Genomic DNA, 115343 nt, shown 5'->3' on the forward strand with positions numbered 1-115343 from the left:
CCGGCGTGTTGAAGTGTGGGGATGATCCCGCTTGAGGCCGGCCGCTTCTCGCTTGCCGCACCTTTGGGGTGATGAGTATTACTTTACGCAGGTTCTGGGGTTCGGGCAAATCGGGCCCGAATAGTGGCGTGTCGCACTTGCATTCGCCGCGAGAGATCCCCGGTTAGGAGGCGTCGGTGCGCAGCGCGGGACAGCTCCCTCCGGGGGTCGTGGCCAGTTCGAAGTGCCAGGGCTCATTCGCGTAGATCCGGCAGAGACCATACCGATTCCCGTGCTGTTCCACCCAGGCGGCGGCATCCGTGGGACCGATGTCCACGGCCTTACCGCTGACGTGTCGGGAGGACTCTGGGGTTGAGACAAACCTGCGGGCGGCGTTCTCGCTGCCGTAGTCCTTGATCGCCTGCGTGAGCATCCACTCCTGCAGCGCCTCCGAACGCCACCCGCTGTTCACCCCGAGCTCGATCCCCGCCCCTCGCGCATCCTGCGCCGCCAAGCGCACAGCCTTCAGAAGTTCGGGATCCAGATTGGTCAGTGCCGGAAGATCCACGCTCTCGGTCCTCAGTGACTCCCCCAGCCGGATATAGCCGTTGGCCTCGTCCAGGGCAAAGGGCGGCTGGGTGAATCTGGGTTCAACGATTCCCGCCGCAGCCCCTCCGCTCGGATTTGTGGTTCCCCCGGGAAACGAACCCAGTACGGCGATGAAGTAGGCCGCCAGCCCCGCGGGCACCAACAGGACGAGGGTGCCCAGGAGGAGTGCGCGGCGACGCCTGACGTGTCGAGAGGAAGAACCAGGGTGAATCATCATGCGTCGATTCCATCCGGATGCGCGTTGCCACGGCGTATCCGGATTTGCATATGTTTTCGATAGCCCCACTTCCTAGACTGTGTGCATGCGTGTGCTGATAGTTGAGGACGAGCCGTTTCTGGCCGAGGCGATCCAGGATGGTCTCCGCCTGGAAGCCATCGCCGCCGACGTTGCCCTGGACGGTTTCGCGGCGCAGGAGCTCCTGTCCCTCAACACCTACGACGTGGTACTCCTGGATCGGGATATCCCCGGTCCCTCGGGCGACGACATCGCCCGGGAGATTCTGACCGATGGGCTGGGCACCCGCATCCTGATGGTCACCGCCGCCGATCGTCTGGACGACAAGGCGATGGGGTTTGAACTCGGTGCCGACGACTACCTGACCAAGCCCTTCGCCCTCCGCGAGCTGATCATGCGGGTGCGGGCACTTGCCCGGCGCTCCCCCGCGGCCGCACCACCGGTCTTGGAATCGGCCGGACTGCGCGTGGACACGTTCCGCCGCGAGGTTTATCGCGACCAGCGCTATGTGGCGCTCACCCGGAAGCAGTTCGCCGTGCTGGAGGAGCTGATGCGCGCGAACGGCGGAGTACTCAGCGCCGAAACCCTGCTTGAGCGCGCCTGGGATGAGAATGCCGATCCGTTCACCAATTCGGTGCGGATCACCATCTCCTCGCTGCGCAAACGGCTCGGCGAGCCGTGGTTGATTCACACCAGGCCGGGATCGGGGTACTATTTCGCCGCTTCCACACCCGGCGGCACGCGGTGACGCCCCGAGCGCGCGGTCTCTCCGCGCGGGTCAAACTCACCCTCAGCTATACCGGTTTTCTCCTGGTTGCCGGGATCGCCCTGATGCTGTTTGCACAGTACGTGCTGCAGTTTGTGCCCACCACATCCCTGATCCAGACCAATGCGCCCGATGGGAGCACCTTCGCCCCCAACCGTGGCGATCTCCTGCGGGTATTTTGGCCACGAGCATTTGCGGTGCTGGGGTTTCTCACGGTGGTTGGACTGCTGGGCGGCTGGTTTCTGGCCGGAAGAATGCTGGCACCGCTGACCCGAATTACCGCGGTTACCCGGGCCGCCGCCGAGGGGGTCCTGGATCGAAGAATCGAGCTCCCCGGCCGCAGGGACGAGTTCCGCGAGCTCGCCGACACATTCGATTCGATGTTGGATCGGGTCGAGGGCATGCTCGCCGAGCAGCGGCGTTTCGCGGCCAATGCGTCACACGAACTGCGCACTCCGCACGCGGTGATCCGGACGATGCTTGAGGTAGCCGAGGCTGCCCCCGACCGCGTGGACGTCCCGAAACTGGTGGCCCGACTCTCCCACACGAACGATCGCGCCATCGCGCTGACCGAGGCGCTCCTGCTGCTCGCACGTGCGGAGGGCGAGCCGACAACCGATGAGGAGATCGACCTGACCGCCACGGTGCTGGCGGCGATCGCCGAACTGGCTCAGGCATCCGAACACGCCCAGATTCGGGTGGACACCACACTCTCGCCCGCACGGGTTCGCGGTAACCCGGCGCTGGTACATGCGGTGGCCATCAACCTGATTCGAAACGCCCTAATCCACAACACCGCAGGGGACGGATGGGTGCGGATCGTCACCGAAACCCGGGGCGATCTCGGTCTGCTGCGGGTGGAAAACAGCGGGCAGATCCTCGCCCCAGAACTCGTCGCCACGCTGACCGAACCGTTCCAGCGTGGGGCCGCGCGTCGCCACGATCCCGAGGGCGGCGTGGGATTGGGGCTGGCGATCGTCTCCGCGATCCTGCGCACACACGCGGGAACGCTCAGCCTCGCACCCCGGCCCGAGGGTGGACTCGTTGTGATCGCCGGGATTCCCACCTCCGCGCGGTAACTCCGCGGCTGGTGTTCCCGGTGAGTTAGATTCCCAGGATTACCTTGGCCAGGCTGAAGTAGATCAACAGGCCGGTGGCGTCACAGAATGTGGTGATGAACGGGGTCGAGAACACCGCCGGGTCGACCCGAATGGCCTTGGCGATCAGCGGCATCGCGCCGCCCACGGTCGCGGCCATCGCGCAAACGCACAGCAGGGTCGAGCCAATTACCAGACCCGTCGGCACGTCATACACCAGCGAGGCCAGGGTGAAGCCGAGGATTCCGAGCAGGAGTCCCAGCGTGGTACCCACCCGGAATTCGCGCAGCAGCACACGCCCCACGTCCTTCGAGGTCACCTCCCCCATCGCCAGCGCACGGGTGATCGTGGTGGCCGCCTGCGAGCCCGTGTTACCGCCGGTTCCGGTGAGCAGCGGAATGAAGAGCGCCAGCACCACCTTCTGCTCCAGGGTGGCCTCAAAGATACCCAGAACCTGAACCGTCAGTAGCGCCGAGACAGCGAGCACCAGCAGCCATACCACGCGAGCCCGGGCGATCTTAAACGCCGAGGTCGAGAGGTAGGGGCGCCGCAACGGCTCGGCACCGCCGGCGCGGGCGATATCTTCATCCTCGGCGTCGCGCAGAATCTGGTGGGCATCGTCGATGGTGAGGATCCCCACCAGGCGCTTTTCGCTATCCACGATCGGCATGGCCAGCAGGTTCGCCTCGCTACAGCGCCGGGCCACCTGCTCGGCGTCATCACTCACGGTCGCCAGCTCGGGGGTCTGCATCAGCTCGGACACTCGAGCATCCTCGGAGGCCGCCAGAATCTCGCGGAGACTGACCACCCCGACCAGTCGTTTTTCGCCATCGGTGACCGGAATCATATAGATGGTTTCGGCCTCGGTGGCGCGGTGACGTACGATTTCCAGCACCCGTCCCGCGGTGAACTCGGGGTGTGCCCGCACGTACTCCGGGCTCATCCGGCGACCCACCGAGCGGGCCGGATAGCCGAGCATCAGCGTGGTTAGCGCGCGCTCATGCGGGGTCAGGTCCGACAGTAGACGTTTGGCCAACACCGCGGGCACCTCGTCCAGCAGACCCACCCGGTCATCCGGGTCGAGGCCGGCAAACAGGCCGGTCACATCCTCATCACGCAGCGCCCGAACCAGATCGGCCTGGTGCGCGGGCTCAAAACGCTCAAAAACCTCCAGCGCGCGCTCCTTGCTCAGGAGCCGGAACAGGACGGCCGAGCGTTTGAGACTGCAGCGCCACAGGGTCGAGGTCACCTCGGTGGTCGACATCCGGGCGAGTTTCGCCGCCGCGAGGGGAAGATCAGCCTCGGCGAGCGCACCCTCGCGTACCAGATCGATGTCGATACCCTGACCCATGCGTTCTCCTCGATGACGTCACTCGGGCGTGGTACACGCGGCACCACAGTCCCAAATTTTCCCCGGCCGGGCCGCGATTTTGCCGCTGGACCCGCCCCAAAGATAACAGGTTGGGGTGTCCGATTGGGGACGAGTGATCGAACGACTAGGCGCGTTGCTCGGCCGGCGCGATCGAGTTCACATCGACGTAGCGACAGTCCACCAGCGCGGCGGCCGGTTCCAGGTCGGGGTTCTCCAGGCGCTGGATCAGATCCCGTACACCCCGGCGCCCCAGCTCCCGGCTGGGCGACTCGTAGACGGTGAGTTCGGGATCGGCGGCGCTGACGATATCCACCGAGGCCCCCACCACGAGCACCGAAACGGCCTCGGGCACGGGTCGCCCGTGTGCGGCGAGTGCGCTGACGATCCCCGGGGAAGCGTGCTCATTGATCAGGAGCAGCGCGGTCACATCGGGCATCTCGGCGAGAATCCGCGGGACCAGCGCCCGCCCGGCCGAGGAGCTTTCGGCGCAGGAAAAGATTCCCGGGGTGGCTCCGATTGCGCGCATCCGTTCGAGATAGGTATCGCGGGTGCGGGCGACCGGCCCATAGTCGCTGGTACCCGGATCCCCATCGTCATCAAAAACGATGCCGATGCTGCGATGACCCAGCGCCTCGAAGCGGGCGAGCGCATCGATCACCGCGCCCTCGAAGTTCACGTCCACATAACTGATGCCCGAGAGCTCCCGAGTGCGACCGATCAACGTGAAGGGAACGCCGAGTTCGCGCAGACGCACCACGCGCTCATCGTCCAGGTGGACCTCCATCAGGATGACCCCGTCGATCAGGCCATTACTCACCACACGGTCGATGTGTTCGGCTCCGTTATCGCCGGGCCAGAGGATCAGGTTGTAGCCCAGCTCGGAGGCGGCCTCGGCGGCGGCGGTGAAGAACTTCAGGGCGGTCCCGCTCAGGCTGTGATCCTCCATCGGAAACAACAGCGCGATGATCCGAGTGCGCTTACTCGCCAGCGCACGGGCGATCGCATTGGGACGATAGTCCAGGGTGTCCATCGCCTCGCGCACACGTTCCAGGGTGGCCGGGGCGACCGGCTTGGTGTTGTTGATCGCGAACGAAACCGTGGCGAGAGAAACGCCCGCCAGTTTCGCGACGTCGCGCATGGTTGCCATGGGGTTCCTTTGCGAATTGGTGTGTGCAGTCTCTCACACCCCTCGACCGCGACGAGACCGACGCGGCGCACAAATAACAAAACAGTGAACCGGTTAACTTTTTGGTTGACACGGGCTCGGAGTCGTGAGATTGTTGCGTCACCCACGAAATTACACCTCGACACGATCCCCGGACTGCTGCGGATCAAAGCGGTTTACCGAACGGGTCGAAGTCTCTCACCGGCAAAGGAGCCGCATCATGGAGAAAAAACATCGTCTGACCGTCTTAGCGAGCCTCGCCCTGGTTCCCCTCGCCCTGAGTGGATGCAGCGCGGGCGGATCCGGCGGCGGGGCCTCATCCGACGCCGACACCCTCAGCGTGGTCGACTACTACGTCAACGACCCCGACCAGGGACTCGTGGTGGCGGCACTGGATAAGTGCGCGGCCGAGCTCAAGGTGAAGCTGAACCGCACCGGCGTCCCGGGGAAGGATCTGATTCAAAAGGTCCTGCAAATGTCCTCCTCGAAGACGCTGCCCGACGTGCTGATGCTGGATAACCCCGACCTGCAGGAGATTGCGTCCTCGGGTGGGCTCACCCCGCTCAGCCAGTTCAACGTGGACACCTCGGGTTTTGCCCAGGGCATCCTCGACGCGGCCACCTATCAGGGCGAGGTCTACGGGCTCGCCCCGACCGTGAACACCCTGGGTCTGTTTGTGAACAAGGCCATGCTGGATGAGGCGGGCCTGGCAATCCCCACCACCTGGGATGAACTCAAGACCACCGCCCAGGCGCTCTCCTCGGGCGACCGCTACGGACTGGCGTTCTCCTCGATCGCCACCTATGAGGGCAGCTGGCAGTTCCTCCCCTTCCTCTGGACCAACGGAGGATCCGAGGACAAGCTGGACAGCCCGGAGGCCGCCGAGGCACTCCAGCTGCAGGTCGATCTGGTGAACTCCGGGGCCGCGTCCAAGAGTGTGATCAACTGGAGCCAGGCCGATGTGAAGGACCAGTTCATGGCCGGCAAGGCCGCGATGATGATCAACGGACCCTGGCAGATCCCCGCGCTCAACGCCGATCCGAGCCTGACCTGGACCAGCGTGCAGGTGCCGATCAACAAGGCCGGACAGACGCCGACGGCTCCGCTGGGCGGCGAGGTCTGGACCGTCCCGCAGACCGGCAACAAGGAAAAGCAGGCCAAGGCGGCCAAGTTTGTTGAGTGCATCACGAGCGATGACAACCAGCTCTCGCTCGCCGAGTCCCGCTTCACCGTCCCGACCAAGACCGCACTAGCCGCGGAGTATGTGCAGAAGGTGCCGGATATGGCAGCCTTCACCGAGCAGGTCGCCAACGCCCGCTCCCGCACCGGGATCCTCGGGGAGGACTGGCCCAAGGCGGCAACGGTTATGTACACCGGTATCCAGCTCGCGCTCACCGGCAAAGAGAGCGCCAGCGATGCGTTCTCGAAGGCGAAGGCGGGATAGTTCGATGACGCTCCAGGTTCCCGCTTCCGGGACCGCCGGTCCGGCATCCGAGACACGGCGGCGCCCCCGCCCCCTCGGTGCCGGGCCCGGCTCCCCGGAAATCCCCGCGGCACCCCCGCGACGTCGCCGACGCCCCGAACGTTTTACCCGCCTGCTGTTTGTGGCCCCGGCTGCGCTCTACATCCTGGCGTTTTTCGGCTACCCCATCGTGAAAAACCTCACGATGAGCTTGCAGGAATACACCACCAAAACCTTCTTCACCGGCGAGGCCCCCTGGGTGGGATTCGCCAACTACGTGTCGGTCTTCACCAGCAGCCTGTTTACCCCGGCGCTGTGGAACACCGCGCTGTTCACCATCGGATCGATCGCCGGCCAGTTTGTGATCGGGTTGGCCCTGGCGGTGTTTTTCCGGCGTCGGTTCCCGCTCAACGGCTTCCTGCGCTCGATGCTACTGCTGCCCTGGCTGCTGCCGATGATCGTTTCGAGTGCCACCTGGCGTTCGATTCTCGATCAGGACAGCGGCATCCTCAACCGTTTCCTCGGATCGATCGGGCTGACCGATGCGCCGATCGGGTGGCTCACCGATCCCAGTGTCGCGCTAATCGCGGTCATCATGGTCAATATCTGGGTGGGCATCCCGTTCAACGTGGCACTGCTCTATGGCGGGCTGCAGGATATCCCCGAGGAGCTCTACGAGGCAGGCGCGCTGGATGGTGCCACCGGATGGAAGGCATTCTGGCACATCACCGTGCCTAACCTGCGTCCGGTCATCAGCGTGGTGCTGGTCCTCGGGGTGGTCTACACGCTCAAGGTGCTGGACGTGATCCTCGGACTCACCAATGGCGGACCGGCCAACGCCACCCAGACCCTCGCCGTGCGCTCCTATCAGGAGTCGTTTGTGAACTTCGAATTCGGGATCGGCTCGGCCTGGAGCAACATCCTGATCCTCGTTTCGCTGATTTTTGCCGTGATCTACCTGCGTGCGAACCGGCGCGCGGTGGATGAATAGGAGTCGTCATGACCACGCTGAATCTCCCCACTGCCGCCTCCCGGCGGGCCCGCCGGGGACGCCTCTCGCGCGGAACCTCCACCGCGCTGGGCATCCTCTTTCTGGCCATCATGCTGTTTCCGATCTACTGGATGGTCAACGCCTCCCTCCAGCCCTCGGGGAACACCCTCACCGCCGGCATCTTCCCGTTCGCCCCCGATTTCTCGGGATATGAGCGGGCGATCGCCGATCAGGGACACAACCTCCTGACCAGCCTCATCATCTCGATCGGGACAGTGGTGCTTACGCTGCTAATCGCAGCGCCCGCCGCCTATGCGCTGGCCCAGTTCCGGTTCCGCTGGATCAACGTGGCCCTGCTGGTGATCATCATCGCGCAGATGGTGCCGGGTGTGGTGATCGCCAACGCGCTCTACAGCGCCTATAACGACCTGGGACTGCTCAACTCGATTGCCGGGCTGATCCTGGCCGATGCGAGCCTGGCCATTCCGTTTGCCATTCTGATCCTGCGTACCTCGATGATGGGCATCCCGCCCGCCATCGTGGAGGCCGCCCGGATCGATGGGGCCGGGCTCATCCGGGCATTCGTCTCCGTCGTGGTGCCGGTCAGTCGCAACGCCCTGATCACCGCCGCGCTGTTTGGATTCCTGTTCTCCTGGAGCGACTTCCTCTTTGCGCTGACCCTGACCACCACCGAGGATGTGCGCCCGGTCACCCTGGGCATCTACCAGTACCTGGGCACCCAGGTATCGAACTGGTCGGCCGTGATGGCGACCGCCGTACTGTCCTCCATTCCCGCCATCATCCTGCTGGTGTTGGCCCAGAAGTTCATCGCCGCCGGGGCCACCGGTGGCGCCGTCAAGTAACCATCCACCATTTCATCGTCGAAAAGGAACACCATGACTCAGTCCACTTCCCCACTGCGCGTCCTCGTCTGGGGCGAAAACCGGCACGAGCAGATCGAGCCCAAGGTTGCCGAGATCTATCCCGAGGGCATGCACAATACGATCCGCGCCGGGATCGAGGAACACCTGGGTGCCGAGGCGCGCGTGCACACCACCACCCTGGATGAGCCCGAGCACGGACTCACCGAGGAGGTCCTCGCGGACACCGACGTGCTGGTGTGGTGGGGTCACGCCGCCCACGCCGAGGTTGCCGATGAGGTTGTCGAACGCGTGCACCAGCACGTCCTCGCCGGCATGGGCCTCGTTGTCCTGCACTCGGGCCACTGGTCCAAGATCTTCCAGAAGCTGATGGGCACCACCTGCACCCTGCGCTGGCGGAGCGAGGAGGATCGCGAGCTGGTCTGGACCGTGGACCCGACCCACCCGATCGCGCAGGGGGTACCGCACCCGTTCATCATCCCGCAGCAGGAAATGTACGGAGAGTTCTTTGATATCCCGGCCCCCGACGAACTGATCTTCCTCAGCACATTCTCCGGCGGGGAGGTCTTCCGCAGCGGCTGCACCTGGCGTCGCGGCCACGGCAAGATCTTCTTCTTTAGCCCCGGGGACCAGGACTACCCGGTCTACCACCACGAACATGTGCGCCGCGTCATCGCCAACGGCGTGAGCTGGGCACACTCGGTGCGCCCGACCCGCGAGGTCCCGACCCTGCTGCGCTACGAAACCGAGGACTTCTATAACGGTCGCGACTACCGCGGGGCGCTGGTTCGATGACCCACGCCCTGCTTGCCGGGACCGGCGCGCCCGTGCGCATCATCCTGGTGGGGGCCGGGGCGATGGGACAGCAGTGGCTGCGCGCGCTGATCGCCTCCCCCGATGCCGAGATCGTCGGACTGGTCGATCTCAACCTCGATGCGGCCCGGGCCGCGCTGGCCGCCACCGGCCTCGTCGATCTGCCCGTGGGCACCTCCGTATCGGCGCTCGCCGCGGAAACCGGCGCGCAGGCCGTGGTCAACGTGACCGTGCCGGTCGCCCACCACGCGGTGAGCACCGAGGCGCTGTTTGCCGGGCTGCCGGTGCTGTGTGAAAAACCCATCGCCCCCACCGTGGCCACCGCGCTCTCGCTCGCGGCCTCGGCCGAGGCGAGCGGGCAGCTGCTGATGACCAGTCAGTCGCGCCGCTACTATCGGGCCCTCGCCGCGCTGCGCGCACGCGTGGGTGAGCTGGGAACCGTGGGCACCGTAAGCTGCGAGTTTGCCAAGGCCCCGCGCTTTGGCGGATTCCGCGACGAGATGGATCATGTGCTGCTGGTGGACATGGCGATCCACCAGTTCGACGCGGTGCGCTACCTCCTGAACCTGGATCCGGTGGCCGTCTACTGCGAGGAGTACAACCCCGCGTGGAGCTGGTACGCCGGGGATGCCAATGCCGCCGCCGTGTTTGAATTCGAGGGCGGCACCCGGTTTGTGTACTCGGGCAGCTGGTGCACGCCGGGGGCCGAAACCTCCTGGAACGGCAGCTGGCGCATCGGCGGGGAACACGGCACCGCGCTGTGGGACGGGGAATCCGCGCCGAGTGCCGAGCTCCCCGGGCAGGCGCTCGCCGCGCTACCCGCATCGCTCACCGACTCCTCGATCCCCTTTCCGGAGGAGATCAACGGGTCCCTCGCCGAGTTCATCGCCGCCCTGCGCACCGGGGACGTGCCCGACACCGAGGTGCATGCCAACATCCACTCGCTGGCCATGGTCGAGGCCGCGGTACTCAGCGCGACCCGGGGATCGCGCGTGCTCCTTGCCGACGTGTTGGCCGAGGCTCGGGATGCGGCGATTGCCGCCGAAACCCGCTCGGACGTCCGCGACATCCTGACCCGCGGATAACCCGGACACACAGCAGCGCGGCACCGGATCACTCCGGTGCCGCGCTGTTTTGTGATTTAGGCGGTGAAGATTCCCGCCAGGGTCTTCTTGCCGCGACGCAGTACCGCGACGCCACCGGGCAGCAGATCGGTCAGGACCGCCGCCTCATCGGTAACCTTCACGCCGTTGAGCGAGACGCCGCCCTGGCCGATCGAGCGACGGGCATCACCCAGGCTCGAGCACAGCTCAGTCGAGACCAGGAGCTGGGCCACCGAGGTGCCGGTTTCGGCGGTGATGTTGGGCAGCTCGCGCAGCGCGGTCGCCAGGGTCGCCGGATCCACCTCGGCCAGGTTGCCCTGTCCAAACAGCGCCTCGGAGGCGGCAATGGCGGCGTTCGCGGCCTCGGCACCGTGCACCAGGGTCACGGTTTCCAGGGCCAGACGCTTCTGCGCCGCACGGCGGAAGGGCTCATCCGCCACGAGCTTGGCGAAGTCCTCGATCTCGGCGCGGGAGAGGAAGGTGAAGACCTTCAGGCGGTCGACCACGTCGGCATCATCCGTGTTCAGCCAGAACTGGTACATCGCGTACGGGCTGCACAGCTCGGCGTCCAGCCAGATCGCGTTACCCTCGCTCTTGCCGAACTTGGTGCCGTCGCTGTTGGTGATCAGCGGGGTGCCGATCGCGTGCACGTTGGCCTGCTCGGAACGACGAATCAGGTCAACGCCACCGATCAGGTTGCCCCACTGGTCGCTGCCGCCGGTCTGCAGCACGCAGTTGTACGTGTTGTACAGCTCGCGGTAGTCGAGAGCCTGCAGAATCTGGTAGCTGAACTCGGTGTAGGAGATGCCCGCATCGGAGTTCAGGCGTGCACTCACCGCATCCTTCTTCAGCATGGTGCCCACGCGGAAGTGCTTACCGATGTCGCGCAGGAACTCGATCGCGCTGAGCGGCGAGGTCCAGTCGAGGTTGTTCACCAGGCGCATGCCGTTCTCGCCCTCGGTGTCGAGGTGGGTCGACACCTGAGCCTGAAGGCGCGTGACCCAGGCGGCCACGGTCTCCGGGGTGTTCAGGGTGCGCTCGGCGGTGGGACGCGGGTCACCGATCAGACCGGTGGATCCACCCACGAGACCCAGCGGGCGGTGCCCACCCAGCTGCAGACGACGCATGAACAGCAGCTGCACAAAGTTACCCAGGTGCAGGCTGGGAGCGGTCGGGTCAAATCCGCAATAATACGTGATCGGTTCGCCGTCGATGAGCTTCTTGAGCTCCTCGGCATCGGTCGAGACGTGGATCAGGCCACGCCACACCAGCTCGTCCCAGAGCGAGTCAAAGGACGAGTCATTACTCTGCTTGGCAAAATTGGGATTAGACACGCTCCCCAGAATAGCAGCGGAATGGCGGGGATTTGTCCGGGAGATCCACGCCGGAATCCGCGCACCGAATCCCCCGTCGCGATAGTGTGATTTTGCCCGCGGCTCGCCCGCACCCTCATCTCAGGAGCACCGTGTCCACACCCCCGATCCCCTCCCTGGAGGACCTCCCACTCGACGTGCTGGCCGCCCCGGCCACCCCCGAGGAGATTCGCGCGCTCAAAAACCGGGTGCGCGGGGATAGTCGCTGGACCCAGGCCATCCCTACGTGGGGTGAATATGGATCCTCGGTGATCATCATGCTCCTGGTGGGCGCGATCGGAGTGTTCCTCGCCTATCTGATGATCAGCGGTGGATCCACGGCGATTGCCCCGTGGTTTCTGATCGGATTCTGTCTCTTGCAACTGGTGGCCCTGCCCTACTGGGTGCAGAAAAACCGGCCACGCTGGAAGGACTGGGCGCGAATGGTGCGTTTTGCCGACGCGACCGGGCTCCAGTTTGCGCCGCTCCCACTTAAAACGATGGAACAGACCGCCATCCTCGGGCCCAGCGCGCGCGACTACAACGGGTTCACCTCCCGCGGCGGCCTGCGGCTGGCCCAGCGGGCCGACAACATGTCCAGCAAGCGGATCAAGCGCGAGCTGATCGATCGTCCCGGTGAATATGCCTACCTGCGCATCCCGCTGGGCGTGCAGATGCCCCATATCGTGCTGGACTCCCGCCACAACGACGGGGTCGCCGGCTGGCGCTCGCGCCGCACCCGGCTGCGCCTGGCCGATGACCAGCGGATCGAGTTGGAGGGCGACTTCCCGCGCGCATTCGGCGTCTACGCCCCCGAGGTGTTGCAGCGAGACGCCCTCTACTTCCTGACCCCGGACTTCATGGAAACCCTGGCGCTCTACGCCACCGAGTTTGACCTGGAGTTCTCGGGTTCCGACCTGATCCTGGTGAGCACCCGTCCGATGGACACGGGTGACCCGAACGTGTGGCTACGCTTTTTCACCGCCGCCGACGCGGTCCTCTCTCATCTGCGTCCCACCGCCACCGCGTATCGCCGCGGGACCCCGCTGGACCCGATGGCTCCGCCGTCGCGACTGAAGTGGGGCTTCCCGATCGGGACCGCCCTGCTGATCTCGGGCTTTATCGCCTGGCGGATCATCCTGGCGTAGGTGCTTCGGCGCTACGCGTTCAGAGCCTCGGCAGCGGGTCGCTCGGAATCATCGAGGAGCTGATAGATCCGGGCACGTGAAATCCCCAACACAGTCGCCGAATCTATCGCGCTGAGTCCGTATGCGTCACGGAGCGCTCGCGCGGCCGCACGTCGATCACGAGCAGCCTGTTGCGCAGACTCGAGCGCAACCCGATCAAGTTCGGCCGCATCGGCTAGCCGCCGGGCAACGTCCGCTGGCTTCTCGATGGTCACGCTGATGTCGAACGAGTCCTCCTCACGGTTGTGCGCGCCCGCGACAAGCGAGCGCCCCATCTTCTCAACCTCGGACAGTGTGCGGGCCTGGGTGCGATAGTCAATCGCGGGCACATCGATGATCCACCATCTGCCCTCTCGCGAGACAACCAACTCAAAACTGTTTCGTTTCATGAGCACGCTCACTTCCACTCGTCCGGAACAAACCCAACTACCTGCTCCACGTCTTTTCGCTTGGCATCCTTCATCAGGGTAGTCTAGATGGGGGTTTACAGCAAGTGTCAAGGGGGGCATACACAACCATCACCAAGGCTCGGGAAGTTCCCGGCTAGAATGGGTCAAATGGTCACGAGACGAGAAGCAGCACAGCGCCTGGACATCCCCCTGGAGATGGCGGTGCGGCACGGACTGCCGCCCCAGCTCACCGAGGCGGCCGTGGTCGAGCTCGATACGACTCCCCCGGCCTGGCTCGCGCAGTCGCGGGCAAACCGCACCGGCAAGCGTCCGGTGTGGTCTGATCTGGTGTGCGCGGTCTGCGGGTTCACCGAGCGGGCGCGTCCCAAGAAGTGGTGGCCCGAGTTCACCTATGTGGTGTGCGATGACCACGAGATCGAGGAGTGGCCCAAGGCCGCTTCCGGGGCGATCCGCGCCGAGGTCTTCGGTGTCGGTGGACGGTTCGTGGGCCTGGTCGACGACGTCGCCTAGCGGCTACGCTGGTCCGTCTGGCGGCCGCGCCGATCCATCACGATCAGCCCGATCACCGCAATCGCGGCGAAACCGGCGGGGATCACAAAGACCATCGGCAGACCCAGCGCGGCGACGCCGAAACCACCGGTGAGGCCGCCGAGCGCGGAGCTCAGCGCGGTTGAGCTGAGGAAGATCGCCGAGGCCGTGGCCACGGCGGTGGGCAGCAGGCGCTGCGCCACAAGGATTCCCAGGCCGGCGAAGATGCCCCAGACGATACCCATCAGGACCTGTCCGGCAAACAGCGCCGGAACGGTGCCGATCAGCGCAAAGCAGAGGTTCGCGGCCACACCCATCGCCGCACCGATCGCCATCAACCGAACCGCCCCGAAGCGACGGCCCAGCATCACTGCGACCGGAATCAACGGCAGCTCGACCAGCGGCTGGATTCCGATGACCGCCCCGACCAGCGCCGGGGAGAGCTGCATCTGCTCGTTCATATAGATCGGTAGATAGGCGTACTTGACCGACTCCCCCGCGTAGACGCAGATGTACAGGGCGGTGAAGAACAGCAGCGGCAGCATCGCGCGAAGGCCCGGACCCGGGCGACGCTCGGCTTCGGCAGATGCGGCCTCGGCACCGCCGGCTGCCGCGGCCGTCGCGGTACCCTCGGGAAGCGCGGCCTCGGTGGACGCCCCACCCAGCGCAATCGGCCCGGTTTCCGGTGCGACGACATCGTTCTGGGGCGCGGTACGGGGACGTCCATCGCGGATACCGCCGAGTGGGAGGATCTGCGCCAGGGTCGCGATGGCAACCACCACCAGCATGGCGCGGTATCCGGCGGACGCCGCCAAGAACGATCCGATCACCGGGCCAATGACCCAGCCGGCGGTCAGCGCGGTCCGCACGATCGCCACCACACCGTCATTCAACGGAGAGGGACGCCGAGCCAGCTCATCGTGCAGCGCCGCAAACAGCTGCGAGGTGGACGCCCCGGCAAACCCCAGCACCACCGCGCTGATCACAAACGGCATCCACAGCTGAGTGGAAAAGGCGATGCCCATCCAACCGAGGAATCCCGCGGCCGCACAGATCCGGAACAGCCCCAGCCGCGCGCCCGTGCGATCCGAGCGCGCCCCCACCAGATAACCGGCGACCGGGGCGGCCAGGTTCGTGAGATAGTACAGGCCGGCAACCGGAAGCGTGGCGTGCAACTCGGTCACCAGGAAAGAGGCGATCAACGGTGCCGCGGCAGAGATCCCGACACCGGACAGAAACAGGGCCAGTGTGGCCGCTCGATAGAGCGGGTGCCGCAGTGTCAGGCGAATCGAGGATTCACGGTTAGTCGATGTTTGAATGCTCACTTCGCACCCCGCATATTCGATTTTGGCATGCGTTAAACATACATTCCATATGCACGTTTGAAAACATTAATATTTCGAAGACGCAAGATCGGTCTCATCGATAGAGGCGCGGTATCACCGCCAATAGGACCCCCGCTCCGAAAATGATCCCGCCAACATAGCCGTAAACCCAGAGAGATTCCGTCCCGAGCTGGCCCGTCCCCAAAGCCAGACCGGCACCACCGGCCGCAATGCCTAGTGTCTGCCCCAGCTGCCTACTCGCCGATGCCGCGGCCCCGGATACACCGGCTTGCTCCGCGCTGACCTGCGAGACGACTAGGAAATTCACCGGTGTATTTGCGGCCCCAAAGCCAAATCCCATCACGCACAGGGCGAGCATCAACAGCACAACGCCCAACGCGGGATTACCATCGTGCTCGAAAAAAACGCATCCAAAAACTGCGATCCCCAGACCAAGCAGAACTGACCCCGCTGCCACACGAATAGCCCTCACAACCTGTTCAGGACGCACCGCACCACCTGACCATCGGCCACCCACGATAGTAGCCAGCGCCAGCGGGAGGGTTATCGTGCCCGCGATAGCCGGATCGAAGCGAAACCTGTCCTGCAGCAGAAAGGCCAACACAAATAGGGTGGTACCCAGTGCCAGATAATTGACGAACGCGATAACAAGCGACACCGAAAACGCTCGCTTGGTGAATACCCGGGGTGGAACGATGGGATGTGTGGAGCGACCGTTAACCCCCCACCACGCTAGTGCAGCGGCCACCGCGAGAAGCCCAACCGGAAGCAGAACAAGTACACCTTCGCCCGTCAGCAGGATAAAGAATCCGATAATGGCACACATCATCGTGCCGAGCAAGAGGTGGAGGGGCAGTGAAATCTGCTGCGTTGCGGTCCCCGGCAGGGACGGCAGGAATGCCACGGAGAGCAGGATATACAGCATGCCAATCAGGGTCATCCCGATAAAAAAGCTGCGCCAACCCCAGATACTGGTCAGAACCCCGCCGAAGACCGGCCCAAGTGCCATTCCTGCTCCCACGGCGACTGCCCACACGGACATCAACCTCGCCAACTCGCGGGCCGAGTCCGAGACTTCCCGAAGTACGGAAAGCCCCACCGGAACAAAAACCGCAGCCCCGGCGGCCGCGAGCACCCGGCTCAAAACGAGAATGTCGGAGCTTGAAGCCATCGCTCCGAGTGCGGAGCCACACACATAGAGAACAATTCCCACAAACAGAACGCGCCGTTTAGCGTACCGATCCGCCAGGGCACCGCCCAGCATCGTCAAACTGGCCAGCACGAGCGCATAGGATGCTGCGACCCACTGCAGCTGCGCAGTACCGAGCAGCAGTTCGATTCTTATCTGTGGCAGAGCGAGGGCGAGCGCCGTGTTGTTGAGGTTTACCGAAAAGGTGCCGAGCACACAGGTAAAGATCAGACCACGGCGGTACGTCATTGCGCTCTGACGAATCCCTGAGGTGCGGGGACAGTTCGTTCAATTTCACCGGCGATGCGCGCCATATCTTCGCGGTAGCGCCCGAGTCCGGCACCGGCGTGCAGGGTTTCGAAAACCTGGTCCTTGTTTGTCAATGGCAGGTAGCCGTGCTTGTGCATTTCGTGAATGGTATCGGCCACCAAATCCTCATTCGTTGCCAACGACATCCCATTCTCGGGATCAAACCTAAATGGGGTGTCTTCCAAGCCTGCACGAATGATATCCACGGGCGCGTTGGGCTGGCATGCATATCCAACGATCCGCTGGAGCGGTCCGACCACTTTCCCCGAGTCCTCGCCCACATCCATCGGAACGCAGACTTCGGCAAGCCGTTGTGGGATGACTGCCGCGCCTACGGAGATGGATACCCTCAGTTTATTGTTGTTCGGGCCAACCTCTTCCAGACTCTTCGCAAGCATGACGACGTCGAGAAACTCGTCGAACGTCTTCGGAAATGGCAAATCGGGAGAAAACCCAAACAATAAGGTGACGTTGAGTTGCCCTGAACTCCCCAACCCGGTCTTCGGGTCTAAAATCGAAAACCTTGTAGCGGCATAACTCCGATCACGCTGAACCCATTCGATTTCATGAGGAAGATAAAGGTGGTTTCGGGCCCGAATGCTCTCTCTCAGAGTCGCTAGCTGCGTTGCGGCCGAGGTACTCCCATAGCTGGAACCGTGCGTCGTAGAAAACACTTCGATGGTTGCCGGCTGCACTCGCATTGATGGAACATATGCGCGCACAACCTCGGAAAAGGATGGAGATGAAACAAAGTCTCGAGTAAGACGTCCATTTTGTCGCTCCAGATCCATGACAATTTGAAGCTCCACCGCGGCCTGTGTAGTTACGAAGTGCGCCTCCTAGATGAAGTGGTAGTGCCGACTGACTTACGCGTTCCCACTCCCCTTGCGTCCGAATCGACTCCTTGACCTCTTCGCCATTTCGGCTCGCCCCAAAGCTAATCGCCACCGAGTTGTCGTACTCCTGTAACGCCGTGCTGACGTGTTGATAAATGCGATTGTCAGTGGATTGTTCGTTTGTGCGGGGATTTCTTGCATGGAAATGCCAGTATCGCGCACCCAGGTCCGACAGGGCCTTGGCTTCTTCCACGACATCGGTCAGCCGATGCTTGATTGTGGCGCCAGAAGCAGCAGCGTCAAGGAGAGGTGAGCGGGTTCGACGGTGGTTTCGTGGAGTGAATTTAGCCCCCGTGACCGCAGTGCCTACGATCATGTGTTTCATGTTGACTCCAGTTTCTAGTGGATGCAACGATCGCCCGAACCGCAGTGCCTTTCGACGTCACACCCTTCTGACAGGTTGAGCAAGTCAAACAAGAGTTATAGTGCAGGTCAAACATGTTTTCCAGCATTCAGATTAGAGATTCTCATGGAGATTCAGCAGCTCAGGGCGTTTGTGAAAATAGTCGACTGTGGATCGTTCACCGGGGCCGCCCGGTCGTTGCACGTCACACAGGCAGCACTGAGCCATGCCATCAAGGCGATGGAGCGAAGAATTGGGGCTCCGGTTCTCAACCGGCGTAGCGGTCCAGTTACGCTCACACCCGCTGGACGCGCGCTACTCCCCCACGCCCGCGCGGTGGTCCTCACGTTGGAGGTCGCGACCCGTGACCTAGCCGAACTACATCAGCAAGAGACCCTCCGCATCGCATCCCTTGCAAGCGCCGCGGCACAGTATCTGCCAGGACTCATCCAAGACTTTCGTCTCGAGAATCCGACGGCCAGCGTAGACATTTATGAGGGCGACGACGCCGAGTGCCTCGCACTTCTACGCGATCACCGGGTGGATATCGCGTTGATCGTCGACCGAACTCCGCATACGCGGTTCTTTCCGCTCTACCAGGATGACTTTGTTCTCGTAACCAAGCGTCAGAGCTTGCCTGCGTTCCACGTCTCACCCGTTCACATTTCCGAGCTTGAAGGATCCTCACTAATTGAGTCAACAGGTAGCTGCCGTGACTTAGTGTCCCAGGCTCTCGGTGATGCTCACGTATCCATCAACTCGGCGGCTCAGGTGTCGCACATTGCGGCGGCCTTGTTGCTTATTACCGCAGGCCTGGGCAGCGCAATACTCCCCCGGGCCCTCACCCGTGATCTACCGGAGGAATTCCTGAGGCTGAATCTGCTGCCCCCGATTGTTCGCACCGTGGGCTTTGCAGTGCGCGACGACGAGCCACCCGGGAATCCGGTGAGTTCGGTTCTCAGGGGCCAAAAGTCTGCGATTTTGTTGGCACACACTATCCCTCTTCCCAAGGGCGAGGTGACCTAGGCAGGCAGAACGGGCACCGGGGAGAGCTTGCGGACGCCACGGACCTTGATGCACACGCGGATACCGTTGCCGAGCAGCAGGGCCGCGATGATCGCCTGAACGATCGAACCGCCCACCACACCCAGGGAGTCGTAGAAAACCGCGACAAACCGCGGAACGCTAAAGGAATCGCTCAGGCCATCGGTCTGGAACAGGGCAAAGATCAGGGCCGAGCTGGCCAGCCACAGTGTACCGATAAAGATTTGCCAGATTCCCGGAGCATACCGCGGGAGGTTTTTGATGCGCTCGGCCTCGGCCTCCGGATCAACCCCAGCGGCCGCCAGGGCGGCGTTTTTCCGCTTGGTCTTACGCGCGCCGAGAACCGCCATAACCCCGGCGAAGATCGCGAAGACGATCAACGCACCCACAACCACCACGATGATCAGATCTGTATCGTCCATCACGTATCTCCCCGATAAAGTGCAAAAAGTACGGGACAGACGCTACCGGCACGAGCCACGCTACCGTGCAGATACGTCGTGCGCTGCACGGGGTACTGTCGCCCGTTCTCGGTGACCCGCACGGTGGGCTACTAAGCCATTGGCACCCACACGACCAGTAGCGTCACCCTCGATGGTCGGCACCTCGCTTCCCGCGGGCAGCTGCTCATCGGTGGGCTCTAACCGTCAAAGCTTTTCTTCTCGATCCAAATCGGATGCGGAAAAGACGGCGTTTTCCTCCACCAATGCGTCTTCACGTGGGAGCGCCGACGGGAACTGTGGCAGCTCTTGGATCAACGCGTTCAAAAAGAACAATGATCTGGTCGCATTCAGCACGGGATATGTCGTATTTGGACGCGTCGTGGACTCGCAATGGAAGGTAGTCGCCACCGGTTTTGTATCCGGAAACTCAGTCACATTGAGTCCAGGCCATAACTCCGGTACCTGGAGTGCTGAGGGAGGCATCTCTGGTGTTGTTGGTCCTGGGTGGGCGATGCCCGCTCCCGCTGCGTCATTCGCAGTTCTCGCAGATGGACAAGTTTGCTATTCGCAAGGGCCAACCGCGTCTTTCGGGTAATGACCGATGAGGGGTGAGAGTGAGGTAATGGGAGCTCACTCTCACCCCTTGCCCTAACCGCTATCGTCAGTTTCACCTGTAGCAAGCGTCCGGTCGTGCACCCCAGCTGATGCAGATAGTCGTCGGCTCTCATCAGCGCTGTTTGAGTATCATGCCTGCAGAATCGCCCGGATCGTGTGCCGCAATAGTCACAAATATCCAGTCGCCTTCATTCGCAGGTTCTCCCGCGAGCGGATTCTGAGAAGTGATGTAGTACAGACCCGGCCAGGATAATGCGCCAACGGGCGGCCCATCAATGTCTATGTTGGCCAGGGAAAGCCCGAGTTCGCGCGCGGTGTCTCGGGCAATGTGAACGGGTTGCCCCACACAATCAGGAACCAACAGTTTCGATCGCATCACGCAATCATCCTCCTGTTCCCCGCTCAACCGCTGAGAGCTCGGAACGCCGAACGCCCCGGGCTCCACGAAGGAGAACGGGGCGTTCGGGGGGGGGCAGCCGAGCGGGCAGCTCGGCGGGGTGGCCGTGCGTGTGCGGGCCCGCGGCGATCTAGCGGAAGTCCGCCAGGCGGCCGCGCAGGTTGGCGAGCTGCTCGGTCACGCGGACGGTCGCGGTGCCGCCGGCACCCACGCGGCTGTTGACCGAACCCTCGATGGTCAGCACCTCGCGGACCGCGGGCAGCAGGTGCGGGGAAACCGCGGCCAGCTGCTCATCGGTCGGCTCGTGCAGTTCCAGGCCGTTCTCCTCGCAGAAGCGCACGAGTTCGCCGGAGATCTCGTGGGCATCACGGAAGATCACACCCTGCTTGACCAGCCACTCGGCCACATCGGTGGCCAGCGAGAAGCCCTGCGGGGCCAGCTCGGCCATCCGCTCGGTGTTGAAGGTCAGCGTGGCGATCATGCCGTTGAACGCGGGCAGCAGTACCTCGAGGGTGTCCACCGAGTCGAAGATCGGCTCCTTGTCCTCCTGCAGGTCGCGGTTGTACGCGAGGGGCAGGGCCTTCAGGGTGGCCAGCAGGCCGGTGATGTTACCGATCAGACGACCCGACTTGCCGCGTGCAAGCTCGGCGATGTCCGGGTTCTTCTTCTGCGGCATGATGCTCGAGCCGGTCGAGAAGGAATCATGTAGGCGGACAAATCCGAACTCGCGGGTGTTCCAGAGGATGATCTCCTCGGACAGACGCGACAGGTTGATGCCCACCTGAGCGAGAATGAACCCGAACTCGGCCACCACGTCGCGAGCGGCGGTCGCGTCGATCGAGTTCTCCAGCGCACCCGACAGCCCCAGCTCCGAAGCCACCAGCTCGGGATCCAGACCCAGCGAGGATCCGGCCAGCGCACCGGCACCATACGGAGAACGCTTGGCACGAACCGACCAGTCGCGCAGACGCTCCAGGTCACGCACCAGCGGCCACGCGTGCGCGGCCAGCTGGTGGGCCAGCAGCACCGGCTGCGCGTGCTGCAGGTGAGTACGCCCCGGCATGATCGCACCGCGGTGCGCCTCGGCCTGACCCGCGAGGATCTCGACCAGCTGCACCAGCAGGCCGCGGATCACACTCTCGTGCTCCAGCATGTATAGTCGCACCAGCGTGGCGATCTGGTCGTTGCGGCTCCGACCGGCACGCAGCTTGCCACCCAGGTTTGCTCCGGCGCGCTCGACCAGTCCTCGCTCGAGGGCCGAGTGGACGTCCTCATCCGACTCGGCGGCGACAAACGCACCCGAGGCCACATCCGCGCGCAGGGTTTCCAGCGCGGCATGCATCGCGACCAGCTCGTCGTTGTCGAGGTAACCGGCGGCGTTCAGCGCGACCGCGTGAGCCTTGGATCCGTCGATGTCGTAGGACGCGAGGGTCCAGTCAAACTGGGTCGACTTGCTCAGGCGAGCGAGCTCCGGCGAGGGGCCACTGGCGAAGCGTCCGCCCCAGAGGGCCCCCGCCTCGGCGGCGCGGTTTCCGGAATCGTTGGTGTGAGAGGTCATGGTGTGAAGCGTCCCGTCGTGCAGTGGTCAGGCGTGTGAGCGAAAAGGATAAGAGTCAGTCTATTGAGTGGTGCGGGCGGGCCCGGGCACCGAGGCGGCGGCCCGCGAGCAGGCGGACACCAGTTTTTCGAGCGGACCCTGCCGGAACAGCAGGATCCAGGCGGAGCAGCCGATCAGGGTAACCAGCACAAACCACCAGGTTTGGGCCACCGGATCGATCCGGTCCACCCCAGTGGAGACCAGGATCACCAGGGCAACCAGGTGCAGTGCATAGGCGGTCAGGGCCATCCGGCCGGTGGCGGCCAGCGGCCAGAGCACCCGTTGGGCCCAGCGGGGCAGCGCGAGCGCGGCGGCGATGATCAGCAGCGCGACACCCGTGGCACCCAGGATTTCGAACGTGCTGCCCGAGTGTGGTGCCGCACCCAGTAGGTTTGCCCACTGCGGATAGCCGACAAACACCTCGCCCTGCTCGGTCCCGGTGATCTGGGCGAACACACTGGCGCCCCCATAGCCGAGGACCGTGAGTCCGGCACCCACCAGGGCAATCAGACCGAGCGAGGATCCGGTCAGCCCTCCGGCAAACAGCCAGCGGGCGACCGCCAAGCCGACAATCATGAACACGACCCAGATCAGCGCCGGGTAGTACCCAAAAATCATCAGCAGGGCCAGGGCCGAGGTGCCGCCCCCGTTGTCCTGGATGAACAGGGCGATGCCCACCTGGGCGATCGGTGCCAGCACAGCGAGCACCCCCGCCAGGATCAGCAGGTTTGGCACCCGCCAGCGGATGATCGGCAGAACCAGCAGGAAGGCGATGGCGTAGTACTCGAGGATCACCGCGATGCCGTGATCCCCCAGGCTGAGGATCCCACCCAGGGCAAAAATGACCAGCGCACGGGTGCCGATCCGCAGTCGCATGCGCAGCACGGCCTCGCCCTCGGGCGGGGTGCCCCGGCCCGAGAGCAGCGCCAGCGAGAACCCGGCAAGGACTGCAAACAGTACCGCCGAGCGCCCGTTGACCAGGCCGATCCAGGTATCCGGATCCGCCGACACGGCCTCTTCCGGGCGAATAATGTGCGCGATAAACATGCCCAGGATCGCCAGCCCGCGGGCGATGTCGAGCCCGGCAATACGGGTGGGACGGGGATCGCCGGACACCGACGGTGCGGACAGCACCGTGCCCTGAGCGATCCCCGAAGACACTAGACCGCGGCCTTCTGGTTCTGCTTCAGCAGCCAGACCATCAGCGCCTTCTGCGCGTGCAGACGGTTCTCGGCCTCGTCCCAGACGACCGAGCGCGGGCCGTCGATCACGTCGGCGTCCACCTCATAGCCGCGGTAGGCGGGCAGGCAGTGCATAAAGATCGCGTCATCCTTGGCGAGGCCCATCAGCTCGGAGGTCACCGAATAGGCACCGAATGCGGCAACCCGATCGGCCTTCTCGTCCTCCTTGCCCATCGACACCCAGGTGTCGGTGACCACAACGTCGGCACCGGCCACGGCCTCACGCGCATCGGTCGTGATGAACACCGATCCGCCGGTCTGCTCGGCCAGCTTGATCGCGTCGGCCACCACGTCGGCGGCCGGGGTGAATGCCTCGGGGGCACCGATCCGTACGTGCATACCGGCGTTCACGCACGCCAGCAGGTAGGAGTTACCCATGTTGCAGGCACCGTCACCGAGGAAGGCGAGGGTCTGACCCTTGAGCTCTCCGCGGTGCTCGCGAATGGTCTGCAGGTCGGCCAGCAGCTGGCACGGGTGGAAGTCGTCCGAGAGAGCGTTGATCACCGGAACGGTGGTCCCGGCGGCCATCTCCTCGAGCCCTGCGTGGGCAAAGGTGCGCCAGACGATGGCGGCGACCTGACGCTCCAGCACGCGCGCGGTATCGGCGATCGATTCCTTGGCACCCAGCTGGCTCTCGCCGCCGCCCACGATCAGCGGCACGCCGCCCAGGTCGGCGATCCCGGTCGCAAACGAGATCCGGGTGCGGGTCGAGGTCTTGTCAAAAAACACGGTGACGGTCTGCGGGCCGGCCAGCGGCTTCTCGCTGAAACGGTCGGCCTTGAGCTTGATCGCGAGATCCAGAACCTCAGCCTGTTCGGCGGGGCTCAGGTCGTCATCGCGGAGGAAGTGACGGGTCATAATCGGTCTCCTACTTCTCGAATCTAGGCGGCGTGTGCCGCGAGCAGGCCGTCGAGGATCGCCACGAAGGCGTCCACGTCGGCGGAGGTGATGTTCAGCGGCGGGGCGATGCGGATCGTCGCGGCGTTGGGGGCGTTGACGATCAGGCCCGCGGCCAGGGCCTCGGGAACCAGCTCGGTCGCGATGTCCCGGGTGAGGGCGATGCCCAGCAGTAGACCGCGGCCGCGCACTCCGGCAATCAGCGGCGAGTTCAGTCCGGCAATCGCGCCGCGCAGCTGGGCCTCGCGCTCACGCACGTTGATCAGCAGGTCGCCGGATTCGATCTCGTCCAGCACGGTCCCCGCCACGGCGGTGGCCAGCGGGTTTCCGCCGAAGGTGGTGCCGTGATTTCCCGGGGTGAAGATCTCCGAGGCGGCACCGGTGGTGACCAGGGCACCGATCGGGAATCCGGCACCGAGCCCCTTGGCCAGGGTGAAGGCATCGGGAAGGATGTCCTCGGACTGGAATCCCAGCCACTCGCCGGTGCGCCCGATTCCGGTCTGAATCTCGTCGATGATCAGCAGCGCGCCGCGCTCGCGGGTCAGCGCCCGCGCGGCCTGCAGATATCCCTCGGGCAGTGGCAGCACGCCGGCCTCACCCTGAATGGGTTCGATAATCAGGGCAGCCACGGTCTCATCCAGTGCCGCATCCAGCGCCTCAATGGTGGCGGGGATGTGCTGGACTCCCCCGAGCATCGGGGCAAACGGCGCGCGATAAGCCTCCTTGGCGGTGAGGGCCAGTGCCCCCATCGTCCGCCCGTGGAATGCGTGCTCCAGCGCCAGGATGGTGGGGCGAGCCTCGCCGCCAAACTTCCGAGCCAGCTTGAACGCCGCCTCATTGGCCTCGGTGCCCGAGTTGGTGAAAAACACCCGGCCGGTCTCGCCGACGCCCGAGACCCGCTTCAGCTTCTCGGCAAGCGCCAGCTGCGGCGGGCTGGAGAAGAAGTTGGAGACATGGATCAGGGTGGCCGCCTGCTCGCTGATCGTCTTGACGATCGCCGGGTGGGCGTGCCCCAGGGAGTTGACCGCGATGCCGCCGAGGAAGTCGAGGTACTCCTTCCCGTCGGTGTCGCGTACGCGCGCGCCATCACCGGAGACCAACAGCGCCTGGGTGGGCCCAAACGTGTTCATCATGGTGGCGGCGGAGGTGTCCTGCCAGGAGGTCATTCTGTCTCGCTTACTACCTGGGTGCCGATTCCGTTTGACGTGAAAACCTCCAGCAGGATCGAGTGTTCGATCCTGCCGTCGATGATCGCGGCGTTACGCACGCCGTTATCCACCGCGTCCAGGCACGCGTTCATTTTGGGGATCATGCCGGATTCCAGCTCCGGCAGCAGCTCGCGCAGCTCGGCGGTCGAGATGACCGAGACCAGCGAATCGCGGTTGGGCCAGTCACTGTAGAGACCGGCAACATCGGTGAGGACCAGCAGCTTATCGGCGTTCAGCGCGATCGCAATCGCGGCGGCGGCCGAATCGGCGTTGACGTTGAGCAGGCGCTCGGGATCGTCCAGGTCATAGGCGATCGAGGTGATTACCGGAATGCGACCGGCATCGAGCGCGTCCAGGACGGCCGAGGGGTCCACCTCGAGGATGTCGCCCACGCGGCCGAGATCCTGCATCTCCCCGTCCACCAGCACGCCACGGGTGCGGCCGCCGAAGAGGTTGGCCTGCTCCCCCGAGAGCGAGCGGGCGATGTTTCCGTGCTGGTTGATGTCGGTGACCAGCGACCGGTTTACCCGGTTACGCAGGACATCGCGGACGACGCCGATGGCCTCGTCGCTGGTGTACCGGTAGCCGCCGCGGAACTCGCTGGCGATCCCCTTTTCGGCCAGGCCCGCGGAAATCTGCGGGCCGCCTCCGTGCACCACAACCGGGCGCAGGCCCGCGTGGTGCAGGAACACCATGTCCTCGGCAAAGGCCGCGGCAAGCTCCGGGGAGATCATCGCGTTGCCGCCGAACTTGATGACCACGATCGCGCCGCGGTACCGCTTGAGCCACGGCAGCGCCTCGATCAGGACCGAGGCCTTGGCGTGCGCCTCTTCGAGCGAAATATCAATGGTGGTAGGCATGGATCAGCTCGAGTACGCGCTATTCTCATGCACGTAATCGTGCGTGAGGTCGTTGGTCAGGATGGTCGCGGCGGCCGAACCGGCGTTCAGCTCGATCTCGATCTTGACCGCGCGCGGGGTTAGGTCAACGAGGTCGCGAGACTGGTCGGGGCCACCCTCGTGGCAGACCCGGACGCCGTTGAAGGAGACGTCCACGTTATACGGGTCAAACGGTGCCGAGGTGGTTCCGATCGCGGCCAGCACCCGGCCCCAGTTGGGGTCGTTACCGTAGATCGCGGCCTTGAAGAGGTTGTTGCGGGCCACCGAGCGGCCCACCTCGACGGCGTCGGCCTCGGTCTCGGCACCGGTCACAACGATCGCGATGTCGTGACTGGCACCCTCGGCGTCGCCCTGGAGCTGCTCGGCGAGGTCGGAGCACACCTGGATCAGCGCGGCGGTGAAGTCGGCGAGGTCCGGGGTGACGCCCGAGGCACCGGAGGCGAGCAGGGTGACCTGGTCGTTGGTGGACATGCAACCGTCGGAGTCGAGACGGTCAAAGCTCACCCGGGTGGCCTCGCGCAGTGCCGCATCGAGGTCGGCGGGGGCGAGGGAGGCGTCGGTGGTGATGACCACGAGCATGGTTGCCAAGCCCGGGGCGAGCATGCCCGCACCCTTGGCGATCCCGCCGATGGCCCAGTCAGTGGCCAGGAACTCGCTGGTCTTGGGCACGGTGTCGGTGGTCATGATCGCGGCGGCGGCGTGCTCGCCACCGTTTTCATCGAGGGCGGCGGTCGCGGCCTCGACTCCGGCGGTGAGCTTGCCGAGATCCAGCTGCTCACCGATCAGACCGGTCGAGCACACCAGCACGTCGGTGGCCGAGATGCCCAGCCCGCTCGCCACGGCCTCGGCGGTGGCGTGGGTGGTCTGGAAACCCTGCTGGCCGGTGAAGCAGTTGGCACCGCCGGAGTTCAGCACGATGGCGTCCACGCGCCCATCCTTGATGACCTCCTTGGACCAGATGATCGGGTTGGCCAGGGCGCGGTTGCTGGTGAACACGGCGGCCGCGTTCTTCTCCGGGCCGGTGTTAACCACGAGGGCGAGGTCCGGCTTACCGGTGGACTTGAGACCGGCGGGAACACCCGCGGCGATGAATCCCGAGGGGGTGGTGACGCTCATAGTGCTCCTTGAAGGGTGGTGATGAGGAAAAGAGTGGTGGCGGCCATTACGGGGCGACCCCGTCGATGGAGAGGCCGGTGGCCTCGGGCAGGCCCAGGGCGATGTTGGCCGACTGGATCGCCGCGCCCGCGGTGCCCTTAGCCAGGTTATCCACGGCGGTCACGATGATGACCCGGCCGGCGGCCTCGTCGATCGCCAGGCCCATCAGCGCGGTGTTGGCACCCAGCACATCGGCGGTCCGCGGGAAGACACCCTCGGGCAGCACGTGAACAAAGGTCTCATCGGCGTAGGCGCTCTCCCAGGCCGCGCGGATCTGCTCGGCGGTGGTGCCCGGCACGATCTTCGCGGTCGTGGTGGCGAGGATTCCCCGCGACATCGGGACCAGCACCGGGGTGAAGGACACGGTGGCCTGCTCGGCCCCGGCCCAGCGCAGACCCTGGATGATCTCGGGGATGTGACGGTGCGTGCCACCCACCGCGTAGGGATTCGCGGTGCCCAGGATCTCGGCTGCCAGCAGGTTGGTCTTGAGGGCCTTACCGGCACCCGAGGGGCCCACGGCCAGCACGGTCACGATGTCCAGCGGCTCGATCACTCCGGCGGCGATACCCGGGGCCAGCGAGAGTTCCACGGTCGAGGCGTTGCAGCCCGGGGCGGCGATCCGCTTGGTGCCGACCAGATTCTCGCGCTGCTTGCCCGAGCCGATCAGCAGCTCGGGAACCCCGTAGGTCCAGGCCCCGAAGAAGTCGCCGCCATAGAACGCGGCCCAGTCCTCCTCGGATTCCAGGCGGTGGTCGGCCCCGCAGTCCACCACCAGGGTGTTCGGGTCCAGCTGCGCGGTCAGCGCGCCGGAGGCACCGTGCGGCAGTGCCAGGAACACGATGTCGTGGCCGGCGAGGTTTTGTGCGTTGGTCGCCACAAAGACCTTATTGGCGAGCGAGCGCAGGTGCGGGTGGACCGCGGCGACGGTCTGCCCGGCATTGGAGTGGGCGGTGACGGTGGTGATTTCAAATTCGGGGTGGCTGGCGAGCAAGCGCAGCAGCTCTCCCCCGGCGTATCCGGATGCTCCGGCGATCGCGACAGAAAAAGACATTGAGGCTACCTTCAAGGACGAGTTGTGGGTGTGAATTCCGGATTCCGGCAACGCCCGGTCTCTCTCGCTATCGCGAGAAAAACAATTAGGGGGCGTCGCCTATCGTCGCTCGTCGGTGGCGTCAACAAAGCTACGACGTCGCTCGTCGCGGCGGGCACGGCGTCGCGCCGGCGCAGGTGCAGATACCTGAGCGCTGTGGGCGGAGCGTGCGTGAGCCATGTTGGTTAGCGTAGCGCGGACGATACGACACGCGCAATCTGTGACGGACGCACGAATGATCGTATTTATTCCAACGCCACATCCGAGTTGAGGAAACTCTCAGATTGATACTTTTGCCACGCAAAACGAGAAATTTATCTCAAATGCGGTATAGCATCGGGTCATGGCACTTTCTACCGACACTTCCCCCGTAGACATCACCGCCGCCGAACCCATGCGGCAGGTGGGCGCGCTTATTCGTTCGGCCCGGCAGGACCGTTCCCTCACCCAGGCCCAGCTGGCCGAACGGGTGGGCACCAGCCAGTCGGCGATCAACCGCATCGAACAGGGCAGCCAGAATATCTCGATCGAGCTGCTGGCCCGCCTGAGCGTCGCTCTCAAGAGCGAACTGGTGACCTTCGGGGACCGCCCCCGTCCCTCGCACATTCGGGTGGAGGGTGGCCACAAGCTGCAGGGATCGATCGCCGTCAACTCCAGCAAGAACGGTGCCGTAGCACTGCTGTGTGCGGCGCTGATCAACCGCGGAACCACCCGCCTGCACCGCGTCGCCCGCATCGTTGAGGTCGACCGCATCATCGACGTGCTGCGCAGCATGGGTGTGCAGGTCACCTGGTACGGCGATGACAACAGCGTCGAGATCAAGGTGCCCGAGAACCTCAACCTCGCCGAGATCGACGCCGATGCCGGCCGTCGCACCCGCTCGGTGCTGATGTTCCTCGGCCCGCTGCTGGGCCGCTTCGACAACTTCTCCCTCCCCTACGCCGGCGGCTGCGACCTCGGTACCCGCACGGTCGAGCCGCACCTGATCGCGCTGCGCCCCTTCGGCCTCGAGGTTGAGGCGACCACCGGCTGGTACCGCGCCACCGTGAGCCACGATGTGCCCGAGCGCGTCAAGGTGGTGCTGACCGAGCGCGGCGACACCGTGACCGAAAATGCGATCATGGCCGCCGCCGTGCGCGATGGCGTGACCGTGATCCGCAATGCCAGCCCCAACTACATGGTGCAGGACCTCTGCTTCTACCTCCAGGAGCTCGGCATCCAGGTCGAGGGCATCGGCTCGACCACCCTCACGATCCACGGCAACGCCAACGTCAACGCCGATGTGGACTACTGGCCCAGCGAAGACCCGGTGGAGGCCATGAGCCTGCTGACCGCGGGCATCGTGACCGGCTCGGAGATCACCGTGACCCGCGTTCCGATCGAGTTCATGGAAATCGAGATGGCGACCCTGTCGGAGATGGGCCTGCGCTACTCGATGACCGATGAGTACGACGCCCACAACGGCAAAACCCGCCTGGTGGATATCACCGTGTATCCGTCGGAGCTGCGCGCCCCGATCGATAAGATCCACCCGATGCCCTTCCCGGGCCTCAACATCGACAACCTGCCCTTCTTCGTGGTGATCGCCGCCTGCGCGACCGGCGACACCCTGATCCACGACTGGGTCTACGAGGGCCGGGCGATCCACCTCACCGATCTCACCCGCCTGGGTGCCAACGTGCGTCTGCGCGACCCGCACCGCCTGGACGTCTCGGGCCCGACCCACTGGTCCGGCGCCGAGGTCTCGTGCCCGCCGGCGCTCCGCCCGGCCGTGGTGATCCTGCTGGCGATGCTCGCCGCCAAGGGCACCAGCGTGCTGCGCAACGTGGACATCATCTCGCGCGGCTACGAGCAGCTGCAGGAGCGACTGATCTCGCTCGGCGCGAAGATCGAAACCTTCCGCGACTAGCCGCTACAACGCAGAACCCCCGCCCGAGTATCGGGCGGGGGTTCTGCGTTCACGCTAGAGACTCAGGCGTCCCTCGATGATTTCGCGCAGGAGGCGAACGACGTCCTCTCGCTGGCTCTCGGTCAGAAAACTGGGGAGGGTATGCACCTCGCCGGGCGCGACGATCAGGCGGTCCTTTTCGGCCCGGATCGCGGCCGGATCGATACCCGCACGCGGGGTGCTGACCGGATCCTTCATCAGGTCCCGAGAGTGGATGGCTTCCCCGGTAAGCACACTCCCGTACGGACCGGCGAGGGTACTGTCGGTGATCGAGAGCAGGATCGGCTCGGCGGCGGTCAGCTTCAGCACCTTGACGAGCTTGGCCCGCTGCTTAAGCCGCTTGGGAGACTCATCCGATCCCAGCACCACGATGTCCCCCAAACCGAGTTCACGGAGACGCTCCGGCAGCGAGGTCGCGGACGCGGGGGCCTCCGTGGCGACGCCGCCGCCGAGCGTGGGTAGCAGCGCCAGCACCAGGGCAACCATCGAGGAGAGCCGCTGGAGCGCCGCGGACCACACCTCGGCCGAGGCGACCTGGTGTGCCCACTTCCACTCGAACCTGGCGATCGCCTGCTCGGTGATGGCCTGCGCGCTGGCGGCGATCCCCTCGGGACCAGAAAATAGCGGGACGATGCGCGGGGCCTGAGTGCCGAAGAGTCCGCTGGGCGAATCGCGCACATAAACCGCGCCGCTGGTCAGCAGGAATCCCACCGGTTCCCGGCTGCGGGTGATGCGGTTGAGCGAGGAGAACCCCAGAAACAGCAGGGGGAATTCGCCGGTGCCCGCAAGGTCGGGCGCAATCCCGTCCGTGGCGGCCCAGAAGATCTCCTCGGCGTCGGAGAAGGGGTGATGGGCAGGTGGAATCGCGGGGAAGGTGAGCCGCTCCAGGTCCTCCCGGGCGAGAGCGGGCGCGCCCTCCAGCTCGGCGGATATCGCAGTGGAGAGCGTGATCCACTGCGCCCGAGCCTGTGGCGTCAGCGCGGCACTAAACTCCGCCTGTGTGGTCATCGTGGGCCCCTCCCGTCGAGTGCGGGTCGCGATTGCAACCCGCACTCAGTGTAGGAATCCGGTCGTCCGCTGACAAGAGTTCGCCGGTATCTAGACGCTGCCTAGGCGGGAATCGGCCCGCGAGCGGCCACCGATCCGGTGCCGGTCACGGTTTCCCCGCAACTGTTCGTGCCGGTGAGCGTGTAGCTGATCTGTGCGGTGTAGTCGCCAAAGAGACTGCCGGCCTCGATTTCGGCACCCGGGTGCTGAGCCTCCAGCTCGGCGGTAATCGCCGCGATCTTCGCGTCGATCTCCTCGCTGTTCGAGGTATCCCCGCTCTCGGCATAGTCCAGCTCGAGCCAGCCGTCCTCAACCTGGTAGATCCCGCGCGGAATCGAGGTGTGCGCCGTGTACCGCTCGGTGTGCAGAGTCACGCGTCCACCATCCCCGTCGGGCATGCTCCAGGTCACCGTCTCGGGGACACTGAAGGTCTCAACCAGGCTGGTCACCAGAGCCGGATTGGCGATTACCAGGTTGTTCAGCTCCTCGTTTTCGAATCGAATCCGGGGCGCATCGCTGTCCCAGTCAAACCGAGCGGCGATACTCGGCGTGATCGGCGAGACCTCCGGCACACAGGCAGCCGGACCCGAGGGGGTGGGTGAGGGCGTCGGGGTGGGCGATGCGCTCGGGTCGGGCGTGGGCGTCGCACTGGGATCGGCACTCGGCTGAACACTCGGCTGCCCCGAGGGAGGGGTGGACGGCGCCGTGACGCAGTGCTCGGGTGCCTGAGCCTGCGCCGGAGCGGATCCGCTCAGCACGGGGAGGCCCACCAGGAGCAGTAATCCGAGGGCACCACCCAGCAGCATGCGCTTCTTCGAGGAGCGCGCCATGGCCCAGATCAGCGCGGCTCCGATCAGAATGGTGGCCGCGGCGATTGCTATCAGCACGGGGGTGTTTGCGCCGGTTTCCACCAGCACACAGTCGGTCATCACAGAGTTCTCCCTCGGGTCGGGTAATGGGAAGCTCTAATACTAACCAAACGATCGGTATTAAAACAGGGGCGTGTGGTTCGCGCCAGATGGGGCCGTTCGGGCCTACGCACGCGGGGCGAGTGGATAGATGCGACAGCAGATCGCGCATTTTCGGCACCACGCATCAAAAACTATACGTTTTTAAATACGATCGTTATGTACCCCAAAGGAGGGGCACTCACCCGGCGATCGCCCGAATCTCGCGCACAGGGTGGCACACACACGAGCGTCTCGCAGATCGTGCATGCGCTCACCAAGCAGGGAGACCCCCATGTATCCACGCAGTATTTGGCGCGCCTGCGCCCTCGGCCTTGGCGCCTTCTTGACGATCGGCCTCGCCACCGGAGGGGCCGTCGGTGCCCAGGCCGCGCTTCCCCCGCCGAAGGCGGGTTCCTCGGCGAGCGCCCCCGCCCGCCCGCAGGCAGACACCAATCCCAACCCCGCGAACGCCTCCGGTCAGGTGACCCCCGCGGCCCGCGCCGAAGCACCGTCGCTGGTGAGTGACCTCGGTACCTCGATTCATATCGCCGACGGGGTCATGCCCAACCAGGTGGCGATTTCCCCCGATGGCCGCCTTGCCTACGTGTCCGCGCTGAACTCGACAGCGCTGCACATCGTGGATCTGCAGACCCGCACAGCCATCGGGTCGATCGAGGTTGGTGCCGGTGTCGGCCTGTCCTCGGTCTCGCTGAACGCCGCGGGCACCCGCGCGGTTGCCGTCATCGATGCGAGCCCCACCAGAACCCACGGGGTTGCGGTCATCGACCTCACCACCCGCAGCCTGAGTGCGATCCACACCACCGATATCGGATGGTCCAGCTACGCCCAGCTCACCCGCGACGGCTCCGCCTACCTGACGGTGGCCGTGGGCGGCCAGATTAACCGGATCGACACCGCAACCGGCGAGGTTCTGGCCAGTGTCACACTGCCCACCAACAACTCAAACTCCGGCGTCCTCACCGCCGATGAGTCCACCTTCATCGTGGGACGCACCGGCCAGGGCATGAACGGCGCGGCCTATGCCACGATGAACGCGCACACCCTGGAGATCACCCGGGATGTCGCGACCCCCGACATCTGGTCCTACTCGGGGCTCGCCTTTGACACCAACCCGCAGACGCTCTATCTGGCCGAGGGCGGCAGCCGGGTCAGCGTCCTGGACCCGGCCACCGGCGAGGCACGCCAGCGCATCTCGGTGGGCGACATGATGACCGATGTGGTGGGCTCGGACGCCCTGAACCGGGCTTACTCCCCCTCGATGGGGTGGGATATGGTCATGGCCGCCGACTTCGGCACCGGCGAGCGCTCCGAGAGTTTCCGCAGCACCCCGGTGGGCGCCGTGAACCTGGTCGAGAACCCGGTCACCGGCGATCTCCTCACCGCCGACCGCGGCTACACCGGCGGCGAGGGCTCGACCGTAACCCTGATCACCCGCCCCGCGGTGACCAACCCTGCCGATGTGCGCCTCGACGCCGTCGACCAGGAGGTCACCTTCTCCAGCACCGTGACCGGGATCAAGCGCGGAAACGGCGGCGGTGTGGTGTGGCAGCGCTCATCCGACGGGGAGGCCTGGAGTGACATTGCCGGGGCCAATGGTAACGAGTACACCACCCTGGTGACCGCCGAGAACGCCGGCGACAGCTACCGGCTGCGCTTCAACGACGATTTCTGGGGCATCGCCGGGACCAGCGAACCCGCCACGGTGACCCTCCCCGCGCCGGAGCCGACGCCGACGCCGACGCCCGAGCCCAGCCCGGATCCCAGCACGGGCCCCGGCGTCGAACCCGGCCCGGGACCCGGTGTGGACCCGACCGGTGATCCCTCGCCGAGTGTTACCGCCGGTCCTACCCTGCCCGGCAACCCGAGCGGGCAGGATGCTCTCGCCGGCCCCACGGGCTCGTCCGACCGCCCCGAAGGGGGCCTGGCGGCAACCGGTGCCAGCCTCGGCGGCCTCGCCCTCCTGGGTGCCGCGATCCTGGCCATCGGCACCGGCCTGATCATGCGCCGCCGCAGCGCCTAACCCCTACGGCACAGCCCCGCTTCGAGTCAGTACCGTCCAAGGCTCGGCGCACGGAGCGAAAGTCCTTCACAACGAGTAAGCACAACCTAGAGCGTGTATCCCGCCCTTTTGACGGCGGGATACACGCTCTACTCTGATGCGTACGCGGGGTGTTCTTGTCTGCCCCTTAGCCCGCGCAGACTAGCCCTTCTCGCTGCCTTCCCGCTGGAAAAGATTCACGCCGAAACCGGAACCGACCCGGCCCGCCAGTGCTACCGCGGGTAAAGCCAAGACCCCGATCAGGTACGGACTCATGCCGCTGAGGGTCGTGATGGTGAATCCAACACAACCAACCACCAGACCATAAATGAGGACGAAGGCGATAGTTTTCATCTGTCTTTCCACTACTTAATATTCGCAGTCAAGCATCCGGCAACCGCGGAACTTACAGTTGTCAGTGCTCCAATTGTAGTGAATCGCACCTGCCAAGATCCATCGCCTTTCTGCTGCAGGTGAACAGGGAACGTCGATGCTCCAGTAATTGATGCCGCCGCGTAGCATCGCTTGGCCGCGGCCCCCGTGATTCGGCCTGCAACGGTCCTAATTACCGTCTGCGCAGCGATTGCTGCTGCCGCGCGGACTGCCGCAGCTCGAGTTGCGGCGTTGATTGCAACCTGCCCGATAACCCGTCCACCAGCAATAATTAAAGGCACAAACCAAACAGGATCCGCAATAATCGGGAATGCGTTGTCGGAAGTGAAATCAACGTGCTGAACAAGATTGTTTCCACGAATTTCATAGTGCGTGGGTACTTCAGCACCGTTCGAGTCCACGGCCCAGGGTGCCGGGATGACAAGCATTACTTCGCCGGACTCAATCCCCAGAACGGATCCGTCCGCCTGAGCTTCAAGCGTAAAATTCACATCAGAATCCACGTCATAGACATACTCAGTCGGTGCGTTTGAGTCGTGAATCTCAATGAGTGAGCGAAGCCCGTCGCTTAGCAACGACGGGTCTGGGGAAATCACCGGTTGCAGATGCATATCGTAGGAAGAATCCTCGCTGAGGTACGAGATAGTTCCCTCTTCGCTGACTTCGACAACGCTGTCGTCTGCTGCTGGTTGCTGAAAACGAATAACTGAATCACCTGACGAGATCGAAGCATATTCGTTCGCATGGTCGGGCACATATACGCCATCTGAAGAACTGCCCGGTTCAATATAAAACAAGTCGTTTGAGCCGGTCACTAATTCGACTAGCGCCGCAGGTGACTCTTCGAGATTCGTTACGACTCGGTCAGGAGCCTGAGACAATTGGGCGTTCCCGATGATGAGTGCGGTCGATGTGGTAAATACGGTCAGATATTTCAACTGAGAGATTGCCATACTCGGAAGGTATCGCTTGGCCTAGTTCGGCCGCCATCCCCCGTTGGGGACGACCCGCCGATAGCGGTCCCAACTCTGGCATTTGTTACCAATCACAAGCTCTTCCGCGACCGGCCGCCACAGCGCCTAACCCAAAAAGCACAGCCCCGCTTCGAGTCTCGAAGCGGGGCTGTGCTCGGTGTTTTCGGGTGCGCTAGGCCTGCGGGTAGCGGCGGTCCGCCTCGGCTGCGTCCACCGGGGGCAGCGCCGACCAGGGGAAGGTGATCCACTTATCGGTGTTCTTCCACACGAAGTCGGGCTCCAGGATGGTGCGCGGCTTGGAGTACAGGGTGACCGTGCGAACATCGGCGCCGTCGCCCTGCAGCATGCGCTGCACGAGCTCGAGGGTGCGGCCCGAGTCCGATACGTCATCCACCAACAGCACGCGGCTCCCGGCGAGCGCGGGACCGTCGAGCATCGGCGGCAGCAGGACCGGCTCGGGCAGAGTCAGGTGCACGTCGGTGTAGAACTCCACGTTGATCGAGCCGCAGTTCTTGACCCCCAGCGCATAGGCGATCGAGCCCGCCAGCAGCAGGCCACCGCGGGCGATGGCCACCACAAACTCCGGGGCAAAACCGTCCTGAACCACCTGGGCTGCCAGGTCGCGGGTCGCGTCGCCAAACCCGTCCCAGCTGAGGACTTCGCGCTCGGGATCGGTGGATACTTCGGTGTTCTTTGGTGCCGATGCGGCGGCGGGGGTCTCGGTCATTTCTCCACAGTAGCCAGTCGGGGCTGACGGCGCGAACTCTGCCCCCTCAAACTGGGTCTTGGCTCCACGGGAATCGCGTGTAAAGCTGGGGCGGACATCCATGTGCGACGGGGGAAAAAACAATGGTTGTAGGTTCTGCGCCGCTATTGGGAGTATTGCTGGCACTGGTCAGCGCGGCCGTTTTGGCGGTGGGGAATCTCTGGCAGAGCCGCGGGGTGAATCTGGTCTCCGCGGCGGCCGAACGGAACGGGGAGTCGAAGACCTCCTTCCTGCTGCTACTCAAGACCCCGATCTGGCTGGCCGGCAGTGCGCTGTTTGGGATCGCGATCCTGCTGCAGATGGGCAGTCTGGCCTTTGCCCCGCTGATCCTGGTGCAACCCATCGGCGTGACCGCGCTGGTGTTCTCGGCAATCCTGAACGCCCGGGTACGCCGGGCTCCGCTGCCGCGGCGGGTCTTACTGGGCATCGCCATCTCCCTGATCGGGGTGATCGCCTACGTCGTGATCGCCGCGCTGGTGAGTAAACAGAAGCCGATCAGCGATGGCCAGCTCATCGCGATCCTGGTGACCCTGGCCGGTGTGCTCGCGATCGCCGCGGCCATCCGCTTCGGAACCCGGGGCACCACCAAGGCCCCCATCTTCTATGTGGTGCTGGGCGGGATCTTCTCGGGCTTTGTCGCCACCCTCGGCAAGACCGTGATCCTGCGGGTGGAGACAATGTTTGCCGGACACCGGATGGTGTTTGACTCGGGCAGTGTGCTCACCCTGATCTGTATCCTGGGCATCGGCGTCGCCTCGGCCCTGTCCATCTACTTTGTGCAGTACTCGCACACCTGCAATCCGCCGGATGTGGTGATTGCCGGGCTCACGGTGGTGGATCCCGCGGTCGCCGTGGTCCTGGGCATCGTGATCCTGCACGAGGCCGCCGGTGCCCCATGGATCTCGTTTGTCGGATTCCTCGCCGCCGGGGCCGCCGCGTTTGTGGGGGTCGTGATCCTCGCCCGCGCCGAAAGCGCCGAGGAGGCGGATCCTCACACCACCGAGACCATCGAGCGCGGCGCTCAGCGCCAGGCCGAGAGCGGCTAGCCACACACGCCAGCGGGGCCCCACCAACCGGTGGGGCCCCGCATGTGTGTGACTACTTCTTGACCGCGCCAGCCAGCTGGCGCACCTCCTTGAGCAGTCCGGCGAACTCGTCCTGCTTCTGCGCGGCCACCTCAACAAAGCGCGTGGCCAGGTTCAGGCCCAGATCGGTCAGCGGACCCACCTGGTGGAAGTGGTGGCTGACATCCCCGGCCAGGCCACCCTCCAGGGCCAGCTTGCTGACCAGGTCGAGCCGCAGCTCCTCGGTGCCCTCGGCGAAGCTCAGCTTGTCAAAGTCGACCCAGACGATGTTGGGACGGGTGGTCGACTCGAACGCGTAGCGACGGTTGGTCAGATCGAGCACCACCTGCCAGATGGTCTGCGACGCATCGGGCTTGCCCGGGTCGGGCTGGCGGAAGGGCTGGGCGGCGTTGCGGATGATGCTGAACATCGCCGCGATGGCCTCGAGCTGGGTCTTGGGCTGCTCCTGACGGCCCACATAGTAGGAGGCACGGGCGAAGCGGTCGGTGGCCAGGGTCGATCCACCGAGGGGAGCATCCCCACCGAGGCCCTCGATCTTCGCCGCCAGCTCCAGCTGCTTATCGTAGGTGGGCGAATTGGTCATCACCGTGTACTCACGGCTGTGATAGACCGTGGGGGTCCCGTCGGTGTACTCGATGATGGCCGAGTCGCCGCTGGCGTCGTTGATCGCCAGGTGCAGTGTGGGCGGCTTGCCGCTGGTCGGATCCAGCAGTTCGGCGATGCGAACCTGGGTCTTCTCGGTCCATTCCACGGCCTCGGCCACGGTCTTGAAGTTGTCCAGGTAGTACTGCAGCCAGACGGCCTGGCTCAGCTGGACGTCGCCCTCGCTGGCGGTGCCGTAGTCGGATTCGGCGAGCCACAGGATGTGACCGGCAAACCCCTCCTCGTTCATACCGTCGCAGGCGACCAGGTCAAACGCGGTGGCGACCAGGCTGCCGTACTTGGCGGTCCAGGTCAGATCCCCGTTGACCCCGTCGTTACGCTCGATCCCGCGGGGCAGCTTCCACAGGTTGGTGAGCAGGTCCAGGTGGAAATCCATATTGCGGCCCACGATCACGGCACCGTTAGCATCGGGCCAAACAACTCTTGTGCACATAGTGTTTCACTTACCTTTCAGAGGGGCACCGCACGGGTGCCGGTTGTACAGCGATTACAAAGGGGGTCAAGAACGGGCATCGACCTCGGCAGTGCGCCGGTTCCAGCCGAGTTTGGGGAGCACAATCATCGAGGCGACAAAGAAGCAGATCGCGCCGATGAAGGTGCCCCAGTTGGCCAGGCCCGCGTCCTTGGCGCTGCCGTCGTTGAGCACAAACGAGCCCGCGGCCGAAAACGCGAAGGCGAGGCAGCCCAGCATGTTGATGTGGGCCGCCCAGAATCCCGAGCGCCGCGGCTCCCACAGCGTGCCACGGGTGCGGTAGTAGGCGGTGTAGACCAGGATCGCGCTGAGCAGAAAGGCCACCGATCCCCCGGCGTCGGGGTTCCACACCAGGTGCTTCTCGGTGTCCACGGACTTTGCCCGCAGCGCCGCCGAGGTGCTGATGTTGAACATGATCGTGCCAAAGCTCTGGGTGGCCGCCGCCAACCACTCGGCACGAAACATCTTGCCCGGAGCATAGGGCACCGCGACCACCGGATCCCCGCTCAGCACCAGCTGATACAGCCCCGCAGCGGTGAAAAACCAGGCCCCGATAAAGCAGGCCAGGTTCGACGCCGCCGTGTTATCAAAGTGCCAGATGTTCATCGCGCTGCCCAGCACAAACAGCGCCGAGCCGATCATGAACAGGGCGCTCTGCCTGCTCAGGGTCGGCACCAGGAACGGCAGCGAAGCCGGCTGTGCCTGCGGAAAGGGGGTGCTGCTCTGGGTCATGGGTGACGCTTTCTCTCTGCGAGTCCCGGTCCCGCCCACACGATCTGGGGTGTGGGCGGGACCGGGATGAAGGCTAGTGAGCGAACGAGGTATGTGCGGCGGCTCGCCTAGTGAGCGAACGAGGTGCGGGCCTTTTCGCGCGGAATCGGTGCGTCCAGGTTCTCCAGGAACGCCACCTCCTCCTTGATCGCGGCCAGCAGCAGCTCGGCGAGGTCCTTGCTCAGGCCCAGACGCACCACGATGCGCTGCACCACCAGGGCCGACAGGTCATCGGGCATCGGGTAGGCGGGCACCAGCCAGCCGCGCATGCGCAGACGGTCGGCCAAGTCGTAGAGGTCCCAGTTGCGCTGACCCGGGTTCAGCTTCCAGGCGAACACCGGGATGGTGTCGCCGCGGCTGACCAGCGAGAACGGATCGAGCTTTTCGATCTCCGAGGACAGGTAGGTGGCCACGTCGATCGAGTTCTGCTGCACCTCGCGGTATCCCTCGCGGCCCAGACGCAGGAACTGGTAGTACTGCAGCAGGACCTGGGCACCGGGGCGGGAGAAGTTCAGCGCCAGGGTCGGCATGTCGCCGCCGAGGTAGCTCACGTGGAACACCAGGCTCTCCGGGCACACCTCCTTGTTGCGCCAGACGACCCAGCCCACGCCCGGGTAGACCAGGCCGTACTTGTGACCCGAGGTGCTGATCGAGTTGACCCGCTCAACGGTGAAGTCCCACTCCAGGTCGGGCTGGCAGAACGGGGCGACCATCGCACCCGAGGCACCATCCACGTGGATGCGCACGTCGAGGCCGGTGGAGGCCTGGATCTCGTCGAGCTTGGCGGCGATCTCCTTAACCGGCTCGTACAGGCCGGTGTAGGTCTGGCCGAGGATCGCGACCACACCGATGGTGTTTTCGTCCACGTACTTTTCCAGCTCATAGCCGTCGAGAACCAGGTGGTCCTCGGTCACCGGCACGTAGCGCGCCTCAACATCCCAGTAGTTGCAGAACTTCTCCCAGACCACCTGCACGCCGGCGGAGAGGATCAGGTTGGGCTTCTCGGTGGACTTGCCCTCGGCCCGGCGACGCTCCTGCCAGAGACGCTTGAGCGCCAGGCCGCCGAGCATGCAGGCCTCGGAGGATCCGATGGTTGATGTACCGATGGTGTTGTGCGGGTCCGGCACGTGCCAGAGGTTCCCGAGAATGCGCCAGCAGCGGTCCTCGATGGCCGCGGTGGCCGGGTACTCGTCCTTGTCGATCATGTTCTTGTCGGCGGCCTCGACATAGAGCTTGCCCGCGTTGTCATCCATCCAGGTGGAGACAAACGTCGCCAGGTTCAGGCGGGAGTTCCCATCCAGCATGGCCTCATCGTGGACCAGCTGATACGCGGTGTCGCCGGACATCTGGTTCTCGGGAAGATCAAAGCGGGGCAGCACCGTGGCCTCACCCGGACGCGCAAACACGGGGTTGATCGAGATCTGCGACTCGTCCTCGCGTTCGGCGGCATTGCGATACAGCTCTGACATGGTGGTCCTTTCTGATTGACGGAAAAGCTCGCGACACTAAATTCTGAGAAAAACCCTGCGGGATAACCCGCTACACCTCGATGGGTGGGTAGAGCCGGTCCATGTTGTACTGGCGGTTGCGACGCGCAGCCCAGGTGGACACCGCCAGGAACACCAGCGTGAGTGCCCCGATCACGGCGAGCGCGACCCCGAATCGATAGTCGATCCCGCCCATGATCAGCTGTCTGAGCCCGGTCACGGTATAGGTCATCGGGTCGAAGGGATGCAGCCACTGGAACAGCGGACTGGTGGTCTGGACCGGATAGATGCCGCCCGCCGAGGTGAGCATCACCATCAGCAGGGCCAGGGTGGCCACGCGGCCCACCGCCGCTCCAAAGAGGGCATTGAGCATCTGGATCATCGCCAGGAACATCGCGGACATCAACCACATGAACGCCAGCGTGCCGATCGGATACTCCGGTTTGAGCCCCAGCCCGAAGTAGATCACCAGGAACAGGATCGTGCCCTGGATACCACCCACCGCGAGGGTGGGCATGAACGAGGCCAGCACGGTGCGGAAGGATCCCAGCCCCTGCGCCAACGGACGCGCCTGAAGCGGGGTGAAGAGCATCCAGGCGATGATGCTGCCCACAAACAGGGCGAGTCCGAGGAAGAAGGGTGCGAAGCCGTAGGCGAAGGTTTTGGCCTCGTGCTCGGTCTTCTCGACCAGCTTGACCGGTTCGGCCAGCGTCTGGATCACGCTGCGCTCCTGGTCCTTCCCCCACTTGGGAATCAGGCTCAGGCCGGTCTTGGCGGCCTCGGCCAGCTGCTCGGTTCCGGCGGCCAGCTTGGGGGTGCCCTCGGCCAGGGTGTTCGCCCCGGCGCTGAGTTCCCCGAGCCCGGTGCGGAGCTGATCGGCACCGCTGCGCAGCTGGTCGGCGCCGCTGCGGGCCTTGTTCAGGTCGCCGACAACCTGGTCGTTTTCGATGGCCTGTAGCACCACGTTGAACTGGGTGCCCGGGCTGTTGAGCTGGCCGGCGAGCAGGTTGGTGTCTCGCCGTACCTCGGCGATGGTGGTGTTCGCCTGGGCGACCTGCGGGTTCGCGGCGATCGAGTTGCGCACACCCTGGATCTGGTCGGCCAGGCCGCCCTCCCCCTTGGCTCGGAGGTCGGCGATGACGGCGTCCAGGTCCTGGGCGGCCTTCTGCTGCGTGGCCGCCGCATCGTTGAGCAGCGTTGCCGCGGTGTTCACCCCCGCGTCGATGCGCTGCACGGCCGAGCGGACCTCGGCCCCGGAAATGCCCGAGCCCTGGACCAGGCCCTGTGCCTTGCCGATGATGCCGTCCAGCCCGGTGACGATCTCGTCCACCGCACCGGCCAGCTTGTCGCTCCCGTCTTTCGCGGTCACCAGGTTGGTCGCGAGTTCCTGCGCCCCCTGGTTAGCCTGCTGCATCCCAGAGTTCAGGGTGTCCACCCCGTTGGCCGCCTGGATAAGCTTGGGAATCGCTCCCTTGGCACCGTCCAGTGCGGCCTCAAACACCTGGCTGCCCACCTGGGCACTGACCTGGTTGATGACCTCCTCGGCGGCATCCTGGCCGATCACGGTGGAGAGGTAGTTGTTGGTTTCGTCGTAGGTGAAGATCAGATCCGCCGAGCGCGGGTTATCCCCCGACACCGAGGCGATGGCCGTGGAGAAGTCGGCGGGGATCGTGATCGTGAAGTCGTACTTACCGTGGGACAGCCCGGTCTTGGCCTCCTCCTCGCTCACCTCGATCAGGTTGAGCTGCTTGGAATCGATCAGCCCCTTGACGACCTGCGGACCGGCGTGAATGCGCTGTTTGCCGGCATCCGCCCCGGTGTCCAGGTTCACGATCGCCACGGGGACCTTGTCCACGTTGCCAAACGGGTTCCAGAAGGCCCAGAGGTAGAGTGCGCCGTACATCAGCGGCATGATCAGGATGACCAGCAGGGCCAGCCGGGGCATGGTCCCGCGGTAGTACCGTTTGAAATCGCTCCCCGGGGAGAATGCGGCGATCATCGGGCTTCCTCAACTTCCTCAAGGGCCAGGCTCACAAACTGTTGGTTGGTGAGATTGGGCACCTCCACATAGTCGTCGGCGATCACCGAACCGCGGCGGCCGTTGACATCGGCGGTGATCACCGTCTGTTCGGTGCCCAGCGCGATCAGGCGTTCCAGAAGCTTTTCCGAAGCCTGGTCGCTGGAGAGGTTGTCCACCCCGCCCACCACGAGCAGCTCGGGTTTGCGCACGTTGGCCGCGGCGATGCGGAACAGCGCGGCGGTCAGCTCGGGGAGCTCCTCAACCATGTCGTCAAGACCGGGCAGTGCCAGATCGCCAAAGACCGGGCGACACATGCGCTCCAGATCCTCCTCGCGGGCGACACGCACCCAGCGATACCAGGGGGCGCCCCAGCGCAGCTGCTCGGTCACGATGTCGCGAACCCGGATGGCCTGCACGACCTCGTCCACCTCGTCGATCCAGCCCAGGGCTGCGTTTTTGAAAAGGTGACCGGGGTTGTTGTTCAGCCCGAAGGAGACCACGGTGCCGCTTGAGGCACGCATGCGGCCGGCGAGGGTCAGCAGGAGCGCGGTACGACCGCGTCCGCCGTGGCCGACCAGGACGGTGGTGCCCCCGCGCTTGACCGAGAAGTTCACCGGTCCAAAGATGTGCCCCCAGGAGGCGCGCACGCTGACCTCGGTGAGGGTCAGCAGGTTGTCGGGGCTCGCACCGTGGCGACCGTGGGTTTCCGCGGCCTCGTGCATGTCCTGGGACTGCCGTTCCTGGGCCTCGATGATCGCCGTTTCGACGGTTTCCGCGGGCGGCTCGTTTTCGTGCTGGCCGCCGTGTGCCGGGTGTGTGCTCATCGTGCACATCCTCGCCACCGGCGATTCCCATGCCCTCGATTTTGACCATAATTGCGCGCTACAAATGCGCCGGCCTGAGCCAGTTCCCCCATTGAATACGATCCATTCTCCGGATGTTTCCCCATCAAAGTCCGATCAACGTACCATCGTTTCGCGACGGGAAGATAGAGCTATCTTTTTGTAGGAATTTCAGATATTTTCGCGGACCGAACCACTTTTTATTGTTGGTCGCAGACAAAAAAGGGCGGGAGTCTTTCGGTCCCCTCGCCGATCACCGCGGGCATGGGGGACAAAATATTGACGCCACAATCCGGCGTCACCGCGGGCTTTCCCCGCGCCATACTCGCCCCGGGGCGGGATACCCCGGGATTCGGGCACACAAAAACGCCCCACGCGGGAGAAGGCTCTCGCGCGTGGGGCATTCATGGGGGACAAATTCCCCGACGGCCGGCTTGACCGTTAGGCGAAGTCGGCGGGCACCCGTTCGTGCCAGCCAATTCGATTCTCCAGCTGCGCGCCAAGGCTCAGCAGGGTTAATTCGTCGCCGGGGCGACCGATCAGCTGGATCGCGGCGGGCAGACCCTGCGCATCCTGGCTCACCGGGAGCGCGATGCCGGGCAGCCCGGTCGCGTTCACAAACGAGGTCCAGGGCGAGTACAGCACCTGCTGTTCGAAGCTCAGGTCGGGATCGGTCTGGCTGTACCAGTCCAGTGCTCGCGGGCTCTGACCGAGCGCCGGGGTGAGGATCGCATCAAACCCGGAGAACTGATCGATCACGTCGCGTTCGAAGCGGGCAAAGAAGCCCAGGGCGGCGATCAGATCGGTTGCGCGCACCTCCTTGCCCGACTCGCGCAGCTGCGCGGTCACCGGCTCCAGCAGTGCCTCGGCCCCCTCGGGGAGCGGGGCTGCCGCCGGGAAGCTGCGCCACAGGGTGCGGAAGGCGTTGGAGTATCCGGCGCTGCGTTCCAGCGGGATCTCGGTGAGTACGTGGCCGAGCGCACGCAGGTGCTCGATGCCCTCGGAGAAGGCCAGCTCACCGGACTCGTCCAGCCCGATCGGATACTCATCCGCCCACGGCGAATCGCGCAGGATACCGATCCGGAATCGGCCGTGCGGGGTATCGGCGGCGCGCAGCAGCGCACCGGGCTCCAGCTCGGGGGCGCGCAGCGCAAAGCGGGCGGGGGCCGGGGTGCCGATCATGCCCTCAAGCAGCAGAGCCGCATCGCCCACGGTGCGGGCGATCGGGCCAGCCACGCCCAGCCCACCCACGCTGCCGATACCCGAGCCGCCGGGCACACGGCCGCGGGAGGGCTTGAGCCCCACCAGGCCGGTCGCGGCGGCGGGGATGCGGATCGAGCCGCCCCCATCCGATCCCGGAGCAAAGGGCAGCAGCCGCGCGGCCACCGCGGCGGCCGCTCCCCCGCTGGAACCACCGGCATGCAGGCTGCGGTCCCAGGGATTACGGGCGGGCCCGGCCACCAGGTTGTCGGTGAAGCCGTGCTGGCCAAACTCGGGGGTGTTGGTTTTTCCCAGGCTGATCGCGCCGGCGGCATCCACGGCCTCGACGATCTCGTCGCTCTGCTCCGACACCACCCCGGCAAATACCCGCGAGCCGTAGCTGGTGGGCAGCCCAGCCCGGGCCTCCAGATCCTTATCGGCCAGCGGTAGACCCCAGAGCACCTGGTCGGGGTTCTCCCCGGGGGATTCGATCCGGAAGTGTTCGGGATCGCTCAGGCTAAACGAGCCAGTGGGGGTGGAACGGGGGTGCCCGGTGGCCTCCAGCGCGGCGGCGCGCTCGCGGGCGCCGTCGGCATCCACCACGATAAACGCGCCGATGGACGCGCCGTGCTTCTCGATGCGATCCAGGTAGTGCTCCACCAGCTCACTCGGACGCAGGGCGCCGGTTCGCAGGAGGAAGCTCTGTTCACGGGCGGTAAGTTCGTGCAGCTGTGCCATGTCCCCAGCCTATTCCGGTTTCGAGTTTGGTGCACACGCTAGGAGCGCAGGCCCCGGGCCACCAGCGCCTCGCCCAGCTCGTCGGCGAAGCGCATCGTGTGGACCAGCAGCGGCACCACAAACGTGCGCGGGCCCGGACGCACCCCGCGGGCGCGGTGGGCGGTGATGATGTCGCGGGCAAAGCCCAGGATCACCGGGATCACGGTGATGGTCAGCGCCAGCAGCAGCGCGATCCGATCGGCCCGCACCCCGATCCGTGACAGCGGGGTGAGGCCGCGCTCGATCGCGTCGAGCATCGCCGAGGTCTGGGTGGTCAGGCTGATCAGCGCCGCACACAGGATCACCAGCAGGATCCGGGTGGTGGTGATCGTCGCCGCCGGCCAGGGCACAAAGATCAGCTGGAACACCCCGGTGAAGACGATCAGCATCCAGACCATCCGCACCTGACGCCAGAGCCCGGAGAATCCCAGCCCGGCGATCAGGTATCCGGCAACCACGATGGCCGCAGCGATGCCGAGGGTCCACAGCGTGTGTGGATAGATCGAGATGGCCAGGACCAGCACCCCGATCAGAGCGAGCTTGCGCCCCGCGGGCATCCGGTGCAGCGGGCTGGTGCCCGGGCGATAGAGGGAGATCACGCGTAGGCCTCGCGGTAGCGGGCGATGACCTCGGCCGGATCGCCGTGTTCAAGCAGGCGTCCATCCTCGAAGCGCAGCACCACGTCGCAGCGCGCGGCAAGGTCCAGGTCGTGGGTGACCAGCACCAGCTGCGGTACCCGCTCGGAGAACAGGTGGTCGATGATCAGGCGGCGGTTGCGGGCGTCCAGCAGCGCGGTGGGTTCATCGGCGATCACCAGATCCGGCCGGGTGATCAGCACCGCACACAGCGCCAGCAGCTGCTTTTGCCCGCCCGAGAGCTCGTGCGCGGGTGCGTCGGCCAGCGCGCTCAGTCCGAATACCTCAAGCTCTGCGGTCACCCGCGCGGCGATTTCGGCCCTGGGTACCCCGCGGCCGCGCAGCGAGAAGGCCACGTCCTCGGCCACGGTGGGCATGATGATCTGCGCATCCGGGTTGGCAAACACAAACCCAGCGATCTGGCGCACCCTGGCGGCCTCGGCGCTCGGGTCGATCCCGTGCACACGCACCTCCCCGGCACCGGGGAGTACCAGCGCATTGAGCATCCGGGCGAAGGTTGACTTGCCCGAGCCGTTGAGCCCGATGATGCCGATCCGCGCCTGGGTCAGCGTGATCGTCACATCCCGCAGCGCATCGTAGTCGCCAAAGCGCACGCCGACCCGGTCAAAGGTGATGGTACCCGCCACGGGCTAGGCCTGCGGGGTGGTGGGGGCGGATTCGTTCACGGAGGTAACTGTATCCGACGATGCCTGGGGGCGGCGCGACGTCTGCCCGAATGCACGCGGGTAGGCGCGCCACAGCGCGAGGGTCAGCGCGACGGCGATCACGGCCTTAATCAGGTCGCCGGGGAGGAAGAGCAGGCTGGAGAGGAAGGTCGGCCCGAAGCCCAGGCCGGTGATGCCCGCCTGGAAGGGGATGCCGAACGCGTAGATGGTGACGATGCCGCCGAGAACCACGCCGATCGAGGTGCGCAGGATCGTGGGGCGACGACGGTCAGCCCGTACGATCAGGCCGATCACGATGACCCCGGCGATCCAACCGATCAGATAGCCCACACTCGGGCCCACAAAGACGCCGGCACCGCCGCGTCCGCCGGCGAGGACCGGGAGACCGGCGAAGGCCAGCAGCTCCAGCACCAGCACGGCGGCCGCGCCACGCCAGGGTCCGAGGATCGTTCCGGCGAGCATCACACCGAGGGTCTGCGCGGTGATCGGGACGGCCCCACCGAATGCGGCGATGGCCGGGGGCATGCCGAGGACCGCGATCAGCGCGGCAAAGACGGCGATACGGGCGAGGTCTGCGCCACCAAACGAGGTACGGGTGGTCATGGGGATCCTTCCGACGGGGAGTGCCTGAACGGTGTTCTCCTGAACGGTGTTCATGTGGTGTTCACTGAGTATAGTATGACCATGACGAGTTCACGCAACCCCCGGTCCGCGCCGACCCGTCACTCCCGGGAGGACGTGGCCGATGCGGCCCTGGATATCCTGAACTCCTTCGGCCTCGCCGACCTCACGATGCGCCGCCTGGCACAGTCCCTCGACGTGCAGCCCAGCGCCCTGTACTGGCACTATGAAAATAAGCAGAGCCTGTTGGCCCACCTGGCCGATCTGATCGTCGAGGTGCCCTCATCCGAGACTTCCCCCGGCACCGACCGGGTGCGCGCCCGCTGCCTGGCCCTGCGCGAACGCCTGCTCGCCTACCGTGACGGTGCCGAGGTGGTCGCCAGCACGCTCGCCCTCGGTCTGGGTGCCGAGGCACCGGGCATCGACCTCACCGCAGCCCTGGTAGATGCGGGCACCGACCCCGAAACCGCGGCGCGGGTCTCCGGCGTGCTGCTGCACTTCATCCTCGGCCAGGTCTCCCACGAACAGCAGCGAGCCCAGGCGGGCTCGCTCGGTGCCGCTGCACCCACCGGCACCTCGGAGAGCGAGAGCGCCGAATTCGGCTTCGGCATCGACCTCATCCTGGGTGGGCTCGCGACCCTGCGCTAGAGCCCCACAGCGTCGGCGATGCGGTCTGCGCCACACAGAGCCGTTTCGACGCTCGAGTCGTCGCATCCTCACAGCTTACAGCATCGCAGTGAGCACACCCCCATCGACCCGAATCGCCGCTCCATTGGTGGCCGATGCCCGTGGGCTGGCGAGATACGTCACCATGTTCGCAATCTCGGATGGCTCGATGAACCGCTCCAGGAGGGTTGTTCTGTTCTGGCCGATGATCGCCTCCTTGACCGCCTCCACGGAAGCGGACTGCGACCCCGCAAGCGACTCGACGGCCGCCGCGACGCCATCTGAGTAGGTGGGGCCGCCCAGCACCGTGTTTACCGTCACGCCGGTGCCGCGAGTGAGCTTAGCCAGCCCATTACCCAGCGCAATCATCGCAGCCTTGGTAACGCCGTAGTGCACCATGTCCGCCGGCACGTTCACCCCGGACTCGCTACTGATGAACAACATGCGCCCCCACCCACGCTGCAGCATGCCGCCCAGCAGATGACGCGAGAGGCGCACACCACTCATCACGTTGACGTCGAAATACCGCATCCACTCGGCGTCGGAGACCGACTCGAACTCGGCGAGCCCGAAGAGCCCGACGTTGTTTACGAGGATGTCCACATCCTCGAGCTCGTGCAGCAGGCGATCCACCTCGTCGAGCACACCAAAGTCCGCGCTCAACCCCGCATGGTCGGCATCCGGGTACTCGGCGCGGAGCTTCCTCACGGCGTCCTCGACACGATCGGAGGACCGTCCGTTCACGATCACTCGCGCCCCTTCGGCGGCCAGACCGGACGCGATGGCGAACCCGATCCCCTGTGTTGATCCGCTCACAAACGCCGTCTTACCGCGCAGCTGTAATTCCATGTGTCGCTCCCTATCAGACTATTCCATGCAGGCAATTCACTTGCCTGGGCAAGTAACAATATGCGGGTTTACTTGCCCAGGCAAGTTAATCGGCGTGGCGAGTGAGCAACTCCGGGCCGTGGCATAGCCTTGTGTCATGCACTACTCCTCCAACGAGCCCGGGCTGAGTGCTGGCCAGCTCGAAGTATGGGCATCGGTCGCGACCCTGATCGAGCGTCTTCCCACAGCGCTCGATGCACAACTGCAGCGCGACAGTGGGCTGACCCACTTCGAGCACGGCCTGTTGTTTGCGCTCGACACCGCACCCGAACGAACGCAGCGCCTGAGCACACTCGCCGGCTACGCGAGCAGCACGCTCTCCCGGCTGTCGCGCGCGATCTCCCGGCTGGAGAAGAAGGGCTGGGTCCGCCGAGAAATCGACCCAACCGACGGGCGTGTAACCCTCGCCGTGTTGACGGACGCGGGGCACGAGCACGTCCTGCGGTCGACGCCGGCGCACCACGCCCTCGTCAAGAGACTCGTGTTCGAATCGCTCACCGATCAGCAGGTGCACCAACTCGGCGTGATCAGCACGCGCATCGCCCAGGCGATCACCCCCGACACCGCCGCCTGGAGCCCAGACGGCGGTGGCCAAGGTGACTGAACGCGGGGCGTGAATTCGGTTTCCGCCGCCTCCGCGCTTCGCTAGACCTCTTCGGGGCGTTTTTGCTGGGCCGGGATGGCGGGGGTGTTTTCCCCGTTCCAGACCGAGATGATGCCCCAGGCGACCGCGGCGATCGGCACGGCCAGGACCGCGCCGATGATGCCGGCGATCAGCGTGCCGGCGGTCAGGGCGAGCAGCACCACCAGGGCGTGCAGCTTGAGCGAGCGGGCCATCAGAACCGGCTGCAGGAAGTTCCCCTCAAGCTGGTTGACCAGGACCACGATACCGATCACGATGATCGCGGCCACCGGGCCGTTGGCGACCAGGGCCACCAGTGCGGCCACGGCACCGGCCAGGGTTGCACCCACGATCGGGATAAACGCCATGATGAACACCACCACGGCCAGCGGCAGCGCGAGCGGAACGCCCACGATGGCCAGACCGATCCCGATGCCGATCGCATCCACGGCGGCCACCGCGGCGGTCCCGCGGAAGTAGCCGCCGAGCACGCTCACGGTTTTGTCCCCGACCCGGCGGGCACGCTCATAGCCCTCACCGGTGAAGGGACGCAGCAGGAACTCCCAGATCTTCGGACCGTCCTTGAGGAAGAAGAACAGCACCACGATCATCAGCACCAGCCCGGTGAAGAAGCTGGTGGCCGCCGAGACCCCGGCCAGGGCACCGTTGCCGAACTGCGCGCTGGTGAGGAAGCCTGAGATCGAGTCCTTGAAATCATCCAGCTGATCATCGGAGATGGTGAAGGGCAGATCCTTGAGGTAGCCCTGGAGCGTGCTCAGCCCGTCGGAGGCGGAATCGGCTAGGTCGTCCCACTGGCTCTGCACGGCCCAGACGATCAGCCACACCACGGTGCCGAGAATGATCACGATGGCTAGCAGCGATATCCAGGTCGCCAGCATCGTGTGCACGCCGCGCCGGCGCATCCAGGAGACAAACGGCGAGATCGCCGCCGAGAGGATGAGCGCCAGGATCACCGCGATCAGGATCACACTGACCTGAGACACCAGGTACAGCACGGCCGCGACCAGCGCGAGCACCACGAGAACCTGCAGGCTGCGGGTCGCGACCCGGCCAAACCCGTCGGTCCACAGCGTGGGCTTTTTCGGAATCGGCGCGGCCTGCGAGGACCGGCGACGGGAAAACAGGGGCATGCGGGTGCTCCGTTCGATCGGCTGTGGCATCCACACCCATCACGATCTGGATGCCCGGGCTGTCACGTCAGGCTGTCACGTCTGCGTCCGGGAAGCAAGGATCCGCCGGGCGCGTTTCCGGTTACGCCCCGCGCGATCACGGGGCCCACGGGCATCCGGAAGCCGCGATCCGCCGGGCTGCGAGTCCTCGATCAGACACCGCACGGCCGACACCGCGGCGAGGCCGAGACGCGGCGCAGCCGCCAACCGGCGGCTATGCCCCGGGCTGCGGGATCTCGCGTTGGAAGAAACGCACCCCGACCCAGCGGTCAAACTTATACCCAACCCGGGCCAGGGCACCGGCATCGGTGAAACCAAAACGGCGGTGCAGGGCCAGGGAGGCCTCGGTACCCTCGTCGGTGATCACCGCGATCATCTGGCGCAGACCGGCGGCGGCCGAGGCATCCAGCAGTGCACCAAGCAGCAGCGACCCGAGCCCCTGTCCGGCGGCGGCCGGGTCGAGGTAGATCGAGTGCTCGACTGTATAGCGGAAGGCCGACTTGTCGCTCCACGGGTTGGCGAGGGCGTAGCCGAGCACCGCGTTGGTGTCCGTCTCGACCGCGACTAGGAACGGCAGCCCGGCCGCATCCGCCCGCGCGATCCGCGCCTCCCAATCGGCGACGGGACGCGGCACCTCGTCAAAGGTGATCGTGGAGGTGGCCACATAGTGGTCGTAGATCGCGGCGATGCCGGGGGCATCCTCCGCGCGAACGGGACGAAGCGAGATCATGGGGAAATTCTAGAACAGGGTGTCCTCGGGGAGCGACCAGTCCACGGGTTCTTGTCCCGCCGCGACCAGCGCCGTATTCGCCGCCGAGAACGGCCGGGACCCGAAAAAGCCGCGGGAGGCCGACAGCGGACTCGGGTGTACACCCTCGATCACCGTGGTCCCGGCCAGCGCCGGGGCCAGGGTGCGCGCATCGTTGCCCCAGAGGATTGCGACCGGAGGCTGCGGGAGCGCCGCCAGGACCGCAATCGCCCGGTCGGTGAACTCCTCCCAGCCGCGACGACGGTGGGACCCGGCTCGTCCCGGGGCCACGGTCAGTACCCGGTTGAGCAGCAGCACGCCGCGCTCGGCCCAGGCCGAAAGGTCGGCCGAGGCGGGCGGGGTGATGCCTAAATCGGTGTGCAGCTCCCTGAACATGTTGGCCACGCTGCGTGGGATCGGGCGCACCGCGGGATCGGCGGAGAAGGCCAGGCCCACCGGGTGTCCCGGAGTCGGATAGGGGTCCTGTCCGACGATCAGCACGCGGGTGTGCGCGGGCGGATGGGCAAACGCCCGCAGCACCAGCTCGGGCGCGGGCAGAAAGTCCGGCTCGTCCGCCAGGCTCGCGACCGCCCGCGCATACGCCTCCGCGGCCGGCGCGAGCGCCGCAGCCCACTGGGGGTGCAGCAGCCCGCGCTCGGCCGCGGAAGAAAGTGTTGCAGGCAGCAGCCCGTACTCGTCCGCCGAGGCGGGCGTTGCAGGGAGGCTCAAGCTCACGCGCCGCGGGTGGAGACCGTGACGCCGTGCTCGGAACCGATGACCTGCCACAGGCTGCCCTTGCCCACAACCTCGAGGCGGCCGTCGGCGATGATCAGCGCGGTCTCGGTGTCGATCCCGATACCGCCGGGCACCAGCGCGCCCTCGGTTGCGGCGACCAGACGGCCGAGGCTGCCGGTGGCGGCGGGGGCGGTCACGACGCTGAGGTCGAGCAGGCCGAGGCCCTGGGCCACGGTCACCTCATCCAGACCGAAGCCGTACTCCTCGGGGCTCACCGGCACGCCGCCGATCCGCCAGCCGCCGATCAGGGCCTTCTCGGCGGCCACGATCGCGCCCGCCCCGATACCCAGGTAGGGGGTGTCGGCGGCCACACGACGACGGATCTCACCGTCGATCGGGGCCAGGGCCGCACGCACGGCCTCGGGCTCGCCATCCACCACCACGATGGCGCTGGCAACCGCGATGGCCTGCAGGTCAAAGGTGTCGGAGGTGGTGACCACGCTGAAGCGTGCATCCCCCTCACGGTGAGCGGCCTCGACCAGCTCACGCGCCTGGTTGGCCGCGGTGTCCCCCACCGCGAGCACCACGATGCGGGTGTCTTCCCCGGCCTGGCTGCGCACGTCGGCGATGAATCGGCCCCACAGCTCCGCACACAGGCTTCCGGCCGCGGCGGCGGTTCCAGCCGCCGGTACGCGAAGCCCACCGGTCAGATAGATTCCCATTGTTTGTATCTCCTGAAGATTGAGGTTTGCCGGATGGGTCGCATCCCGCCTGTTCAACCGTAGCTCGCTCCCGCCGTAATCCGAGGACTCGGTTGGGCATGCCGCGGCATGAACCCTCGACTTTACCCCTACTATTTCGACATGGTCGAATTACAGGGACGTTTTGCCCGAAAGGGAGGCCGGGCGCTGGGCGTCACCGCCTCGCTGATCGGTTTTTTGGTGCTGGTGGAAATCTGCAGCGGCATCATCCAGGGCTACTACATTCCCCTGGTTCCCGACATCGTGAAGCACCTGGGCATCCACGATGCCGACTTCAACTGGTTTGAGGCCTCTCAGCTGCTGCTCACCGCCATCGTGGTGCCGATTATGGCCAAGCTTGGCGACATGTACGGGCATAAACGCATCCTGCTGATCGCGACCGTGTTTACGGCGATCGGCAGCTGGGCGCTGGTGGCCGCCGACTCATTCTGGGTGTTCCTGGGGGCCTGGGCGATCCAGGGGTTCTTCTCGGTGTGGCTTCCGCTGGAAATCGCCCTGATCTTTGACCGCGGCCGCCGCACCGGCAGCGCCGCCGGAGATACCCGCCGCGCGGCGGGCCTGCTCGTGGTGGCGCTGGAGCTCGGCGCGATCCTCGGGGCACTCGGTGGCGGGCGCATCTTTGAGGCGCTGGGTGGGGACGTTCCGACCACCCTGGCGATCCCGGCCATTGCGGTCACCCTGGTGTTTTTTGTCATTCTGTTTGGGGTGCGGGAGTCCGAGCCGCTGCCCGAGAAGCGCACGCTGGATCTGACCGGTTTTGTGCTGCTGAGCATCAACATCGCGCTGATCACCGGCGGGCTCTCGCTGCTGCGCCTGAACGGGGTGGAGACCTGGTGGGTGTGGATCCCGATCGCACTGGGCATCATCGGCTTCTGGCCGTTTGGCCGCTATGAGCTCAAGCAGAAGGACCCCGCCATCGATCTGCGCCTGATGCGTCAGTCGCGCATGTGGCCGGTGCAGCTCACCGCGGGGCTGGTGGGCATCAGCGTGCTGGGCGCGCAGGTGCCGCTGAGCACCTATGCGGGCACCCCACGCGAAAACGGCTACGGGCTGGGGCTGCCCGCCGGTCAGCTCTCGCTCCTGATCGGTGCCTATCTGATTTCGATGATCATCGGCGCGATCCTGTTCCCGATCGTCTCCAAGCGAGCGACTCCGCGAATCGCGCTAATCGCCTCGGCGATCTCGGTGGCCGCCGGTTATCTGCTGCTGATCCCCTTCCACCTCGAGGTGTGGGAGGTGGTGATGTGCATGATGATCGCCGGGGTCGGATCGGGTGCCCTGGTGGGTGCGCTGCCCGCCGCCGCGGCCGCCGCCGCTCCCCCGGGCCGCACCGGCATCGCCTCGGCACTGACCAGCACGTCTAAGACCATCGGAGGCTCGTTCTCCTCGGCCATCTTCGGCATCGTGCTGATCGGCGGCGCGGCCACAACGGTGACCGCCGGTGCCTCCTCGCTGGCCGGTTACATGACCGTCTGGGCCGTGTGTGGCCTGTCGGCCGCGGTGGCCGTGGTGCTGCTGCTGTTTGTGCCCAAGCTGTCGTTCTCGGACGCACCAGAGAACGGTGCGCCGGAGGATGGCACCCCGGAGGACAGCCCGCTCGGAGACACCCCCGCCGACGCCCGCTAGCCCGAACACGGCAAACGGCCCTCCCCACTCGGGGAGGGCCGTTGCTCGTTGTTAGCCCTTGGCGGCGCCGGCGATGCCGATCGCGGTGACGATCTCCTCGCCCACGGCCACGCCGTCCACATCGGTGGCCACCCGCACGGTTCCGGCGGCATCGAGGTGGAACAGGCTGCGGCCGTCCTCCTCGCCGCCCTCGATCATCTCGATCCGGCCCTGCGGGGAGAACCCGAACAGGTCGGGACGGGTCATCGTGAGCACGGTCACCGGGTCGTGCGGCACGTTCCAGGTCTCGTTCCAGTAGTCCCACCACTGCTGCACGTCGGCGCGCAGCGCGGCACCGAGCTCACCCGAGCGGCCGATCTCCTCCAGCTGGTCGGCACGGATCTCGATCTTACGGGTCACCTCCAGCCCGGTCACGGTGGTGGGGATCCCGGCACCAAACACGATGTTGGTGGCGGTGATGTCGCTGCGGAAGTTGTGCTCGGGTTCGGTGCTGGTGAACGCACCACCCATGATCCACAGGTGACGCACCGAGGAGGCGAAGTCCGGGTGGGCCTGAATCGCCGCGGCAATGTTGGTCAGCGGTCCAATCGCGATCACGTCGATCTCACCCGGACGTGCGATCACGGTATCCACCAGGAAGCGGATCGCCTCGCCCTCGTGCACGCTCTCGCGCTCGAGGTTCGGGTGCAGGCTCCCCTCGTGTCCGGGCCACCACACCTCGCGACCGGACATGGTTTCGCGCAGCCCCGAGTAGACGGGGATGTCGCGGCCGGCCATACCGGCCAGACGCCTTGCGAGGCGTCCGCGCAGCAGGGTGTCGCCGTAGACGGTGGTCACACCCAGCAGGGTCACGTTGGAGGTGCCTAGCAGCTGGGAGAGGGCCAGGGCGTCATCAACATCGGAGCCGATATCGGTGTCGAGGATGACGTGGTGAAGCGAGGTCATGAAGGGGTTCCTTCTGGGTTGAAGCGGGTGTCGGGCACGCGGGCTACTTGAGCCCGGACGTGCTCACCGACTGAATGAAGTAGCGCTGGCAGATCATGATGATCAGCAGCGGGATGAGGGTCAGGATGACCGAGGCTGCAAACATCACGCCGTAGTCCACGTTGAACTGGCCCTGCAGGTTGGACAGCGCGACCGGACCCACGATGTGGTTCTGATCGGTGCCCATCAGCAGCGGCCACATGTACGCCTGCCACTGGAAGAGGAACAGGGTCAGTCCGGCGCCGATCAGCGCCGGCCTCGAGAGCGGCAGGTAGATCCGGCGGAACACGCCCCACCAGCCCAGGCCGTCCAGGCGCGCGGCCTCGACCAGCTCGGTGGGGATCGCCAGGAAGAACGTGCGGATCAGGAAGATCGCCATGCCGTTACCGATCCCCGGGAGGATCAGTCCGATAAACGTGTTTTGCAGGTTCCAGTCGCGGAACATGTCCGCGAGCGGAATCGCGATCGCGTCAAACGGGATCAGGAAGGAGAGGATCACGATGCCAAAGATCGCCCCGCGTCCGCGGAACGGAATGGCCGAGAGACCGAACGCCGCCATCGCGCAGATCAGCAGACCCGCCACGACCGTGACCACGCTGATAAACAGCGAGTTGCCGATCGCCCGGCCCAGATCCCCACTCAACAGCGTGACGTAGTTGTCGAGGTTGGGGCTCAGCGTGAAGAAGGTCTGCCAGCTCAGCGGGTTGAGGAAGGCGAAGGTGTCACTGCCCGGACGCAGCGAGTTCACCAGCGTCCACCACAGCGGCAGCAGGAAGGCCAGCCCGATCAGCGCCCCCACCAGCGAGAGCAGCAGATAGCGGGTGCGCAGTCGGCGCGGACGCCGGGTCACGGTCACACTCATGCGGCGTCCTCACTCTTGAGCAGGCGGAACTGGACCGCGACAATCGCCAGGGTCAGCAGCACCAGGATGATGACCTCGGCCTGGGCAGTATTGAGGTCCCCGAGCGTATAGGCGCGGTTGAAAATATCGTGCATGAGCAGGTTTGTTGATCCTTCCGGGCCCCCCTTAGTCAATATCTGAACCGGTGCGAACACCAGGAAGTTGGACACCGTATCGGCCACCAGCACAAAGGCCAGCGGGCGGCGTACCAGCGGGAAGGTGATCGTCCACAGCTGACGCCAGGCACTCGCCCCATCCAGGGAGGCGGCCTCATACAGCTCGGTGGGGACGTCGTTGATGCCGGCAATCAGGAACAGCATCCAGTAGCCCACCCCGACCCAGCTGAGCAGCACCATGATGGCGGTGAGCGACTGCGTGGGCGAGGTGAGGAAGGGCTGCGCGGGCAGGCCCAGCATCCCCAGGAATGCGTTTCCCAGGCCGTCGGGACGGTAGATCACGCTCCAGATAACCGCGGAGACGGCGGGCGGAACGGCGATCGGCAGGATCACCAGCGAGCGCCAGAATCCCGATCCCGCCGCCCGCCGGGTGTAGAGCACCGCAAGCAGGAACGCGATCGCGACCTGCACCGGGTTGATGATCACCGTAAAGAGCAGGGTCACCAGCAGCGAGCCGATGAAGTCGGCACTCGAGAACAGTTCGACATAGTTGTCCAGGCCCACGAAGTGCTCACCCCCGGAGAGGATGCCACCACCCTGCAGGCTCTGCCAGAACGCGACCACCGCGGGGGCGAGGCGCAGCAGCACCAGGCCGATCAGCGCGGGCGAGAGGAACGCCAGCGCGACCAGCGTGGGCCGCCAGACCAGGCGGGAGCGCCGGCGCGGGCGCCGCGTCCCGGGGAGGGGGGACGCGGCGCGCGGGCGCTGAATGCGTGCGCCGGGTGCGGTCATCGCAACTTTTTCCAGGCGGCTTCGATCTGGGACTGAGCGTCCTTCAGGCGTGCCTCCACCGGGGAGCCGTTACGAATGTCGGCGAAGGCCTTGTTCATCATCGACTCGAACTGCACATAGCCCACCGAAACCGGACGCGGGACGGCGGTGGTCTTGATCTCCTCGGTGATCAGGTCGGCGACCCCGGTGCTGTGGGTTCCGCCGAGGGCCTCAAGGGTCGGCAGGTACTTGGCCTGTGCCTCGGTGTTGGCGGGGATGATCGTGGTCTTCTCGGTGGTGGCGAGGTTACCGGCGGGGTTCAGTGCGGCGAACTCCAGGAACTTCTTGGCGGCATCCTTGTGATCCGAGGCGGGGTTGATGCCCCAGGACCAGGAGCCGTTGGGGGTCACGGCCTTACCGCCGGCAAACGCGGGCATCGGGACGACGCTCCAGTTGAACTTGGCGTTCTCGGCAAACTTGCCCACGTCCCACGGCCCACCGATAAAGAAGGGCACGTCGCCGTCGGCGAAAACCGGGCTGGTCTGGAATCCGCCCACCCCACGCGGGGAAACGTTGTTGGAGTAGAGGTCGGCGTACCACTGCATGGCCTTGGTCCAGCCGGGGTTGGTCACATCGGCGGTCAGCATGTCCTTACCGGTGATGCCCGAGCCTCCGCCGAGGGATTCGGCGAGGGGCTGCAGCTGGTAGTAGCCCTCGACCTGCTCGAACAGCAGGCCCCACTTGCTGCCGGCAGCCTGTGCGGCCTTACCGGCGTCCACCGTCTGCTCCCAGGTCCAGCGCTCGGCCGGGTTGGCGCTGGGGGCGGCGATGCCCGCCTTGGCCAGGGCGTCGTTGTTGACAAACATCATCTGGGTGGAGTTCCAGACCGACAGCGCCCAGAGCTTGTCCTGGTACACGTTGACCGAGTACTGCTCGGGGGTTGTGGCCTTCTTCGCCTGGTCCTTCAGGTCGCTGAGGTCCTCGAGGAATCCCTGCGCGGCGAGCTGGGAAACGTTGGGCTGATCGACCGTGTAGACGTCGATGTCCTTGTCCTTGGCTGCCAGCCGCTGCTGCAGCGTGCTGGAGAGCTGGTCGAAGGGCACCTGGGTGTACTTCACTGTGGTGCCCTTGTTCTCGGCCTCGAAGGCGGAGATGACCGGGGCAAAGGTGGCCGGGTCCTCGGCACCGAGGAGCTTCACCACGGAACCGTCCGCGGAACCGGAGTCACCCGAGCTGGCCGAGCAGCCGGAGAGTGCGAGCGCCGCGGTGGCCGACAGGGCTACCAGCGCGAGGGAAACACGCCTCATGTGAGGAGTCCTTTCACGAGAGTGAGGGGTGGTGTGGACTTCAGGGGGGATCATCCACACCACCGGATCTAACCGCATAGACTAAGCGGTTAGATGACCCTATCGCGCAGGCGACGCGCATGCAAGCGGATCCCGCCTCCCGGCGGCAGCCACGCTAGGATCGTGATATCTAACCGAGTAGAAACAGGGGTGCCCCGTGGCCACAGGCAGGGACGTAGCGCAGCTCGCGGGAACCTCCACCGCGGTCGTCTCCTACGTGTTCAACAACGGCCCGCGCAATGTCTCCCCGGAGACCCGGGAGCGCGTGCTGGCCGCCGCCGCGGAGCTGAACTATCAGCCCAACGCACTCGCCCGCGCACTCAGCGCCGGCAAAACCTCCTCGATCGGGCTGATCGTGCCCAACATCGCCAACCCCTACTTCGGCGAGCTGGCCCGGGCCCTGGAGGATGCGGCCCTCGCCCACAATCACCTGCTGATCATCGCCGACTCCGCCGGAAACCCCGAGCAGGAAACCCGGCACTGCGCGTCCTTCCTCGGCCGCCGGGTCGACGGGGTGATCCTGGTCTCGCTCTTCGACAACCCCGATCTCAGCGCATTCCGCCGCGAGAATGTCCCGGTTCTGGTGCTGCACCCGATCGATCACGCACACGGGGTCAGCTCGCTCACCATCGACTACGAGGCCGCCGCCAGGGACGCCACCGCCCACCTACTGGACCACGGCTATGACAGCATCGGCATGCTCAACGGGCTGGGCGAAACCGCCGGGGCCCAGCAGCACCGCGCGGGTTTCGAGGCCGCGCTGGCCCGGCATGCCGAGCGCAATCCGGGTATCACCGTGCGCGCCGAGGAACGTCCGGCCGAGATCTCCCGCGCCGCCGCGGCACGGATCGCGACCGCCTGGCTGGCCGAGCCCGACCGTCCGCGCGCGATCTACTCAACCACCGATGAGCAGGCCTTCGGGGTGCTCTACGCGGCACACGTCAACGGGCTGCGGGTGCCCGAGGACCTGGCGATCGTCGGCTTCGATGGCACCGAGCAGACCGAGTTCGCGGTGCCCCCGCTCACCACGATCGCCCAGCCGATCCGGCAGATTTCCAACCGGGCCATCGAGCTTCTGGTCCGCTATGTCCCCGACTCCCCGGTCCACGAGCTGTTTGCCTACACGCTCACCCGGCGCTCCTCCTGCGGGTGCGAGCCGGGCTAGCCCGAAACTAGCGCTTCATCTTCAGCTCGCCCTTGGCGACCTTATGTGGTGCCGCCTGGGCGACCGGCTTGACCGTGAGGTGGTCGATGTTGACGTGGCCGGGCAGTTCGACCGCGTGCACGATGGCCTCGGCGATATCCTCGGCGCTCAGCGGGTTGGGCACCTCGGCGTAGACGGCATCGGCGCGGGCCTGGTCGCCGCCGAAGCGCACCAGGGAGAACTCCTCGGTGTGGACCATGCCCGGGGCGATCTCGATCACCCGGATCGGCTCGCCGGAGAGCTCCAGACGCAGCACGTCCAGCAGCGCACGCTCGGCAAACTTGGCCGCGTTGTAGCCGCCACCACCCTCATAGGCGGTGTGTCCGGCAATCGAGGTCACCCCGACGATCGAGGCGGTCTCGCCGGCTGCGGTGCTGCGGCGCATGGTGGGCAGCAGGGCCGAGATGACCCGCTTGGTGCCCAGCACGTTGATGTCGAACATCTTCTGCCAGTCCTCCACCGAGGACTCCTCGATGCTGGCCAGTCCAAACGCGCCCCCGGCATTGTTGATCAGGATCTGTACGCCGCCGTTTGAGCGCACGTATTCGGCGAGCGCCGCCACGTCGTCCTCCGAGGTGAGGTCGGCCGCAAACACGTCGGCGCCGGTGCGCTTAGCCAGCTCGGTGAGCTTATCGGCACGGCGGGCTACCCCGAGCACCTCGTATCCCTTGTCACGGAACAGGGCGACGGTTGCCGCCCCGATTCCCGAGCTTGCTCCGGTTACCACTACGCGCTGTGAAGTCATGAGAATAGAGTACGCCCGCCGGGGTCAAAACACCGATCCTGCAAGGATGCCCGAATCCGCCGGACACACCCCCGGCGGACCCCCACACGCGATAGTGTTTCGGTGGGCGAATCACCCCGCACCCGCGTCCCCGACACAATCGCCGGATGCGGACACCGTGTCCCCCAGTCACCGCGCATGACGTCGTGTGTCGGTCGGGGGTTCCCACGGGTGGCGGGTTCGGTTTAGCCTCAACCCACTTCTACTTTTTCGATCAGCCCGATCGCCACAGTTTCCGACCCGTGAGGACAACCATGACCGATGCAGCAAACGCCGCCAACTGGCGGTTTGAGACCAAGCAGATCCACGCCGGTGCCGCACCCGACCCGGTAACCGGTGCCCGTGCCACCCCCATCTACCAGACCACCAGCTACGTGTTCCGCGATGCCCAGCACGCACAGAACCTGTTCAGCCTGGCCGAGCCAGGCAACATCTACACCCGCATCCAGAACCCCACCCAGGACGTGGTTGAGCAGCGCCTCGCCGCCCTCGAGGGTGGATCGGGCGCCCTGCTGGTTGCCTCGGGTCAGGCCGCCACCACCAACGCGGTTCTCAACATCGCCCAGGCGGGCGACCACATCGTGTCCTCCTCCTCCATCTACGGTGGAACCTTCAACCTCTTCAAGTACACCCTGGCGAAGCTCGGCATCGAGACCACCTTCGTGATCAACCAGGACGACCCCGAGGAGTGGCGCCGCGCCATCCGCCCGAACACCAAGCTGCTCTTTGCCGAGACCATCGGTAACCCGCAGATCAACGTGCTCGACATCCGCGGCGTCTCGGACATCGCTCACGCCGCCGGCGTTCCGCTGGTGGTGGACAACACCATCGCGACCCCGTACCTGATCCGTCCCTTCGAGCACGGCGCGGACATCGTGGTGCACTCGGCCACCAAGTTCCTCGGCGGTCACGGAACCGTCGTGGGTGGCGCGATCATCGACGGTGGCCGCTTCGAGTGGTCGAAGAACGCCGAGCGCTTCCCCGGCCTGACCACCCCGGATGAGTCCTACCACGGCATCACCTACTCGGAGGCCGTGGGCGACGCCGTGGCCTACATCATCAAGGCCCGCGTGCAGCTGCTGCGCGACATCGGTGCGGCGATCTCGCCGAACAGCGCCTGGCAGCTGCTGCAGGGCATCGAGACCCTGTCGCTGCGCATCGAGCGCCACGTATCCAACGCCCAGCAGATCGCCGAGTGGCTGGAAAACAACCCGGATGTGGCCTCGGTCAACTACTCGGGCCTGCCCTCGAGCCCCTGGTACTCCTCGGCCAACCGCTACGCTCCCAAGGGTGTCGGCGCGGTGCTCTCCTTCGAGCTCAAGGGTGGCGTGGACGCGGGTCGTGCACTCGTGGACAACCTCTCGCTGTTCTCCCACCTCGCCAACATCGGTGACGTGCGCTCGCTGGTGATCCACCCGGCCTCCACCACCCACGCCCAGCTGAGCCCCGAGGCCCAGCTTGCCGCCGGTGTGACCCCGGGCCTCGTGCGCCTCTCGCTCGGCCTGGAAAACATCGACGACATCAAGGCCGACCTCGAGGTGGGTCTGGCCGCGGCTCGCGCACTGGTGCTCTCGCGCGCCTAGCCCGCACACACACAACCGGCCGGATGCATCAGCATCCGGCCGGTTTTGTGTTGCGTGAGACTGGGCGTTCCGAAGACTCGTCCGGGCTAGGCGTGGCTCGGCGCCGGGGTGAGCGGCGCGGGTGCGGGCTCGGCCGAATCCAGCACAAAGGAGATGTCGGCGCGGGCGGGCCACTCGGGCTCGCCCAGCATCGGCTCCTCGTACATGCCGTTGGGGTCATCGATCAGCTCGGTGACCAGACGGCGCATGCGGCCATCCTCGATCTCCAGGCTGGCCTCAACCGGGATCCCGTAGGAGCGGAAGCGCGCCTTGACCGGGAAGACGAAGGTGTGCGGGACCGCGCGCGGGGCGCTCTCATCGACGCTGAGAATCACGGTGTCGCCGCCATCCACGCCGAGCAGCGGAATGGTTTCGCGAGCCACCGTGAGCTGGGAGCGCAGGGCCTTGGAAGAGTGGTCGGCGGTGAACTCCAGCATCCCGGCGATCACATCGTAGGCACCGGCCTCAAGTTCCACCGTGTGTTCGGGGTGCTCATCGTGGGCGGTGATGGTCATGGTGTCGCGCATGTCCACGGCGCTGGCCGCAAGCGAGAGAGCACCGGTGGCACCCGCCAGCAGGAGGCGCGGATTGCGCACGCGACGGGTCACCAGGGCGCTCATCACGGCGGCGTCCATCTTCTCGCCAACCTCGGCGAAGGCCATGGTGGCGCCGGCGGCACCGACGGAGACGCCGAGCCGGGCCAGGGGGTTACGGGCGAGGCCATCTTCACGGCCGAGGCTCACCCAGGTGAGCACACCGGTGGTGACGCCGAGTCCGGCGCGAAGGGCAAGTCGGCCTGCTGGGGAGCGCTTGGCCGGGTCGATCAGGGTCAGGGCACCAAGAATTCCGGCCGCCGCCAGCGCATGCTGGGGCGAGGTGGGATCCATCAGTCGACGAAGGAATCGGGGCTGCTGCATGCGCTTAGTCTAGCCCCGGTTCCAGATTCGGGCGTGCGCGCGGAGGGAACGCCCAGTTCTGACCGGTGGTCGGTGCGTCATATCCGCCCCGCATGCCCGGTTATTTTCTCAGTTCCGTTCGGATGCGACGTCACAATGTCGCATTGATTCCGGGAAGCGGCCACAATGGGGGCATGGACTGGCAGACACCCGAAGAATCCGTGCCCTCGAGTATGATCACCGAGGATCTGGCACGGGCGCTCATGGGTAAGCCTCCGGCAACGGGGGCGTGGCGTGACGGAGATAAGCCCGGCAACCGTCAGTTCGCCGGCCTCGGTGCCTTTGAGCCCGAGCGCGGCGGCCGACTGCCGTTTGTGCGCATTGCCTATGAGACCTTTGGGGAGCTCTCCCCCGAGCGCGATAACGCGATTCTGATCATTCACGCCTTTACCGGAGACAGCCACGTGCGCGGTGAGGCCGGCCCCGGCCACTACACCGCGGGCTGGTGGTCGGAGCTGGTGGGTCCCGGCCTCGCCATCGACACCGACCGCTATCACGTCGTGGTTCCCAACATCCTCGGCGGTTGCCAGGGCTCGACCGGTCCCGCCTCCTTCGCCCCCGACGGCCGTGAGTGGGGTGAGCGTTTTCCCTATCTGACCGTGCGCGATCAGGTGCGTGCGCAGGCACTGCTCGCCGATCACCTGGGCATCGAGCGCTGGAATGCGGTGATCGGCGGCTCGATGGGCGGGATGCACGCGATCGAGTGGGGCGTCACCCATCCCGAACGCGTGGCCCGGCTCGCGGTCCTCGCGGCCCCCGCGGCGATCAGCGCCGACCAGATCGGTTCAAATCTCACTCAGCTGCAGGCGATCACGATGGATCCGGGCTGGGCACAGGGCCGCTACTACGATGCCGATGACGGCGAGGGTCCGCACGCGGGCCTCGCGCTGGCCCGGCGCATCGCGATGCTCAGCTACCGAGCACCGGATGAGCTCAACGCGCGCTTTGACCGGATCTGGCAGTCCTCGATCAGCCCGCTGGGTGATGGCGGACGCTTCGCGCTGGAATCGTACCTGGATTTCCACGGCAATAAGTTCACCCGCCGCTTCGATGCCAACTCCTATCTGACCCTGCTGCAGGCGATGAACTCTCACGACGTGGGCCGGGATCGCGGCGGCGTCGAGGCAGCCCTGGCGCGGGTCACCGCACCCACGCTGGTTCTGGGCATCGATTCGGACCGGTTGTTCCCGGTGGAAACCCAGCATCGGATCGCCGCCGGCGTCCCCCGGGCCCTGGATGGGGATACCGCCACGGTGATCAACTCGATCTATGGCCACGATGGCTTCCTGATCGAGTTTCCCGCGGTGGGCGCGGCCATCACACGACTGTTATCCACTGAGCCCTAAACTGCCAGGTATGGACCCCGAGGACGCGACCACCCCCGAGCTGCCCGGTCGGCACCTGGGGCGTGCACCGCGCCGCTCCCCCGCGCTGGGGCTCAGCGAGGCCGATCACTCACGCTTCCTCTGGCAGCGCGCCCGGCTGCTCTCGGGCACCACCCTGTCCTTCGCGATCGCCGCCGAGCTCACCGTACTCCTCGCGGTTTTTGCCCCCGGCGCGATGACCACCACGGGGCTCGGGATCACCCTGTCGCTGATCCTGATGCACCTCGCCGCCCACGTCATGCTCGCCGGACGCCCCAGTATGTTCCGTGTACTCACCGCCTTTGGGCTGGGCCAGGCGGTGATGCTGGTGCTGTGGAACGATCCGGCGGGCAAAACCGCGGTGCCCACCATCACCGCGGTCATCGCCATCGCCGGATGGGGACTGGGATCGGTGGCCACGATTCTGGTGTCCACCCGCGGGGAAACCCTGATCCTCGCCGGGCTCTTCGCCGGAACCCTGGCACACCTGATGATCGCCCTGCACTCGCTGCAAACCAGCGTGTTTGCCCCGCTCGTGCTGGTGCTGGGTTCCTGGGCGGTGTCGTTGGCCTTCGGGATCTGGCTCAATCAGACCTTCCCACGAATCATGCGGCGCATTTCCGGCATCGGCGGCGCCTATCTGGCCGAGCGTCAGGGTAGCGAGCGTGAGGCTCAGCGTCACCGTGACGCCCGGCTGCTGCACGACACGGTTTTAGCCACGCTGACGCTGCTGGCCCACTCGGGACGCGGCGTGGATGAAAACGCCCTGCGCGCCCAGGCCGCCTCGGACGGCAAGCTCCTGGAGCGCCTGCGCACCGGCGAGGAGGTGCACCCCCAGGCCTCGGGCGACTACCTCCTCACCACCACCGAGGCCTCGGCCCCCGACTATGAGCTCAAGCTACTGCGGGAACGCTTCGAACGCGCCGGCCTCACCGTGGCCATCCACGGCAGCGCCAACCTCTCCGCCTACACCCACAGCGGTCAGGCGATCCTACTGGCCCTCGCCGAAGCCCTGGAAAACGTGCGCCGTCACGCGGGAGTATCCACCGCCGACGTGACCCTGAGTGAGACCGACACCGTGGTGCGCGCCGTGGTCACCGACAGCGGTGTCGGCTTCGACCCCAACGCCGAGCGCGACCCGAACCGACTGGGCATGTCCGAGTCGATCATTGGCCGCGTGGGCGAGGTGGGCGGAACCGCACGGGTGTTCAGCGCACCGGGTGCAGGAACCACCATCATGCTGGAGGTCCCGCGATGATTCAGCGCAGCCACCACAACACGCACGGCACCACCACCTCCCCGGAGGTCCCGCGATGAACCAGCGCAGCCACCACAACACGCACGGCACCACCACCACGCCGGAGGCCCCGCGATGAACCAGCGCGAGAATCATCCCCGGGCCCCGCGCTCCACCGCGCGGCTCAGTACCGTGCACCTGGGGACCGGTCTGGCCCTGGCGGGCACGATCGTGGTCGCGGTCTCCTACCTCCGTCTAATCGAATACTGGTCGCGGTATATGGTGTCCCTGCCCACCCGTTTTGCCTGGATCCTTCTGGGCTGCGTGGTGGTGGGCACCGTACTGCACCTGCGTAAGACATCGGCGCGGCTGGGGCCGGTAGCCTTCCGCGTGATCGTGACCCTGCTGCTCGGTGCGGCCGCACTGGACTTTGCCGGGGTCTGGGATATCGCCGAAAACCCGGTCTATCCCACCGCCGCGGTGGCAGTGGGTGGGGTGCTGGTGGCGATGACCACGCTGCGTCCCACCGGCGAGATGATCCTGCCCGGAGCCCTCCTCACCGCGGGGTTCGCGTTTCTCCTGATCATCCAAACCGCCTACGAACCACACCGCAGCCCTCCCGAGGGCGTGATGATGGTGTTTGCGCTGGTGCCCCTGGCGATCGCGATCACCATCGTCGGCACGTATCGCCGGATGGTGACCCAGGCCCTCGACCGCGTACTGCTGCAGGCCACGATCGAGCTGCCCACCTACGGTCCCGGCTCGGGCACCTCGGCCGGACTGACCGCGCTGGACCGCGAGGTAGAGGAGATGTTTGCGCGGATCGCCGACGGCACGCTAACCCTGCCCCTCGATCCCGAACATGCCAAGCGCGCGGGTGAGCTGGCCACCGAACTGCGTGCACACCTGATCGCCGGACACCAGCAGACCTGGCTCGCCCACGCGATCTCCGAGTCCGCGGTTTTGGCCGGTCGGCTAAATGTTATCGATCCGCAACGTTTGGCCGCGAAGCTCAATCGGGAACAGCGCGACGGGCTGCTGTCGGCACTCTGGCTGCTCGCCGTGACCGATGGTGACACCGATCCGAGGGCCACAATCGAGTTCCGCGATGAGGCCCCGGATGCGCCTCAGATCACATTTGTCATCATTATTGATGTGGATGGATTGACACGTTTGGAAATTGAACCGGCGACGTGGCCCGGTTTGGACCGTGTCGGACGCTATGGTGTTAGCAATACCGTTACCGGAGTTCAGATATCCGTGCGGGTGGCAAACCCTGTCTTGGGGACGACGAGAGGAAGCTATGAGCCGTGAAGACGCTCACATTCGGTTGGCGATCATTGACGATCACCGGATGCTCTTATCGGCCCTGACCGAGTGGATTCGCGCCGCCGCCGAAGACATCGTCCCGGTGGCCGCCGTGGCCACCTGGCCCGACCTGCTGGGCCACCCCGAATTCCCGGTGGATGTAGTTCTGCTGGACCTGGACCTCAAGGACAACATCCCGATCTCGCTGAAGATCGCGACCCTCAACACCACCGGCGTTCGCACCGTGCTGATGAGCACCTACTCCGAGCCCGCCGTGGTTCGGGAGGCCCTCGCCGCCGGCGCCATGGGCTACCTGGCTAAGAGCGAGGATGCCACGATGATCGTGGAGGCGATCCGCGCGGCCAACCGCGGTGAGAACTTTGTCTCCGCCGAACTCGAGGGTGCCCTGAACAACACCGCCCAGGGTGGTGCCCCCAAGCTCAGCGCACAGGAGCGTCGCGTGATGGCGCTGTACGCCTCCGGCGAGCCGGTCAAGTCCGTCGCCTTCGAGCTCAGCATCTCCGAGGAGACCGCCAAGAGCTACCTCAAGCGCATCCGCGAGAAGTACCGCGGTGCCGGACACGATGTGGGCACCAAGGTTGCGCTGCGCAAGCGCGCAATCATCGACGGCATCATCGTCGACTAGCACGCACACAAATGGCCCCGTCTTTCGACGGGGCCATTTTTGCTGCCTCACGAACGATAGTCGCGCTCGCGCAGAGGGCCAGCCTGCCGCCTCACGGACGTTAGACGCACTCGCGCAGGAGACGGTGCCGCGCTGGGCTCTAAACCCGCTCGTGCGGGGCCAGGTGCCGCTGGGCGCGGTAGGAGGCCATCACGATCAGGATGCCGGCGATGGTGAGCGCGAGGCCCACCCAGATCGGGGCGCGGTAGCCCAGCTGGGCACCGATCACCAGGCCACCGAGGAAGGCACCCACGGCGTTACCGATGTTCATGGCCGAGTGGTTGAGGGCCGCGGCGATGGACTGGGCGTCGCCGGCCACATCCATCAAACGTGTCTGCACGGCCGGGCCGATACCGCTGGAGGCGAAGCCCACCAGGAAGATGAAGATGAACAGGCTCGGTGCCCATCCGGCGGCGAAGTACAGTCCGATCAGCACCACCACCATCATCAGGAAGTACCCGTAGAGGGTGCGGCGCACGCTGCGGTCCACGAAGTGTCCGGCGGCGAGGGTTCCGATGGTCATACCCAGACCCATCGTGGCCAGCAGCCAGGGGATGTGGGCGGGATCGATGCCGGCCACGTCGGTGCCGAGCGGTGCCAGGTAGGAGTAGACGGCGAAGAATCCACCGAACCCGATGGCGCCTATGCCGATTGCGAACCACACCTGCGGGCGCTTGAACACGGTCAGCTCACGGCGCAGGGTCTGCTCGGAGTTGCCCTTGACCCGCGGGATGACCAGGGCCACGGCCACGGCGGTGAGGGCAAAGATGCCGGCTACCAGGAGGAAGGCCGCACGCCAGCCCATACTCTGACCGATCGAGGTGGCCAGGGGCACACCGATCACGTTGGAGACGGTGAGGCCGGTCATCACCAGGGTGATGCCGCGTCCGCGCTTCTCGGGGCCCATCAGGCGTGCGGCGACCAGGGCGGCGATGCCGAAGTAGGCACCGTGCGGGAGGCCGGCGAGGAAGCGGGCGGCGAGGATCCAGCCGAAGCTCGGCAGGACCGCGGTGGCCAGGGTACCCACGGTGAAAGCCACGGCGAGCCAGAACAGCACGGTCTTCCGGGAGAACCGGGCAACACCGGCGGCGATGGTCGGCGCACCGATCACCACGCCCAGGGCGTAGAGGGTGATCATCCAGCCCGCATGGGAGTTGGCCAGCTCGGGGTTGGTGGCGTACACATCGGGCAGCAGGTCGCGGGCAATATCGGGCAGCAGGCCCATCGCGACAAACTCGGTGGTACCGATGCCAAAGGCCCCGATGGCCAGGGCGAAGAGGGAGAGGCGGACCCGGGCCGGAGTGATACTCGCCGGGTCGACATAGGTGCGGGACATTACACCCATTTTACGGCATTACTCAAATCGATTCGACCGTATTACCAAAGGTTCATTCGGATACCCATTTGCGCCGACGCGCGGCTTTTCCCGGCCAGTTTCGCAGATTTGGGAATGATTCTAATTCCCCGTCTCTTGCGGTTTATAGATGATGATCATCATCTATAAGTTCACGCGACTCGAGACGGAGCATCACATGGAGTTTAGACAGCTGGGAAAATCGGGACTCATGGTCCCCGCACTCAGCCTGGGGACCGCCACCTTCGGCGGGACCGGCACGATGTTTGAGCGCTGGGGAACAACCCAGCAAGCCGAGGCCCAGCGCATCGTGGATATGGCCCTCGATCACGGCGTCTCAATGTTTGACACGGCCGACGTCTACTCCGGCGGACAGTCCGAGGAAATCCTCGGACAGGCACTGCGTGGAAAACGCGATCAGGCGTTGATCACGAGCAAGGGCACCTTCGCGATGGGCAAGCACCCCAACCAGGTCGGCTCCTCGCGATATCACATCGTGCGCGCGGTGGAAGACAGCCTGCGGCGTCTCCAGACCGACAACATCGACGTCTACTTCATGCACGGGTTCGACGCACTGACCCCGGTGGAGGAAACCCTCGGCGCCCTGGACGATCTGGTCTCCAGCGGCAAGATCTCCTATATCGGCGCATCGAATTTCTCCGGCTGGCAGGTCATGAAGGCATTGGCGACCTCCGAACGCTATGGACTCGCACGCTATGTCGTGTATCAGGGCAGCTACTCCCTCGCCAATCGCGACTATGAATGGGAGCTGATGCCTCTGGCCCTGGACCAGGGACTCGGCACGATGGTGTGGAGCCCATTGGCCTCGGGTCGACTCACCGGCAAAATCCGTCGCGGGCAGGCCCCCACCGAGGGACGAATGACCCAGGGAGGTCAGAACGATGGCCCTCCAGTGGACAACGAGGTTCTCTATCCCATCGTCGATGTACTGGATGAGATCGCCCAGGAACGTGGCAAAACCATCCCACAGGTGGCTCTGAACTGGGTACTCAGCCGCCCCACCGTGGCCAACGTGGTCATCGGCGCGCGGAACGAACAGCAGCTCGCGCAAAACCTGGATCTCCTGTCCTGGAGCCTGACCGGCGAGGAGATTGACCGGCTGGATTCGGTGAGCCACCGCGACCCGATCTACCCCTACTGGCACCAGCGCGGGTTCGATCGGCGCAACCCCAAGCCCACGAACTGGTAACAACCGGGGCGGCGGCCGTCGGGTTACACCGACGGCCGCTCGGCGGTCGGTGCCTCGTTCAGGAGCGCGGCATGGGCCGCGGCGATGATGTCATCGGAGAGCGGGGTCCCCTCGGTGGCCTGAGCGAGCAGCAGCGCCCCCACCATGGTGGAAATATCACCGAGCGCTCGGGTTCGAGCGGCCTCGCCATCGGCGGGTTGAGCCCGGGTCAGGATGTCGATCAGCTCCTCCAGCCCCGCCCTGAAGGTGTCGCGCACGGGCGCATCAACGGGGCTGTGACTCACGGAGCTGGCCAGGGCAACCATGGGGCAGCCCTCGCCCGGGTCGGCCCGGGTCGCCGGGTCCAGATAGTAGTTCACCAGCGCGCTGCGCGGATCGGCCGTGCCCTCGGAACGATCAACCGAAGCCTGCCAGTCGCTCGCCGATTGTCCAAAGGCTCGGGTGCAGGAGACGGCGATGAGCTCGTCTTTGGACGCAAAATGCTTGTAGAAACCGCCGTGGGTGAGTCCGGCTGCACCCATCACGTCGGCCACGCTGACCCCGAGGCCACGCTCGCGCATGAGCCGTGAGGAGACTCGTTCAATTTCGGCCCGATTTCGTTCGGCCTCTGCTTTGGACACCCTGGGCATGTCTTGCTCCCGCTCCACGCCTCTTGATTGCGTATGACATCTATTCTAGGTCCCGGCGGTGGGCCCGCCCCGAGCATCCCCATCGTGATCGCGGCGCGGGCCCACCGCTAGGATGGGTCGCATGAGTCACGGGTGCCGCTCACCGCACTCGACACCCCACGCAGGAGCGCAGCACGCATGGATCTTGACGATTCCCTCCCCCGGATAGCTCCGGTCCTCACGTCCACCCAGCGGCGCGCAGCAATCGCGATGCTGGTGCATGTGTTCGACATGGATCCCGCGTGGAAACGCATCGTGAGGTGGCGTCTGGCGCGGGCGCTGGTGTTGCGCGTGTATTACCGGCGTGCGCTGCGAGTGGCTCTCGCCGAGGGGCGGGTGGACATGGTTCCCGGCCCCGACGAGTCACCGCTCGCCCTGGCCCTCTGGTTCCACCCGCGGCCGGCCGCCGGTGCCGCGGATGTCTGGCACCTGGAGGCGATCGTGGTGGCCGAGTCGGCTCGTGGCCAGGGTCTCGGAGGGTACCTACTCCGGCACGCCCTCGCCGATCTCGATGCCCGGGGAGCCATCGCCACCCTGGATGCCAGCACCCCCGACAGCCAGCGACTCTACGAGCGTCTCGGCTTCACCCCGACCGGTCCGATACCGCCCTGGCCGTGGCCGCGGGATCTCAGGATGCGGCGTGAGCCTCGCGCGAACGACGCCGGAACAGCAGCGCCGTAAGCAGCGCGCCACCCACAAAAATACCCGCGGTAATCGCGTACACCACCGCGTAGCTGTATACCGCGGAATCGGCAATCACCTGCGGAGTGGCACATGATGAACAGCTCGTTTTTTCGCGGTACGCAGTTGAACAGCTCGGCTTCCTCCTGGTGTCCAAACGCCCAGAAACCGAGATCTCCCCGATTGCCGCCCGGGCTTCCCGCTGGCTGAACGAGGAGGAAACTCGCTGAGCCGGGGCCACCCATGATCACACCATGGATGGCCCCGGGTTCACTCCACTATCCCGGTGACCCGGCCCGGGCCCGGCGCAGCATCACCGCACCACCCAGCATCAGCAGGAGCGCAGCGAGGAACAGCATCTCCAGTGGCGACTGCGAACCGGTTGTGGCCAGCCCGCCCGGAGGCGGAGTGCCCGCGGGGTCCCCGGGGGTGACGGTCGGGGGTGTGACCACCGGACTCTCGGGCTTGGGCGGAACCGGGTGCTCGGTGTCGGCCGGCGGCGGCGTGATCGGCGGCACCCCCGGCGGCTGGGCGCTAGCGGTCACCTGGTTTTCCAGGACCTCGCCCCCGGCGTTCTGGTTGACGGTCACCGAGTAGGTGATCTCCACCGTCTGCCCCGCGGCGAGCGCACCGGTCCACACCAGGGTGGCCTCCTCGGGATCAACAACCGGGTCAACCGTGCGGAAGCCGTTGATCGTGGCCACCGCGTCATCGTTGTAGGTGACAGACTCCCACAGCCCGGCCATATCGTCCTCGATCACCACCGGATCCAGCACCGTTTCACCGGTGTTGGCACCGGTCACCGTGTAGGTGATCCGGCTTCCGGGAAGAACAACCGTGCCCGATGCGGGATCGGCGCTCTTACCCAGCTCGAATCCCGGAGTGGGAACCGGATGCTCGGTTTCACCCGGCGGCGGCTCGATCGGCGGCAGCCCCGGCGGGGTCGCCTCTCCGCTCACGCGGTTGCGGAGCAGCGCACCCGAGGCGTCCTGGTTGACGGTCACCGAATAGGTGATCGTCACGGTTTCGCCCGGTGCCAGAACCCCGGTCCAGACCAGTGATTCGCCGTCCTCACCGGGAACCAGGGTCCCCGCCGGATCGGTTCCGTTGATGCTCGCCGCGGCATCCTCGTTATAGGTGACGTGCTCCGACAGTCCGCTCAGATCATCGGTAATCACCACCGGATCCAGCACCGTCTCACCCGTGTTGATCCCGGTCACCGTGTAGGTGATGGTGTCCCCCGGAGGAACGGCCGTGCCGTTTTCCGGATCGGCGGACTTGCCCAGCTCAAACCCCGGGGTCGGCACCTGATGTTCGGTATCCACGGGCGGCGGAACAATCGGCGGCAGTCCCGGCGGGGTTGCCGTGCCGCTGACGTGGTTGTTCAGGGTCTCGCCCGAAGCATCCGCGTTCACCGTCACCGAGTACGTGATCGTGACGGTTTCGCCCTCGGCCAGCACACCGGTCCAAAGCAGCGTTGCCGCCTCGGGGTCGTGTGTCAGGGTTCCGGCGGGATCGGTACCGTTGATGCTCGCCGCGGCATCATCGTTGTAGGTGACGTACTCCGACAGCCCGCTCAGATCATCGTTGATGACCACCGGGTTCAGGATCGTCCCTCCGGTGTTCTTCCCCGTCACCGTGTAGGTGATGGTGTCACCCGGGTGAACGGTGGTTCCGCTCACCGGATCGGCGGACTTGCCCAGCTCAAACCCCGGAGTCGGCACCGTGTGCTCGGTGTCCACGGGCGGAGGAATAATCGGCGGCCGCTCCGGCCCCGGCGGGGTGGCGGACCCACTCACGTGGTTTTCCAGCACCTGACCCGTCGCGTCTTCGTTCACCGTCACCGAGTAGGTGATGGTCACCGTCTCGCCCGGGGCCAGCGCACCGGTCCAGAGCAGCGTGGCCTCGTCGAGGTCGGGCGTCAGCGTTCCCGCCGGGCCCGTCCCGTTGATCTTTGCCTCGGCATCGTTGTTGTAGGTGGTGTAGTCCGAAAGACCGGCCATCTCGTCCAGGATCGTGACCGGATCCAGCACGGTACCGCCGGTGTTACGGCCGGTCACGGTGAAGGTGATCTTCTCTCCGGGGTTCACATCCGCGCCCGAACGCGGCACCGAGGTTTTGCCCAGCACAAATCCCGGGGTGGGGACCGGATGTTCGGTGTCCACCGGCGGGGGCTCGATCGGCGGCAAGCCCGGAGGCGTTCCGGCACCGGTCACCCGGTTTTCGAGCGTGTGCCCCACGGCGTTTTCGGCAACCGTCACCGAATACGTGATGGTCACACTCTCACCCGGCTCGAGTACCCCCGTCCAGACAAGGTTCGTTACCACCGGTTCCGGAGTGAAGGTGCCCGCGGGGGTGGTCCCGTCAATGGTCGCGGCGTGATCGTTGTTGTAGGTGGCAAACTCCACTACCCCGGCGAGGTCATCCTCGATCACAACCGGGTCCAGCACGGTCTCCCCCGTGTTTGTTCCCACGACCGTGTACCTGATGATCTGGCCGGGATGCACCTCGGTGCGATCCGCGGGGTTCGCCACCTTGGTGAGTTCAAAGCCCGGGGTCGGGACCGAGTGCTCGGTGTCCGTGGGCGGCGGAGTGATGGGCGGAACTCCCGGCCCCGGCGGCTGCGCCGAACCGGTGACCGCGTTCTGCAGCTCCTGGCCGATGGCGTTGGGATTCACCGTCACCGAGTAGGTGATGGTGACGGTTTCGCCGGGTTTCAGCGCGCCCGTCCAGTCGAGTTTCCCCGTGGTCTTGTCCAGGGTGAGGACTCCCGCGTCCGTGGTTCCGTCGATCGTCGCAAACGCATCGTCGTTGAACGTGACGTACGGCGAGAGACCACTCAGATCATCGTGAATCTCCACCGGGTCGAGGATGGTTCCGCCGGTGTTGACACCCGTCAGCGTGTAGGTGATGGTGTCACCCGGGTTCACCTCGGAACCGTGCGGCGGGTTAGCGGTCTTGCCCAGGGTGAACCCGGGGACGGGCACCGGGTGCTCGGTCTCCCCGGGCGGCGGGGTGATCGGCGGGCCCACCGGCGGCACCGCGGTGCCGGTTACCCGGTTCTCCAGCACCTCACCGAAGGCATTGGGGTTCACGGTCACCGAGTAGGTGATGGTGACGGTTTCGCCGGCGTTCAGGGCACCGGTCCAGCCGAGCTGCGCGTTCTTCGGATCGGTGTTGAGGGTGCCCGCCGAGGTGGTTCCATCGATGGTCGCGAACGCATCGCCGTTGTAGGTCACGTAGTCCCAGAGATCATCCAGGTCATCGGTGATGGTGACGGGGTTCAGCCGGGTGTTTCCGGTGTTGGAACCGGTCACCGTGTAGGTGATGACATCCCCCGGCGCCACGCTCTCCCCGTTGGCCGGGTCGGAGCTCTTGCCCACCACGAATCCCGGTGCCGGGGCGGGCAGCAGGGTGTTGGTGACCACCACGTTCACCGGATCCTCGGACTGACCGTCGGCGGTGATGGTAAGGGTCGAGGGCACCACGCTCGCGGTTCCCCACACCCCTCCGGGTACCGCCGGGGGCGTCGACTCGGTCAGAGTCAGGACGGCCCCCACGGGAAGCTCTCCGCTGGTTTTCACCTCGCCGTTAGCGGGCAGAAGCAGGGTCCCGCTACCGGCCGGGAACGATCCATCGGCGGCCGCGGGGTAGGTGTAGTTCAGGCGGAAGTCGGCCAGCCCCGAGGGTGCCAATCCGTTGGCGTCCACCAGGACCTTCCTGGCCGAGAATGCGCCGACCGAGGGCTCCTCATAGTTCGCCTCGTTGGTCACCCGATAAAAGGTGAGCGCACCCAGGTTGCCGTTTGCGGAGGTAAACGTCACGTCAAAAACGCTGTCGCCCTCCGAGCCGGGAATGGGGTTTCCGCTCGCATCCACCAGCTGGAATTCACCGTCCCAGACAACGTTCTCGGGCTCGGTCGGGGTGACCTCTTCGCCCACCACTCGGGTCCCCGCGGGGAAGGAGCTGGACCATGTGGTCTTGCCGGGGCGCAGCGTCAGCGTCCCGTCCGTGCAGCCGGGGCCGGAGTGCGAGGCGTGGTTATAGCCGGGCTTGGTGGTATCGCAGGCCTTGTAGGTCACGCCGTAGGCGGTGGGGAGATCGGGATCGCGCTCGGCGGTTCCGGTGATCTCCTTCTCGAATGCCAGTCGGCCCTGGTTGGTGCCCACTGCGCCACCGCTGCCGCTCTGGTTGGTCACCGAGCCCTCGACCTCGGTTCGCTCTTCATTATCACCCACGATGATCGTGGCGCTGTTGCGGTAGGTGCCCTGGGCACCGTGGTCCAGGGTCTGAACCTTCCAGGTGACCCAGTACACGCGGCCCTTGAGCCCGCGCTCCCCCTCGGGAAGGGTGGGGTCTTGGTAGCGTCTTCCGGCGGCGGTGGTGAAGTCTACCTGCGTGCCGTCTTCACTGACGGTGAACTCATCCTCGGGCAAAAAGGTTCGTGAATAGAAGTTGAGCTCTTCGCGGCCGTCCGGCTCCACGATCACAACGTCGAAGTACTCAACGTAGGGGCTGCCCGGCAGGACCTCGTAAATGGAGGTGTCGATCTCGTCGATGACGGTGACCGGAACGCCGATCTCCATGCCGTCCGATCCGGGGGTGGGAACACGAACCTCCCAGCCGATGGTGTCGTCGGTCTTGTCGTACCAGCCGACCTTTGAGCCGTCCTCCGGATCAAGCTCGCAGTCCTCCTCACACTGACTGCTTCCCGGGCGAATGGTCACCTCGTTGGTGAAGTTGTCAACGATGGGAAAACGAACGGTTTCGTCCTCGGTGTTGCCGTTGATGACCGTCACCTCGAACTTGAAGAACCCCTCCATGTTCTGCGGATGCTCCGTGACATAGTCGTCATCGAGCTCGCAGTACACGGACGCATTGCTCACCGTACAGGTTCCGTTCGGCGTGCCATCGGGCGCGTACAGGGTGATGGTCTCGGGCTCACCGCGCAGCTCTTCGGGGAGCGGAATCGTGCCGGAAACCGGAACGACCGCGTCTCCCGGGATGGACATCTGGATGTCCAGCCACTGCTTGGTGCCATCCTGGAACTCATTGATCTGCACACCCTCTTCGGTGACAAACGTGATGCTATCGATGTTGACCTGATTGGACGCCGCCACCGCGGCGGATCCCAGGCCCACCGCCGTCCCCAGCAGCAGTGCCACACTCGCGATCACCGCCGCGGTTTTGCGTAGCAAGCCCCGTTTTTGGCGTCGATAATTACCGCTGGAAAGTCCAGGCATGGCTGTGTAGTTCCCCCCGTTTCGCTGCCTGCACATCGATCGCACTGCGTCATGTCGGTGCGCCCCCACAGACAGCTTGTACGAATGTTATCCATACCTGGCGCACAAAGCTAGGGTGTGTTTTGTCCGGGATTTTGGTATGACGCGCCACGCCCCTGGGCATAGCCTGGCTATAGCGGTCGAGGCGTTTGATCGCGAGCCCCGATCAAAGGACTCCGCATGCCCATCAGCGACGTCGCGTTTGTCGACACGCCCCTGCTCCGCTTCGGCTATGAGGAGGTCGGCGATCCCAAGGGCCGGCCCATCATCCTCCTGCACGGGTTCCCCTATGACGTCCGCTCCTACGACCGGGTGGCCTCGATCCTGGCAGACGCGGGGATGCGCGTGATTGCACCGTACCTGCGCGGGTTTGGTCCGACCCGGTTCCGCTCCGAACAGACGCCGCGCTCCGGCCAGCAGGCGGCGCTCGGCCGGGACGTCATCGACCTCATGGATGCGCTGGGCATCGAGCGGGCAATCGTTGCCGGATACGACTGGGGTGGGCGGGCAGCCTCGGTGGCCGCGGCACTGTTCCCCGAGCGGATCGACGGCCTGGTCACGGTGTCGGGCTACCCCATCCAAGACATTGCCGGATCGGTTGAACCCGACCTGCCCGCCGAGGAGAAACTGTCCTGGTATCAGTACTACTTCCACTCCGAACGGGGTCGGCGCGGCCTGGAGCAATACCGCGAGGACCTGTGCCGCGGGCTCTGGCGCGACTGGTCGCCGGAGTGGTCCGAGGCAGACACCGCGTTTGCGGACACCGCGGCCAGCCTGCACAACCCGGACTTTGTGGACGTGGTGATCCACTCCTATCGGCATCGCTGCGGACTGGCCGAGGGAGACCCGCGCTATGACGAGCTGGAAGAGCGCCTCGCTCGGCGTCCCACCATCACCGTGCCCACCGTGTCGGTAGACAGCGGGGCGGATGGGTTCGGCTGGTTCGACTCATCGGAGCACGCATCCCACTTCTCCGGCCCCTTCCGGCGCGTGGTGCTGCCCGGTGCCGGACACAACCCGCCGCAGGAGGACCCGGAGGGCTTCGGCGACGCGGTCCTCAGCCTCATCGGCTGAGGCCGCGAAACCTGGCGCTCCGAAGCTTGGCACCGCGAAACCCGAGGCCGCCGGTGCCGAGCCCGCGGAACCGTGAATTCCGGCGCCGAGCCCGTGGCTACTCCGCCAGTGCTTCTTCCAGGCGATCCAGCTTGGCGGTCAGCTCGCCGCTGTAGCCCGGACGGATGTCCGCCTTGAGCACCAGCGAAACGCGGGAGCCAAAGGCGCCCACGGCCTCGGTCGCGGCCTTGATCACCGCGAAGACCTCGTCCCACTCGCCCTCGATGGTGGTGAACATCGAGTCGGTGTGGTTGGGCAGGCCCGAGTCGCGGACGATCTTGACCGCGGCGGCTACCGCGTCGTGAACCGAGGCGTCGGCGTTGTCGCTGCCACTGGGCGAAACCGAAAATGCAACCAGCATGTTAGCTCTCCTTGGTAATGGGGGTGGCCGCCGCCTGAGCGGCAGCGGCACGGGTCTCGGCGCTGGGCAGCACGTGCGGGGCACCCAGGCGCCACAGCTCGCGCACACACCAGACCAGTAGAACCAGCGTACCGATGTTACGCAGGGTGATCGTGATGACCGCCCACAGCTCGGCCCGCAGCAGCGACCCGTAGAGGTACGGATAGAACAGCTGGGTCAGCAGTCCCAGCACCAGGGCCAGCACCGCGGGGAAGCGGAAGCGTTCGGCCGAAACCACCAGACCGAACACGATCGGGGCGATCAGCCACACCATGAACTGCGGCGATCCCACCTTGTTCACGGCGATCATTGCGGTCACCAGGGCCAACACCAGAACCGGCAGAATGCGCAGCGCGCCGGTGCGGGTGCGCTGGGCACGCCAGGCGAGAACCGCGATCAGTGCGACCACCAGCACAAGCACCGGAGTCATCACCGCCGAGAGCGTTTCCACACCCTCACCGCGCACCTGATAGGTGAGGATATCGCGGTCATAGTAGAGCTCGGCGTTGCCCCCGAGCGAGGCGATCCACAGGTAGGGCACCGCAACCGGGGCTTCGATCTGAATGCCACGACCGGTCTGCTGGGTAATGAAGGACAGCACGTTGGGGAATCCGCCGATAAACAGCGCGGCCACCAGCACCACCAGGGTCGTGTAGATCCCGCCCACCAGAATCTTGGTCCGCTGGCGCAGCACCAGAATCGCCGCCCCGATGGCCGCGGCCGGCCAGATCTTCATCCAGGTTGCGATGCTCAGGATGACCGAGGCGACCATCGGATGGCGCGAGATGATCAGCAGCGCGACGATTGCCATCGGCACGGTCACCGCGTCGATCCGGCCCATCACGATCGGCCCCAGCACCACGATAAAGGCCATCCACCAGACGGCCGCGCGCTTACGCCCAATTGAACGTCCGTTACCCAGCAGCACCGCGTAGGCGATCGCGTTGAGAACCGAACACATCACCAACCAGCCCACCGCATACAGCTCGTGACCGAAGGCCAGCGGCGGGATCATCGGCAGCAGCGCCAGGATCGGATAGACCCAGGGCTGGTTGATGCCCACGATCGATCCGCCATTCATGGCCTGTTCGGACCACGGCAGATAGACGATCGTGACGTCTCCCAGCGGGTACCCCGAGGAGGTCAGTGCGAGCCAGAATGCCCAGAGGTGGACAAGGACAAAGATGACCCAGTACGGGGTAAGTCGGGAATTCACATCCTCATCCTAGGTGGCGCGCGTAACGATTCCATGAGTTTGGCAGGCAAACGGATACGCTGGGCCCCAAAGAAGGGACACCCATGAGCCTCAATCTGAACCCCCGCACCGTCGTCTTTGACTACGGGGATGTCATCTCACTTCCGCAGAACGCCGAGGATTTTGCCCGCACGGTCGAGCTGACCGGTGTGGACGCAGAAACCCTCCTGCCGCCGTACTGGAAGCACCGCGCGCCGCTGGATCAGGGCACGATCAGCGTTCTTGAGTACTGGCGACTCATCGCCGACGAGTTGGGTACCCACTGGGATGAGGCCCGGATCCAGGAGATCTGGATCAGCGACTTCCGCAGCTGGCTCTCGATCGATCCCGAGGTGTTTGCGATCATCCGTGAACTCTCCGAGGGCGGCACCCGCCTCGCCCTGCTCTCCAACGCCGGTGCCGATTTTGGTGGTTACTTCCGTCACGGCCCGCTCTCGGGCTACTTCGACGCGTTTGTTGTCAGCGGCGAAATCGACATGATCAAGCCCAATCACGACATCTACGTTCACACACTGAACCTGCTGGGAATCGACGCCGACCGGATGGTGTTTATCGATAACAAGGAGGAGAACATCTCCGCCGCACGCGAGCTCGGCATCACCGGCCACGTGTACACCTCCCCCGGCAGCCTGCGCGCGTTCCTGACCGAACTCGCCTAGCTCCGGCCAGTCAAAAGGTTTTCATGTCATCACCCTTTAGCCCGCTGACCCTGGGCTCAGTCACCGCCCGCAATCGCATCTGGATCGCCCCGATGTGTCAGTATGCGGTGGAACGTCAGGACGGTGTCCCCACCGCCTGGCATGCCGTCCATCTGGGACAGCTCGCAATCGGCGGGGCCGGGATCGTGCTGGCCGAGGCCACCGCGGTCTCCCCCGAGGGCCGGATCTCCCCGCAGGACACCGGCATCTGGAACGATCAGCAGGCCGCCGCCTGGGCCCCGATCACCGCGTTTATCACCTCACAGGGGGCGCTGCCGGGCATCCAGCTGGCTCACGCCGGCCGCAAGGCCTCGGTCTATCGCCCCTGGGGCACCGATCAGACCGGCAGCGTGCCGGAGTCCGAGGGTGGCTGGGCCACCATCGCGCCGTCGGCGATCGCGTTTGAGGGCTATGACACCCCGCGCGAGATGACGACCGCGGATATCGCCGGAGTCGTGCGCGACTTCGGTGCCGCCGCAAGACGCGCGGTGGATGCGGGCTTCAAGGTGATCGAGATTCACGCGGCCCACGGCTACCTGCTGCACTCGTTCCTCTCCCCGCTGTCCAACACCCGCACCGATTCGTTTGGCGGCACTCCGGAGAACCGGGCCAAGCTGCTGGAACTGGTGATTCGCGAGGTGCGCACCCGGGTCGGCGACCTGCCGATCTTTGTGCGACTGTCGGCCACCGACTGGGCCGAGGGTGGCCTCACCGAGGAGCTCATCACCGATATCGGTCGCCGCGCCGAGGCTGCCGGTGCCGATCTGTTGGACGTTTCGACCGGCGGACTCGTCGCCCACCAGCACATCCCCGTTGCCCCCGGCTACCAGGTGCCCTTCGCCGCGAGCCTGCGTGCGGCAACCGGTATCCCGGTCGCCGCGGTGGGCCTGTTCACCACGCCCGAGCAGGTGGCTGAGACGCTGGCCGAGGCACAGGCCGATGCGATCCTGATCGGCCGCGAGGCCCTGCGCGATCCGCGGTTCCCGTTGCGGGCGGCGCACGTCCTGGGTGCCGAGATCGACTATGTCCCGGGGCCGTACGAGCGGGCACCGTTCCGCACCCGCTAGACGATACCGCGGGCCCGGGTGGCAGGATTCCTGCCACCCGGGCCCGCGGTTTGTCGCGGCCACAATAACGATCAATTTCGAAACATTGTGTGTTCCGGGAAGAACCGTTCACTGAACGGTGTTGGATGGTGGCAGGTGATGTAACGAGGGGATGCATACGCACCGGCGCACGCTACTCCCACGTTCCATCTCCGCCATGGAACCCAACGATCGTTCACCCATTCCACCGGAATTGGCGCCAACGACCGGAAGAGAAGGAGCCTCACATGTCCGAAGTGTTTACCCCCATTACCCTCCGCTCGATTACCGCCCGCAACCGTCTCTGGGTGACCCCCATGTGCCAGTACGTGGTGCACAAGCAGGACGGGGTACCCACCAGTTGGCACACCGTGCACCTGGGCCAGTTCGCCGTGGGCGGGGCCGGAGTGGTGCTCGCCGAGGCCACCGCGGTGGCACCCGAGGGGCGCATCTCCCCGCAGGACACCGGAATCTGGAATGACGAGCAGGCGGCCGCCTGGGCACCGATCGCGGCCTTTATCACCGAGCACGGTGCCATCCCCGGCATCCAGCTCTCCCACGCCGGCCGCAAGGCCTCCACGCGTCCGCTGTGGGGAACAGATCAGACCGGCAGCGTGCCGGCCACCGAGGGCGGCTGGGACACCGTTGCCCCCTCGGCCATCGCACACGAGGGTGATGCGGTCCCGCGGGAAATCAGTGTGGATGAGATTCATCGGGTGATCCGAGACTTCGGTACCGCCGCACGCCGCTCGGTGGATGCCGGCTTCAAGATCATCGAGCTACACGCCGCTCATGGATACCTCATCCACCAGTTCCTCTCCCCCCTCAGCAACACCCGGACCGATGAGTTTGGGGGCAGCCCGGAGAATCGCGCCCGCCTGCTGGAGCTTGTGATTCGCGAGGTGCGTCAGCAAATTGGCGAAGACCTTCCGATCCTGGTCCGGCTCTCGGCCACCGACTGGGCCGAGGGTGGACTCACCAACGATCTGATCGTGGACATCGGCCGTCGCGCCGAGGCCGCAGGGGCGGATCTACTTGATGTGTCCACCGGCGGGCTGGTTGCCCATCAGAAGATTCCCGTTGCTCCCGGATACCAGGTGCCGTTTGCCAAGCTGCTGCGCGATAACACCACCATCCCGGTGTCCACCGTGGGGCTCTTCACCGAGCCTCAGCAGGTGGAGGATGCACTCACCAATCATCAGGCAGACGTGGTGCTGGTGGGTCGCGAGGTCTTGCGCGATCCCCACTTCCCCCTGCGCGCCGCGCACGTCCTCGGTGCGAACATCGACTATTTCCCGGCACCGTACGGTCACGCACGGTTCCGTAATCGCTAGCGGACACCAGACAAAAGCGCCCCGCCGAGAAATCTCGGCGGGGCGCTTTTAACACTTACCTAGGTGTCGCGGCGGGTGGCGTCGTGCACCTCACCCACCAGCTCCTCGATGATGTCCTCGAGGAAGAGCACACCGGTGGTCTGCCCCTCGGTGTCGATCGCGCGGGCCAGGTGCGAGCCCGAGCGACGCATCGTCGCCAGCGCGTCCTCCAGGTCCTGGGTCTCGGGCAGCGAGATCAACCGGCGAATCCGACGCAGCGGGATCGGCTGATCCGGCGAATCCTCATCCCCACCGGTATCAAAGCGCAGCACATCCTTGAGGTGCAGGTAGCCGAGGAGGTCGTGTTCCTCCCCCTCACCAGACCCGGTGATCACGTAGCGCGAGAAGCCCTTCTTGGCGACCGCCCGCTCCAGCTGCGAGGTGGTCACACCCGCGGGCAGGGTGACCAGCTCGGCGGTGGGGATCGCCACATCGGATACCTTCTTACCGGTGAACTCAAACGCCGCAGTCAGCGCGCCCGAGTTATCGGTCAGCACACCCTCACGGGTGGACTGGGACACGATCGTGGCGACCTCATCCAAGGTGAAGGTTGAGTTGGCCTCGTTCTTGGGTACCACCCGCATTGCGTGCAGGACCAGGTTCGCGAACCAGTTCAGGCCCCAGATGATCGGCTTGAACACGCGGGCGATGAACACCAGCGGCGGGGCCAGGATCAGCACCGCGCGGTCGGGCACCGAGAAGGAGAGGTTCTTGGGAACCATCTCACCAAACACCACGTGCAGGTAGGACACCAGCAGCAGGGTGATGATGAACGCAACCGTGCTCACCACGCCGTCCGGCAAACCGGTCAGCGCCAGCGGATACCCCAGCAGGTGGTGGATCGCCGGCTCGGACACGTTCAGGATCAGCAGCGAACACACGGTGATACCCAGCTGGCTGGTGGCCAGCATCAGGGTCGCGTGTTCCATCGCCCAGAGCGCGGTGATCGCGCTGCGCTTGCCCTTTTCGGCCAGCGGCTCGATCTGCGAGCGGCGTGCGGAGATCACCGCAAACTCGGCGCCCACGAAGAAGGCGTTACCCAGCAGCAGAATAAACAGCCAGGCGATTCCGGCCCAGTCACTCATCGCTGCACCTCCCTATCCGTCGGGTCGTCATTCGGGCGGGTGATGGCCTCCGGGATCAGGGTGACGCCGGTGCGCGGGGCGCTGTTTTCGGCGTCGGACACCGCGGGGGCCACGGTCTCGGAATCGCCGGTGGCGGCGGCATCGGATTCCAGGCGCTCGGTGCTGCGGAAGCGGATCCGGTCGATCCGGTGGCCGTCCATCCGCTCCACCCGGAAGGTGCCGTGCTCGGCGGCGTACTCGTCGCCGATTGCCGGGACGCGTCCCAGCATCGCCATCAGGTAGCCGGCAACGGTCTCATAGGGGCCCTCTTCGGGCACCAGAATGCCGGTGCGCTCGCGCAGTTCGTCGGGGCGCAGGCTGCCCGGGAAGAGCACACCCTCCACCGAGTTCACCACGCCCGCGCTGGTGCGGTCGTGTTCGTCGGATACCTCGCCGACGATTTCCTCAACCAGGTCTTCCAGGGTCGCGACGCCGGCGGTTCCGCCGTACTCGTCCACCACCACGGCCATCTGCAGGCCACGGCCACGCAGTTCGCCCAGCAGGAAGTCCAGGGGCATCGTCTCGGGAACACGCAGTACGTCAACCTGCAGGGCTGACACCGGCACGTCCGCGCGACGCTCGCGTGGGACGCCCACCGCGTGCTTGAGGTGGACGATGCCGACGATGTCATCGATATCGGTGTCGATCACCGGGAAGCGGGAGAATCCGGTCTCGCGGGCGAGATCCAGGACCGCCTGGGCGGGATCGGTGCGGGACGCGGCGACCACGCGCAGGCGCGGGGTCATCACATCGGAGGCGTCGTGAGCCGAGAAGCGCAGGGTGCGATCCAGCAGCGTCGCGGTGTCCTCTTCCAGGGTTCCCGCCCCTGCCGAACGGCGCAGCAGGCTGGAGAGTTCCTCGGCGGTTCGGGCCCCGGAGAGTTCCTCCTTGGGCTCGATGCCCACCGAGCGCAACACGCCGTTGGCGCTTCCGTTCAGGACTTGTACAGCGGGTCGAAAGATTGCGGTGAAGGCGGTCTGGAACGGCACCACAACCTTCGCGGTTGCCAGCGGCAACGCGAGGGCGAAGTTCTTGGGAACCAGTTCACCGATCACCATCGAGATCAGCGTGGCGATCACGATGGCCACCACACTCGAGATCGGCCCGATCGCGTCCTCGCTCACACCCCAGCTAATAAAGGGATCGGCGAGCAGCCGCGAAATTCCGGGCTCCAGGGTGTAACCCGCGAGCAGCGTGGTGAGCGTGATGCCCAGCTGCGCGCTGGAGAGGTGTGTAGAAGTATGGCGCAGCGCGCCAATGGTGCGGGTGAGCTTTTGCTCACCACGGTCGCGTCGGGCCTCAAGATCGGAACGATCGAGGTTCACCAAGGCGAATTCGGAGGCAACGAAGAATCCGGTACCTACCGTCAGCAACAAACCGATGCCCAGCAGCACCCATTCCGACATTTAGATCACCGCCGTGAGGGCGTGTCTATGTCGAAGGTGGCCGGGCATGAGAGATCGAGGAGGGTCATCCATTGTGCCAAATAGCATAACAAACCGCGCCGAACCCCGCACCAGAAAGTCCACAAATTGTCTGCGTGACAAGACCCGGAGTGGATTTCTCACCTCACCGGGCCCGAACATTCCTGCACGCCCAAAATAGGTCTAGGCTTGTGCAGTAGATATGCAGCGTCGCAACCTACGTCGCTGAGTTCGCAAATGTCACGGAGAGAGTGGTGGTCTGGCGGTGTCAAGCCAGTTGACCGGAGTCGGAGCCGGGGACGGTTCGTCCGGAGAGTTCGGGGCCAACGAGTGGTTGGTCGAGGAGCTTTACGAGAAATTTTTAGCGGATAAGAACTCGGTGGATGAGTCGTGGTGGCCCACGCTAGAGGCCTTCCACACGAGCCAACAAGCCGGGCAGACCGGAGCGGTCGGCGGTGGTGTCCCTGCGACATCAGCCCCGGCAACATCGGTGCCGGCAATATCGGCCCCGGCACAGCCGACCGGTGCGCAACCCGCGCCCCCGGCCCCCACCACCGGCACACAGCCGGTGGCACGCACCACCGCGCATCAGCCCAATGCGAACCCGATCCCCGCGCAGGCCCCGCGTCCGGCAAAGAAGCCCGACGCCGACGCCACCAGCCCCGCGGTGGAGCCCGCAGAGGACGTGGTCACGCCGCTCAAGGGTCTGGCCAAGACCCTCGCCAAGAACATGGACGCCTCGGTGGCCGTGCCCACCGCCACCAGCGTGCGCACCATCCCGGCCAAGCTGATGATCGATAACCGCATCGTCATCAACAACCACCTGGCCCGCGCCCGCGGTGGCAAGGTGTCCTTCACCCACCTGATCGGCTGGGCGCTGATCCAGGCGATCAAGGAGACCCCGAGCCAGAACGTCTACTACGCCGAGGTTGATGGCAAGCCGAGCGTTGTGGCTCCGGCACATATCAACCTGGGTATCGCAATCGACGTGCCCAAGCCCGACGGAACCCGCTCTCTCGTGGTTCCCTCGATCAAGGCCGCCGACACGATGAGCTTCAGCGAGTATCTCTCCGCGTATGAAGACCTCATCAAGCGTGGACGCAACAATAAGCTCACGATGGCCGACTATGCCGGCACCACGATCTCGCTGACCAACCCCGGCGGTATCGGCACCGTGCACTCGGTCCCGCGTCTGATGTCGGGCCAGGGCTGCATCATCGGTGCCGGTGCACTGGACTACCCGGCAGAGTTCCAGGGCTCCAGCCCCAAGACGCTGGTGGACCTGGGCATCGGCAAGACCATCACCCTGACCTCCACCTATGACCACCGCGTCATCCAGGGTGCGGGTTCGGGTGAGTTCCTCAAGCGTGTGCACGAGCTGCTGCTCGGTCAGCGTAACTTCTACGAGGACATCTTCGCCGCCCTGCGCATCCCCTATGACCCCATTCACTGGGCACCGGACATCTCGGTGGATGTCAGCGGCTTCCTGAACAAGACCTCCCGGGTCCAGGAACTCGTCAACGCCTTCCGCGTGCGCGGTCACCTGATGGCCGATGTGGACCCGCTGGAATACGTCCAGCGTCGCCACCCCGACCTCGACATCTCCAGCCACGGCCTGACCTTCTGGGACCTGGACCGCGAGTTTGTCACCGGCGGCCTCGGCGGCACTCAGACCGCCAAGCTGCGCGACATCCTGGGCATCCTGCGCGACTCCTACTGCCGCACCATCGGCCTGGAGTACATGCACATCCAGGACCCGGCCCAGCGTCAGTGGATGCAGGACAAGGTCGAGCGCCCCTACGCTAAGCCGACGCGCGATGAGCAGCTGCGCATCCTCGGCAAGCTCAACGAGGCCGAGGCCTTCGAGACCTTCCTGCAGACCAAGTATGTGGGCCAGAAGCGCTTCAGCCTCGAGGGTGGCGAGTCGGTTATTCCGCTGCTCGATGCCATCCTGCAGGGTGCGGCCGAGGCAAACCTCGACGGCGCGGCCATCGGTATGGCCCACCGTGGACGCCTGAACGTCCTCACCAACATCGCCGGCAAGACCTACGGTCAGATTTTCCGCGAGTTTGAGGGACGCACCAATGAGAACATCTCCGGTTCCGGAGACGTCAAGTACCACCTGGGCACCGAGGGCACCTTCCACGGTGCCGGCGGGGAGCAGCTGCCGGTTTATCTGGCCGCCAACCCCTCGCACCTCGAGGCCGTCAACGGTGTCCTGGAGGGCATCGTGCGCGCCAAGCAGGACCGTCAGCCCATCGGCACGTTCACCACGCTGCCGATCCTGGTGCACGGTGACGCGGCGATGGCCGGACAGGGTGTGGTCCTGGAGACCATGCAGATGTCCCAGCTGCGCGGATACCGCACCGGTGGAACCATCCACGTGATCGTCAACAACCAGGTGGGCTTCACCACGACGCCGGGCGAGGGTCGTACCTCGACCTACTCGAGCGATGTGGCCAAGACCATCCAGGCACCGATCTGGCACGTCAACGGGGATGACCCCGAGGCCGTGGTCCGGGTGGCCGAGCTCGCCTTCGAGTTCCGTCAGAAGTTCCACAAGGACGTCGTAATCGACCTGATCTGCTACCGTCGTCGCGGTCACAACGAGGGCGATGACCCCTCGATGACCCAGCCGCTGATGTACAACCTGATCGAGGCCAAGCGCAGCGTCCGCAAGCTCTACACCGAGGGCCTGGTTGGCCGTGGAGACATCACCCAGGAGGAGTACGAGGCCGCCCACCGCGACTTCCAGGACCGCCTGGAACGCGCGTTCATGGAGACCCATGCGGCGCAGACCTCCTCCAACGTGCTGGTGCTGCCCACCGAGGGTGAGGGTGAGGACGACGGCTACACCGGCGAGCCCGCCTCGACCGGTGTCAGCGAGGCGCTGGTTCACCAGATCGGCGACGCGTTCAACAACAAGCCCGAGGGCTTCACCGTGCACCCCAAGCTGCAGCAGCTGCTGCAGAAGCGCCTGGACATGAGCCGCAACGGCAGCGTGGACTGGGGCTTCGGCGAGCTGCTCGCCCTGGGTTCGCTGCTCATGGAGGGCACCCCGGTGCGCATGAGCGGTCAGGACAGCCGCCGCGGCACCTTCGTGCAGCGTCACGCGGTCCTGCACGACCGGGTGAGCGGCCAGGAGTGGTTGCCGCTGGCAAACCTCTCCGAGTCGCAGGCTCGATTCTGGATCTACGACTCGCTGCTCAGCGAGTACGCGGTGATGGGCTTCGAGTACGGCTACTCGGTCGAGCGTCCCGACGCACTGGTGCTCTGGGAGGCACAGTTTGGTGACTTCGCCAACGGTGCGCAGACCATCATCGACGAGTTCATCTCCTCGGCCGAGCAGAAGTGGGGCCAGCGCTCGAGCGTTGTGCTGCTGCTGCCGCACGGATTCGAGGGTCAGGGACCGGACCACTCCTCCGCCCGGATCGAGCGCTTCCTGCAGCTCGCCGCCGAGAACAACATGACCGTGGCGCGTCCGTCGACACCGGCCAGCTATTTCCACCTGCTGCGCCGTCAGGCCTACGCACGTCCGCGCCGCCCGCTGGTGGTCTTCACCCCGAAGGCCATGCTGCGTCTGCGCGGAGCGACCAGCGAGATCAGCGACTTCACCTCGGGCAAGTTCGAGCCGGTTATCGACGACGCACGGATCACCGATCCCGCCGCCGTCACCCGGGTCCTGCTGCACGCCGGCAAGATCCACTGGGACCTGGCCGCCGAGCTGGCAAAGAACCCTGACGAGAAGATCGCCCTGGTGCGCCTGGAGCAGTACTACCCGCTGCCCGGACACGAGCTGACCGCGGTCGCCGCGCGCTACCCCAACGCCGAGCTGGTGTGGGTGCAGGATGAGCCGGAGAACCAGGGTGCGTGGCCGTTCATCGCCCTGGAGACCCGCAAGCTGTTGCCCGAGCGTCGCGTTCGCGTGATCTCGCGTCGCGCCTCGGCCTCCCCCGCTACCGGGTCGGCCAAGCGTCACGCCGCCGAGCAGACGGCGATCATCACCCGCGCACTCGAGCAGTAGGCTCGCGCACACAAACGGCCCGTCGGTTTCCGGCGGGCCGTTTGTGTTGCGCCCTGCGTCGGGGCGCGTCGGTGCCCGCGGCTAGGCTGGGCGCATGCATGCGATTGAACGTGGCGAGGGCACCCCGCTGATTCTGCTGCACGGATTCGGGGTGGACCATCGCAGTCTGCTGCCGCTGGACCCGGTATTTGAGCGGGCAGGCGGCTGGCGTCGCCTCTACCTGGATCTGCCCGGCACCGCCGGCACCCCGGTGGGCAAGGTGCGCAGCACCGCGGACATGGTGGACGCCGTAGCCGCCGAGATCACCGCGCGGATCGGCTCGGAGCCCTTTGCGCTGCTGGGGTACTCATTTGGCGGGATGATCGCCCGCGCGATCGCGCACCGCTTCCGCGACCGGGTGATCGGCCTGGCCACGGTGGTGGGTGTGGTGGTCTCCCGGCATGAGGCACGCGATGTCCCCGAACCCACGGTTCTCCATCACGACCCCGAGGCTCTCGCCCTCGCCGGGGATGCGGCCTCCGCCTACGCCGAGTTGGCGGTGGTGCAGAGTCCCGAGAACGTGCGCGCCTTCCTCGAGCACGTTCAGCCGGGCCTCGCCTCGGTCGATCCAATCGGCCTGGGCCGGATCGCCGCCCGCTACACCCTCCCGATCGAACCCGAGGCGGCCTCCCCCGAGCCCTGGACGCGGCCGGCCCTGTTCCTCACCGCCCGGCAGGACAATGTGGTGGGCTACCGGGACACCTGGGCAACCCTCGACCACTATCCCCGCGCGACCTTTGTCGCCCTGGACGCCGCGGGCCACAACGTCCACCTCGACCGGCCGGAGCTCACCGCGGCGCTGCTCGGCGACTGGGCGGCACGGGTGCGCGCGGAACACTAGCCCGACGTCGGGCGGTTTCCGGCGGAGTCCGAGGGGTTACCGTATCTGGGCAGTATCCGGCGGTATGCGCAGTGAGGCTGCCTCCAGGCGGACTGCCGCACCCTCCTTCCTGTGCGGTTGCCGCACATCCAGAAGCAATACTTGTATGGCATCGATTCATGAGCGTAGCGTGCCCTCAACGGTCACTTTCTAGGAATCGGGGGATTCTCTCATGACCATTCAGCTCCCTTCTCTCCGTCCCGTTTCGACGCTTGAAACTCCGCCCGGACGTGGCATAGCACTGGGCCGAGATCGGCGTCCGCGCTCCCGCCTGCTGGCGCTTCTCCTGGGCCTCTCCCTGGGGTTCTCGCTGATCGCCGCGGTACCGCTGACGGCGTCGGAACCTGCAGTCGCCGCCGTGGGCTGTACCGCCCGCGGCACGGGTAGCGACGTTTGGGCGACCCCGGATGCGTTCTACCAGATCGTCACACTGAACGCCTGTGCCGCCCGTCAGCTCTCCGACGAGTATGCAAATTCCGGCGGCTACGCGGGAGCCATCGGCCTGGTGGCAGGATGGATCCCCGGCTGGCCGTCCAAGGCCATCTCGGCCCTGTTCGGGCTGCGTTCCACAGCCGATTTTTTCATCGGCCAGCTCATATCGGACTGCACAGCCAACTTCACCGGTTCGGCGAAGGTCACGTTCATCAACGGCTACGTGCAGGGCTGCGTGCGCGGTCCCGCTGCCGGAAGCGGAGGGATGAGCCATGAGGGAAACTAGCTGGCGCTCGATCGACGCGCCGCCCGAGACCCCTGTGCCGTCCACGGCCCCGGCACCTTCGCGCCCGCCGGGGTCGATTACCGCTGGTTTTCTCACCGGGCTCGGCGGTCTCCTCGGTTTCCGCAGTCCCATCCTGCCGACCGTGGTGTTTGCGCTCATCATGCTCTCGAGCACCCTGGTCTCGCTGTGGCTGACCGGTAACGGCGTCCCGGGCATTCCGATCGGTCTGGTGCTCGCCTGGGGATTCCTGGCGCTGTACCCGCGCATCAGAAAACGGGATCAGGCGCTCATCGACCGCCGAGACCGGGGTTGACCTCGCGCAGAGTTAGGCCGAATACACGCGAAACCACCGATCTCCGAACCGAACGGTGGAGCCTGGATCCACCACATAACGGGTCCACGGGTCTAATGGGTACGCATTTCCGTCGGGGTACACGAGCACACTGCCGTTGCCCGAAGCGGCGTCTGCGACCCACAGCTCATCACTGTAGACACCAAGAATAAGGTGGGTGCGAGAAATCGAACGATCGGTGTCCTCTATGGCAATAATTTGAGGGTTGGGCTCCCGGTCGATCTCGTCCGAGAGCCCGTGATTATGTGGCATACGCCCAAGTACTGCAAACCCAGAAACCCCAAAACGTTCACCAGAATCCAACTCGAGGTGAAACCTCTCGTGTGTGTTCAATGGTCGTCCTTTCTCGGGAACCGATAGGTCGTCAGTTTCATCCAGCCTGTGCTCGCACTTCGACGAATGGAGCGGGCCCGAAGGAGCCGGACGAGCCGTGACCGGCGGCCGTCCTTGGCCATCACCAGTTTTGCCCCAGCTCGGAGGTCTTTCCAGTATGACTCAACCTCCTCCGCGTCGGCCACGTGACGGGCAAAATCGGCCGCGTTTGCCCGCTCGGCTAAGGTCAGTACCCTTGCCTTCGCCTCCGGCGACACACCGGGCTCCACCATGCCCCATTCGCTGACCGTTTCCAAACGTGTGTGTGTTGCCGGGACCACGCTCCCACGGTCCACGAGCATGTCACGAACCTCTGCCCATGCTCCAGCCACGCTGCGATGGGCTCGATCTTGCCGATACCGATAGCGTCGACGCAGCGCCGCCACGAGCATGAGGCCCCAGAGCGGAAGGCTGAGTATCGACAACACCAGCAGGATAGGCCAGCTGACACCCCAAATTGCGAGCAGCATCTGAATCCATGCAGGGATTTCGCCCTCCGGTGCCGCGTCATCATCGGTAGTTCGCGAATCGAGGGGATCTTCTTTGATGACCGCAGGCGGCGGAAGTACCGTTTCCGGTTGAGGTTGCGCCTCGAGGGGCTTCTCCTCGGCTGGAGGGATTTCACGTGTTTCCGGAACCGGATCGATTCCCACCCATTTGCCGTCAAAGCGTTGCACTTCCGCCCACGCGGTGAGGTCTGCCCCGACAACCTTTGGCCCGTTTACTTCATACCCCACCACGACCCTTGCCGGGAAACCTAACCCGCGGGCTAACACGGCAAAAGCCGTTGCATACTGTTCGGCATCACCCAGCATCGGGCTTTCATCCACGAGTAGGTTCAGCCGGCCCGCGGAGTGCCCGGGTCGTGAAAATGGTTCGCCATCACCGGAATGGCTCACATATCCGGTGCGGAGCCATCGCGCTACCGCGAGCAGTCGCTCGGCTGGAGGATCCTCGGCGGAATACTGCGCGGCGGCAGCTTTTTCCAATGCCTCAGGGACCACGGGCAACTCCGCCTGTGCGGCATCTCCCGGGACAATTCCTGCGATACTGTCGTCCGAGAGCGTCCCCGGAAGTACCGCACGGACTGTATAGGTGAGTCCCTTGCTGACGCCTTGACGAAGGACACCGGCATTCGCAACCCGGTTGTAATAGAACTGCTCCCTCGTTGATTCCTCGGCGAACGACACGGTCTCGGGTGTTCCGACCAACGGGAGCCACACGCCCGTCAAATCGTCAATCGTGATCCGAACGCTGACGCTCTTACCCGGTGACACATCGTTCAGTCGAAGTGGCACCTGTTGGTAGGCTCCCGCTACACCAGCGGTTTCCGATGTTCCGGATGCACTGGAGAATACCTGACCGTCATAGTCATCAAGCGTTGCAAGTCGGATCCGCGTTCCCGCGGTGGCACCCTCGATCTCAAACTGAACTTGGGTCTTTTCCGGCACCGTCACCGAGTTTCGATAGGCCACCATTGGGCTGACGTATTCTTTCGGATCAAACGGAACCTTGACGTGCGACCTAATGACGTCACGATCCAGGCGCGGTTCGATAGCCCCCGAGACAAGCCCACCTGTCACCCCGGCAACACCCACAACAATCACTGCAGCGAGTCCCCGCCTAAAGTGATCGGCAACCCGACCGCGGCGAGGTCGCGTCGTCGATTTCCCCTCTCCAGCCCCTGACGGTGACATCATTCCAAGGGTCCGAAGCGTTGCCCAAGCCAATCCGATACCGATCACAAGTAAACCGCTCAACACCGCGGTGGACGAGGCCTCGGGTCCGCAGGCGATGGCAAAGATGTAGAGCACGGCAACGGGCAACACCGCCCAGCCACGTCCCGCCCGGTTTAACAGCCAGAATGCCGCGCTTGCGCAGATATAGGACACAAGAAAGGCGGGAACCAAGACGCCGCGATAATTCCCCAGAGGCGGGTCCACTGTCACAATTTGTTTCCACCCAGATACTGCCGCGAGGATAAACTCTCGCGCGCCGTCCCAGCTTGGAAGCACGCCGCTTATGCTTCGGGTCGGAACTCCCAGCGGGACGCTCAGAAGGAGCATAACGCCGAGCGAAACCAGCATGACCCGAGTGCCAGACCACTTCCAGATCCTCGCCATCGTGCTGATCGTGAGCCCGGCAAGCACCGACAGGGCAACAAGCCAGATAACCGAAACGTGTTGGTATAGCGACCACAGAGGCATCGCGGCCGCACCAAGGAACAGCGCCAGCAGTACGCTTTCAAACCAGTGCACGCTCGGAGCGGGTTTGCGTTGCCGGCGATTCATACGTTTGCCGTCCGAGCCAGTGCATTCCGGAGGTCATCGAGATATCCGATATCCAGCACGCTGAGTTCCTGTACTCGTTTCATCTTAGGAACCTGCCCAGGGGCACAGATGACCGCCGCGACCTCCACTCCCAAGGGAAATCGCATTGACCAGGAGCGCAGTTCGCGCACGCTCGGCGCCGAACCACATACCAGGAAGATTAGGGAGACCCCGGGAATAGATTGTGCGGCCAAGGTCGAGAGCTCACCCAAGCCAAACGGACTATCATTCCACCCGAGTTCACTCAGTTCATCAAGCAGCGAACCCGAGCTTCGAGTATTCAACCAGCGAGGTTCTCTCGGGGCGTCTTCGTCTGATGGGACCGCCGACGGACCCGTCACCACCGATAGCTCACGTCCATCTCTCATTGCGCGCAGCGCGATTGAGCCCACCGCACTCACTGCCAGCTCAAATTCGGTCTCGGATACATAGCTGGCTGCCGAATTCGCCAGAGCCACAACAATGTGGCTGCGCCGAGTCTCCTCGAACTGACGAACTGTCAACGTACCCGTACGCGCGGTAGCTTTCCAATGGATGTGTCGGCGCTCATCTCCGGGACGATAGTCCCGAAGCGCGTGGAACGAAATATCACTAGCTGTGAGATCGCGTGTGGGGCTACCCTCGAGATCGCGGACAAACCCGGTACTCATGCTGGGCACCGCAGTGGTCTCGGGGTGGACATAAACCGAAACCACGGTGGTCCACTCCAGGGTGCGCCGGAACAGCCCGACCGGGTCACCCCGCACCGTGCGAACAGGTCCAACCTGAACGACGCCTCGGTGCCGAGCAGGTACTTCAAATTCGCTTTGAGAGGCACCAGTGACACCCCGAGTTGGCGCGAGAAGAGGCACGGATTCGTTCCCGATAACAACCTCAACGCGCGCACCCCAGAGGCCACCGTGACGTTCACGACGTAGTCGTATCTTCCCGGGTACAGACGTACCCACAGCGGTCCGAGTGCGCGCAACCTCAAGTTCAACTTCGTAACCTGGAGAACCCAACAAAAACAGAATCGAAATCAGAACGAGTGCCCACAGGGTGACCCCAACGGTGAGGAACTCGCTCCATCCGAGTCCGATCCCCAGTACCGTACTCGCCGCACCCACACCAAGTATCGCCCAGCCTAGGGGGGTGGTAACGCGACGCACAAACTTCGCCCGCCGACGGACCCATCGGCGAAAACGGCGAGCGATCCGTCGTACCCGTCGAATCCACACGGACCGTCGCCGAGCTCGACGCCTGGCGGTGTACCCGGTGGCGCCATAGGCCGTTGAACCGGTGTGTGTAATGTGCCCGCTCGTGACCGAGCCCTGAGTTTCAGTCCCGGAAGTATATTCCGGAGCGCGAGCAATAATCGGGTCGTCGGTCACACCTGTGCCCGTTCTGCCGGCGGAACAACCTCAAGAAGGACGCGAGCGATGATGCTACTCCCGCTCACCCCATCAAATTCTGCCTCGGGGTCGAGCACCAGACGGTGGGCAAATACGGGTTCGGCAAGGAGTTTTATGTCATCGGGCAATACGTACGTACGTCCCTGAGCGGCGGCCCAGGTCATCGAGGCGCGCAACAGGGCTAGGGCTCCACGAATGCTGACCCCCAAACGCACCTCGGGAGCGGATCTCGTCGCATCAACCAATCGTGAGACATAGTCGAGCAATGCGGGTTCAAGGTGGACCAGTTTCGCCACGTGTACCATCTCGGTGAGAATATCCAGGCCGAGAATTGCCGGGATTCTGCGGTGATGAGCGCTCACTCGTACTCCCTCAAGGATACGCATGGTCGATGCGGCATCGGGATAGCCCAGTGAGGTTTTCATCATAAAACGGTCAAGCTGAGCCTCAGGCAGACGGTAGGTACCTGCCTGCTCAATGGGGTTTTGTGTGGCAATGGTCATGAACGGTACGGGTACCTGATGAGATTCGCCATCCACGGTCACCCGGGATTCTTCCATCACCTCAAGCAATGCCGACTGTGTCTTGGGGCTGGCGCGGTTGATCTCATCTGCAAGACAGACATTCGCAAAGATTGGACCCGGATGAAACTCAAAAACTCCGCGCCCCTGATCGTACACACTCATGCCGGTCACATCTCCCGGCAGGAGATCAGGAGTGAACTGGATACGGCTGCTGGTACCGTCGACGGTTTGTGCAATCGCCCGGGCCAGTGACGTTTTCCCCGTGCCTGGGGCATCCTCAAGAAGTAGGTGCCCCTCGCTGAGCATCGTGGTGAATGCCAGTCGCAGAATGTGGTTCTTTCCCAACACCACGGATTCTACGTTTCCGATCAGGCGATCAAAGTTCTCGGCAAACCAACCCGCCTGTTCGGCGGTCATGGGCTCCGGTGTGGACTCGTTCACGGTGTGCTCTTTCTCGATCACTACTGAATGGTTTTCTGGAATTGCGAATTTAGGGGGTTGGCTCGGGTGTGCAATCAGCCGTGGGGAGCTGCGGCGGATCATAGGCATATCCGAGAATCGTGGCTCGAGCCCCGACACGCACCGATGTGGCCCCTCCAGGGAGTGAGGGGACCGGAGTATCAGCGGCGCTCCACGGCCCTATCGGAGTCAGCCCTGACGCGGAGTTGGCATAGTAACGAACCTCCAGCGCGGCCGGAACCGAACCATTTACGGGGCCACGGAGTGTGGGCACCTGTCCCGGCACGGGGCAGGTAAGAACGTCGACCCGAGTGTGCAGAGGGGTCACCGGGGAAGTCGCGGTGAACTCGTCACTGCACCAGAAACTCCCCCACCCGCGGCAAGTTCTCAGCACTACCTCAACGCTGGTTCCGAAGAGGTTCTGGGCGGGTCGGATGAGGCCGTTCAGATCGTTCCATCCCGAGTTTTGCCCATTTGCTCTCACGCTGTATTGCACGCGGAAGCTCCCCAGATCCTTATCAAGACGCAAATCTCTCACATCAATCTGGGTGTCTCCGGTCGCATCCAGCACGGATTCTGTCCGTGCACCGATCACGGTGGGTGGACGCTGAATCGTATTGGTTGTTTTCTGCGTGCTGAAGAGCCCGTTAGACAGTTCTACCGTGTAGCTTGATCCCACACCTCCGCGATTATCTGTGCAGCTGCCCGCGGTTAGTCCCGCCTCCTGATCGCACACCACGCTCTGATCGCTTCGCATTACTCTGACTCGGAGTTTTGACGACCCCTGCCCGTCTGCGCTGTTCCACCGCACGATAATCGTTGATGACGGGGAATCACTCGGTACTTCCGCCGTAGCATCGCCAAGGATCGGTGGACCGACTGCCACCATTTGAGCAGACGCCGCGGGTCCTGGGTTGGTTTTATTCTTCGCAACGACCGTCAACGTATAGTTGGCCGTGGCCTGGACACCATCCACAATCTCAAGGGTCCCCACGGTTGCCGCAACTGTCCGTGAGAGTTCCACACCCGGGCCGCTAACCCGCACGTCATACGATTCGATCGGCGAACCCGGGGCTCCCCCGGAACCAGGCGACCACGTTGCAATTAGCCGAGGCCGATCTCCGGAGGCCGCAGCATCAAGCCGGACACCGGCGGGGGCGATGGGGGTTCCATCGATCAGAACGGTGCCGCCCAAATCGCCAAACTCTCCCGCGCCGAGAGCGTTAACCGCCTGCGCACGGAATCGATATCCGACACCATATTGCAACCCGTTGATCACACATGCGTCAGGGTTCACGCACTCGGCCTGGGGTCCACCCTCTCCCGCGCTCACCCGATAGGTCGTAATGTCAGAATAATTCGGGAATGCGTGAGGTATCGCGATGACGGCGCTAGCGGTGGCCACATCTGATGAGACCAGTCTGGGCGCACCCGGAGCATCGGGGACGTCCTGGACTCGGATGCTCAGATACCCGGTGGCCGTGCGGTTGGGGTCGTCGGTGGCATCCGCTACTCGGTAGGGCACCGTCACGTCACCGGTCTTTCCGGCACGATCGACGGAGATTGTCAAACGCCGCTTATCCGCGCTGGGTGAAAGCTGAATACCGGTGGGCAGGGACACTCCATCGGCGACCGATACAACTCGAAGAGGCTTGCCGGGGAAAGGATTAGTGGCCTCATCATTGGCCAGCACATCGATCGTGTCGCTCGTCCCACGACGAATGACCAGGCTATCCGGGATCGGTGAAACCAATGGTCGAGTAGAACTCACGATCTGCACGCTAATCGCCCCGGACTTGCCGGCTAGCTGCCCATCGGTCACCGAGACCAACACCGACGTCTGGGCTCCCGTTTGGACTCCATCGGCGGCGCGAATGGTGAGCACAGATCCAGCAACCTGGGCATTCACCACTGCTCGATCTCCGGAGTCTACCGTGAATCTCAGGTTCGGACGCCGATCGCTGTTGGCGACGTCAGTCAGCGCTTGAAGGTCCACCGTACGTTCGGAACCGGCCTCAAGGGTGATAGCGCTGCCATTAACTACGGGTGGCTGGTCCTCTACAGGCGTCACCTCGATGGGCAGGGTGAGCGTGGCGCTATTTCCCGCCCGTCCGGATCCGTCATCCACCGTGAATGTCACCGATGCGGGTCCGAAATAGCCGGTGGCCGAGACAAAGACGATTCCGCTCTGCCCGTCGGCCAGACGCTGTCCATTTGAATGGTTCGCGCTGACACCATCGGGGTCACTCAGCTTGGGGCTGCGGCCACGGGCCACGACCACATAGTCGTCAAGTTTGATTTTCAAACTTTCGCCGCTGGCGACCCTCAGCGGCGGAGCGTCACGACGTAGCTCGGGCCGAGTATCTCGACTGCCAGGTACCCAGATGAATGCAATGCTAGAGAGCTCGGGGGCATCCTTGCGCTGCACCCTGAAGGGTATGATCTGCGGAGCCGCATCGATTGTCACCTCAATCCGTCTTGCCTCGGTCACGGTCGCGCTCGGAAAGCCCTGTTCCACTCGGAGATCAAGCTCTCGAGTTGAGCCCTCAGCAAAGGTAACCTGCTTCAACGGGTCTACCAGGACTCGATCTCTGCCTACGATGTCCTGCGCGGAGAGCACCACATCTCGCGCATGGGGTCGTGCCAGCGGTGCATCGTCGGCGACCTGGATATACAGCCACGCGCTGCTTCGCCCACCACGCGGATTCTGAATCGTGTAGAGGACTCCGTAGGACCCGGCCGTGCGCGGAGCCGTCACCGAAACCTCGTTGGACCGGACCTCGGCCGTTACTCCCGATCCGGGTTCCACGGAGATAATGGTGAGCTCGCCGCGCTCGGGGTCTGAGTCATTGTCCAGGACCGGAATGCTCAGGCTGGTACCCGGACGCGTTGCGACCAGGTCGTCCATGGCCACCGGATTTCCCGCGGCCCCGCCGGGCGGGATAACCCCGATGCGAATGGTTCCGGTGCCCGTCGCGCCAAGCGCGTCAACTACCGTGTACTCCATACTGTCCGTGCCGCCCGAGTACGCACCGGCTGTGTACTCAATGTAATCACGTCCGGTTCCTGAAACCGCGCCCAGAGCAGGCGCAGAGGAAGCACCAGTCAGGGTGACCGCATCACCATCTGGATCAATGCCGTCCAAGGGGATGGGTATCTTCACAGACTTCCCAGCAACAACACGAGCAACCAGCGAACGCGGCGCGGGCGGGCGGTTGTTTGCCGCGTCGACTTCCCGCACGGTCAGGGTCACCGAAGCCTCTGCCCACTGTCCATCGGTGCTAGTAACTCGATATCGAGCCACATAGGTACCCGGATTCCGCGGAGCCAAGTAACGCAGACGATCTCCGGCCACAAAGAGGGTTCCTTCGTCTGGGCCAAGGTCTTGCGATAGCGTCTCGACAAGCGTCAGCGGTTTGCCGTTGGGCTGTACATCGTTATCAAGAACAGGGATTTCGGCAACCGTACCCACCCGGACCTCTACGGCGTCGGGATTTGCGACCGGGGGTTGCAAGCGCCCAGGTTCGGGAACCTCAATCAGAGTCAGGGTACCGTCGGCCGTGGTCGATCCATTCGAGACGACAAATCCTAGGGAAACGGGCGCACCGTTCAAGCTTGACTTTAACGTGACCCGAAGCATGCGGTGCTCAAGAATTTCAACGGTAATTCCCGAACCCTCGGGTGGTGCACTGACCGATGAAATCGTCAGTACGCCACCCGCAGGATCACTCGCCGGGGCAAGCACATCCACCAGGGTTGTGTTTTGAAGGTAGAGGAACGCGGTAACCGGGACCGTGATGGGGATGCTTTCTCCCTCAGGCTTGGGCATGATGGCGAAGCGCACGGTTCCAGCGGCGGTCAGGTTGCCGTCTGTCACCGAATACTCGGCAAGGTAGTTACCGGGTTTTCCTGCCGAGAACGTGAATGTCCCCGAGGAATAGTCCGGGCTAATCAGAACCGCCCCCTCGTTGCCCTCCGAAGACACACCGGTCAGGGTCACTTTACCGGTTCCTCCGCGCACATTATCCAGCGGCCGCACCGCGATTTCTTGATCGGCGTATCCTGTCGCGGTGAAAGACTCAGCGAGGAGCGGAACGCTGCCGGGAGCTCCTACGGTTACCGTGGCCAGTCCAGTACCGATCGTGGTTCCATCAGACACCGAGAGCGCAACGCTGCGCGTCTCGCCACTCCCCCCAGCCTCGGTAAACTGCGTGATCCCGTCCGGTGAGTAAGACACGGAATCTGGATCCCCGGTGCTTGCACTGGCGAGGTAGAGGGGATCAGAATCGGGATCCACCCAGTCATCGAGGGTCGAAATTCTCGCGGTCCCGCCAGCAGCCACCGAGCTACGAGTCGGTCGTACCTGAACAGGCGGAGAGTTTTCCTCGGGCGATCGAAGTGTGAGCGTGACGGTCGCAGAATCGGTATTACCGTGCCCGTCATCAATGGTGTATCCAAACGAAAGCACCGCGGGCATTTCTGGCCCGGGAGTGAATTGAATCTTCTGCGCGTTTTCGACCACGCTCAGCCGTCCCACCTCATGGCTAATCTCCGTGACGGCCGAGATGATCAAGGGGTCACCGTTTGGATCACTATCATTCAGCAATACGGGCAACACATTTCCCCTACCAGCGCGAACGCCGAACGCGTCGTCAACGGCGATCGGAGGCTTTTGTTGTGGGTCAATCTCCGGCGGAACGTCGCGTTCGTTTTCGACTGTTTCCGTGGACACTTCATCATCCACAAAATCCGACCAATTATTGATCAGCGCACCATTGCGTCGTAGTTCCCAGGTGGATCCAGTGCCTGGATCATTAGCGACAACCGAGCTGGCATTGACCGCTATCACCGGAGCATCTGCGGGAGCGCTGCCCGCCAGAGTAAACGACCGAACATCGCTCCCTCGGCATGAACGCAGCGCCTGCCCATCCGACCAGGCAAGAAAATCGCAGTCGTCAACGCGGACGGGTGTGGCAGGTAAACCGGAAACAGCCGCGGTTCGAAAAACTCGTTCAGCCCGCTCCGCACCGGGTTCAACGGCTAGCACCCCGGACGAGTACGCAATCAGAATTTGGGAGGAAGCCGCGGTTGAGGCCAAGAGTTTCGCCGTGCTCGCGTCGGATTTCAGCTCCGCAAGTTTGCCGATTTTTCCCGAGCTCCAGATCTCGGCAGATCCGGGGTTGAAAACCACAGGCTCGCCTCCGATCACACTCACCTGGGCACGATCAACCTTGCCTGAAAACCGAATAGTGGTTGTGCCCGGCCGAGCACCGTCACGAAGGGAGCCCGTGACGAGCTTCCCGCTCTTGGCGCTGTATCCCGCATAGTTCCCCGCAGAATCGGCACCCAGGACCGCATCAGCTCCGATGTTGAGGGCCGGGGCGGAAACCGCGCTAAAGTTACGCAGGTCATCCACCGAGCTTCGCCACACATCACCGCTCTCAGGAAGGTAGATTAGAACGGTGTCACCCGCATCGACGACCCGCGGGCGGCCTGCAGGTAGGGGCACGGTTTCGGTCACCGTTGCCAGGGCAGGATCAACCAGGGCCAGAGTGTTTTCCCCACTGTTGTAGAGCGTCACATGGGTGGGATCCTGAAGGATTTGGGTATCACCCGCAGACGTTCCAAACGCGGTGTTAAGTCGTGTAATCTCTGTATTCGCCTGGCCTACCAGCGCGCGAGAACCGTTTGATACCCAGACCGAACCACTCTCGAGTTGTGGTGCAAGTCGCTCAAATCCATGACTTACCACCACGGCCACCACGACGAGTGCAATAACAACGAGAGAAGAGACAACCGCGACGGTGGTCGGTCGAGGTCGACGGGCAGTGACGGCGGATCGTCGTGATCGTTTACGCATCATTCCGAACCTCGCGCACAGGCCGCACGGCTCACCGGTCCGTTACTGCCATTACGAACGACGGTCACCGTAATACACACGCGGCGAGGGTATTCCGAACGCGCCAGATCGAGTGTCCCTGCACGCTGTCTAATGCCGCTGCCTCCGTCGATGCGAACAAGAAATTCGTCGTCATCGGTGAGCGTCTCGGCAGGCCACGCAAAGCTGATGGAATCCGCGGTCACCGCACTCTCGATACCTGTGACCATCGGGATCTCGTCGGATCCGCGGCTGGTGGCTAGGTACACGGCGGCCCCACCGATGAGCACCACGGAAAGCATGCCCAGCCCGATAAGAAGTCGAGTCGGTCTGCGAGGCTGGGGCACTGGTGCCGCGCGAAGGACCGTTTGAGCGGCATCACTCTCCGAGAAGGCGCTGGCACTCCCGGTGGTTTCTCCGCGGCGAGAATCCTTCCGCACGCGAGTGGTCCGGGCTCGACGTGTGGGGTCGTTCCGCCGCTCGAGTGCACTATCGTCGCCGCGCGCCTCACGCTCAAAACTTTCGGAGTCAATCGCTCGAGACTGCAGAATATCCACAGGGCTCGGCCGCAACCCCAGGCCACTTTCTACCAGCTGCAGAGTTCTGAGCAGATCCAGTACGCTCTCCGGCCGTGCATCCGGATTCTTACTCAGCCCACGAGCGAGCGCGAGTTGCAGCTCTTCGGGAATATCATTGCGCTCAATTCGGGCGACGCGTTCTCGGGAAAGAATCCGTTTTGCGATGGCATCACTTGAATTGTCTTTCCCTGGAATCTCGAATGGTGACCTTCCGGCCAGCAACGCATAGACGGTGGCGGCAAACGCCCATACCTCGCTCCGGATTGTGCCTGTGGTTTCTCCCGACACGATTTCCGGCGCAGACCAGGGAATGGATAGTCCAACCGCCTGCATTCCTTCGGCCTGTGCAACGGTTGAGGCGATTCCGAAATCTGCGACAACTGGCTTTCCGTAGGCGGTGGTCAAGATGTTGGCGGGCTTGATATCACGATGCAGGATGCCACTACGATGAGCCGTCTCGAGCACTCCACCGGTGGCAATCGCGGTCGCCAATACCTCATCAAGAGAAAGGTTCTCGGCGCGGAATCGATCTCCATATCCGGTGGGGCAGTGCTCCATGACAAGGTAAGGCCTCCCATCGGAGGCAACATTTGCCTCGTACACGGTGAGGACCGCAGGATGGGAGGACAGCTGAGCCATGAGCGTCGTTTCAACCAGGAACATACGCCGCATTGCCTCGTCTGAGACACCTGGCAGAAGTACCTTAACGGCAACCTGCCGCCGCGGAAGTGCCTGCTCATACAGGTAGACATCGGCAAAACCACCGACGCCCAGGGCACGGAGATAGGTATAGCCAGGCAGCACCGGTGGCTGGGCAGGAAGCCTACGCCCCATGATCGAGAACTCCAATTCGAATGATGATGTCATCGCCGAGGTCTACGCGAGCATCGGTGGGGAGGGGCACCTCATCGCCCGAACGTAACCGGTACGGTGTCCCGGACGCCGGCACAATAATGGTGCCATTGCTTGTCCACAGATCGCGCACAAGAACGTGCGGTCCCTCTCGGCGAAACTGCACGTGGTTACTGGAAATTCCGGACCGTCGTCCCGCGACGGAGACCAGGAGTGCGTCTCGGTACTCAGGGTCCCGCGGCCGGCTCGGAGCACGTCCGATAATGGCCGAGGTCGCCAACTGATAGCTCTGGCTTCGCCCCTGGGATTCGATGATCAGGGCGAATGCTACGGGTAGCGAGATATCTACTGCATGCTCGCCAGCCTGCGCTGGCATCCTCATGCCAAGAACCGTGTGGTCGACTTCGGATGTGGCGTTGCCGAGCGAGATACCCGGGTGAGCCCTACGTGGTCCCAAAACGGTAGCGTCCACGTCCTCCGCCGAAGGGGAGAACCCCAGCACGGTCGCATCCGCATCACTTTCAGCATCCGGGTTCGAACGATGAACGCTCAGCACCGTCTCGTCCGCATCCACACCGACGCGGCGAACGCCCAGCACGGTCGCATCCGCATCGGGTTCCAATACAGCGGAGTCTGGGACACCGGGGTCACTAAGGTGCTCGCGAGCACCGAGCACGGTAGCCTCCGCGTCATTCCGATCGTCTGCATCTGCGGGATCGACAATCGTGATCTCCTCGACCGGGGTCGAGCTGCCAATCACGACCTCGACGATAGCCGAAAGCGCGTGAGGTAGCGCGTCCTGGCCCTCAAGCCGAAAAAGTTTCCCGTCGGCATCGCGAGCCCGAATCCACAGGTGTGAACCCAAACCAATCTGTACAGCGTTGAAGCTTCGAGAAATCATGGTGAATTCGTTGGCATCAATATGGTGCCGCAGAAGGTGCACGAGGGTGGGGTATTCCCAGACCGTCGTCATTTGCGTCATTAGTACCCCTCCCCCAGGTAACGCGATTATGTAGTTTTGAACGGCATGAGGCTGGGCCTAACGGCCCAGCCTCATGCACAGATTAGCCCTGGAACGCGCGGGTGACGTTTGCCTCGGACTCGGCGTAGTAGGCGCCGGCTTTGTTCAGCAGATCCGAAATTCCAGTCAGCGCGTGCTGCAGGCGCTGACCGGACGAGTTGAACTCCTCATACAGGTCTGCGAAGGCAGCCGAACCGGTTCCGGTCCAGTCGCCGCCGAGGCCGTTCACAACACCACGCAGCTCGCCCAGCAGACCTTCGATCTGCTGCGAACCTGCGGTGAGACGTGCGGACCCGGCAACAAGGCTCTCAGATGAGACGCGAATATCAGCCATAGTGTATCCCCCAGTATTTATGTGGAGGAGGACAACGAGTTTTGTCCCCCCAGTATGGGTTACCCTAATCGTTCCAACGACTCAATTCAATTCATGATGAACGTAAATCTATTATCCGTTGGCCGATGATCCGTCCGGATTTCCCCAATGTCTTGGAAGATCAGGAACGGCAGCGGTACCCCACTCGTTAAACGATACCTTGAGTTGACCAGACCCGTCGGTGATCGCCATCTCTCGCGGCAATGCAGGCCCCTCAGCATCGACTTCCAGGGTTCCTAGCAGCGCCCCGCCGGCGGAAATTGCTACCTGTGTGCGTGGTGCCCCACCGTCGGACATCCCGGAAATGCTGAGTTCAGGATTCGCAGGGTTGGTTTTTATGACGGATGCGAGCAGGCGGTCTGCCCGAGCAAATACCAACCAGGGTTCCAGCGGGTCCGCATCGCTGGGGAAACGAACCGGTTCCTCGGTGGGTGCGAGCACCCCTAGCGCCGTCATAAATGCGGAATTTCCGCTGGCGAAAACATAGGCTTCAGTAACTACTAGCGCTCCGACTCGGTCTCCCATTTTCACTTCGAGACGCATTTTCTCGGCACTCCCCGACGCATCGAAGCTCAGTGTTCGCGACTCTGAACCTTCCAGCCCGGGCCCAACCGATTCATCTTTCGGAGCGGGCAAACTGTACGTTCCCGAGAACCGAACGGACGTGCTGGCACGCACAGCCCCGATGACTCTGTCCGAGATTTCCGCGCCGCTTTGCGACGCGAGCCCATGTTCTCCCGAGGCATCGCTGGATTCGGCCGAGGAGAATCGCTGCGTCTGCGCGGGTTTATCTGCGCTACAGCCTGAAAGAAGCCCCACGCTAAGAAGCAAAACCGCGGTAATCGCACCGCCAGACCGGATCACGATTTGGTGGCCTTGTCCACACAAATCTTTCCGGCACCGTGATCGGCCAGTGCCGAGTCAGCGGCATTTGAGTCGAGGTCATTCAACCTCGATTCAGGGACAACGATGAGGCAGGAATCCGCCGTTATTTTCCCACCGCCGCGCGGGAGCCATGCTTCGCGCCCGTTTCGAATGCTGCTGCTGAAGTCCGTGGGTACTGAACCTTTTTCGCCGATAAGAAGCACACTGTACGGAACGTTGGGGCCATCCCAGCGGAGAATGTAGCTCTCACCCACATTTTCCAACGAGACGTTTTCCACACGAGCCGGCGGAGCGAATACTGTCTGGGCAAGGACAACGCCCACCACCACGAGAACCGCAACGATAGTCAATGCCATTGACACAATAAAAGCCGGCTGGCGAGTGAGTTTTCGCGGAGGCTCCGGTGCCTCCAGCTCAGGTAGAAGTTCCCGAGGACGCTCAAGCGTGGTCTTGGTCTTGGGGTTGAGTCCCCAGCTGAGCGCCTCAATCTGAAGCCGATCGGCACCGTCCCCCACCACCGCGCCACTTAACACCGCGGATGCTATGGCAGGCGGAGCCGAAGGGAGGGCGCTTGAGGCAGGGGAGGATACCGGCATGGCCGCTCGCGTGGGTTGCGCGGCACGATGCGACAATCCATCACTCTTCTGAGGACTGTTAGCGGGCCGCAGCGATGAGGGAGCGTCCATCGTAGGAGACAAAACGGGTGAGCCAGGAACAGCAGGAGGAGTCCGGGCAGGTTCCCCCTGCGAATCACGGGAGTCAACCCACCGCACCGAACGACGTGTCACCGGTGCGTCCTCGGGGAGGCTCCCAGATAGCGGTTTGGCTGCGGTCGACCCCTCAGCCGTTTCCTTCTCCCTAGCCGGAGTCAATCGAATCCGCTCGGGTTGTGCACGAACCGGTGCGGCGGGGCGAGTGATCGCAGTCGCCGTCTGTCGCACCGGCGGCGGCGTCTTTAGAGCGTCCTGTCCGGTCACCTTGGGTTGAAGCCGAATGGGACGTTTGGGGTCGCGCATTGCGTTCCCGTCTTCCTGCCCGTTGTTAGCGGATGGAGACGGGTGCTTATCCGTTTCGGAGCTCACGCGATCGTCCCCTTTTCCCCCAGCCGTGCGCGACTTACTAGATGCTAATATACCCGAGGTGATGAATCCTGCCGACGAGTGCTCGGGTAGTTTGATGTGACATCACATATTTCCCGGGGGGGTGTCTAATGCGCAAGGTATTCTTGGCTTTTGCTGCCGCTGCCTTGGGCATCCTGACGTTCGGGAGCGCCCTACCGGCAGGGGCGATATCACCGCACACAGAAACCTCTGCCTCGCAGCTGTCGGTAAATGTTCCCTATCTTGGCGCGGTATCCCGCGACGTTCCCGCTGGGTGGACGGTCGAGGCATGTCCGGAGGGCGCAGCTCCTAACCTGGTGAGTCTGACATGCGAGGGAAATCGAGTCACCTTCACAGGTAATGGTTACATCGCCGATCAGGAACCTCAGCGAGTCACCGTGCTTCTGCGATTTGACGGTGCACCTCAGCGGCTGCTCTACACGGTGAAGCTTGACCCTCCTCGGCTCACGGCCCCTGCGTCCATTCAGTACGGAGTCGCGCTTTCCCAGGGCACTCCCGCCACCATCCCGTATTCCGAACGTGGGTACTCCTGTGAGGCGTGCACCACCGGCGGGCCGACATTCACCGCGGGCACGGTGGACCCTAAATCGGCCGGCACTCTTCGCTTCTCATCAACCGGGATCGAGTTCCGCCCGGCCCCTGATTTCACGGGAGAGGCCGTCCTGGGATTCGCCATCCGGGATTCCTTCGGACAGCAAACTGATCCGTCCCAGTTGACCGTCAATGTGTTTGCGGCCCCACGCCCCGCACCGGGGGCCGTCACCGACACCGTGCAGGTGGGTGTCGGTGAAAAGGCACTCGGTAACGCCATTTCAAACGATGTTTTTGAGAGCGGCGACTCCCTCACGCTCATCGCGTGCGGCAAACCCGGCAATGGAACGGTAATCTGCGGCGAGGATGGGCACTTTACCTACACACCCAGACCAGGTTTCAGCGGGATCGACCAGTTTAGCTATCGCATCTATAGCGCCGCATCCGGTGCTCAGGTTGTCGGTTCGGTACTGGTGGGCATCGGTGCAGATCCGCAGGCGGCCCTGGCGGTTCCCACCGGTGCCGAGGCCACCCCCCAGATTGTCCCCGCATCAACCCAGAATTCCCGCACCGGGTCAACGGGCATCCTCGGTGTGTTTCAGGACGCACTCACGCAGATCCAGAATGGCCACTAGTGGCCCAGCCAGAATCGGAGTTTTCCCGTGCGCCTTTCCTTTAGTCTTCCCCAGGCTCACCCAAAACCCGCCGTAGATGTGGTGGTTGATGCGGATGAATCCGTGACCGTTGAGGAGCTCGCACTGGCTGTACGAGTAGATCCCGCCCGACTCTTCCCCGGGGTCGATGCGGAGGCGGCGTTTGGTGACACCGGTGTTCTTGTTGGGGAAACGCTTCCCCGCGAAAATGCCCCGCTCCTGCCGCCAGGGACGCTGCGTCTTGAAGTGGTCGGGGGCCCATACGCGGGCGAGAGCATCGCATTGCCCGGCGGAAACACCATCGCAATCGGCTCTGCCAGATCCGCGCAGCTGCGACTTATCGATCCGACCGTCGCCGACGCGCATGCGATGCTTGAGGTTCCTCCCCAGCAGAGCCAGCCCTCCGGCCGAGGAGCGAGGGCAGACTTCGCCCCGGTCATTTTCCATCCGTCCGATGTCGATGCGCCCGTGTTGGTGAACGGGGCGCGGATAGATGAGGCCACCGAGTGCGGACCCGACGACTATATTCAGATCGGCGCGAGTCTCTTTCGGGTCGGGCGAGTTCCCGAACGAAACACGTCGATTCCGGCAGAATCTCCCGGCCGAGTGGCGTTCAACCGAGCATCCCGCATCGTCCCGCCGACTACCGTGCCGGTGGTGAAGCTGCCCGGGGAAAAACCCGTCGATGCCGAACGCAGCCCGATCCCCTGGCTCTCGGCCCTCATTCCGGTGCTCATCGGTGTGGTCGCCGCAATCGTGTTCCAGCGCATGTTCATGCTGCTCTTTGCCGCAGCAGCACCTCTGATGGTCATTGGCACCTACTTCACCAGTAAGCGTGCGGCGAAGCGTTCGGGCAAGCGCACGGTGGAAAAATGGCAGGAAGAGATCGTAGACGCACGCGATACCCTAGCCCTGCTCACCCGAAATCAGCGCACACGGGCATGGGCTACCCGGATGGATCCGGTCTTGGCCGCAGACATCGCCCTCACCCCGCTTGCCCGGTTGTGGGAACGCCGGGTCACCGATGCGGATGCCCTGGGCATTCGTGTGGGTGTGGGGGAACAGGACCTCTCGGTGACGTTTGAAGGCGAACGGGTCCGCGAGGCCGGTGAGGCCGTAGCTCTGGGACTCTCGCCAGTACCTATCGAGATCGACCTCGCCCGCGGCGTTGCCGGTATTGCAGGCCCACGCCCGGTCACGCTGAGCGTGGCACGCTCCCTCCTCATACAGCTCGCGGTCTCTCGTTCTCCTCGCGACCTCTCGATGATGCTGCTGTGTGCAGACGACTCGGCCGAGGAATGGTCATGGTTGCGGTGGCTGCCGCATGCCGACGGAGGAACCCGGGCCATCGCCCTGGTCGGCAATAGCGCCGAGAGCAGGCATGCCCGGCTGAACGAGTTGGGTTCACTTTTGGAAGCACGGCGCGCGGCAGATCCGCGTGGCACCAGCTCCTACGATGCGCAGACAGTCGTGGTGATCGACAACCCACGCGAGTTCCGCACGCTCCCGGGAATGGTGACCCTGCTGGATCAGGGCCCACGCTATGGAATTTTTGTCCTGGCGCTGGCAGCCGATCGCTCCGAGCTACCCGAGGAATCCGTGACCGAGGTGCTGGTGGATCCGGAGGACGTCACGCTGGCCCAGGTGGTTTCTGCTACCAACCCATGCCCGGTGGTCCTTCTGGATGGTTGCTCCCGGCGACAGGCCGAACGAATCGCACGCGCGCTGTCACCCATCGTTCACGTGGGTGGTGCCGGTGACGATAACCTCCTGCCTCAGTCGGTACGGTTTGTGGACCTGCAGGGGATCGATCTGGATTCGCCGGATGCGCTGTTAGCTCGCTGGGCCTATTCTCCCCGGGACACCCGGGCGGTTGTGGGTGCTGGAGTCGAGGGCCCCTTTGCCCTGGATCTTGCCTCCGATGGCCCGCATGGACTGGTTGCCGGAACCACCGGTGCGGGAAAATCCGAGTTCTTGCAGACACTGGTGGTGTCCCTTGCCCTGGTGAATCGTCCGGATGCATTGAATTTTGTTCTGGTGGACTACAAGGGTGGTTCGGCCTTTGCCGACTGTGAACGTCTTCCGCACACGGTGGGATTGGTCACCAACCTGGACGGGCGCGAAACCGAACGTGCCCTGGAGTCGCTGGATGCCGAGCTGAAGCGTCGCGAGGGGGTTCTGCGTGACATGGGAGCTAAGGACGCGGACACCGCGTGGGCGAAGGATCCGGATATGGCCTCACGCAGAGGTCTTGCCCGGCTGGTGCTGGTGATCGATGAGTTTGCCGAGCTACGGGCCGAGCTACCGGAGTTTGTGACCGGTCTGGTTCGCATCGCTCGTGTGGGTCGTTCGCTGGGAGTGCATCTGATTCTGGCGACCCAGCGTCCGGCCGGGTCGATTACCCCCGAGATGCAGTCGAACACAAACCTTCGAGTATCACTCCGAGTCACGGACAAAGCGGATTCGATCGATGTTCTTGGGTCGCCCGAGGCTTCGCTGATCGCGTCATCCACCCCCGGCCGGGGGTATGCTCGTCGCGGCGTGGGCGCCGCGCCCGCCGCGTTCCAGACTGCTCGAGTTGCGGGACGTCGTCCCGGTATCAGTCACGCGGCGGCAAGTGTGCCGCGAGTGCTCACTCGGTCGTGGCGGGAGATTGGTTTGCCAGCGGTGTTTCCCAAGCAGTCGGGGACCGCGGATCACGGGCCTATCGATCATGACGATACCGATCTGCGGGCGCTGGTCAACGTAATCACCTCGGCCGCGGTCGCCAGCGGCGTGCCCAAGAATCCCTCCCCCTGGTTGGAACCGCTGCCGCTCGTGGTAGGTGTGGATGATATTCCGGCACCCGAGGGTTCGAGTGCGGTGGTCCTCGGGCGCGAGGATGTTCCGTCCGAGCAGACGCAACGCCCCCTGCTTTGGGATGTGCGTACGCAATCGCATGTGGCGCTGATTGGTGGTTCGCGGTCGGGCCGCACCAGCACGCTTCGAACGATTGTGGCTCAGCTCGCCCAAAATTTTGCACCGCACGATTTGCACCTGTACGGGGTGGACTACGGCACCGGGGCCCTCGCTCCGATGGACGCGCTTCCGCATACCGGAGCGGTCATCACCGCGATGGATGGTCCCCGACTCGACGCGTTTATGGATCGTCTGGCCGCGGAGATTCGTGGGCGGCAGCAGAATCTGTCGCGCGGTGCGTTTGGCGGGATTGAGGAGCAGCGTGCGGCCTCGGGGCCCGGCGCGCTTCCGTTTATTGTGGTGTTGATTGATGGCTGGGACCGTCTGCTGTCTGAGCTGGGGCAAGACCGCGCGATCGCGTTCCGTGAACGCCTGTTGCGTGTGTTGCGGGAAGGCCCGGCGGTGGGAGTACGGATCGTACTCACGGGCGATCGCGGGTTGTTTAACGACAAGGTGGCCGGGTTCATCGATACCCGTTACGTGTTCCCGCTGACCGATCGAGGCGACTATCTGAGTGCGGGGCTGAAGGCCTCCGCGCTGCCCGAGCACATCGCCCCGGGACGCGTCTATTTTGGAGCGCCGATGCGCGAGGTTCAGATGGCATTGTTGCCCGGTGGTGCCGCCGGCGATGCTCAAAATGAGGCCTTCCGCACCATCATTCGGGAGGTTTCCGAACGGTGGCGTGCGGCACCGGACGTGGGCCTGTTCGCGGTCCCGTTCCGGGTGGACCCGCTGCCGCACACGATTGCATTGAGCGAGGCGTTACAGCTACCGCTGTCCGCGGGTGGCTCCGAGTCCGGCGTCACGGTTGCGGTGGGTGGGGATACCCTGTCCCGCTTCGTGTGGGATCCGGCGGAAGCACCGGGGTTCCTGGTGGTAGGCGAGCGGCGCAGCGGCCGCAGCGGTGTGTTGACGGTGTTGGCAGGACAGTTACTGGGTCGGAGACGTCTGGTGGTGGTGGCTCCCAAAGCTTCGCCGCTGCGCGGTCTGGCTGAAAAACACGGTGTTCCGCTCATCACCGAGGCAGGTATTTCGGCCGCCGATGCGATGTCGCTGCTGACCTCGTCCGAGCCGACTTCCGAGCGCACCATCGTGTTTATTGACGATTTTGAGTTGCTGAAGGCAAGCGCGCTCGCACAGACCCTGATGGATCTGAAGGACTCGCTGGTGTTTGTGATGGCCATCGCTCAGGATGATGTGAGTGCTCAGTTTGGCGGGGTGTTCGGTGAGGTGAAGCGGGCGGGGCAGGGAATGCTGCTGTCGCCGGCGTTCGCAAATTCAGGTGTTCAGTCATTCGGGGCGGCGGTGCCCTCCGGATTGCTGGGGCGTGCGGATGCGGGTCGTGCGGCGCTGTTCAACGGCGACGGTTTCATCGCTGCGCAGGTTCCGCTGAGCGACGGGGTCGAGTAGCCCTGCAACCAATAGTGCCCGTGCCATCCGAATGGATGGCACGGGCACTTTTTGCTGGCGGTTACGAAGTGGGAGAGGGACTCGACGACGACTCCTTCTCTTCAAGCTCCTTCATATCCTTCTCCGCAATTGCCCGCGAATCACCGGGATAGCAGCCAGTAGAACCTGAAACACCAAATCTGTGGTCCGTGCCATCGTTACTCAAATAGAATTCGCCCCCGTCCTTCAAATGAGCGGTCACACCAAAATGCCACTCAGCAAAACTCTGCCGAGAAACAGTGAAACCCTTTTCTTCCCACGACTTCGCCACAGCATCAGCAAGCGCCTTCGGATCAGCAACCTGCTCCTGCATAATCCGAGTGCCGTTGTAATAAAACGCACCACCACCCGTGCACCGATTAGCCAGAGGGCTATCCTTATTGCTCCATTCGCCTCCGGCGAGTTCTTGCACCGCATCAAACTCACGCCACAAATCAGTCTTCACCTTCACCGGATCCGCACTCGACTAATTCACTTCCGGAACACGCACAGCATCCCCCGCATCAGCACACCCCGACAACACCAACACGGCTGCTACCGCCCCCGCGGACATCACCCGACCGAGCCTCGCCCACCCCCGCAAAGCCATAACCTACTCAGAAGGAGAAGGACTCGACGACGACTCCTTCTCTTCAAGCTCCTTCATATCCTGCTCACCAATCTTCTGCGAATCACCCGGATAACAACCCGTTGTCCCAGACACAAAGAATGTCTCTTCGTCGTTATCGTTCTTCAGTTCTAGCGTTCCACCGTCGGCAAGGTCGGCGAAAACATCAACATCATCCTCGAAATAATGTGTCCGTGTTACCTCAAAACCCCGCTCAGCCCACAACTTCGCCACAGCATCAGCAAACGCCGCAGGATCCGGCAACCGCTCCTTCATGACACGAGTGCCCGTGTAAAAAAACGCGCCACCACCCGTGCACCGGTTCGCGATCAAGCTATCTTGATTCGTCCACTCCCCACCAGCAAGCTCCTGCACCGCATCCAACTCACGCCACAAATCAGTCTTCACCTTCACCGGATCCGCACTCGACTTATTCACTTCCGGAACACGCACAGCATCCCCCGCATCAGCACAACCCGACAACACCAACACGGCTGCTACCGCCCCCGCGGACATCACCCGACCGAGCCTCGCCCACCCCCACAAAGCCATAACCTACTCAGAAGGAGAAGGACTCGACAACGGCTCCCGCTCCTTTAACTCCTTCTTATCATTCTTAACGATCTCCAAATAATCACCGGGATAGCAACCCGTGGTGCCAGAAACAAAGAACCTGTGGTCAGTCCCATCGTTACTCAAATAGAATTCGCCCCCGTCCTTCAAATGAGCGGTCACACCAAAATGCCACTCAGCGAAACTCTGCCGAGAAACAGTGAAACCCTTCTCTTCCCATGACTTCGCCACAGCATCAGCAAGTGCCTTCGGATCAGCAACCTGCTCCTGCATAACCCGCGTACCGTTGTAGCTGAAAGCCTTGCCCGGCTTACCGCACTGATTCGGAATCCGACTATCCTGCTTCGTCCACTCCCCACCAGCAAGCTCCTGCACCGCATCCAACTCACGCCACAAATCAGTCTTCACCTTCACCGGATCCGCACTCGACTTATTCACTTCCGGAACACGCACAGCATCCCCTTCACTCGAACACCCAGTAACGATCAACATCAGCGCCAAAACACCCACCACAGATGCCCCGACACGCACTTTCTTATGGACCATAAAATCCCCGCTTCGACTGTTGAATAAGAGCAC

Annotated in this window: 97 protein-coding genes and 1 pseudogene (1 of these 98 running past the window's edge); 34 read left to right on the forward strand and 64 right to left on the reverse strand. The window is 64.5% G+C overall.

Annotation, left to right across the window (positions count from 1 at the left end; genetic code table 11):
* Window positions 1-163: 163 nt before the first annotated feature.
* Entirely contained in the window at window positions 164-805 is a 642-nt protein-coding gene (locus tag M2390_RS08860; RefSeq protein WP_259178078.1) for a M15 family metallopeptidase, read from the reverse strand.
* Between the two features lie 85 nt (window positions 806-890).
* Between M2390_RS08860 and M2390_RS08865 the strand changes: the two genes are divergently transcribed.
* Complete coding sequence (locus M2390_RS08865; protein ID WP_259178079.1) at window positions 891-1571, forward strand: response regulator transcription factor; 681 nt, start codon at window positions 891-893, stop codon at window positions 1569-1571.
* Window positions 1502-2668, forward strand: a complete 1167-nt coding sequence (locus M2390_RS08870; RefSeq protein ID WP_259178080.1) for a HAMP domain-containing sensor histidine kinase — start codon at window positions 1502-1504, stop codon at window positions 2666-2668. The genes M2390_RS08865 and M2390_RS08870 overlap by 70 nt, the downstream gene beginning before the upstream one ends.
* A gap of 25 nt (window positions 2669-2693) precedes the next feature.
* On the opposite strand, the gene mgtE is transcribed toward M2390_RS08870, so the two are convergent.
* Together mgtE and M2390_RS08880 are read right to left on the reverse strand one after the other, a co-directional pair.
* A complete protein-coding gene (gene mgtE, locus M2390_RS08875; RefSeq protein ID WP_259178081.1) occupies window positions 2694-4037 on the reverse strand; it encodes a magnesium transporter in 1344 nt (447 codons plus the stop codon).
* Window positions 4038-4182: 145 nt separating this feature from the next.
* Window positions 4183-5205, reverse strand: a complete 1023-nt coding sequence (locus tag M2390_RS08880; protein ID WP_259178082.1) for a LacI family DNA-binding transcriptional regulator — start codon at window positions 5203-5205, stop codon at window positions 4183-4185.
* 238 nt (window positions 5206-5443) lie between these two features.
* Here M2390_RS08880 and M2390_RS08885 point away from each other — a divergent pair, with 238 nt between their 5' ends.
* From M2390_RS08885 to M2390_RS08905, 5 genes are read left to right on the forward strand one after another with little or no spacing between them, the layout of a single operon-like run.
* The gene (locus M2390_RS08885; RefSeq protein ID WP_259178083.1) at window positions 5444-6667 is read left to right on the forward strand and encodes an extracellular solute-binding protein; all 1224 of its coding nucleotides are present in this window, start codon (window positions 5444-5446) and stop codon (window positions 6665-6667) included.
* A gap of 4 nt (window positions 6668-6671) precedes the next feature.
* Entirely contained in the window at window positions 6672-7676 is a 1005-nt protein-coding gene (locus M2390_RS08890) for a carbohydrate ABC transporter permease (protein WP_259178084.1), read from the forward strand.
* An 8-nt stretch (window positions 7677-7684) separates the two neighbouring features.
* Entirely contained in the window at window positions 7685-8539 is an 855-nt protein-coding gene (locus M2390_RS08895; RefSeq protein WP_259178085.1) for a carbohydrate ABC transporter permease, read from the forward strand.
* A gap of 33 nt (window positions 8540-8572) precedes the next feature.
* Window positions 8573-9352, forward strand: coding sequence for a ThuA domain-containing protein (locus tag M2390_RS08900; RefSeq protein ID WP_121689104.1), 780 nt, complete (start codon window positions 8573-8575; stop codon window positions 9350-9352).
* Complete coding sequence (locus M2390_RS08905; RefSeq protein WP_259178086.1) at window positions 9349-10455, forward strand: Gfo/Idh/MocA family protein; 1107 nt, start codon at window positions 9349-9351, stop codon at window positions 10453-10455. Before M2390_RS08900 ends, M2390_RS08905 begins: the two co-directional genes overlap by 4 nt.
* Before the next feature lie 56 nt (window positions 10456-10511).
* Here the strand turns inward: M2390_RS08905 and tyrS are convergent, their stop codons facing one another.
* Window positions 10512-11807, reverse strand: a complete 1296-nt coding sequence (tyrS, locus tag M2390_RS08910) for a tyrosine--tRNA ligase (RefSeq protein WP_259178087.1) — start codon at window positions 11805-11807, stop codon at window positions 10512-10514.
* A 131-nt stretch (window positions 11808-11938) separates the two neighbouring features.
* Between tyrS and M2390_RS08915 the strand changes: the two genes are divergently transcribed.
* Window positions 11939-12973 carry a DUF3137 domain-containing protein gene (locus M2390_RS08915; protein ID WP_259178088.1) on the forward strand — a complete coding sequence of 345 codons (1035 nt, stop codon included), beginning with the start codon at window positions 11939-11941 and terminating at the stop codon, window positions 12971-12973.
* Window positions 12974-12984: 11 nt separating this feature from the next.
* Here the strand turns inward: M2390_RS08915 and M2390_RS08920 are convergent, their stop codons facing one another.
* Window positions 12985-13401 (reverse strand): hypothetical protein, encoded by a 417-nt coding sequence (locus M2390_RS08920; protein ID WP_259178089.1) that lies wholly within the window; start codon window positions 13399-13401, stop codon window positions 12985-12987.
* Window positions 13402-13569: 168 nt separating this feature from the next.
* Here M2390_RS08920 and M2390_RS08925 point away from each other — a divergent pair, with 168 nt between their 5' ends.
* A complete protein-coding gene (locus tag M2390_RS08925; RefSeq protein ID WP_259178090.1) occupies window positions 13570-13932 on the forward strand; it encodes a hypothetical protein in 363 nt (120 codons plus the stop codon).
* Here the strand turns inward: M2390_RS08925 and M2390_RS08930 are convergent.
* From M2390_RS08930 to M2390_RS16195, 4 genes and pseudogenes are all read right to left on the reverse strand, one after another.
* Window positions 13929-15275 carry an MFS transporter gene (locus M2390_RS08930; RefSeq protein WP_259178091.1) on the reverse strand — a complete coding sequence of 449 codons (1347 nt, stop codon included), beginning with the start codon at window positions 15273-15275 and terminating at the stop codon, window positions 13929-13931. The genes M2390_RS08925 and M2390_RS08930 overlap by 4 nt on opposite strands.
* Before the next feature lie 94 nt (window positions 15276-15369).
* Window positions 15370-16734 carry an MFS transporter gene (locus tag M2390_RS08935; RefSeq protein ID WP_259178092.1) on the reverse strand — a complete coding sequence of 455 codons (1365 nt, stop codon included), beginning with the start codon at window positions 16732-16734 and terminating at the stop codon, window positions 15370-15372.
* The gene (locus tag M2390_RS08940; RefSeq protein WP_259178093.1) at window positions 16731-17603 is read right to left on the reverse strand and encodes a hypothetical protein; all 873 of its coding nucleotides are present in this window, start codon (window positions 17601-17603) and stop codon (window positions 16731-16733) included. The genes M2390_RS08935 and M2390_RS08940 overlap by 4 nt, the downstream gene beginning before the upstream one ends.
* Before the next feature lie 124 nt (window positions 17604-17727).
* Window positions 17728-18015: pseudogene (locus tag M2390_RS16195) on the reverse strand (3-keto-5-aminohexanoate cleavage protein); the annotation flags it as partial.
* 144 nt (window positions 18016-18159) lie between these two features.
* Between M2390_RS16195 and M2390_RS08945 the strand changes: the two are divergent.
* Window positions 18160-19059 carry a LysR family transcriptional regulator gene (locus M2390_RS08945; protein ID WP_259178094.1) on the forward strand — a complete coding sequence of 300 codons (900 nt, stop codon included), beginning with the start codon at window positions 18160-18162 and terminating at the stop codon, window positions 19057-19059.
* Here M2390_RS08945 and M2390_RS08950 read toward each other — a convergent pair.
* From M2390_RS08950 to argC, 9 genes are all read right to left on the reverse strand, one after another.
* Window positions 19056-19499 (reverse strand): hypothetical protein, encoded by a 444-nt coding sequence (locus tag M2390_RS08950; RefSeq protein ID WP_259178095.1) that lies wholly within the window; start codon window positions 19497-19499, stop codon window positions 19056-19058. The genes M2390_RS08945 and M2390_RS08950 overlap by 4 nt on opposite strands.
* A gap of 748 nt (window positions 19500-20247) precedes the next feature.
* On the reverse strand, window positions 20248-20511 hold the full coding sequence (locus M2390_RS08955) for a PASTA domain-containing protein (protein ID WP_396822905.1): 264 nt from the start codon (window positions 20509-20511) through the stop codon (window positions 20248-20250).
* Between the two features lie 151 nt (window positions 20512-20662).
* Entirely contained in the window at window positions 20663-22090 is a 1428-nt protein-coding gene (gene argH, locus M2390_RS08960; RefSeq protein WP_259178097.1) for an argininosuccinate lyase, read from the reverse strand.
* A 60-nt stretch (window positions 22091-22150) separates the two neighbouring features.
* The gene (locus M2390_RS08965) at window positions 22151-23290 is read right to left on the reverse strand and encodes a heparan-alpha-glucosaminide N-acetyltransferase domain-containing protein (protein ID WP_259178098.1); all 1140 of its coding nucleotides are present in this window, start codon (window positions 23288-23290) and stop codon (window positions 22151-22153) included.
* Window positions 23290-24228 carry an ornithine carbamoyltransferase gene (gene argF, locus M2390_RS08970; protein ID WP_259178099.1) on the reverse strand — a complete coding sequence of 313 codons (939 nt, stop codon included), beginning with the start codon at window positions 24226-24228 and terminating at the stop codon, window positions 23290-23292. Before argF ends, M2390_RS08965 begins: the two co-directional genes overlap by 1 nt.
* A 23-nt stretch (window positions 24229-24251) precedes the next feature.
* A complete protein-coding gene (locus M2390_RS08975) occupies window positions 24252-25433 on the reverse strand; it encodes an acetylornithine transaminase (protein WP_259178100.1) in 1182 nt (393 codons plus the stop codon).
* Complete coding sequence (gene argB, locus M2390_RS08980) at window positions 25430-26335, reverse strand: acetylglutamate kinase (RefSeq protein ID WP_030148857.1); 906 nt, start codon at window positions 26333-26335, stop codon at window positions 25430-25432. Before argB ends, M2390_RS08975 begins: the two co-directional genes overlap by 4 nt.
* A gap of 3 nt (window positions 26336-26338) precedes the next feature.
* Window positions 26339-27490: a bifunctional glutamate N-acetyltransferase/amino-acid acetyltransferase ArgJ gene (gene argJ / locus M2390_RS08985; protein ID WP_259178101.1), complete on the reverse strand. Its 1152-nt coding sequence runs from the start codon at window positions 27488-27490 to the stop codon at window positions 26339-26341.
* Window positions 27491-27536: 46 nt separating this feature from the next.
* Entirely contained in the window at window positions 27537-28580 is a 1044-nt protein-coding gene (argC, locus tag M2390_RS08990; protein ID WP_259178102.1) for an N-acetyl-gamma-glutamyl-phosphate reductase, read from the reverse strand.
* 382 nt (window positions 28581-28962) lie between these two features.
* On the opposite strand from argC, the gene M2390_RS08995 reads away from it, so the two are divergent.
* A complete protein-coding gene (locus M2390_RS08995; protein ID WP_220700598.1) occupies window positions 28963-30528 on the forward strand; it encodes a UDP-N-acetylglucosamine 1-carboxyvinyltransferase in 1566 nt (521 codons plus the stop codon).
* Between the two features lie 54 nt (window positions 30529-30582).
* Here M2390_RS08995 and M2390_RS09000 read toward each other — a convergent pair whose 3' ends face one another.
* The gene (locus M2390_RS09000) at window positions 30583-31575 is read right to left on the reverse strand and encodes a hypothetical protein (RefSeq protein ID WP_259178105.1); all 993 of its coding nucleotides are present in this window, start codon (window positions 31573-31575) and stop codon (window positions 30583-30585) included.
* 101 nt (window positions 31576-31676) lie between these two features.
* A complete protein-coding gene (locus tag M2390_RS09005) occupies window positions 31677-32543 on the reverse strand; it encodes a hypothetical protein (RefSeq protein ID WP_259178107.1) in 867 nt (288 codons plus the stop codon).
* Window positions 32544-32856: 313 nt separating this feature from the next.
* Between M2390_RS09005 and M2390_RS09010 the strand changes: the two genes are divergently transcribed.
* The gene (locus tag M2390_RS09010) at window positions 32857-34605 is read left to right on the forward strand and encodes a hypothetical protein (RefSeq protein WP_259178109.1); all 1749 of its coding nucleotides are present in this window, start codon (window positions 32857-32859) and stop codon (window positions 34603-34605) included.
* Window positions 34606-34785: 180 nt separating this feature from the next.
* On the opposite strand, the gene M2390_RS09015 is transcribed toward M2390_RS09010, so the two are convergent.
* The 3 genes from M2390_RS09015 to M2390_RS09025 form a co-directional block, all read right to left on the reverse strand.
* Complete coding sequence (locus tag M2390_RS09015) at window positions 34786-34977, reverse strand: hypothetical protein (protein WP_187976619.1); 192 nt, start codon at window positions 34975-34977, stop codon at window positions 34786-34788.
* Window positions 34978-34988: 11 nt separating this feature from the next.
* The gene (locus tag M2390_RS09020; RefSeq protein ID WP_259178111.1) at window positions 34989-35969 is read right to left on the reverse strand and encodes a hypothetical protein; all 981 of its coding nucleotides are present in this window, start codon (window positions 35967-35969) and stop codon (window positions 34989-34991) included.
* Between the two features lie 193 nt (window positions 35970-36162).
* Window positions 36163-36717 (reverse strand): phosphoribosyltransferase, encoded by a 555-nt coding sequence (locus M2390_RS09025; protein ID WP_259178113.1) that lies wholly within the window; start codon window positions 36715-36717, stop codon window positions 36163-36165.
* 122 nt (window positions 36718-36839) lie between these two features.
* Here M2390_RS09025 and M2390_RS09030 point away from each other — a divergent pair, with 122 nt between their 5' ends.
* Complete coding sequence (locus M2390_RS09030; protein WP_259178115.1) at window positions 36840-37802, forward strand: DMT family transporter; 963 nt, start codon at window positions 36840-36842, stop codon at window positions 37800-37802.
* Window positions 37803-37854: 52 nt separating this feature from the next.
* Here the strand turns inward: M2390_RS09030 and M2390_RS09035 are convergent, their stop codons facing one another.
* The 9 genes from M2390_RS09035 to M2390_RS09075 all read right to left on the reverse strand — a co-directional run bounded on the left by M2390_RS09035 (window position 37855) and on the right by M2390_RS09075 (window position 47997).
* Entirely contained in the window at window positions 37855-38937 is a 1083-nt protein-coding gene (locus M2390_RS09035; RefSeq protein ID WP_259178117.1) for a linear amide C-N hydrolase, read from the reverse strand.
* Between the two features lie 66 nt (window positions 38938-39003).
* A complete protein-coding gene (locus tag M2390_RS09040; RefSeq protein ID WP_259178118.1) occupies window positions 39004-39708 on the reverse strand; it encodes a hypothetical protein in 705 nt (234 codons plus the stop codon).
* Between the two features lie 107 nt (window positions 39709-39815).
* A complete protein-coding gene (locus tag M2390_RS09045; protein WP_051701924.1) occupies window positions 39816-41216 on the reverse strand; it encodes a glutamate decarboxylase in 1401 nt (466 codons plus the stop codon).
* 70 nt (window positions 41217-41286) lie between these two features.
* On the reverse strand, window positions 41287-43233 hold the full coding sequence (locus M2390_RS09050) for a YhgE/Pip domain-containing protein (protein WP_259178125.1): 1947 nt from the start codon (window positions 43231-43233) through the stop codon (window positions 41287-41289).
* On the reverse strand, window positions 43230-44078 hold the full coding sequence (locus M2390_RS09055; RefSeq protein WP_259178127.1) for an ATP-binding cassette domain-containing protein: 849 nt from the start codon (window positions 44076-44078) through the stop codon (window positions 43230-43232). The genes M2390_RS09050 and M2390_RS09055 overlap by 4 nt, the downstream gene beginning before the upstream one ends.
* A 459-nt stretch (window positions 44079-44537) precedes the next feature.
* Complete coding sequence (locus tag M2390_RS09060) at window positions 44538-46034, reverse strand: amidase (RefSeq protein ID WP_259178128.1); 1497 nt, start codon at window positions 46032-46034, stop codon at window positions 44538-44540.
* Between the two features lie 38 nt (window positions 46035-46072).
* On the reverse strand, window positions 46073-46672 hold the full coding sequence (locus M2390_RS09065) for an energy-coupling factor transporter transmembrane protein EcfT (protein ID WP_259178132.1): 600 nt from the start codon (window positions 46670-46672) through the stop codon (window positions 46073-46075).
* Window positions 46669-47355, reverse strand: coding sequence for an energy-coupling factor ABC transporter ATP-binding protein (locus M2390_RS09070; RefSeq protein ID WP_259178134.1), 687 nt, complete (start codon window positions 47353-47355; stop codon window positions 46669-46671). Before M2390_RS09070 ends, M2390_RS09065 begins: the two co-directional genes overlap by 4 nt.
* A 3-nt stretch (window positions 47356-47358) precedes the next feature.
* Window positions 47359-47997: a biotin transporter BioY gene (locus M2390_RS09075; protein WP_051701926.1), complete on the reverse strand. Its 639-nt coding sequence runs from the start codon at window positions 47995-47997 to the stop codon at window positions 47359-47361.
* 81 nt (window positions 47998-48078) lie between these two features.
* Here M2390_RS09075 and M2390_RS09080 point away from each other — a divergent pair, with 81 nt between their 5' ends.
* Entirely contained in the window at window positions 48079-48663 is a 585-nt protein-coding gene (locus M2390_RS09080; RefSeq protein WP_259178135.1) for a TetR/AcrR family transcriptional regulator C-terminal domain-containing protein, read from the forward strand.
* 75 nt (window positions 48664-48738) lie between these two features.
* On the opposite strand, the gene M2390_RS09085 is transcribed toward M2390_RS09080, so the two are convergent.
* A complete protein-coding gene (locus tag M2390_RS09085; RefSeq protein WP_259178136.1) occupies window positions 48739-49530 on the reverse strand; it encodes an SDR family NAD(P)-dependent oxidoreductase in 792 nt (263 codons plus the stop codon).
* A gap of 136 nt (window positions 49531-49666) precedes the next feature.
* Between M2390_RS09085 and M2390_RS09090 the strand changes: the two genes are divergently transcribed.
* Complete coding sequence (locus M2390_RS09090; protein WP_259178137.1) at window positions 49667-50173, forward strand: MarR family winged helix-turn-helix transcriptional regulator; 507 nt, start codon at window positions 49667-49669, stop codon at window positions 50171-50173.
* Between the two features lie 41 nt (window positions 50174-50214).
* Here the strand turns inward: M2390_RS09090 and M2390_RS09095 are convergent, their stop codons facing one another.
* From M2390_RS09095 to M2390_RS09110, 4 genes are all read right to left on the reverse strand, one after another.
* Complete coding sequence (locus M2390_RS09095; protein ID WP_259178138.1) at window positions 50215-51342, reverse strand: AI-2E family transporter; 1128 nt, start codon at window positions 51340-51342, stop codon at window positions 50215-50217.
* A 253-nt stretch (window positions 51343-51595) separates the two neighbouring features.
* The gene (locus tag M2390_RS09100) at window positions 51596-52111 is read right to left on the reverse strand and encodes a GNAT family N-acetyltransferase (protein WP_259178139.1); all 516 of its coding nucleotides are present in this window, start codon (window positions 52109-52111) and stop codon (window positions 51596-51598) included.
* Between the two features lie 9 nt (window positions 52112-52120).
* Window positions 52121-52858 (reverse strand): uracil-DNA glycosylase, encoded by a 738-nt coding sequence (locus M2390_RS09105; RefSeq protein ID WP_259178140.1) that lies wholly within the window; start codon window positions 52856-52858, stop codon window positions 52121-52123.
* A 2-nt stretch (window positions 52859-52860) separates the two neighbouring features.
* Complete coding sequence (locus tag M2390_RS09110; RefSeq protein ID WP_121689145.1) at window positions 52861-53586, reverse strand: peptidase S51; 726 nt, start codon at window positions 53584-53586, stop codon at window positions 52861-52863.
* Window positions 53587-53727: 141 nt separating this feature from the next.
* Between M2390_RS09110 and M2390_RS09115 the strand changes: the two genes are divergently transcribed.
* Window positions 53728-55251 (forward strand): MFS transporter, encoded by a 1524-nt coding sequence (locus M2390_RS09115; RefSeq protein WP_259178141.1) that lies wholly within the window; start codon window positions 53728-53730, stop codon window positions 55249-55251.
* 51 nt (window positions 55252-55302) lie between these two features.
* On the opposite strand, the gene M2390_RS09120 is transcribed toward M2390_RS09115, so the two are convergent.
* The 4 genes from M2390_RS09120 to M2390_RS09135 are packed head-to-tail and all read right to left on the reverse strand — an operon-like array spanning window position 55303 to window position 59330.
* The gene (locus M2390_RS09120) at window positions 55303-56196 is read right to left on the reverse strand and encodes a nucleoside hydrolase (RefSeq protein WP_259178143.1); all 894 of its coding nucleotides are present in this window, start codon (window positions 56194-56196) and stop codon (window positions 55303-55305) included.
* Between the two features lie 43 nt (window positions 56197-56239).
* The gene (locus M2390_RS09125; protein ID WP_259178145.1) at window positions 56240-57097 is read right to left on the reverse strand and encodes a carbohydrate ABC transporter permease; all 858 of its coding nucleotides are present in this window, start codon (window positions 57095-57097) and stop codon (window positions 56240-56242) included.
* Window positions 57094-58044, reverse strand: a complete 951-nt coding sequence (locus M2390_RS09130; RefSeq protein ID WP_051701931.1) for a carbohydrate ABC transporter permease — start codon at window positions 58042-58044, stop codon at window positions 57094-57096. The genes M2390_RS09125 and M2390_RS09130 overlap by 4 nt, the downstream gene beginning before the upstream one ends.
* Window positions 58041-59330, reverse strand: coding sequence for a sugar ABC transporter substrate-binding protein (locus M2390_RS09135; RefSeq protein ID WP_259178149.1), 1290 nt, complete (start codon window positions 59328-59330; stop codon window positions 58041-58043). The genes M2390_RS09130 and M2390_RS09135 overlap by 4 nt, the downstream gene beginning before the upstream one ends.
* 196 nt (window positions 59331-59526) lie before the next feature.
* Between M2390_RS09135 and M2390_RS09140 the strand changes: the two genes are divergently transcribed.
* Complete coding sequence (locus M2390_RS09140) at window positions 59527-60534, forward strand: LacI family DNA-binding transcriptional regulator (protein WP_259178150.1); 1008 nt, start codon at window positions 59527-59529, stop codon at window positions 60532-60534.
* Between the two features lie 7 nt (window positions 60535-60541).
* On the opposite strand, the gene M2390_RS09145 is transcribed toward M2390_RS09140, so the two are convergent.
* On the reverse strand, window positions 60542-61318 hold the full coding sequence (locus M2390_RS09145; protein ID WP_259178151.1) for an SDR family oxidoreductase: 777 nt from the start codon (window positions 61316-61318) through the stop codon (window positions 60542-60544).
* Between the two features lie 293 nt (window positions 61319-61611).
* Here M2390_RS09145 and M2390_RS09150 point away from each other — a divergent pair, with 293 nt between their 5' ends.
* Window positions 61612-62940, forward strand: a complete 1329-nt coding sequence (locus M2390_RS09150; RefSeq protein ID WP_259178152.1) for a bifunctional o-acetylhomoserine/o-acetylserine sulfhydrylase — start codon at window positions 61612-61614, stop codon at window positions 62938-62940.
* Between the two features lie 86 nt (window positions 62941-63026).
* Here the strand turns inward: M2390_RS09150 and M2390_RS09155 are convergent, their stop codons facing one another.
* Window positions 63027-63896 (reverse strand): hypothetical protein, encoded by an 870-nt coding sequence (locus M2390_RS09155; RefSeq protein ID WP_259178153.1) that lies wholly within the window; start codon window positions 63894-63896, stop codon window positions 63027-63029.
* Window positions 63897-64069: 173 nt separating this feature from the next.
* Here M2390_RS09155 and M2390_RS09160 point away from each other — a divergent pair, with 173 nt between their 5' ends.
* From M2390_RS09160 to M2390_RS09175, 4 genes are all read left to right on the forward strand, one after another.
* Window positions 64070-65281: a homoserine O-acetyltransferase gene (locus M2390_RS09160; protein ID WP_121689155.1), complete on the forward strand. Its 1212-nt coding sequence runs from the start codon at window positions 64070-64072 to the stop codon at window positions 65279-65281.
* Between the two features lie 10 nt (window positions 65282-65291).
* Complete coding sequence (locus M2390_RS09165) at window positions 65292-66557, forward strand: sensor histidine kinase (RefSeq protein WP_259178154.1); 1266 nt, start codon at window positions 65292-65294, stop codon at window positions 66555-66557.
* Window positions 66558-66671: 114 nt separating this feature from the next.
* Window positions 66672-67850: a hypothetical protein gene (locus M2390_RS09170; protein WP_259178155.1), complete on the forward strand. Its 1179-nt coding sequence runs from the start codon at window positions 66672-66674 to the stop codon at window positions 67848-67850.
* Window positions 67840-68490 carry a response regulator transcription factor gene (locus M2390_RS09175; RefSeq protein ID WP_030148896.1) on the forward strand — a complete coding sequence of 217 codons (651 nt, stop codon included), beginning with the start codon at window positions 67840-67842 and terminating at the stop codon, window positions 68488-68490. The genes M2390_RS09170 and M2390_RS09175 overlap by 11 nt, the downstream gene beginning before the upstream one ends.
* Window positions 68491-68629: 139 nt before the next feature.
* Here the strand turns inward: M2390_RS09175 and M2390_RS09180 are convergent, their stop codons facing one another.
* Window positions 68630-69865, reverse strand: a complete 1236-nt coding sequence (locus M2390_RS09180) for an MFS transporter (protein WP_121689158.1) — start codon at window positions 69863-69865, stop codon at window positions 68630-68632.
* 196 nt (window positions 69866-70061) lie between these two features.
* Here M2390_RS09180 and M2390_RS09185 point away from each other — a divergent pair, with 196 nt between their 5' ends.
* A complete protein-coding gene (locus M2390_RS09185) occupies window positions 70062-71093 on the forward strand; it encodes an aldo/keto reductase (protein WP_259178161.1) in 1032 nt (343 codons plus the stop codon).
* Window positions 71094-71116: 23 nt separating this feature from the next.
* Here the strand turns inward: M2390_RS09185 and M2390_RS09190 are convergent, their stop codons facing one another.
* Window positions 71117-71653, reverse strand: a complete 537-nt coding sequence (locus tag M2390_RS09190) for a TetR/AcrR family transcriptional regulator (RefSeq protein WP_259178163.1) — start codon at window positions 71651-71653, stop codon at window positions 71117-71119.
* Window positions 71654-71899: 246 nt separating this feature from the next.
* Between M2390_RS09190 and M2390_RS09195 the strand changes: the two genes are divergently transcribed.
* Entirely contained in the window at window positions 71900-72442 is a 543-nt protein-coding gene (locus M2390_RS09195) for a GNAT family N-acetyltransferase (protein WP_259178165.1), read from the forward strand.
* Window positions 72443-72720: 278 nt separating this feature from the next.
* On the opposite strand, the gene M2390_RS09200 is transcribed toward M2390_RS09195, so the two are convergent.
* The gene (locus M2390_RS09200) at window positions 72721-77640 is read right to left on the reverse strand and encodes an isopeptide-forming domain-containing fimbrial protein (protein WP_259178166.1); all 4920 of its coding nucleotides are present in this window, start codon (window positions 77638-77640) and stop codon (window positions 72721-72723) included.
* A 264-nt stretch (window positions 77641-77904) separates the two neighbouring features.
* Here M2390_RS09200 and M2390_RS09205 point away from each other — a divergent pair, with 264 nt between their 5' ends.
* Complete coding sequence (locus M2390_RS09205; RefSeq protein ID WP_259178167.1) at window positions 77905-78798, forward strand: alpha/beta fold hydrolase; 894 nt, start codon at window positions 77905-77907, stop codon at window positions 78796-78798.
* A gap of 97 nt (window positions 78799-78895) precedes the next feature.
* Here M2390_RS09205 and M2390_RS09210 read toward each other — a convergent pair whose 3' ends face one another.
* The gene (locus M2390_RS09210) at window positions 78896-79198 is read right to left on the reverse strand and encodes a thiamine-binding protein (RefSeq protein WP_030148900.1); all 303 of its coding nucleotides are present in this window, start codon (window positions 79196-79198) and stop codon (window positions 78896-78898) included.
* A 1-nt stretch (window position 79199) separates the two neighbouring features.
* The gene (locus tag M2390_RS09215) at window positions 79200-80453 is read right to left on the reverse strand and encodes a glycosyltransferase family 87 protein (RefSeq protein WP_259178168.1); all 1254 of its coding nucleotides are present in this window, start codon (window positions 80451-80453) and stop codon (window positions 79200-79202) included.
* An 83-nt stretch (window positions 80454-80536) separates the two neighbouring features.
* Here M2390_RS09215 and M2390_RS09220 point away from each other — a divergent pair, with 83 nt between their 5' ends.
* The 3 genes from M2390_RS09220 to M2390_RS09230 all read left to right on the forward strand — a co-directional run bounded on the left by M2390_RS09220 (window position 80537) and on the right by M2390_RS09230 (window position 83609).
* Window positions 80537-81151 (forward strand): HAD family phosphatase, encoded by a 615-nt coding sequence (locus tag M2390_RS09220; protein ID WP_259178171.1) that lies wholly within the window; start codon window positions 80537-80539, stop codon window positions 81149-81151.
* A gap of 23 nt (window positions 81152-81174) precedes the next feature.
* A complete protein-coding gene (locus tag M2390_RS09225; protein ID WP_259178172.1) occupies window positions 81175-82257 on the forward strand; it encodes an NADH:flavin oxidoreductase/NADH oxidase in 1083 nt (360 codons plus the stop codon).
* A 266-nt stretch (window positions 82258-82523) separates the two neighbouring features.
* Entirely contained in the window at window positions 82524-83609 is a 1086-nt protein-coding gene (locus M2390_RS09230; RefSeq protein ID WP_259178174.1) for an NADH:flavin oxidoreductase/NADH oxidase, read from the forward strand.
* 59 nt (window positions 83610-83668) lie between these two features.
* On the opposite strand, the gene M2390_RS09235 is transcribed toward M2390_RS09230, so the two are convergent.
* Window positions 83669-84733 carry a hemolysin family protein gene (locus M2390_RS09235; protein WP_259178176.1) on the reverse strand — a complete coding sequence of 355 codons (1065 nt, stop codon included), beginning with the start codon at window positions 84731-84733 and terminating at the stop codon, window positions 83669-83671.
* Window positions 84730-86178: a hemolysin family protein gene (locus M2390_RS09240; RefSeq protein ID WP_259178178.1), complete on the reverse strand. Its 1449-nt coding sequence runs from the start codon at window positions 86176-86178 to the stop codon at window positions 84730-84732. Before M2390_RS09240 ends, M2390_RS09235 begins: the two co-directional genes overlap by 4 nt.
* 283 nt (window positions 86179-86461) lie before the next feature.
* Here M2390_RS09240 and M2390_RS09245 point away from each other — a divergent pair, with 283 nt between their 5' ends.
* From M2390_RS09245 to M2390_RS09260, 4 genes are all read left to right on the forward strand, one after another.
* Window positions 86462-90220 carry a multifunctional oxoglutarate decarboxylase/oxoglutarate dehydrogenase thiamine pyrophosphate-binding subunit/dihydrolipoyllysine-residue succinyltransferase subunit gene (locus M2390_RS09245; RefSeq protein ID WP_259178180.1) on the forward strand — a complete coding sequence of 1253 codons (3759 nt, stop codon included), beginning with the start codon at window positions 86462-86464 and terminating at the stop codon, window positions 90218-90220.
* Between the two features lie 94 nt (window positions 90221-90314).
* Entirely contained in the window at window positions 90315-91100 is a 786-nt protein-coding gene (locus M2390_RS09250; RefSeq protein ID WP_259178181.1) for an alpha/beta fold hydrolase, read from the forward strand.
* Between the two features lie 211 nt (window positions 91101-91311).
* The gene (locus M2390_RS09255; protein ID WP_259178182.1) at window positions 91312-91857 is read left to right on the forward strand and encodes a hypothetical protein; all 546 of its coding nucleotides are present in this window, start codon (window positions 91312-91314) and stop codon (window positions 91855-91857) included.
* Window positions 91844-92170: a hypothetical protein gene (locus M2390_RS09260; protein ID WP_259178183.1), complete on the forward strand. Its 327-nt coding sequence runs from the start codon at window positions 91844-91846 to the stop codon at window positions 92168-92170. The genes M2390_RS09255 and M2390_RS09260 overlap by 14 nt, the downstream gene beginning before the upstream one ends.
* A 12-nt stretch (window positions 92171-92182) precedes the next feature.
* On the opposite strand, the gene M2390_RS16200 is transcribed toward M2390_RS09260, so the two are convergent.
* The 10 genes from M2390_RS16200 to M2390_RS09300 form a co-directional block, all read right to left on the reverse strand.
* Window positions 92183-92461, reverse strand: a complete 279-nt coding sequence (locus tag M2390_RS16200; protein ID WP_396822907.1) for an FHA domain-containing protein — start codon at window positions 92459-92461, stop codon at window positions 92183-92185.
* Window positions 92462-92538: 77 nt separating this feature from the next.
* Complete coding sequence (locus M2390_RS09265; RefSeq protein ID WP_259178184.1) at window positions 92539-94839, reverse strand: transglutaminase domain-containing protein; 2301 nt, start codon at window positions 94837-94839, stop codon at window positions 92539-92541.
* A gap of 29 nt (window positions 94840-94868) precedes the next feature.
* The gene (locus tag M2390_RS16205) at window positions 94869-95561 is read right to left on the reverse strand and encodes a DUF58 domain-containing protein (protein WP_396822834.1); all 693 of its coding nucleotides are present in this window, start codon (window positions 95559-95561) and stop codon (window positions 94869-94871) included.
* Window positions 95562-96277: 716 nt separating this feature from the next.
* Window positions 96278-97243, reverse strand: a complete 966-nt coding sequence (locus M2390_RS09270) for a MoxR family ATPase (protein ID WP_259178510.1) — start codon at window positions 97241-97243, stop codon at window positions 96278-96280.
* Between the two features lie 73 nt (window positions 97244-97316).
* Entirely contained in the window at window positions 97317-103148 is a 5832-nt protein-coding gene (locus M2390_RS09275; protein WP_259178185.1) for an Ig-like domain-containing protein, read from the reverse strand.
* Window positions 103145-104608: a serine/threonine-protein kinase gene (locus tag M2390_RS09280; protein ID WP_259178186.1), complete on the reverse strand. Its 1464-nt coding sequence runs from the start codon at window positions 104606-104608 to the stop codon at window positions 103145-103147. The genes M2390_RS09275 and M2390_RS09280 overlap by 4 nt, the downstream gene beginning before the upstream one ends.
* A complete protein-coding gene (locus tag M2390_RS09285) occupies window positions 104565-105575 on the reverse strand; it encodes an FHA domain-containing protein (protein ID WP_259178187.1) in 1011 nt (336 codons plus the stop codon). Before M2390_RS09285 ends, M2390_RS09280 begins: the two co-directional genes overlap by 44 nt.
* An 82-nt stretch (window positions 105576-105657) precedes the next feature.
* Window positions 105658-105948: a WXG100 family type VII secretion target gene (locus M2390_RS09290; RefSeq protein WP_259178188.1), complete on the reverse strand. Its 291-nt coding sequence runs from the start codon at window positions 105946-105948 to the stop codon at window positions 105658-105660.
* A 111-nt stretch (window positions 105949-106059) separates the two neighbouring features.
* Complete coding sequence (locus M2390_RS09295) at window positions 106060-106851, reverse strand: hypothetical protein (RefSeq protein ID WP_259178189.1); 792 nt, start codon at window positions 106849-106851, stop codon at window positions 106060-106062.
* The gene (locus M2390_RS09300) at window positions 106848-107228 is read right to left on the reverse strand and encodes a hypothetical protein (RefSeq protein ID WP_259178190.1); all 381 of its coding nucleotides are present in this window, start codon (window positions 107226-107228) and stop codon (window positions 106848-106850) included. Before M2390_RS09300 ends, M2390_RS09295 begins: the two co-directional genes overlap by 4 nt.
* Window positions 107229-108082: 854 nt before the next feature.
* Here M2390_RS09300 and M2390_RS09305 point away from each other — a divergent pair.
* The gene (locus M2390_RS09305) at window positions 108083-109159 is read left to right on the forward strand and encodes an Ig-like domain-containing protein (protein WP_259178191.1); all 1077 of its coding nucleotides are present in this window, start codon (window positions 108083-108085) and stop codon (window positions 109157-109159) included.
* A gap of 27 nt (window positions 109160-109186) precedes the next feature.
* On the forward strand, window positions 109187-113545 hold the full coding sequence (locus M2390_RS09310) for an FtsK/SpoIIIE domain-containing protein (protein WP_259178192.1): 4359 nt from the start codon (window positions 109187-109189) through the stop codon (window positions 113543-113545).
* 61 nt (window positions 113546-113606) lie between these two features.
* On the opposite strand, the gene M2390_RS09315 is transcribed toward M2390_RS09310, so the two are convergent.
* The 4 genes from M2390_RS09315 to M2390_RS09330 all read right to left on the reverse strand — a co-directional run.
* Window positions 113607-114035 (reverse strand): hypothetical protein, encoded by a 429-nt coding sequence (locus M2390_RS09315; protein WP_259178193.1) that lies wholly within the window; start codon window positions 114033-114035, stop codon window positions 113607-113609.
* Window positions 114036-114176: 141 nt separating this feature from the next.
* The gene (locus M2390_RS09320) at window positions 114177-114644 is read right to left on the reverse strand and encodes a hypothetical protein (RefSeq protein ID WP_259178194.1); all 468 of its coding nucleotides are present in this window, start codon (window positions 114642-114644) and stop codon (window positions 114177-114179) included.
* Window positions 114645-114746: 102 nt separating this feature from the next.
* The gene (locus M2390_RS09325; protein ID WP_259178195.1) at window positions 114747-115310 is read right to left on the reverse strand and encodes a hypothetical protein; all 564 of its coding nucleotides are present in this window, start codon (window positions 115308-115310) and stop codon (window positions 114747-114749) included.
* On the reverse strand, window positions 115300-115343 hold the 3' end of the coding sequence (locus tag M2390_RS09330; protein ID WP_259178197.1) for an alpha/beta hydrolase. The gene runs 1834 nt beyond the window's last position; only the last 44 of its 1878 coding nucleotides appear in the window; its start codon lies beyond the right edge, outside the window; it ends in the stop codon at window positions 115300-115302. Before M2390_RS09330 ends, M2390_RS09325 begins: the two co-directional genes overlap by 11 nt.

Origin of the sequence: Mycetocola sp. BIGb0189 (genome assembly GCF_024810155.1) — a bacterium.
GTDB classification, from domain to species: Bacteria; Actinomycetota; Actinomycetes; order Actinomycetales; family Microbacteriaceae; genus Mycetocola; species Mycetocola lacteus.

Bases quoted from the DNA above. Each gene is read 5' to 3' on its own strand.
- M2390_RS09025 (WP_259178113.1), bottom strand. From the start codon at position 36,717: ATGACCGAGACCCCCGCCGCCGCATCGGCACCAAAGAACACCGAAGTA.
- M2390_RS09015 (WP_187976619.1), bottom strand. From the start codon at position 34,977: ATGAAAACTATCGCCTTCGTCCTCATTTATGGTCTGGTGGTTGGTTGT.
- M2390_RS09000 (WP_259178105.1), bottom strand. From the start codon at position 31,575: ATGACCACACAGGCGGAGTTTAGTGCCGCGCTGACGCCACAGGCTCGG.
- M2390_RS09290 (WP_259178188.1), bottom strand. From the start codon at position 105,948: ATGGCTGATATTCGCGTCTCATCTGAGAGCCTTGTTGCCGGGTCCGCA.
- M2390_RS09060 (WP_259178128.1), bottom strand. From the start codon at position 46,034: ATGGCACAGCTGCACGAACTTACCGCCCGTGAACAGAGCTTCCTCCTG.
- M2390_RS08895 (WP_259178085.1), top strand. From the start codon at position 7,685: ATGACCACGCTGAATCTCCCCACTGCCGCCTCCCGGCGGGCCCGCCGG.
- M2390_RS09075 (WP_051701926.1), bottom strand. From the start codon at position 47,997: ATGACCACCCGTACCTCGTTTGGTGGCGCAGACCTCGCCCGTATCGCC.
- M2390_RS09205 (WP_259178167.1), top strand. From the start codon at position 77,905: ATGCCCATCAGCGACGTCGCGTTTGTCGACACGCCCCTGCTCCGCTTC.
- M2390_RS09285 (WP_259178187.1), bottom strand. From the start codon at position 105,575: ATGACGCAAATGACGACGGTCTGGGAATACCCCACCCTCGTGCACCTT.
- M2390_RS09280 (WP_259178186.1), bottom strand. From the start codon at position 104,608: ATGACATCATCATTCGAATTGGAGTTCTCGATCATGGGGCGTAGGCTT.
- M2390_RS09020 (WP_259178111.1), bottom strand. From the start codon at position 35,969: ATGGCAATCTCTCAGTTGAAATATCTGACCGTATTTACCACATCGACC.
- M2390_RS09040 (WP_259178118.1), bottom strand. From the start codon at position 39,708: ATGACCCAGAGCAGCACCCCCTTTCCGCAGGCACAGCCGGCTTCGCTG.
- M2390_RS09085 (WP_259178136.1), bottom strand. From the start codon at position 49,530: ATGGAATTACAGCTGCGCGGTAAGACGGCGTTTGTGAGCGGATCAACA.
- M2390_RS09240 (WP_259178178.1), bottom strand. From the start codon at position 86,178: ATGTCGGAATGGGTGCTGCTGGGCATCGGTTTGTTGCTGACGGTAGGT.
- M2390_RS09275 (WP_259178185.1), bottom strand. From the start codon at position 103,148: ATGATGCGTAAACGATCACGACGATCCGCCGTCACTGCCCGTCGACCT.
- M2390_RS09150 (WP_259178152.1), top strand. From the start codon at position 61,612: ATGACCGATGCAGCAAACGCCGCCAACTGGCGGTTTGAGACCAAGCAG.
- M2390_RS09050 (WP_259178125.1), bottom strand. From the start codon at position 43,233: ATGATCGCCGCATTCTCCCCGGGGAGCGATTTCAAACGGTACTACCGC.
- M2390_RS09160 (WP_121689155.1), top strand. From the start codon at position 64,070: ATGGACTGGCAGACACCCGAAGAATCCGTGCCCTCGAGTATGATCACC.
- M2390_RS09155 (WP_259178153.1), bottom strand. From the start codon at position 63,896: ATGCAGCAGCCCCGATTCCTTCGTCGACTGATGGATCCCACCTCGCCC.
- M2390_RS09220 (WP_259178171.1), top strand. From the start codon at position 80,537: ATGAGCCTCAATCTGAACCCCCGCACCGTCGTCTTTGACTACGGGGAT.
- argJ (WP_259178101.1), bottom strand. From the start codon at position 27,490: ATGAGCGTCACCACCCCCTCGGGATTCATCGCCGCGGGTGTTCCCGCC.
- argF (WP_259178099.1), bottom strand. From the start codon at position 24,228: ATGACCCGTCACTTCCTCCGCGATGACGACCTGAGCCCCGCCGAACAG.
- M2390_RS09190 (WP_259178163.1), bottom strand. From the start codon at position 71,653: ATGCGCGAGCGTGGCCTCGGGGTCAGCGTGGCCGACGTGATGGGTGCA.
- M2390_RS08860 (WP_259178078.1), bottom strand. From the start codon at position 805: ATGATGATTCACCCTGGTTCTTCCTCTCGACACGTCAGGCGTCGCCGC.
- M2390_RS09165 (WP_259178154.1), top strand. From the start codon at position 65,292: ATGGACCCCGAGGACGCGACCACCCCCGAGCTGCCCGGTCGGCACCTG.
- M2390_RS08950 (WP_259178095.1), bottom strand. From the start codon at position 19,499: ATGGACGATACAGATCTGATCATCGTGGTGGTTGTGGGTGCGTTGATC.
- M2390_RS09120 (WP_259178143.1), bottom strand. From the start codon at position 56,196: ATGACCTCGCTTCACCACGTCATCCTCGACACCGATATCGGCTCCGAT.
- M2390_RS09210 (WP_030148900.1), bottom strand. From the start codon at position 79,198: ATGCTGGTTGCATTTTCGGTTTCGCCCAGTGGCAGCGACAACGCCGAC.
- M2390_RS09005 (WP_259178107.1), bottom strand. From the start codon at position 32,543: ATGACCGACTGTGTGCTGGTGGAAACCGGCGCAAACACCCCCGTGCTG.
- M2390_RS09270 (WP_259178510.1), bottom strand. From the start codon at position 97,243: ATGACCGCCGAACAGGCGGGTTGGTTTGCCGAGAACTTTGATCGCCTG.
- M2390_RS08925 (WP_259178090.1), top strand. From the start codon at position 13,570: ATGGTCACGAGACGAGAAGCAGCACAGCGCCTGGACATCCCCCTGGAG.
- M2390_RS16200 (WP_396822907.1), bottom strand. From the start codon at position 92,461: ATGCCACATAATCACGGGCTCTCGGACGAGATCGACCGGGAGCCCAAC.
- M2390_RS09195 (WP_259178165.1), top strand. From the start codon at position 71,900: ATGGATCTTGACGATTCCCTCCCCCGGATAGCTCCGGTCCTCACGTCC.
- M2390_RS09095 (WP_259178138.1), bottom strand. From the start codon at position 51,342: ATGCCCCTGTTTTCCCGTCGCCGGTCCTCGCAGGCCGCGCCGATTCCG.
- M2390_RS09185 (WP_259178161.1), top strand. From the start codon at position 70,062: ATGGAGTTTAGACAGCTGGGAAAATCGGGACTCATGGTCCCCGCACTC.
- M2390_RS08890 (WP_259178084.1), top strand. From the start codon at position 6,672: ATGACGCTCCAGGTTCCCGCTTCCGGGACCGCCGGTCCGGCATCCGAG.
- M2390_RS09305 (WP_259178191.1), top strand. From the start codon at position 108,083: ATGCGCAAGGTATTCTTGGCTTTTGCTGCCGCTGCCTTGGGCATCCTG.
- argB (WP_030148857.1), bottom strand. From the start codon at position 26,335: ATGCCTACCACCATTGATATTTCGCTCGAAGAGGCGCACGCCAAGGCC.
- argC (WP_259178102.1), bottom strand. From the start codon at position 28,580: ATGTCTTTTTCTGTCGCGATCGCCGGAGCATCCGGATACGCCGGGGGA.
- M2390_RS08975 (WP_259178100.1), bottom strand. From the start codon at position 25,433: ATGACCTCCTGGCAGGACACCTCCGCCGCCACCATGATGAACACGTTT.
- M2390_RS08885 (WP_259178083.1), top strand. From the start codon at position 5,444: ATGGAGAAAAAACATCGTCTGACCGTCTTAGCGAGCCTCGCCCTGGTT.
- M2390_RS08905 (WP_259178086.1), top strand. From the start codon at position 9,349: ATGACCCACGCCCTGCTTGCCGGGACCGGCGCGCCCGTGCGCATCATC.
- M2390_RS16205 (WP_396822834.1), bottom strand. From the start codon at position 95,561: ATGAGTACCGGGTTTGTCCGCGATCTCGAGGGTAGCCCCACACGCGAT.
- M2390_RS09145 (WP_259178151.1), bottom strand. From the start codon at position 61,318: ATGACTTCACAGCGCGTAGTGGTAACCGGAGCAAGCTCGGGAATCGGG.
- M2390_RS09225 (WP_259178172.1), top strand. From the start codon at position 81,175: ATGTCATCACCCTTTAGCCCGCTGACCCTGGGCTCAGTCACCGCCCGC.
- M2390_RS08920 (WP_259178089.1), bottom strand. From the start codon at position 13,401: ATGAAACGAAACAGTTTTGAGTTGGTTGTCTCGCGAGAGGGCAGATGG.
- M2390_RS08955 (WP_396822905.1), bottom strand. From the start codon at position 20,511: ATGCGATCGAAACTGTTGGTTCCTGATTGTGTGGGGCAACCCGTTCAC.
- M2390_RS09235 (WP_259178176.1), bottom strand. From the start codon at position 84,733: ATGAGTGACTGGGCCGGAATCGCCTGGCTGTTTATTCTGCTGCTGGGT.
- M2390_RS09090 (WP_259178137.1), top strand. From the start codon at position 49,667: ATGCACTACTCCTCCAACGAGCCCGGGCTGAGTGCTGGCCAGCTCGAA.
- M2390_RS09110 (WP_121689145.1), bottom strand. From the start codon at position 53,586: ATGGGAATCTATCTGACCGGTGGGCTTCGCGTACCGGCGGCTGGAACC.
- M2390_RS09010 (WP_259178109.1), top strand. From the start codon at position 32,857: ATGTATCCACGCAGTATTTGGCGCGCCTGCGCCCTCGGCCTTGGCGCC.
- M2390_RS09130 (WP_051701931.1), bottom strand. From the start codon at position 58,044: ATGACCGCACCCGGCGCACGCATTCAGCGCCCGCGCGCCGCGTCCCCC.
- M2390_RS09055 (WP_259178127.1), bottom strand. From the start codon at position 44,078: ATGAGCACACACCCGGCACACGGCGGCCAGCACGAAAACGAGCCGCCC.
- M2390_RS09125 (WP_259178145.1), bottom strand. From the start codon at position 57,097: ATGAGTGTGACCGTGACCCGGCGTCCGCGCCGACTGCGCACCCGCTAT.
- mgtE (WP_259178081.1), bottom strand. From the start codon at position 4,037: ATGGGTCAGGGTATCGACATCGATCTGGTACGCGAGGGTGCGCTCGCC.
- M2390_RS08865 (WP_259178079.1), top strand. From the start codon at position 891: ATGCGTGTGCTGATAGTTGAGGACGAGCCGTTTCTGGCCGAGGCGATC.
- M2390_RS09115 (WP_259178141.1), top strand. From the start codon at position 53,728: ATGGTCGAATTACAGGGACGTTTTGCCCGAAAGGGAGGCCGGGCGCTG.
- M2390_RS09035 (WP_259178117.1), bottom strand. From the start codon at position 38,937: ATGTGCACAAGAGTTGTTTGGCCCGATGCTAACGGTGCCGTGATCGTG.
- M2390_RS09230 (WP_259178174.1), top strand. From the start codon at position 82,524: ATGTCCGAAGTGTTTACCCCCATTACCCTCCGCTCGATTACCGCCCGC.
- M2390_RS09045 (WP_051701924.1), bottom strand. From the start codon at position 41,216: ATGTCAGAGCTGTATCGCAATGCCGCCGAACGCGAGGACGAGTCGCAG.
- M2390_RS09260 (WP_259178183.1), top strand. From the start codon at position 91,844: ATGAGGGAAACTAGCTGGCGCTCGATCGACGCGCCGCCCGAGACCCCT.
- M2390_RS09300 (WP_259178190.1), bottom strand. From the start codon at position 107,228: ATGGCATTGACTATCGTTGCGGTTCTCGTGGTGGTGGGCGTTGTCCTT.
- M2390_RS09175 (WP_030148896.1), top strand. From the start codon at position 67,840: ATGAGCCGTGAAGACGCTCACATTCGGTTGGCGATCATTGACGATCAC.
- M2390_RS09325 (WP_259178195.1), bottom strand. From the start codon at position 115,310: ATGGTCCATAAGAAAGTGCGTGTCGGGGCATCTGTGGTGGGTGTTTTG.
- M2390_RS09180 (WP_121689158.1), bottom strand. From the start codon at position 69,865: ATGTCCCGCACCTATGTCGACCCGGCGAGTATCACTCCGGCCCGGGTC.
- M2390_RS09170 (WP_259178155.1), top strand. From the start codon at position 66,672: ATGAACCAGCGCGAGAATCATCCCCGGGCCCCGCGCTCCACCGCGCGG.
- M2390_RS09100 (WP_259178139.1), bottom strand. From the start codon at position 52,111: ATGATCTCGCTTCGTCCCGTTCGCGCGGAGGATGCCCCCGGCATCGCC.
- M2390_RS09255 (WP_259178182.1), top strand. From the start codon at position 91,312: ATGACCATTCAGCTCCCTTCTCTCCGTCCCGTTTCGACGCTTGAAACT.
- M2390_RS08995 (WP_220700598.1), top strand. From the start codon at position 28,963: ATGGCACTTTCTACCGACACTTCCCCCGTAGACATCACCGCCGCCGAA.
- M2390_RS09135 (WP_259178149.1), bottom strand. From the start codon at position 59,330: ATGAGGCGTGTTTCCCTCGCGCTGGTAGCCCTGTCGGCCACCGCGGCG.
- argH (WP_259178097.1), bottom strand. From the start codon at position 22,090: ATGACCTCTCACACCAACGATTCCGGAAACCGCGCCGCCGAGGCGGGG.
- M2390_RS08945 (WP_259178094.1), top strand. From the start codon at position 18,160: ATGGAGATTCAGCAGCTCAGGGCGTTTGTGAAAATAGTCGACTGTGGA.
- M2390_RS09250 (WP_259178181.1), top strand. From the start codon at position 90,315: ATGCATGCGATTGAACGTGGCGAGGGCACCCCGCTGATTCTGCTGCAC.
- M2390_RS09030 (WP_259178115.1), top strand. From the start codon at position 36,840: ATGGTTGTAGGTTCTGCGCCGCTATTGGGAGTATTGCTGGCACTGGTC.
- M2390_RS08880 (WP_259178082.1), bottom strand. From the start codon at position 5,205: ATGGCAACCATGCGCGACGTCGCGAAACTGGCGGGCGTTTCTCTCGCC.
- M2390_RS09080 (WP_259178135.1), top strand. From the start codon at position 48,079: ATGACGAGTTCACGCAACCCCCGGTCCGCGCCGACCCGTCACTCCCGG.
- M2390_RS08900 (WP_121689104.1), top strand. From the start codon at position 8,573: ATGACTCAGTCCACTTCCCCACTGCGCGTCCTCGTCTGGGGCGAAAAC.
- M2390_RS08935 (WP_259178092.1), bottom strand. From the start codon at position 16,734: ATGACGTACCGCCGTGGTCTGATCTTTACCTGTGTGCTCGGCACCTTT.